Annotated in this window: 86 protein-coding genes and 2 pseudogenes (1 of these 88 running past the window's edge); 44 read left to right on the forward strand and 44 right to left on the reverse strand. The window is 47.4% G+C overall.

Features of this window, described 5'->3' with window-relative positions:
- Positions 1-373: 373 nt before the first annotated feature.
- Both PQQ36_RS16165 and PQQ36_RS16170 read right to left on the reverse strand, forming a co-directional pair.
- Complete coding sequence (locus tag PQQ36_RS16165) at positions 374-730, reverse strand: YibL family ribosome-associated protein (RefSeq protein ID WP_011082311.1); 357 nt, start codon at positions 728-730, stop codon at positions 374-376.
- A gap of 105 nt (positions 731-835) precedes the next feature.
- Entirely contained in the window at positions 836-1723 is an 888-nt protein-coding gene (locus PQQ36_RS16170) for an AraC family transcriptional regulator (RefSeq protein WP_130250621.1), read from the reverse strand.
- Between the two features lie 143 nt (positions 1724-1866).
- Here PQQ36_RS16170 and PQQ36_RS16175 point away from each other — a divergent pair, with 143 nt between their 5' ends.
- The 9 genes from PQQ36_RS16175 (at position 1867) to PQQ36_RS16215 (ending at position 13410) form a co-directional block, all read left to right on the forward strand.
- On the forward strand, positions 1867-3066 hold the full coding sequence (locus tag PQQ36_RS16175; RefSeq protein ID WP_273661794.1) for a sugar efflux transporter: 1200 nt from the start codon (positions 1867-1869) through the stop codon (positions 3064-3066).
- 73 nt (positions 3067-3139) lie between these two features.
- Positions 3140-3622, forward strand: a complete 483-nt coding sequence (locus PQQ36_RS16180) for a L,D-transpeptidase family protein (RefSeq protein WP_273661855.1) — start codon at positions 3140-3142, stop codon at positions 3620-3622.
- A gap of 248 nt (positions 3623-3870) precedes the next feature.
- Positions 3871-4758, forward strand: a complete 888-nt coding sequence (locus PQQ36_RS16185) for a DMT family transporter (protein ID WP_038963686.1) — start codon at positions 3871-3873, stop codon at positions 4756-4758.
- A gap of 161 nt (positions 4759-4919) precedes the next feature.
- Complete coding sequence (locus PQQ36_RS16190; RefSeq protein WP_273661797.1) at positions 4920-5873, forward strand: lactate/malate family dehydrogenase; 954 nt, start codon at positions 4920-4922, stop codon at positions 5871-5873.
- A 233-nt stretch (positions 5874-6106) separates the two neighbouring features.
- Positions 6107-7141, forward strand: a complete 1035-nt coding sequence (locus PQQ36_RS16195; RefSeq protein WP_015727516.1) for an ABC transporter substrate-binding protein — start codon at positions 6107-6109, stop codon at positions 7139-7141.
- Positions 7142-7423: 282 nt separating this feature from the next.
- Positions 7424-9574 carry a TonB-dependent receptor plug domain-containing protein gene (locus tag PQQ36_RS16200; protein ID WP_206636160.1) on the forward strand — a complete coding sequence of 717 codons (2151 nt, stop codon included), beginning with the start codon at positions 7424-7426 and terminating at the stop codon, positions 9572-9574.
- On the forward strand, positions 9571-10110 hold the full coding sequence (locus PQQ36_RS16205) for a YfiR family protein (protein WP_072610467.1): 540 nt from the start codon (positions 9571-9573) through the stop codon (positions 10108-10110). Before PQQ36_RS16200 ends, PQQ36_RS16205 begins: the two co-directional genes overlap by 4 nt.
- A complete protein-coding gene (locus PQQ36_RS16210; protein WP_225463441.1) occupies positions 10107-12026 on the forward strand; it encodes a diguanylate cyclase domain-containing protein in 1920 nt (639 codons plus the stop codon). Before PQQ36_RS16205 ends, PQQ36_RS16210 begins: the two co-directional genes overlap by 4 nt.
- Positions 12027-12210: 184 nt before the next feature.
- Positions 12211-13410, forward strand: coding sequence for a DUF3103 domain-containing protein (locus PQQ36_RS16215; RefSeq protein WP_273661799.1), 1200 nt, complete (start codon positions 12211-12213; stop codon positions 13408-13410).
- 249 nt (positions 13411-13659) lie between these two features.
- On the opposite strand, the gene PQQ36_RS16220 is transcribed toward PQQ36_RS16215, so the two are convergent.
- Positions 13660-13980: a heavy metal-binding domain-containing protein gene (locus tag PQQ36_RS16220; RefSeq protein ID WP_108679131.1), complete on the reverse strand. Its 321-nt coding sequence runs from the start codon at positions 13978-13980 to the stop codon at positions 13660-13662.
- Positions 13981-14082: 102 nt separating this feature from the next.
- The gene (locus PQQ36_RS16225) at positions 14083-14973 is read right to left on the reverse strand and encodes a LysR substrate-binding domain-containing protein (RefSeq protein ID WP_103194710.1); all 891 of its coding nucleotides are present in this window, start codon (positions 14971-14973) and stop codon (positions 14083-14085) included.
- Positions 14974-15063: 90 nt separating this feature from the next.
- On the opposite strand from PQQ36_RS16225, the gene PQQ36_RS16230 reads away from it, so the two are divergent.
- Positions 15064-15939: a DMT family transporter gene (locus PQQ36_RS16230; RefSeq protein ID WP_273661803.1), complete on the forward strand. Its 876-nt coding sequence runs from the start codon at positions 15064-15066 to the stop codon at positions 15937-15939.
- Positions 15940-15989: 50 nt separating this feature from the next.
- Here PQQ36_RS16230 and PQQ36_RS16235 read toward each other — a convergent pair whose 3' ends face one another.
- Entirely contained in the window at positions 15990-18869 is a 2880-nt protein-coding gene (locus PQQ36_RS16235) for an HD domain-containing phosphohydrolase (RefSeq protein ID WP_225484515.1), read from the reverse strand.
- A gap of 192 nt (positions 18870-19061) precedes the next feature.
- On the opposite strand from PQQ36_RS16235, the gene PQQ36_RS16240 reads away from it, so the two are divergent.
- The 3 genes from PQQ36_RS16240 to PQQ36_RS16250 all read left to right on the forward strand — a co-directional run bounded on the left by PQQ36_RS16240 (position 19062) and on the right by PQQ36_RS16250 (position 20821).
- A complete protein-coding gene (locus PQQ36_RS16240) occupies positions 19062-19502 on the forward strand; it encodes an SRPBCC family protein (protein WP_011082327.1) in 441 nt (146 codons plus the stop codon).
- Positions 19503-19584: 82 nt separating this feature from the next.
- The gene (locus PQQ36_RS16245) at positions 19585-20334 is read left to right on the forward strand and encodes a phosphatase (RefSeq protein ID WP_273661808.1); all 750 of its coding nucleotides are present in this window, start codon (positions 19585-19587) and stop codon (positions 20332-20334) included.
- Between the two features lie 85 nt (positions 20335-20419).
- On the forward strand, positions 20420-20821 hold the full coding sequence (locus tag PQQ36_RS16250) for a cytochrome b562 (protein WP_011082329.1): 402 nt from the start codon (positions 20420-20422) through the stop codon (positions 20819-20821).
- A 172-nt stretch (positions 20822-20993) separates the two neighbouring features.
- Here PQQ36_RS16250 and sodC read toward each other — a convergent pair whose 3' ends face one another.
- The 3 genes from sodC to PQQ36_RS16265 all read right to left on the reverse strand — a co-directional run bounded on the left by sodC (position 20994) and on the right by PQQ36_RS16265 (position 23630).
- A complete protein-coding gene (sodC, locus tag PQQ36_RS16255) occupies positions 20994-21506 on the reverse strand; it encodes a superoxide dismutase [Cu-Zn] SodC (RefSeq protein ID WP_273661810.1) in 513 nt (170 codons plus the stop codon).
- Positions 21507-21538: 32 nt separating this feature from the next.
- On the reverse strand, positions 21539-22012 hold the full coding sequence (locus PQQ36_RS16260) for an ankyrin repeat domain-containing protein (RefSeq protein ID WP_011082331.1): 474 nt from the start codon (positions 22010-22012) through the stop codon (positions 21539-21541).
- 91 nt (positions 22013-22103) lie between these two features.
- Positions 22104-23630 (reverse strand): catalase, encoded by a 1527-nt coding sequence (locus PQQ36_RS16265; RefSeq protein ID WP_273661813.1) that lies wholly within the window; start codon positions 23628-23630, stop codon positions 22104-22106.
- A gap of 331 nt (positions 23631-23961) precedes the next feature.
- On the opposite strand from PQQ36_RS16265, the gene PQQ36_RS16270 reads away from it, so the two are divergent.
- The gene (locus PQQ36_RS16270) at positions 23962-24318 is read left to right on the forward strand and encodes a hypothetical protein (RefSeq protein WP_375295045.1); all 357 of its coding nucleotides are present in this window, start codon (positions 23962-23964) and stop codon (positions 24316-24318) included.
- Between the two features lie 107 nt (positions 24319-24425).
- Positions 24426-25841: a PepSY-associated TM helix domain-containing protein gene (locus tag PQQ36_RS16275; protein ID WP_273661815.1), complete on the forward strand. Its 1416-nt coding sequence runs from the start codon at positions 24426-24428 to the stop codon at positions 25839-25841.
- Positions 25842-26035: 194 nt separating this feature from the next.
- Here the strand turns inward: PQQ36_RS16275 and gloA2 are convergent, their stop codons facing one another.
- Complete coding sequence (gene gloA2, locus PQQ36_RS16280; RefSeq protein WP_080537021.1) at positions 26036-26419, reverse strand: SMU1112c/YaeR family gloxylase I-like metalloprotein; 384 nt, start codon at positions 26417-26419, stop codon at positions 26036-26038.
- Positions 26419-27330, reverse strand: a complete 912-nt coding sequence (locus PQQ36_RS16285) for a LysR family transcriptional regulator (protein ID WP_225480004.1) — start codon at positions 27328-27330, stop codon at positions 26419-26421. The genes gloA2 and PQQ36_RS16285 overlap by 1 nt, the downstream gene beginning before the upstream one ends.
- 313 nt (positions 27331-27643) lie before the next feature.
- Here PQQ36_RS16285 and PQQ36_RS16290 point away from each other — a divergent pair, with 313 nt between their 5' ends.
- Positions 27644-28885 carry an MDR family MFS transporter gene (locus PQQ36_RS16290; protein ID WP_011082337.1) on the forward strand — a complete coding sequence of 414 codons (1242 nt, stop codon included), beginning with the start codon at positions 27644-27646 and terminating at the stop codon, positions 28883-28885.
- A gap of 122 nt (positions 28886-29007) precedes the next feature.
- Here the strand turns inward: PQQ36_RS16290 and PQQ36_RS16295 are convergent, their stop codons facing one another.
- Positions 29008-29355 (reverse strand): hypothetical protein, encoded by a 348-nt coding sequence (locus PQQ36_RS16295; RefSeq protein WP_060533340.1) that lies wholly within the window; start codon positions 29353-29355, stop codon positions 29008-29010.
- 6 nt (positions 29356-29361) lie between these two features.
- Entirely contained in the window at positions 29362-31386 is a 2025-nt protein-coding gene (locus PQQ36_RS16300) for a S8 family serine peptidase (protein ID WP_065090956.1), read from the reverse strand.
- Between the two features lie 440 nt (positions 31387-31826).
- On the opposite strand from PQQ36_RS16300, the gene PQQ36_RS16305 reads away from it, so the two are divergent.
- From PQQ36_RS16305 to tdh, 3 genes are all read left to right on the forward strand, one after another.
- The gene (locus PQQ36_RS16305; protein WP_015727532.1) at positions 31827-33080 is read left to right on the forward strand and encodes an SGNH/GDSL hydrolase family protein; all 1254 of its coding nucleotides are present in this window, start codon (positions 31827-31829) and stop codon (positions 33078-33080) included.
- 274 nt (positions 33081-33354) lie between these two features.
- Positions 33355-34548 (forward strand): glycine C-acetyltransferase, encoded by a 1194-nt coding sequence (locus PQQ36_RS16310; RefSeq protein WP_011082341.1) that lies wholly within the window; start codon positions 33355-33357, stop codon positions 34546-34548.
- Between the two features lie 72 nt (positions 34549-34620).
- On the forward strand, positions 34621-35652 hold the full coding sequence (gene tdh, locus PQQ36_RS16315) for an L-threonine 3-dehydrogenase (RefSeq protein ID WP_011082342.1): 1032 nt from the start codon (positions 34621-34623) through the stop codon (positions 35650-35652).
- Positions 35653-35731: 79 nt separating this feature from the next.
- On the opposite strand, the gene PQQ36_RS16320 is transcribed toward tdh, so the two are convergent.
- The 3 genes from PQQ36_RS16320 to PQQ36_RS16330 form a co-directional block, all read right to left on the reverse strand.
- Positions 35732-36232 carry an opioid growth factor receptor-related protein gene (locus PQQ36_RS16320; RefSeq protein WP_061057690.1) on the reverse strand — a complete coding sequence of 167 codons (501 nt, stop codon included), beginning with the start codon at positions 36230-36232 and terminating at the stop codon, positions 35732-35734.
- Positions 36233-36309: 77 nt separating this feature from the next.
- Positions 36310-36573 carry a hypothetical protein gene (locus PQQ36_RS16325; RefSeq protein WP_043877449.1) on the reverse strand — a complete coding sequence of 88 codons (264 nt, stop codon included), beginning with the start codon at positions 36571-36573 and terminating at the stop codon, positions 36310-36312.
- Between the two features lie 239 nt (positions 36574-36812).
- Positions 36813-37640, reverse strand: coding sequence for a formylglycine-generating enzyme family protein (locus PQQ36_RS16330; protein WP_225484524.1), 828 nt, complete (start codon positions 37638-37640; stop codon positions 36813-36815).
- A 215-nt stretch (positions 37641-37855) separates the two neighbouring features.
- Between PQQ36_RS16330 and PQQ36_RS16335 the strand changes: the two genes are divergently transcribed.
- Together PQQ36_RS16335 and PQQ36_RS16340 are read left to right on the forward strand one after the other, a co-directional pair.
- Complete coding sequence (locus PQQ36_RS16335; protein WP_011082348.1) at positions 37856-38140, forward strand: type II toxin-antitoxin system RelB/DinJ family antitoxin; 285 nt, start codon at positions 37856-37858, stop codon at positions 38138-38140.
- Entirely contained in the window at positions 38137-38415 is a 279-nt protein-coding gene (locus tag PQQ36_RS16340; protein ID WP_061057688.1) for a type II toxin-antitoxin system RelE/ParE family toxin, read from the forward strand. The genes PQQ36_RS16335 and PQQ36_RS16340 overlap by 4 nt, the downstream gene beginning before the upstream one ends.
- A 427-nt stretch (positions 38416-38842) precedes the next feature.
- On the opposite strand, the gene PQQ36_RS16350 is transcribed toward PQQ36_RS16340, so the two are convergent.
- The 8 genes from PQQ36_RS16350 to PQQ36_RS16390 form a co-directional block, all read right to left on the reverse strand.
- Positions 38843-39109: a YiiX/YebB-like N1pC/P60 family cysteine hydrolase gene (locus PQQ36_RS16350; protein ID WP_045621348.1), complete on the reverse strand. Its 267-nt coding sequence runs from the start codon at positions 39107-39109 to the stop codon at positions 38843-38845.
- A 9-nt stretch (positions 39110-39118) separates the two neighbouring features.
- Positions 39119-39619, reverse strand: coding sequence for a hypothetical protein (locus tag PQQ36_RS16355; protein WP_038939959.1), 501 nt, complete (start codon positions 39617-39619; stop codon positions 39119-39121).
- Positions 39620-39906: 287 nt separating this feature from the next.
- The gene (locus PQQ36_RS16365) at positions 39907-40878 is read right to left on the reverse strand and encodes a DUF2971 domain-containing protein (RefSeq protein ID WP_263130777.1); all 972 of its coding nucleotides are present in this window, start codon (positions 40876-40878) and stop codon (positions 39907-39909) included.
- A 605-nt stretch (positions 40879-41483) separates the two neighbouring features.
- Positions 41484-41999 (reverse strand): lipocalin family protein, encoded by a 516-nt coding sequence (locus tag PQQ36_RS16370; protein ID WP_040110529.1) that lies wholly within the window; start codon positions 41997-41999, stop codon positions 41484-41486.
- A 115-nt stretch (positions 42000-42114) separates the two neighbouring features.
- The gene (locus PQQ36_RS16375) at positions 42115-42738 is read right to left on the reverse strand and encodes a hypothetical protein (protein ID WP_238826754.1); all 624 of its coding nucleotides are present in this window, start codon (positions 42736-42738) and stop codon (positions 42115-42117) included.
- A 36-nt stretch (positions 42739-42774) separates the two neighbouring features.
- Positions 42775-43239 carry a hypothetical protein gene (locus PQQ36_RS16380; RefSeq protein WP_015727544.1) on the reverse strand — a complete coding sequence of 155 codons (465 nt, stop codon included), beginning with the start codon at positions 43237-43239 and terminating at the stop codon, positions 42775-42777.
- 250 nt (positions 43240-43489) lie between these two features.
- Complete coding sequence (locus tag PQQ36_RS16385; protein WP_263195402.1) at positions 43490-44218, reverse strand: MipA/OmpV family protein; 729 nt, start codon at positions 44216-44218, stop codon at positions 43490-43492.
- Positions 44219-44432: 214 nt separating this feature from the next.
- Positions 44433-45563, reverse strand: coding sequence for a VarG family subclass B1-like metallo-beta-lactamase (locus PQQ36_RS16390; RefSeq protein ID WP_015727547.1), 1131 nt, complete (start codon positions 45561-45563; stop codon positions 44433-44435).
- Between the two features lie 112 nt (positions 45564-45675).
- Between PQQ36_RS16390 and PQQ36_RS16395 the strand changes: the two genes are divergently transcribed.
- Positions 45676-46608, forward strand: a complete 933-nt coding sequence (locus PQQ36_RS16395) for a LysR family transcriptional regulator (RefSeq protein WP_130349288.1) — start codon at positions 45676-45678, stop codon at positions 46606-46608.
- A gap of 113 nt (positions 46609-46721) precedes the next feature.
- Here the strand turns inward: PQQ36_RS16395 and PQQ36_RS16400 are convergent, their stop codons facing one another.
- The 3 genes from PQQ36_RS16400 to PQQ36_RS16410 form a co-directional block, all read right to left on the reverse strand.
- Complete coding sequence (locus tag PQQ36_RS16400) at positions 46722-47522, reverse strand: hypothetical protein (protein WP_273661829.1); 801 nt, start codon at positions 47520-47522, stop codon at positions 46722-46724.
- Positions 47509-49035, reverse strand: coding sequence for an FAD-dependent oxidoreductase (locus PQQ36_RS16405; RefSeq protein WP_273661830.1), 1527 nt, complete (start codon positions 49033-49035; stop codon positions 47509-47511). The genes PQQ36_RS16400 and PQQ36_RS16405 overlap by 14 nt, the downstream gene beginning before the upstream one ends.
- A gap of 233 nt (positions 49036-49268) precedes the next feature.
- Positions 49269-49691 (reverse strand): hypothetical protein, encoded by a 423-nt coding sequence (locus tag PQQ36_RS16410; RefSeq protein ID WP_011082359.1) that lies wholly within the window; start codon positions 49689-49691, stop codon positions 49269-49271.
- 436 nt (positions 49692-50127) lie between these two features.
- On the opposite strand from PQQ36_RS16410, the gene PQQ36_RS16415 reads away from it, so the two are divergent.
- A complete protein-coding gene (locus tag PQQ36_RS16415; RefSeq protein ID WP_273661832.1) occupies positions 50128-50715 on the forward strand; it encodes a response regulator transcription factor in 588 nt (195 codons plus the stop codon).
- A 96-nt stretch (positions 50716-50811) separates the two neighbouring features.
- Here the strand turns inward: PQQ36_RS16415 and PQQ36_RS16420 are convergent, their stop codons facing one another.
- The 5 genes from PQQ36_RS16420 to PQQ36_RS16440 form a co-directional block, all read right to left on the reverse strand.
- Positions 50812-52167, reverse strand: coding sequence for a GGDEF domain-containing protein (locus PQQ36_RS16420; RefSeq protein ID WP_206624282.1), 1356 nt, complete (start codon positions 52165-52167; stop codon positions 50812-50814).
- Positions 52168-52201: 34 nt separating this feature from the next.
- A complete protein-coding gene (locus PQQ36_RS16425; RefSeq protein ID WP_011151728.1) occupies positions 52202-52801 on the reverse strand; it encodes a response regulator transcription factor in 600 nt (199 codons plus the stop codon).
- Position 52802: 1 nt separating this feature from the next.
- Positions 52803-53963 carry an EAL domain-containing response regulator gene (locus PQQ36_RS16430; protein WP_273661834.1) on the reverse strand — a complete coding sequence of 387 codons (1161 nt, stop codon included), beginning with the start codon at positions 53961-53963 and terminating at the stop codon, positions 52803-52805.
- Positions 53956-57609 carry an ATP-binding protein gene (locus PQQ36_RS16435; RefSeq protein ID WP_273661835.1) on the reverse strand — a complete coding sequence of 1218 codons (3654 nt, stop codon included), beginning with the start codon at positions 57607-57609 and terminating at the stop codon, positions 53956-53958. Before PQQ36_RS16435 ends, PQQ36_RS16430 begins: the two co-directional genes overlap by 8 nt.
- Before the next feature lie 360 nt (positions 57610-57969).
- The gene (locus tag PQQ36_RS16440; RefSeq protein WP_273661837.1) at positions 57970-58332 is read right to left on the reverse strand and encodes a YgiW/YdeI family stress tolerance OB fold protein; all 363 of its coding nucleotides are present in this window, start codon (positions 58330-58332) and stop codon (positions 57970-57972) included.
- 302 nt (positions 58333-58634) lie between these two features.
- Between PQQ36_RS16440 and PQQ36_RS16445 the strand changes: the two genes are divergently transcribed.
- The 7 genes from PQQ36_RS16445 (at position 58635) to PQQ36_RS16475 (ending at position 79923) form a co-directional block, all read left to right on the forward strand.
- Positions 58635-72599 carry a T1SS-143 repeat domain-containing protein gene (locus PQQ36_RS16445; protein ID WP_273661839.1) on the forward strand — a complete coding sequence of 4655 codons (13965 nt, stop codon included), beginning with the start codon at positions 58635-58637 and terminating at the stop codon, positions 72597-72599.
- An 11-nt stretch (positions 72600-72610) separates the two neighbouring features.
- Complete coding sequence (locus PQQ36_RS16450) at positions 72611-74764, forward strand: type I secretion system permease/ATPase (protein WP_273661841.1); 2154 nt, start codon at positions 72611-72613, stop codon at positions 74762-74764.
- A complete protein-coding gene (locus tag PQQ36_RS16455; RefSeq protein ID WP_273661842.1) occupies positions 74761-76089 on the forward strand; it encodes an HlyD family type I secretion periplasmic adaptor subunit in 1329 nt (442 codons plus the stop codon). Before PQQ36_RS16450 ends, PQQ36_RS16455 begins: the two co-directional genes overlap by 4 nt.
- A gap of 17 nt (positions 76090-76106) precedes the next feature.
- Entirely contained in the window at positions 76107-77417 is a 1311-nt protein-coding gene (locus PQQ36_RS16460; protein ID WP_108694493.1) for a TolC family outer membrane protein, read from the forward strand.
- Position 77418: 1 nt separating this feature from the next.
- Positions 77419-78033, forward strand: coding sequence for an OmpA family protein (locus PQQ36_RS16465; RefSeq protein ID WP_130349277.1), 615 nt, complete (start codon positions 77419-77421; stop codon positions 78031-78033).
- Positions 78034-78059: 26 nt separating this feature from the next.
- Entirely contained in the window at positions 78060-78968 is a 909-nt protein-coding gene (locus tag PQQ36_RS16470) for a PstS family phosphate ABC transporter substrate-binding protein (RefSeq protein ID WP_273661843.1), read from the forward strand.
- A 232-nt stretch (positions 78969-79200) separates the two neighbouring features.
- The gene (locus PQQ36_RS16475) at positions 79201-79923 is read left to right on the forward strand and encodes a carbonic anhydrase (RefSeq protein WP_045619806.1); all 723 of its coding nucleotides are present in this window, start codon (positions 79201-79203) and stop codon (positions 79921-79923) included.
- Positions 79924-80051: 128 nt separating this feature from the next.
- Here the strand turns inward: PQQ36_RS16475 and PQQ36_RS16480 are convergent, their stop codons facing one another.
- Positions 80052-81155, reverse strand: a complete 1104-nt coding sequence (locus PQQ36_RS16480; RefSeq protein WP_011082373.1) for a mechanosensitive ion channel family protein — start codon at positions 81153-81155, stop codon at positions 80052-80054.
- A 259-nt stretch (positions 81156-81414) separates the two neighbouring features.
- On the opposite strand from PQQ36_RS16480, the gene PQQ36_RS16485 reads away from it, so the two are divergent.
- Together PQQ36_RS16485 and PQQ36_RS16490 are read left to right on the forward strand one after the other, a co-directional pair.
- Positions 81415-81762, forward strand: coding sequence for a hypothetical protein (locus tag PQQ36_RS16485; RefSeq protein WP_011082374.1), 348 nt, complete (start codon positions 81415-81417; stop codon positions 81760-81762).
- Between the two features lie 208 nt (positions 81763-81970).
- On the forward strand, positions 81971-83599 hold the full coding sequence (locus tag PQQ36_RS16490) for a methyl-accepting chemotaxis protein (RefSeq protein WP_047111836.1): 1629 nt from the start codon (positions 81971-81973) through the stop codon (positions 83597-83599).
- A 71-nt stretch (positions 83600-83670) separates the two neighbouring features.
- Here the strand turns inward: PQQ36_RS16490 and PQQ36_RS16495 are convergent, their stop codons facing one another.
- Entirely contained in the window at positions 83671-84417 is a 747-nt protein-coding gene (locus PQQ36_RS16495) for a flagellar brake protein (RefSeq protein ID WP_011082376.1), read from the reverse strand.
- Positions 84418-84596: 179 nt separating this feature from the next.
- On the opposite strand from PQQ36_RS16495, the gene PQQ36_RS16500 reads away from it, so the two are divergent.
- Entirely contained in the window at positions 84597-84872 is a 276-nt protein-coding gene (locus PQQ36_RS16500) for a GNAT family N-acetyltransferase (protein WP_011082377.1), read from the forward strand.
- A 53-nt stretch (positions 84873-84925) separates the two neighbouring features.
- Here the strand turns inward: PQQ36_RS16500 and PQQ36_RS16505 are convergent, their stop codons facing one another.
- Positions 84926-85426: a GNAT family N-acetyltransferase gene (locus PQQ36_RS16505; RefSeq protein ID WP_011082378.1), complete on the reverse strand. Its 501-nt coding sequence runs from the start codon at positions 85424-85426 to the stop codon at positions 84926-84928.
- Between the two features lie 288 nt (positions 85427-85714).
- Here PQQ36_RS16505 and PQQ36_RS16510 point away from each other — a divergent pair.
- Positions 85715-88981: pseudogene (locus tag PQQ36_RS16510) on the forward strand (S41 family peptidase).
- Positions 88982-89132: 151 nt separating this feature from the next.
- Positions 89133-90314, forward strand: a complete 1182-nt coding sequence (locus PQQ36_RS16515) for an MFS transporter (protein WP_101957843.1) — start codon at positions 89133-89135, stop codon at positions 90312-90314.
- A gap of 58 nt (positions 90315-90372) precedes the next feature.
- On the opposite strand, the gene PQQ36_RS16520 is transcribed toward PQQ36_RS16515, so the two are convergent.
- The 9 genes from PQQ36_RS16520 to deoD form a co-directional block, all read right to left on the reverse strand.
- Complete coding sequence (locus PQQ36_RS16520; protein WP_130246895.1) at positions 90373-91212, reverse strand: energy-coupling factor transporter transmembrane component T family protein; 840 nt, start codon at positions 91210-91212, stop codon at positions 90373-90375.
- Positions 91209-92933, reverse strand: coding sequence for an ABC transporter ATP-binding protein (locus tag PQQ36_RS16525; RefSeq protein WP_225470898.1), 1725 nt, complete (start codon positions 92931-92933; stop codon positions 91209-91211). The genes PQQ36_RS16520 and PQQ36_RS16525 overlap by 4 nt, the downstream gene beginning before the upstream one ends.
- 6 nt (positions 92934-92939) lie before the next feature.
- Positions 92940-93488, reverse strand: a complete 549-nt coding sequence (locus PQQ36_RS16530; RefSeq protein ID WP_011082383.1) for an ECF-type riboflavin transporter substrate-binding protein — start codon at positions 93486-93488, stop codon at positions 92940-92942.
- A 233-nt stretch (positions 93489-93721) separates the two neighbouring features.
- Complete coding sequence (locus PQQ36_RS16535; protein ID WP_011082384.1) at positions 93722-94852, reverse strand: HlyD family secretion protein; 1131 nt, start codon at positions 94850-94852, stop codon at positions 93722-93724.
- On the reverse strand, positions 94852-95235 hold the full coding sequence (locus PQQ36_RS16540; protein WP_011151747.1) for a DUF3302 domain-containing protein: 384 nt from the start codon (positions 95233-95235) through the stop codon (positions 94852-94854). Before PQQ36_RS16540 ends, PQQ36_RS16535 begins: the two co-directional genes overlap by 1 nt.
- 206 nt (positions 95236-95441) lie before the next feature.
- Complete coding sequence (locus tag PQQ36_RS16545) at positions 95442-97025, reverse strand: GGDEF domain-containing protein (RefSeq protein WP_045621301.1); 1584 nt, start codon at positions 97023-97025, stop codon at positions 95442-95444.
- On the reverse strand, positions 97006-98505 hold the full coding sequence (locus PQQ36_RS16550; RefSeq protein ID WP_263139478.1) for a tetratricopeptide repeat protein: 1500 nt from the start codon (positions 98503-98505) through the stop codon (positions 97006-97008). Before PQQ36_RS16550 ends, PQQ36_RS16545 begins: the two co-directional genes overlap by 20 nt.
- A gap of 160 nt (positions 98506-98665) precedes the next feature.
- A complete protein-coding gene (locus PQQ36_RS16555; RefSeq protein ID WP_015727570.1) occupies positions 98666-100135 on the reverse strand; it encodes a hypothetical protein in 1470 nt (489 codons plus the stop codon).
- Positions 100136-100186: 51 nt separating this feature from the next.
- On the reverse strand, positions 100187-100897 hold the full coding sequence (gene deoD / locus PQQ36_RS16560; protein WP_011082389.1) for a purine-nucleoside phosphorylase: 711 nt from the start codon (positions 100895-100897) through the stop codon (positions 100187-100189).
- Between the two features lie 415 nt (positions 100898-101312).
- Between deoD and PQQ36_RS16565 the strand changes: the two genes are divergently transcribed.
- From PQQ36_RS16565 to PQQ36_RS16580, 4 genes are read left to right on the forward strand one after another with little or no spacing between them, the layout of a single operon-like run.
- Positions 101313-102266, forward strand: coding sequence for a YbgA family protein (locus PQQ36_RS16565; RefSeq protein ID WP_080537051.1), 954 nt, complete (start codon positions 101313-101315; stop codon positions 102264-102266).
- The gene (locus PQQ36_RS16570; protein ID WP_273661850.1) at positions 102256-103059 is read left to right on the forward strand and encodes a MerR family transcriptional regulator; all 804 of its coding nucleotides are present in this window, start codon (positions 102256-102258) and stop codon (positions 103057-103059) included. Before PQQ36_RS16565 ends, PQQ36_RS16570 begins: the two co-directional genes overlap by 11 nt.
- Positions 103060-103067: 8 nt before the next feature.
- A complete protein-coding gene (gene phrB / locus PQQ36_RS16575) occupies positions 103068-104477 on the forward strand; it encodes a deoxyribodipyrimidine photo-lyase (RefSeq protein ID WP_273661851.1) in 1410 nt (469 codons plus the stop codon).
- Entirely contained in the window at positions 104478-105395 is a 918-nt protein-coding gene (locus tag PQQ36_RS16580; protein WP_434076548.1) for a L,D-transpeptidase family protein, read from the forward strand.
- A 20-nt stretch (positions 105396-105415) separates the two neighbouring features.
- Here PQQ36_RS16580 and PQQ36_RS16585 read toward each other — a convergent pair whose 3' ends face one another.
- Entirely contained in the window at positions 105416-105694 is a 279-nt protein-coding gene (locus tag PQQ36_RS16585) for an Lpp/OprI family alanine-zipper lipoprotein (RefSeq protein WP_011082394.1), read from the reverse strand.
- Positions 105695-106050: 356 nt separating this feature from the next.
- On the opposite strand from PQQ36_RS16585, the gene PQQ36_RS16590 reads away from it, so the two are divergent.
- From PQQ36_RS16590 to PQQ36_RS16610, 5 genes and pseudogenes are all read left to right on the forward strand, one after another.
- The gene (locus tag PQQ36_RS16590; RefSeq protein ID WP_011082395.1) at positions 106051-107394 is read left to right on the forward strand and encodes a DEAD/DEAH box helicase; all 1344 of its coding nucleotides are present in this window, start codon (positions 106051-106053) and stop codon (positions 107392-107394) included.
- A 229-nt stretch (positions 107395-107623) separates the two neighbouring features.
- The gene (locus tag PQQ36_RS16595; RefSeq protein ID WP_273661852.1) at positions 107624-109678 is read left to right on the forward strand and encodes a prolyl oligopeptidase family serine peptidase; all 2055 of its coding nucleotides are present in this window, start codon (positions 107624-107626) and stop codon (positions 109676-109678) included.
- Positions 109679-111814, forward strand: a pseudogene (locus tag PQQ36_RS16600) (TonB-dependent hemoglobin/transferrin/lactoferrin family receptor).
- A gap of 16 nt (positions 111815-111830) precedes the next feature.
- Positions 111831-114122 (forward strand): proprotein convertase P-domain-containing protein, encoded by a 2292-nt coding sequence (locus PQQ36_RS16605; RefSeq protein ID WP_263188313.1) that lies wholly within the window; start codon positions 111831-111833, stop codon positions 114120-114122.
- A gap of 15 nt (positions 114123-114137) precedes the next feature.
- Positions 114138-115343 carry the 5' portion of an Lcl C-terminal domain-containing protein gene (locus PQQ36_RS16610; protein WP_263188311.1) on the forward strand. Its footprint extends 246 nt past the window's final position, so only the first 1206 of its 1452 coding nucleotides appear in the window; its start codon is at positions 114138-114140; the stop codon falls past the right edge of the window.

The raw sequence follows: 115343 nt of genomic DNA on the forward strand, positions 1-115343 counted from the left end.
GGTTGAAAGCACCGGTCTTGAAAACCGGCGTACGTTAATAGCGTACCTAGGGTTCAAATCCCTATCTCTCCGCCACTACATAGAAAGCCTGCAAAGTAATTTGCAGGCTTTCGTCATTTCTGACGTTTGGATGTTGGCTTGAAATGACTTTGTGTCTAGTCCTGAAGTAAATGTCACATTGAAGACAGATCATCGCAACTTCACATAATCCCTGAGCCTGTGTTAAGCGTACTTAGCATGATGACACTCTAAGCTCTAAATTTTAGGCTATCGAGATGGGTAAGTGGCGTTATAGGCACAGGCAAACTAGCAGACAAATAAAAAGCCTGAGAGTTATCTCAGGCCTTATCTACAGTCATATATGTAGAGCAACTTAAAATGGTTTAGGTGCAAAGCCAGTCATGACTTCCAAACGCAGTTCTTTACCCATTTTGGTCATTGGATGGACGATCACTAGTCCTTTGACGCTTTTTTTCAGTTTACCGATATCGGCTTGTTCTGCTTTGGTGATCTCACGAGAGAAAGGTAAGTCGAGAATACTCTTGCGCTCTTTGTTACGCTCGTAGCTTTGCTTGTGCTTGAGTTGAGAGAGTTTCTTGCTAACTTGGTCCACTTCATCGGTAAATTTGCTGATCATTTCATGATCGCCACGAGAACGGGCTGCGTCTAGTTTACGCTGGCAAGCATCAAGACGGTTGTGCAGCTGTTGAATATCAGTTTTTAAGCTCATGGGTGTGTTCTCTGTGATAAATGGTCGTGAAGTATATCACATTGATAAAAAGACTCGCTATAAAGAGAGTGCGGTTAACAAGTGCTTAAGCGTAGGTAACGAACATCAGCGAAACTGCGTCCTGAATTGTTTCGGTGTCATCTGTTTCAAGGCTTTAAAGTGACGGTTAAAATTAGAGAGATTCTGAAAACCAGTTTGTTCCGCAATTAATTGGATGGGTAGGTCCGTCCGGGTGAGTTTTTCGCACGCTTTGCCGATTCGATATTGCTTCAAATGCTCCGAGAAACTGCAGCCATAGTGTTTAGCAAAGAGGCGATAGGCAGAGCTTTCACTAAGATGTAAAGCATGGCAAAAATCGTCCATTCGAATGTTTTTGGAGTAATGGCTTTCGATGAATGCTCTGGCGAGTTGCAGCCTTTTATTGGTTGCACCTTGTTCATTCACCGCTTTTAGCTGATAAGGCGTATAAGAGACTCTCTGCGCTGCCTTGTCGTCTGATAGGCACATTAGGATATGAATGATATCAAGAGCTTGGTACTTTCTCGGCTTCTGCTCTAATCCGATTAGGCGTGCTGATAGCTCGTTGACGATGTTTGGAGAGAAGAGTAAGCCGTACTTTGATTCCTCTAAAAGAGCGACAATGCTTTGTGCGTCTGGAATCGTACTCACAATATCCAGTATCCACTGATGACTGAACCATATGATCACGGTGTCTAGGGGTTTGGCTACGTGACTGGTCGACTGGCCTGCAACCATATGAGGCAGTCCTGGCCCATAGAGCAGTAAGGTATTGTGAGATGTGGTTCCTATGGCACCACCCGCAAAATATTTCCCTTCAAAGATGCCATCTGAGTCGAGGTAGAAAACCAGTTCATATTCGGTGTGGTAATGCCATGGGCATGCGAACTCTTCTAAGGGAACCTCACAGTGATACCTTTTTACTAACCAATTAAAACTCTCTTCAAGCAGTACGTTTTCGACGAAAGGCTTCATGTTGCTAGGCTATTTCGGTCACCTAATTAATGAAAAGTGACGGAATGATATTAGTTAACGAAGGAATGGCACCACTTTACGCGGGTTCATGAGAATAAACTAGCCGACATATTCAGCATTTATGAAGTCAGTCGGAAATGAGTATGTTGCAAGATCGTACCGCCATTTTATTTGTGATTACCGCCACCATTATCGGCTTGTGTGGCGCGTTCTTTTATCCACTCACCAGCTTGTTTTTGGTTGAACAGTTGAATGCCTCACCGATGATGCTGAGTCTTTATATGGTGGTTGCGGTAATAAGCTCTGTGTCGGTTTCGCAAATGATCGCAGGCAAATCAGACAGAGGCTGGCAACGCAAGACGATCTTGTTGATTTCGGTCAGTTGTCAGCTTGTGACCGTATTTAGCTTTATTTTTATCCGTGAGTACTGGATTGCGATTGTCGTGGTTTCTTTATTAGGCAGCATCAGTGGTGCGGCATTTGGGCAACTTTTTGCTCTGGGACGAGAGTATGGCGACAAGTATGTGACCGACAGCGCGAGCTTTGTTTCCACTATGCGAGCGGGAATAGCGATCGCTTGGGTATTTGGTCCTCCGTTGGCTTTTTTGCTCAAAGCGGCTTATGGCTTTGAAGCGTCATTTACTGTCGCAGCCACCATTATTGCTATGTCAATTTTAGTGATATTTCTTGGTATCCCTAATGTCGAACGTAACCTCCGTGTAGAAAAAGAGCCTAGTAGGACGAATGGGGGCTGGGTATCTTCAGTGAATCCGTTGGTGTCTATTTATTGCCTCATTATCGTGCTCGCGTTTGCTGCAAACAATCTCTACATCGTTTCGATGCCGTTGTACTTGTCTCAAGAATTGAAAGTCGATGCAAACTGGCTTGGCGTGTTGTTTGGAGTGGCTGCGCTGTGCGAGATTCCAGTGATGTTGTGGGCTGGGAAGTTGGCCAGGAGATGGAGTGCATTGACCATAATGAAAGTCGGCATTGCTTCAGGAGTGCTTTTCTACAGCGTGATGTTATTGGCGACCAACTACACGCACCTTATTGTTGCTCAAATACTGAATGGCATTTTTATCGGGACCTGTGCAACGCTGGGGATGGTTGTCATGCAGGATATGATGAAAGACAAATTGGGCACCGCTTCCACTCTGTTTTCCAATATGTTACAGCTTAGCATGCTGGTTTCGAGCTTGTCGGTTGGCGTTGTTGGCGAGCTATTTAACTACTACAGCAGTTTTTACGTAAGCTTATTTGGCGTTTCTTTAGCACTGATTTTACTGATCTGCTGCCAAACTAAGCTCGCCGCTTCTACAGCGCTTGTGCCAAACTCAAATTAGCCCTAGGAGAGAGCTGTCTGTTATTTTGCTCGTCCGGTATAGTGTGGGAAACGCTTTTCTTAAACGGTGAATGATGCGATTACTGTTGATGCTATTGATACTCAGCACTGGCTCAGTTTGCTTTGCAAACGAGCAAGTTGATTGGGTGAAAGTGGATAAATCAAAACGGCGACTTTACCTCATGTCGGGTGAGGAAGTCATACGTGAATATCGAATCGCATTGGGCAAACAACCAAAAGGGCATAAGGTTCAAGAAGGGGATCAACGTACCCCTGAAGGGATTTACACGTTGGACTATGTGACAGAAGAGTCTTCCTTTTATCGCTCTGTACACATCAGTTACCCGAATCCGATAGACAGCTTACTGGCAAAGGAAAAAGGGCTCTCTCCTGGTGGTGATATCAAGGTGCATGGCCTGCGTGATGGTGAACAGCGAGATCCGCGATTTGTGCAAAGCTTTGATTGGACGAACGGGTGTATTGCACTCACCAACCAAGAGATGGATGAGTTTATCCGCTTAGTTAAGATGGGTACCCCTATTCATATCGAGTGGTAATCCATCTCTTTCTGTTATTCGGGTTGCAAATGTTTCTTGTGTGATCTTTTCAATCCATCGACAACAGTTCGTTTTCTTTTTAATTAATGGTTAAGTAATTCTCACTGAGTGAGAATTTACTCGCCCACCGTGTCGCGATATCGGTTGCGTTTTGGCATTATGTTTTTGCTCAATAAATATCCTGCTTATGTCGGGAAATAATAACCAACGAAGAGATTCATCTTCGAACAAGTAAAAGAGTAAAACTTTTGAATTCTGAACGTAAAGCTGCCAGCATTTTAATTCTTGCAACAATCCTTTCTGCCTTTGGGTGGATTTTTTCTAAAGAGACCATACAAGGGCTGCCGCCATTTGGTTTTGTCGGTCTGCGCTTTTTAATCGCCTCACTCTGCTTACTCCCCTTTTGCTACCGTTCTCTGTTTAAAGCCAGTTGGGGGGATGTTCGCTCCGCAGCGTTAGTGGGATTACTCTTAGCCACGGCCCTGATGAGTTGGATTCATGCGATTTCCATCAGCGACACCTTGGGGGAAGGGGCATTTATCCTCAGCCTCTCCATGTTGATGGTGCCCTTTGTTGCTTGGGTGCTGTTTAAGCAAAGACCCAAACGCATTTTCTGGGTCTCTTTGCCGATTGCCGCGTCGGGGTTGGCTTTCCTCTCTTTGGCGGATGGTTGGCAGAGTTCGGTCAGTCAGTTGTGGTTTCTGTTTAATGCGGTTGTTTTGGCTTTGCACTTCAATATCAACAGCAAATATTCGCAAACACTCCCCATCTTGGTTTTAACCTGTATTCAACTGTTTGTGACGGGGGTGATTGGTTTGTCGGCCAGTTTGCTCTTCGAAAGCGTGCCAACTCATATAGAGCCAACGATCTGGGCTTGGTTTGCGGCGAGTACCATTCTCGCTACTGCATTGCGATACGTGATGCAGACAATGGCGCAAAAGCAGATCAATCCTGGCAATGCGGCGCTTATCATGATCCTCGAACCGGTTTGGACTGTGATACTGAGTGTGCTGTGGTACAGCGAATCTCTTTCGACCAACAAGCTTGTTGGCTGCGGTCTGATCTTATTCTCACTGATTTTGTATCGGACAGACGGTAAGCTAAGCTTGTTAGTGAAGAGTCGAAAATCCGTATAGAGAGCGTGAAAAATCGCCAACTTATCGACTCATATATCGTGAAGGGAAGAGTGGTTAGACGTTTCAACTTAATTATGTCTTATTGGCCAAATAAAATGGAAGTGGTTGGCGTAATCAGCATAAAATTGTGATCTAAGTTGTACTATGTCAGGGAATGAATGATGAAAATAGGGGTAATTGGCGCTGGATCAGTGGGCGTGGGCATTTGTAACTACCTTCTCATGATGGGAAGCGTCAGTGAGTTGGTGCTATTGGACCAGAACTTAGAGCGGGCGGAAGGGGAAGTGTTTGATTTTCGCCATACAGCGGCGCTGACCTTTTCGAAAAACACCCATATTATTCCCACCAAAGATTATCTCGATCTACTCGCGGCCGACATTGTGGTGATCACCGCAGGCGCACAGATCAAACAAGGACAAACTCGAATTGATATTGCAGAAATTAACGCCAAAATTGGGGTTGATATTGCACGTCAAGTGGAGCGAGTTGCACCTAACGCCATCTTAATCGTTGTTTCGAACCCATGTGATTTGGTGAGTCATTTTATCGTTAGTAACACGACCTTTAAACCAAACAAGGTGATCAGTAGTGGTTGTGTGATTGATACCGCACGTCTGATGACCATCGTTGCTAACCGTGTGCAACTTGATCCCAAAAATGTCTTCGGTTACGTATTGGGGGAACATGGTAGTCACTGTTTCACACCGAAAAGTTTGATTTCTATTGCTGGACAACCTGCCGATTATTACTGCGATACCAATCATATCAAGCGTATTGATGCTGATGAGTTACTGGAGTCAGTCAAACAAGCGGGTTATGAGATTTTCAAGCGAAAGCACAACACCACTCATGGCATCTCTGCCAGCGTGTTTCGTATCATCCAAGCCATTATGATCAACGAGAAATCCGTTTTGCCTGTTGGAACCATGTTGTCCGGGCAATATGGGCTCGACAATGTGCTCATGAGCTTACCAACGGTGGTGGGTAAGCAAGGTGCAGAAAAAGTCTTGATGCACCCTTTTAGCGACGAAGAGCTCTCAACGTTGGCGCGGATTGCGGAGAATGTTACCGCCGTTGTGAATGAAGTGGCCCAAGTAACAGGGTTAAAAGCGTAAAGCAACCTATGCAAAATCGCCTGATTTATACAGGCGATTTTTGTTTATAACTCATGAATTAATCTCAAAAAAAGCCCCCTCGAAGACTCTGGCAACCCACCAGCGCGTGATGAATAAAACGACAAATCTGTTGACTCGTAACGACAAATTTATTTTTCTTTCAAATCATTAACAATTGCCTAATTATGCGCGTGACCCCCAGCATGGTGCTGGTACTGTTTGGATTGCAAACTATGAAAATGTTCATCAAAGGATTGGTTCTGAGCGCGCTCTCATTTAGCTCTCTTTCTCAGGCAGAGAATGAAGTGCTAAACGTTTATGCTTGGGGAAGTTACTTACCTGAAGCGTCATTAAAGGCTTTCGAAAAACAAGAAGGTGTCACGATTAATTATTCAACTTTTGAAAATAATGAATCGATGTACACTAAGCTTAAGTTGCTGAAAGGGACGGGTTACGACGTGGTTTTCGCTTCGGCCTATTTCATTGAAAAAATGGGACGTGAAGGGCTACTGACGAAGCTAGATCATAGCAAAATTCCAAACATGCAAGACACCATGGATGGCCTATTAGGCCAAGCCCACGATCCAAACAACGATTACTCGTTGCCTTACATTTGGGGTATTACGGGCATCAGTTACAACGAAAGCATGGTTGATGCCCCAGTGACACGTTGGGCTGATCTGTGGGACAAGAAATACGCACAACAAGTTATGCTCATTGACGATATCCGTGACGTATTTGGTATGGCACTAAAGCTAAATGGCTACAGCATCAATACGAAAAACGAAGATGAGATCAAAAAAGCCTACGAGTCCTTGGTTGCGCTAAAGAACAATGTCCTGCTTTATAACTCAGACGCACCTCAAGTGCCTTACGTCTCTGGAGAAACGTCGGTTGGTATGCAATGGAATGGCAATGCTTACCAAGGTCAAGTTGAAATGCCAGAGCTTAAGTTTGTCATGCCTGAAGAAGGTGCGGTTATGTGGATGGATAACTTCACGATTCCGTCAGGCAGCAAGCACAAAGAGCTCGCACATAAGTTCATCAACTTTATGTACCAGCCTGAGCATCAAGCAGAAATCGTTAACAGCTTAGGCTATGCGTCGGCTACAAACGCGGGCAGAGCGCTGTTGCCTGATGAGCTAAAAAACAACCCAACGATTTTCCCAGCGGATGCTGATGTGAAGAAAGGGGAGTTTATTAATGATGTGGGTCCAGAAGCGCTCGCCATTTATGAGAAATACTGGCAGCGTTTAAGAACACAATAAGCACGTTTTATACCTAAGGAGCGCAATGCGCTCCTTTTTTATTTTCCCGAAAAATTCCATTTCAATAATCACAATAAATGCATTTAACTAATTGATATAAATGGCTTATTGAAGCTTTTCGTTGGCGATGTAAGTTTTGTCTTAGTGGCTCACAAAAACAGAAATATGAGCTGTGTCTTGATGTTTGTGTACCTCTTTATTGGTACATTGTTCTGATTATTTTGATAAAGTGACACAATGAGTGTTTAGCTCGATTCGTCGTCGCCACAAGTAGCAGACAGCATGCGTTCAATACCGTTCTATTCCGTTTTATTGCCATCCATTCTTATCTTGCCATCCAGTGTGGCAAGTGAGGATCTTCTCAGCTTATTAGATATGCCACTGTCTTCTTTGGCTGAAACAAAAGTGGTATCCGCAACCAAAACATCACAAAGCTTGGCTGATACCCCTGCCTCGGTTTACGTCATCACCGCTAAAGAAATTAACCGCTCAGGTGCTCGCTCGGTGGCCGATGTGCTTGCGTTGGCGCCAGGACTGCATGTGGCTAAATTTTCTAATTATGATTGGGGTATTACCGCACGTGGGAGTAATCAGCCATTAAGCAATACCCTATTGGTGATGGTTGATGGACGCAGTGTGTTTAACCCGATGTTTTCGGGTGTTGACTGGGATCTTATCCCCGTCAGTTTAGCCAATATCGCGCAAATTGAGATCGTCCTTGGTCCAGTAGGTACCATATGGGGTGGCAATGCGGTGACTGGTGTGGTGAACATCATTACCAAAGATCCAGAAGAGGCTGACAAGGCGACACTGACCGCGCAAGTGGGTAACTTCGACTATCAAGAGTATCAAATGCGGCATGCTGCACCGCTTGGTGAATATGCTTATGTCAGTGGTTATCTGGAATTTGTCGAACACAAACCTTGGACCAGCGAAGAAGCTCGCGTGCAACCGCACCAAGATTATGCGGTGTATACCGAGCGTTTTGGTGCACGTTTGGATTACCAATATTTGGCTAACACGATTAGTGCACAAGTGGGTGGGATTCGTTCAAAAGAAGATTACCAGTGGGGAACGCTTAATCCCTATTTTCTCTTCCCAGACAGAGCCGATATTGATTTCTACGACACCAAAATGACGATGGAAGAGTACTTTGCTGGCGTGCAACATATCTATGACCACCATTCAGGGAATCGCTGGCATAACGAAGCGTGGCTAACATACAGCGCGAACGACAGTACGGATAGAAATGCCCGATTCACTCGTCTCGACCTCGATTCTCATATTGTGGTGCAAGATTGGTTTGGTAGCCAATTGACGATTGGGGGAAATGTCCGCCTCATCGACGAAGAATTTGGTACCTATTCGCCGCAAGAACATTTCTCCATGCCTTACTTGCGTATTGCTCAACAAGCAGATTTTTTCAGCCAAAGCTATGGTGTGTATGTCAATTGGAATCTAGAAGTGACGGAGAAAACCGATCTCATTTTAGGCAGTCGCTGGCAATACAATAACCTGACCAAAGAGGTAGATGCGCAACCGCAGGTGCGCGCCAGCTATGAACTTGCTGACAATCAGCGCATATGGGCAGGTTGGGGCAAGGCGATTGTCACGCCATCTCGCCTTGAGTTGACCACTGCGCTGCAAAGTAACAATTACATTGAAGGTGCACTATTTAGTGACGGCAATCGATACGACTATTTCTATTCCTTCATTTATCAAGGAAGTGAAGATTTACGTGTAGAAAACGTGGAAACTTACGAACTGGGCTATCGAATTTGGTCCGATGAAGTGTGGCAGTTCAGCGCAGGCACTTATTACAGTAAGCACCACAATATTCGAGCGTATGCGGGTGTTGCTTCGAGTCAAATTGTGTTGCCTGGAAACTCCTCACCTGGCACGGTCGGAACCGTGATCGAGCAGTATGTTTCACAGTTGGTGGATCCCCTTTGGTCAGAAACCGTCGGAGGCGAATTAGCCTTCAAGTGGGCACCGATTGATGCTGTGCAACTCAACATGAATTACAGCTACAAGCGCATTATTGGTCATTGTGAAGGGGCGATTTGTGGTTCAAACCAAGCCGTGAAACGTGAGTTAGAGAACCAACCTAACCATTTTGTCAACGCTCAGCTCATGTGGGACATCACTCCGCAATGGTGGGCGAGCAGCACACTTCAATACATTTCAGAGTCACAAATGCACTCGGACTATACCTCCGATGAGCGTTACCAATGGCCGGAAGTATTCAGTGTGGATATTGCATTGAGCTGGCAGCACAGCAAGGCGTATCCGAGGTTGACTGCTGTGGTGGAAAACCTTGGAGCAGACCAAAGTACAGAGTTTCCACAAGCGTTTTCCCCCTATCAAAATGGGGTGCAGTACTGGCTGACGCTAGCTTGGTCTCCTTCCATGGAGCAGGGTAGTGCCCTATGAGGCAGAGTAGGCTAAGCGCGAAATTGCTTTGTCGAGTCGCACTTTTTTGGGGGGTGTATTGTCTTGCTGCCCCCGCTTGGCCTAAATACAGCGATGAAGATTTGAAAGCGGTGTATTTGTATCGTTTTGCCTCGCTGGCCGATTGGCAATCGACGCCTTTAGCGCAGCAGAAGACACGCTATTGTGGTGAATTTAATAGCGTCATCGCCGAACGCTTAAAAGCCATAGTGGAAACTCAGCCTGAGGCGGCCACTTTCTCATACTTAGAGGAGGTGGACCCGCAAGAGTCCTGCCATTTGGTGTTTGTCGAATCCAATCCTCAGACGGCACTGCCGACACTCCAGCTGCGCTACCCTCACGCTCTGCTGGTGGGAAATGGTGAGAAGTTTGTTCGCCTCGGGGGGATGATCGCCTTTATTAAAGTGAATAATCGCATTTTGCCATTGATCTCTCGTAAGCATGTTGAACCAAGCCAGATTCGCTTGAGAGCCCAATTGTTGAGTATTGCTCAGTTGCATGAGGAGCCCACTCAATGATGACCAAACGCTTTGCCCGTTTACCGCTGCGCTACAAGATGACGCTGCCGACATGGTTGCTGTTTACCGTGATATTTGTCTGCGTCGGTGGGGCGGCCATCAAAGTGATCTCCTTGTCTCACTACGAAGGCTTGCATGGGCGCATTAAGATCCTTTCACAAGGGGTGGCCAGCACTTTACAAGCGGCGTTGACTTTCGCCGACGCAGCAACGGCAAAAGAGCAGCTGAACATTTTGACCTTTGACCCCGACATCATCGCGGCACAAGTCAAAAGTACCGATTTGCTGACCAAGGCCGCGATCCATCGTCTACCACAAGACTGTTACTGGGATGACCTCAATGTGCTGTGCCGCAACCAAGAGATCATGAGCTTAAGTCAAGAGGTCGTCTTGGGCAGTGAAGTGCTGGGTGAATTGGAAGTGTGGGTCTCATTGGAAGCCTACTTTGAACGAAAACGCAGAATGTGGCTCACGCTTGGGGTGATCGCCGTGACCTTATCATTTATGGTGTGGTGGTTTGCTCGTGTGCTGCACAATGTCTTTGTCATGCCACTGACCTCATTGCATCGCTCTATGGAGCAGATGTCACGTTTTGGCGTGTTGAAAAAAGAGCTGCCGATTTACCACGATGATGAACTGGGCAAGCTAACCCGCTGCTTTAACGAGATGGTGATCAGTCTGCGAGATCGAGAAAGCGATCTGCAAAACGTGCTCAATGACTTGGAAGCGCGCAACCGCTATATCCAACGAGCGCTGGGTGCCATGCGCCGAGGGGTATTGGTTGTGTCTGAAAACAAAACCATCAGCTATTTCAATCCGGCGGCGCAAAAAGAGCTGAAGATTGAACGCGAAGGAGAAAACATCGCGCAGCGACTTGAGGCTTATTATGAGCCTAAAATGGCGGTGGATGCGTTAATGCACTCCATCGTCAATGGTTGCAAAGGCAAAGCGGTGGAACTGCGTGCTCGTGATGGGGAGCGAAGATACCGAGTCACCTGTCACCCAATGTCGGAAGGCAAAGAGACATTGGTTCAGTTCGAAGATATCTCAGAAGCCTATTTGGCTGAGCAGCGCCGTAAGCTTATTAGCTTGATGTTTGAACAAAACCAAGACGCGATTTTGGTACTCTCACGTACATTCTCGGTTGAAACACAAAATCTCACCAGTCTGCGTTGGTTTGGCGAAGTACACCGATTAGAAGAGATTCACGGTTATGACTCTTTGCAGTTTACTCAAGCAGAACTCAAAGTATTGATGAAAAGCGGTTGTTTGATTCGAGCCATGGAAGTGAAGTGTCAAGATGGCAGTCTGTTACCTTGTCAGCTGAAACTCAGGGTACTCAAAAGCACCTCCGGGCGTGTAGAAGCGTTCGTGGTGACGCTAAGTGATCTATCAGTGGAAAGAGAGCTTAAGCGTTTAAATTATGTGGCGAATCACGATCCGTTGACGGGTTTAGCCAATCGCTCCCACGCCTTTCAATCTTTGCAAACTGAGCATGACCAAGGCAAAGATCAATATCTGCTCTTTTTGGATTTGGACGGTTTTAAAGCCGTCAATGATCAGTTTGGTCACGCTATTGGGGATGATCTGTTGCGAGTGGTCGCAAAACGGCTAAAGAACAGCGTGTTTAATCGCGATTTGGTGGCTCGTCTCGCGGGCGATGAATTTTTAATTGGTATTCGAGATGCGCATACTTACGTGCCTGTGGTGGAACGCATTTTAGAGCAGCTACAACAGCCAATCAGCATTGATGGATGCTTATGTGATGTCACTGCGAGTATTGGCGTGAGCCATTGGGCAGTCAAAGATGGCGTTTCTCTTGAGGAGCGGATACATCATGCAGACGAAGCGATGTATGTTGCTAAGCGACTTGGGAAAAACCAATATTGCTGTTTGCAAGACGAACTCACTGTTTAAGCTAACAAATTATGTTGATTTAGATAAATCTACTTTATCAATTCCTTATGTGAAATTTGATCCTGTGGGCAGAGTTTATACAATTTTATAAAAGCGAATTGAATGAATGGTGTTCGGTGGTATTTTGGATATGAATGGAGCAATAGCTCTATTTGTATCCAATCAAATCATAGAAGGACAACAGATGAAAAAGAAAATAATACTGTCCGCACTCTGTACTTTAGCGCTTGTTGGCTGCCAGTCTGAAGAGACAAAAGTGACCAACATCTCTAATGAGAAAGCGGAAGATATCGTCAATACCAAACGTGAGCTTGCCAAGCAACTGGGCGAAAACTACAGCTCGGTTGAATCCACGCTTCGTCAAAACATCAACGCTCAGCAACTCAATGTTCCCATCTCCACTTTGGTTGAGCAGAAACCACAGGCGCAAATGAGCCGACGTTTCGTTCAAGCCGATGAACAAATTCGAACATGGAAAGGCGTGAGTGAGTACACCGACGAGCTGCTTGAAGTTCGCCTTGCCAATGAAGCGATGCTCGCGGTTTGGCAGAAAGGGGACGTTTCACCACTGTTTGCTTTTGAACCCAGTGGTGATGATGAGCTTTGGCAGTACATTGAAGCATTTGATATCAACGGCCAGATCCACCAATTGGATGTTTACAACATGCCTGATGTGCCAGTCATTGTTGTCGATAACAACAGTACAAAAGAGCTTAAAGCAGGCCTACAAGCCATGCAGGCGGAGATGAAACGCCTAGGGCAACCAACGCAGATTCAGCCTTATGTGGTGGAAAAAGGACGCGATGCAGCCCCTCGCATGGCACCGCAGTACAACCTTTCTGCAGAAACGACCGCGCCAATCCAAACCACACAGCTTAAGAAAATCCGCTTATCTGACGACCAAGAGCCTTGGATCTCAGGCAAAGCTGAGATCTATGCCATTGTGACGGGGGTGAATCCGAGCCGAGATGAGCCAGCGTTGGATCTTGTGGAGATGCCTTATCTGGATTATGACAACAAAGATTATTACCCCAATCAAATTGTGATCCATTGGTCCCGCTATCGCTGGGGTGCCGCGGATATGGTGTTGATGGAACAAGATGATGGCACGGACTACAAACAGCTAGCTAAGTTACTAGTTCAGGTTGCAGAAGAAGTGTTGAAAGCGATTCCTGATCCAGAAGTTCAGGCATACGCGATAATCCCGCAGATCACCAATAAAATTATTGATGCGATCCCTGATGGCGTTTTAACCAACGATGACGACTTTGTCGACGTGTACTACACGCTCATGCAAGATACGTCATATGTGGATCATCCAGGTGCTGGGGTCAATGCGGTGGTGACGTTGGAGCCTTTGACGATTAATCCAACGCGCCCGTAGTTCTTAAGTAAGAAAATCTCAGGTAAGAAAAAGTAAAAAGGCCGAGTTCAGTTGAACTCGGCCAATTCCAGACGCGCAAGCGAAAGCGTCGTAAATCTGCATCACATTGGATATGCATGCAATTTAAAAGCTTTTTCCTTTAGGTGTAAATACTTTAAGACAAGCTTTCATAATAATTTCATATTTCCTGAACTAAAGTCTTAGTTCTTATGCATAAAAATAGCGCATTAGATGCGCTATTATGAATTTCTATTCTATAAAGACGGCCGTACCACTGGCTGAAACCATCAGCATGCCATTGCTCTGTCCCAAGACTTCATAGTCGATATCAACACCGACGATCGCATTGGCACCCAACTCACGAGCTTTTTGTTCCAGCTCTTGAAAAGCAATCGTTCTTGCTCTTTCCAACTCGCGTTCATACGTACCAGAACGTCCACCAACCATGTCTCGAATTCCGGCAAAGAGATCTTTAAACAGGTTCGCACCCAAAATGGCTTCTCCTGCAATAACGCCTTTGTAAGCGATGATTTTTTTGCCTTCGATATGTTGAGTCGTTGTAACGATCATATTTGTCACCCTCTTTTGGTTAAAAATGCAATGTAAAGTATTCACTGAGGGAATGGATTTAATCTAACTTGCGTCTTGATGCATGGCAAGCAGGAATTTTTCTCATTTTGGTATGAAGTCATTCCTGATCCAATTGCGCAGCGTTAAAACACTTTCGTTTTTGAGTTTGCTAGGATGGCACACCCAATAGAAAGCGAGATCAGGATTCACCACACTCGGGCCTACTTGAGTGAGCAGTCCGGCATCAATGTCATCTTTAACGAACAGTTTATGGGTCACTAGCACGCCCAATCGTCTTATGGTTGCTTGAACCGCCTGAACCGAAACTAAAAACTGCAAATGCTTATCGGTTTTAGGTAGTGGGAACTGCTGCGCTTGGCACCAAATATCCCAATCGTTTTTTCTCCGCTCATTCGTTACGGTGATGATGCGCGATTGGGCCAGCAGCTCGGGCACCGAAGGCTGATGAGCAAGTAACTCTGGGCTGCAAACCAGGATCAGTTCATCGTCACTGAGTTTTTCACAGTAGTAATCTTGCCATTCATCAGGGCTACCATGGACCAGTGCTACGTCGACCCCTTGTTGCTCAAGATGAAAAATGCCCGTCAAATTGGAGAGCCGAACATCTAGGTTTGGCGCAAATTGTTGTAAGTCATCCAAACGTGGGATCCACCAGTGCAGAGCGAGGGAGTTCACCATGTTGAGAGTTATTCGTCCTATGTCATTGGACTGCGCCAACTCTTCGGTTGCTTTAACGATCTGCTCTAGTGCTGGCGCGACTTGTTTGTAATATTTCTTACCATGATTGTTTAAGCGAACGTGTCGGCCCACTCTTTCAAACAGCGGCCGATTGACTTGAATCTCTAGTGATTTTACCGCTTGGCTGATTGCAGAATGGCTAACATGAAGCAGATTGGCCGCTTCGGTCATACTGCCCGTTTCTGCCACCGCGACAAAAGCATAGAGAGATTTGAGTGGCACTTGTTTTCTCATGTTATTTTTCCTTACAGATATGGTCAGTATTACTCGCTATTTTCACCCCGCATATCCGCCTAAAATGAGCGGGTAATGAGGAGTAGTGAAATGCACACATTAGACAAATCTATCTTATATATGCTCCTGTCGACATTGAGTTTATCGGTGACAGGTCTGATTTCCAAATATTTAGTCGATATTGTTCCTATCGAATGGTTTAGCTTTCTGCGCTTTGCTTTGCCAGCCGTTTTACTATTGGCTCTGTTAAGAATAACTAAAATAAAAATGCCAAATAAGGCGGAAATGAAACCCTTGCTCGGCCGCGCACTGTGTATTGCCCTCTGCCAACTCTTTTTCCTTTGGTCGCTTCAACATCTGAGTTTGGTGGAAAGCGTGGTGCTCTTTGCCACAGGCCCATTGTTTATGCCGTTGCTTGAGCGTTTCTTGTTCAAAACCAGTGTGTCGAAACTGACGATAGCGGCGTTGTTGGCTACATTTGCCGGCGTAATACTATTGGCAGGGAAAGAAGGGGAGTTCTCATTGAGGCTCGAATTGCTGGCAGGTTTAGCTGGGGGAGTGTTCAACTCGGGCTCTCAACTGACGCTCTATCGAGCCAGTAAGAGCGCGCTGTCACCCAAGGAGATTAACTTCTGGACATTCAGTTTTGCCGCCTTGTTGCTCCTGCCTGTTTTAGCGTTTGTCGATATCGCAGCGCCAGAGGCAACATCAACGCTGCAAACTTGGCTCAGTGCGCCCGTGGCTATCGCCTTGCTGACGATTTCTTGTTTGATCATCAATACCCAAGTGAACAGAGCTAAAGCGTACCGGTTAGCGAGCAGCGGCTCTCAGTTAGCACCATTGATTTTTACCAACTTACTGTTTACCTCGGCTTGGCAATGGCTGTTTTTTGATGAGTCGTTTTCTCTTTGGCAAATCACCGGTTTGGGATTGATCATTTTCGCCACCATGCTCAACGTATTGTAGCCGATGATCATGTCGCGTCCTCCGTTTCTAAAACAGAGGCAGGCGTAATATCAGAACTGGTTGCGCATGTAGTTTTTCACCCGCTCAATGTGCGATTCTCGGTCTATCTCAGACAACTGGCTGCGGTTAACAAATGCGCTGGCATATTTCTGGTCCACTTTTTGGATCAGGAACAAGAGATAGATCTTAGGGTCAATGTGCCCTGATGTTGCCATATTGGTCATGATTTCCAGCGATTCTGCTAATGTCTTGCCTTTCTTGTAAGGGCGATCCGCTGAGGTGAGCGCTTCAAAGACGTCCGCAATGGCCATAATACGTGCGGGTACGGAGAGCTCTTCCTCATGAAGACCGAGTGGGTAGCCTTTACCATCCATTCGCTCATGGTGCCCCCCGGCGATTTCAGGGATGTTTTTTAAATGCTCAGGGTAAGGTAGGCGATTAAGCATAATCTGCGTCTGGATGATGTGATCATTAATGATAAAGCGCTCTTCATCCGTGAGCGTGCCGTAGCGAACCGTCAGGTTATGCAGTTCGCCACGATCGTACTTGTACGCTCCCGGCTTGAGTACATACGCTTGCTGCCAGTGTTGGCTTGGGTGGAATCCTGCTTCCCATGGCACTTTGTGTACATCTTTATCTGCCAGCAATGGCTCCATCACGGGTAATTCAGGTTTGTTGCGGTGCCGTTGCTGTTCAATCCAAGAAACGCCCAGTTGATCATCAAGCGTTCGCTTCCACTGGCGCTGGGCAATTGTGTTGAGTTTTTCAATATCGGCTTCGGCCATTGACTCACCCCCCGCATTACAGCGTGCCACAAAAGCAAATTCATCGTCCAACTGACGATGGAGCATGGTGAGGTGTGCTTTTGCCGCATCGGGATCTTCCCCTTGGCAGCGTGCACGCCAATAGTCCACTTCCCCTTGCAGTTTGAGCAATTCAAAACGCATACGAACTTCATGAATGCGATCGTAAATGGTTTCCAGTTTTGTTGCTTTATCCACCACGTATTCTGGTGTGGTGACTTTGCCACAGTCGTGCATCCATGCCGCGAGTCTGATTTCTTCCCATTGTTTGGCATTTACCTTAAAGCTAGGGAAGTATTTGTTGTCTTTCTCCACCACTTCCGTCAGCCAAGTCACTAACTGTGGAACGCGTTGACAATGCCCGCCAGTGTAGGGCGATTTGGTATCGATCGCGGAGGCAATGAGCTCGATGAAGGCGTTGAGCATCTCTTTTTGTTGTTGCATTTGGTCAATATTGTCTTTAGCGATTTCGGCAAAACTGAGCAGCTCACGTAAGAATGCGTGCTTGGCGAGCTGTGTTTCACTGGGTGGGCGCTCGTAGCCTACCGTGACAATGCCAACCAATTGTTTTTCACGGTTAAGGAGTGGGAAAAGAAAAATATCTGAGTTAAAAATCGTGTCCTGATGGCGTTTTAACGCATTGGTGGTGCGATCAAGGTGGATGGTATCGCCCTCCTTGAGTTGTGCCATCAACCAAGGGGTTTCATTGACGAAATCATTGATGTCGACCTTGAATGGAATGATGGCGTGATTGGCGGCCAAAACCAGCTTTTTCTCTTCTTCCGACTGAATGTAGAGCAAGATGGTTTCAGCCTTGGTCACCAAATACGCTTGGTGCGCAATGGTTTTGGCTAACACTTCAAACTCTTGGTTACCAGCGGTATCACGCAATAATCGCAATAAATCGTGCAACGTGTGTTCCATCAACTCGATGGAGCTGGTGAGGTTAGAGACCTCTTTGATCATGCTCTGAGGGTAGCGTGTTTTCTTAAAGTTAAAGCGTGCGATGTTGTCTGTCAGATACACAAGATTGATCAGGGGCTTTGAAAGCCGATTGGCCACTAGCCACACCACACAAAAACAGACGGCAAGAAGAAGAATCGCCGTGAGCACCTGTTTGTCACGCATCGAGAGTAGATCCGCCAAGATCTCATCGGTGGGTGAGGCTTCCGCCAGTGAAAGCTGCACTTTGTCAGTGAGAAAAACCGGCGTCATGGTGATTGACCAATCCAAGCCGTTGAAGGTGGCGGTTTCAAATAGGGTGGTCGGGTAGCCAACTTTAGCAAGCAGCGAGGCAAAAATACTGGTTTTAAGCGCTTGTTGCTGTTCGCTGACATCGGCTTGAATGTCTATGCCAACTTGGTGCTGAGCCAGTAAACGTCCCTCTTTATCGAGCAAGGCAAGGCGAGTTCGATCTGAATAAGCGAGCTGTTCAAGCTGGTTTGATAAGGTGGCCAAAGTGAAGTCGGCTCCCACCACATATTGCCCATTCACCGAGCGTCGAGAAAGCGTCACCCCGTTGGTTTTCAGAAAGTAAAAAAAATATGGCTCTGTCAGTCTGATCTCGCCGTCCATTTCGGCGTTGATAAACCAAGGTCTCACTCGAGGATCAAATGTGTTGTCATTGGTCTTTTTGTAGTCGATTCGTTCAAACTGGCTGTCGAGAAAGATGAACTCATTGGTGCCATCCACATGGGTATTGTTAATCAGGAAAAGCGCGTTCGCTGGAGCGGAAAAACTTTGGCGTATGGTGGGCGAATTAAGCATACGATATTGGGTGAAAGTCCCGCTTTCAGATGCGTGATACAGTGCGACCAAATTGGGATTTTCTTCAAAAATATGGGCCAGAGCGCTTAACCACGGTTTTAGCTTGTTCTCATTGTTGTATTCATCAAGAAAAGCACTCACAGCCATAAAATCCAACGTGGTTAAAATTGGACCAACAGAGGTTTGAAATGCCGATTCCAATTTGTGAGCGTGCTCGTTACTCAGCCCTTCGGCACTTTTAGTCAACAAGGTCTGCGAGTGGTTGTAGCTGATGGTGATCAGAACAATACCAACAACCGTTGTCAGCACTAAAAACAGACTCGTGATATGAATACTCAGCGGGTAACGTTGTTTCTTCATGAGCGCTCCAGGTTCGCGTCTTCGTTTCAATCCTTGTCACCAAACAACCACTCGGTGTTGTGGGCGAAATCGAGAGATCGCGCCTACTTTGGATAAGTATTGTCGAAATTATGCCGCTTGCCAAAAAATAACTGGTTGATTTTTAGCCTGTATAGGCTAGCGTGTTAACTAAACAAGCAGGGAGGCTAGAGTATGCTGACATTGAATTATCATGTTGAAATCGACGCGACACCGGAGAAAGTGTGGCAAGTGCTGACGGATCTTGAATTGTATAAACAGTGGGCGACAGCGTTTTCTCCTCACTCACAATTTGATGGTGTCTGGCAAGAAGGGGAAGACATCAAGTTCTTTGACCCAGACATGGGAGGCACGCGTGCGGTGATTGACGCCATTGAACCGCAGCAGCGGATCGAACTTCATCATGTTGCCATCTTTAACCCTGAGCATATTCAAGACATAGACAGCGATGTTGCCATGAAATGGATTGGCTCGACGGAAAGTTATCAGCTGCGCCCCAAGGATGACAAACTGCTGTTGATGGTGACGATCACCACGCACAGCGATTTTGTTTCCATGTTCAATCATGGTTGGGAAAAGGCGCTGCCCCTGATAAAAGCGCTGAGTGAAGAGTAAACTTATTTCACATCAGATCGTTGAACTACGAAGTGTCGTACAATGTTGATGTCAATCCGATTAAGTGAATTAGAGAAGTGAAATGGAACTGAAGATCGACACGCACAGTCATACTTATGCGAGTGGCCACGCCTATAGCACGCTGATTGAAAATGCACGTAGCGCAAAAGAAAACGGCTTGGCCATGTTTTGTACCACCGACCACGCAGAATCCATGCCAGGCGCGCCTCACTATTGGTTTTTCGCCAACCAGCGTGTATTGCCTCGTTTCCTCGAAGGCGTGGCGATTTTACGTGGCGTGGAAGCCAATATTCTCAATACCGAAGGCGAGATTGATCTCCCTCTCAGCGTAGACCCCAACTTGGATTGGGCGATCGCCAGTTTCCACGAGCCAGTATTTGCGCCGTCCAACAAAGAAGCGCACACCCAAGCATTGCTCAATGTGATTCAAGGTGGCCGAATCGATGCCTTAGGGCATTTAGGTAACCCTCATTTTGACTTTGATTTCCATGCCGTACTGCACTGTGCCAAAGATCATAACGTGGCCATCGAGATCAATAACTCCACTCTGAAAGGGCACAGCCGAGTCGGCAGTGTCGAGCGTTGCTACGAGATTGCACGCGTAGGCAAAGCACTTGGCGTCTATTTTACCACGGGCAGTGATGCTCATTTCTGTCAGGATGTTGGCAAGTTGGATCTCGCTAGCGAGCTACTGGACTCTGTCGGCATTGATTCACATCGTGTGATTACACATAGCCCATCGCAATTTCTCGATTTTCTTGAGTTAAGGGGTAGAGGGCCTATCGACGAGTTGGTGTCATTACGTCAGTGATCTTTACAATTTCTTTACCCTATTTTCAGACTTCATAGAGTACACTTGCTGCGGAAAAATAAAGACAACAAAACTCGGAGAAGTAATGAAGTTAAGTAAAGTATTGTTAGGCTCAGCATTGGTGATGGTCTCTTTTACTGGCTTGGCCAACCAAGAAAGCAAAGTGGATTTAAAAGCCAACATGAAAGAGATGAAGTTGGAATTTCGTCAAGCTGCGGAAGCTCAGGATATTGAGTCTATGCAAGCGGCTGTTAACCAATTGCGCTCGCTGGTGGAAAACTCAAAAACCGGCGAATACGCACCGGAGAAAAACGACTTGTATCATGAAGGTTTTAACAAACTGACAGTGGCGCTTGATAAAGTGAATGGTGAGCTTGAGCAGGGAAATCTTGAGGCTGCCAAGCAAGCTCTGGTTGAAGTGGATGAGTTGCGTAAAGAATACCACGAGAAGAAGAAAACCAGCATTTGGGGCAAATTGTTTGGTTAAGCCGATCTGCCAATCTCGATACTGAGTAAGTCAGCACTACGCTTACCATAATATGAATCCGTTTTAGCAATAAAAGCCGCCTGACTACTCAAAGGCGGCTTTGTTGTTTTGGCTCATAAGATTCCCTGAGCCTAGAAGAATCTAAGGGCCATGTTGGGAGGCTAAGGCTGGGTTATTTGCTCACACCACACACAATTCTGGCACCGCCGCCGCCCAGAGGCATTGGGTGATCAGAGTGATTGTCAGCCCCAGCATGGATCATCAGAGCGCGGCCTTGGACATCTTTTAACGCAACACGAGGGGCAAGCACTGGCTGTGACGCGTTACCTGATGCATCAACAAACAGTGCTGGTAGATCGCCAAGGTGATTGTCTTCTGTCCATGGATAGCCGTGTTTGCCACTATTTTGCGGATCATAATGCCCACCAGCCGCCCCTCCTAATACCACTTTGCCGTCTTTGTTGCTGCTCTCACAGCTTCCATTGGCGTGGAGATGAAAACCGTGCAGGCCACTAGGTAGCCCCTTAAGATCAGGAGTAAACACCGTTCCGTAGTCACTTGAACTGATGGTCACGGTGCCGAGTGTTTGATTGCTGGATAAGTCCTTCATGTCAACGCTCAAACTCTGCGCAAATGAAGAGGTCGAATAAAGCAAAATGGCAGCAAGTAAGGTGTGTTTATTCATTATTTTCCTCCAGAGGAAATAGATGTTATAGGTTATTGTTTCGCTAGCGATTTTAGCACTTCAGATTGACCGTATATTTCGGCAAATTGTTTCAAATCCAGTCCCGCTTTGTTGAGCAAATCGCTGGGGCAGTCTGCTTGATAAAGATCCTTAGCAATACCAATTTCACGTTTGAGTAACGCCCCCATCAGCGCGGTATTGCCTCTCTTATCCTGTAAACAAGCATTGGCACCTCTTGCCAACAACAGTTGAACAATCTCTCGTTGGCCTTGATAGGCTGCGACCATCAATGCGGTATAGCTTTGGTAATTCCGTTGGTTAATCGGAAAACCGGCATCCAAAAACTCATTGATGACTTCGCCATTACCTATTCTAGTGGCATCAAAAAATAAACCGATGAGGGATTGATAAAGATCTTCTTGAACTGTGTCAGTTTCGCTCGAAATCGCAAAGGTGGAATAGATCGTCAGTGAGCAAAACAAAATAATGTGAGTAAATCGCTTCATTGGTATCTCTCCATTGAGCAAATTTGGCCCATAGAAGCCCTGTTTTTCGGGGCAGAAAAGAGCAGAATTTTCTTCTATGGGCCAAAACTTTTTACATCGACGCCAGTTTAGTGACTTGTTTTAAATTGACGTCAGTCGCTTTGGCTAGACGAGTGCCATACTCTTTGTCTGCACGGTAGAAGTAGCTCACCATGATGGCTTTGACTTCGGCATCGTTTACCTTGTTTAAATCGCCAGACAGGTTGTGAATTAAGTCCGCCTTGTCTTGTTCGCTCAAGTTGCGGTAAAGCACGCCGGCTTGGAAGAAATCTCGCGGATTGCGGATTGCCTGCTGTTGAACATGGCCAGAAAGTGGCGTTTCTACTGCTCTCGCTTGTTTATCCACGGTCAGATTAACCAAACGGCTCGGCTCGTAATTCACGTCTAAGCTATCCACATTTCCTAAACCAGTAGAGTTGTTGCTTGGGCCATCTTGGTTGTGATTGGCCACTGGGCTTTTCGGGCTATTGACGGGCAACTGGAACAAGTTGGCACCAAGGCGATACAACTGCGTATCGGCATAAGCAAACAAGCGGCCTTGAAGCAGACGATCTTCCGAAGGTTCAATACCAGGAATAATATTGGATGGCGCAAAGGCAGATTGTTCTGTCTCTAAAAAGAAATTATCGGGTACACGATTGAGCGTCATGGTGCCAACCTTTTTCTCAGGCACATCCAACCAAACCTTGGTGGCGTCTAGACCGTTGTAATCGAGTTTTGATAACGCTTTTGGAGAAAGCACTTTGACGTAAAGATCCCACTTCGGAAAGTTCCCCGCGTTAATCTGCGTATAGAGATCGTTAGTCAGGTGATTGAAATCTTCCCCTTGCACTTTGGTCACTTCCGCCGGGCGTAAACTCTTCACACCTTGTTGGCTCTTCCAGTGGAACTTAACGTAGTTCACTTCGCCTTTTTGGTTGATCCATTTGTACGCGTGCACACCAAAGCCATCCATCGTGCGGTAGCTCGCTGGGGTGCCTAAATTGGTGTAAACCCAAGTCAGCATATTGGTTGCGCTTGGTTGGCTACTGAAAAAATCAAAAAAACGATTCGGATCTTGAAGATTGGTGACCGGAGACGGTTTTAATGAATGCACCATATCAGGGAACTTGATCGAGTCACGAATAAAAAAGACGGGTAGGTTGTTGCCAACAAGATCCCAGTTGCCTTGGTCGGTATAAAATTTTGTCGCAAATCCACGCGGATCACGCAGAGTTTCTGGTGAACCTTTGGAATGAATCACAGTAGAAAAACGTACAAACACTGGGGTTACTTTTCCTGATTGAGCAAAAGGAGAAGAAAGAGTTAAATCACTGAAATCACCAGATGCGACGAATTCACCATGCGCACCTGTACCGCGAGCATGCACTACGCGCTCAGGAATACGTTCTCTGGCAAAACGCTGAAGTTTTTGGATCAGGTGAACGTCTTGCAGCAATACGCTGCCGTTTTCCCCTGCGGTTATCGAATTCTGGTTGTCACCAACGGGTGCACCATTGTCACGAGTAAGCGTTTGAGCGTGTACCGAAATACTCGCCAAACCCATCGAAATTAATAAAAAGCTTTTTGACATATGCATGGTTGCTCTCCAATGCGTTGCACCAACTTACTTGTCTATTTATGCCAAGTTGGTTATCAAAAGCTCTTTTCTGCCCAAGGGAAATATATCCCTATAAACCGTATTTGTTTAATGGGAATTATCGATAGATTTAATAGATAAAAACGATGTAAATCCAATCGCTTAGCCTTTATGGAAGCAAGATCAAACTTAAAAGGAAGAGAATGCGGAGGTGAGAATCGTAACGAAATGCGTGATTTCTTGTGATAAACAAATCACTTATTCACCTCCATTTTGCAAGGATTAACGCTTTGCTATAACATTTCTAGCAAATTGTTAAACAACGGTTATGATGCGTTTATCTTCTTTCCATCGTTCAATGCTCGTGGCGACCGCGTTAAGCTGGGTGTTAGTCACGTTAATGCCTGTTATCAATGCTCATGGTAACAGAGCAGGCGTATGGGCGACGCTTTGTACCGTTAATGGCTTTGAACTGGTTCAAATAGAAGAAGGCGAAGAGGTGCCTACTCACAGCGGTAAGCCTTGTCCATTTAGCCATTTTTCTACTTTCCATCAAGATTCGCTTCCAACTGCACTTGTTCTTACACGACAGAGCTTGGTTATTTCAGACAGCTACACTTTTTTGGCTCTAAGTGTACGATTTGAAAGGCAAGTTCCGCGCGCGCCACCTTTCACGACGCTGACTTAATACAAAACCTAAAACAACACTCATTTAAGTAAAGTCAACACGCTCATAGCGCACTGTTTCCTCTTCGGTTACGGTGTTTTTTAGCGTTCGCAAAAGGAATTTATAAAATGTTGAGCGATCACTCTAAGACCGCCAAACCCAGCTCGCGTGCAAAATCTCGCTACTTTCTCACCTGGCGTTGGCATTTTTATGCCGGGCTCTTTGTTATCCCCTTTATGCTGATGCTCAGTGTCACTGGGCTTGTGATGCTGTTTGATGATGAAATCGAATTTGCTCGCTATCAATCCATTCTTCAAGTTACGCCTCAACATCATGAGGTATTGCCATCGGCTCAGCTGGCCAACGTGCAAGCGCGTTATCCAGAGGGTACCGTTACCCAATTTGTGCCTGCGAAACAGGCAGATTTAGCTAACCGTTTTAACGTCAAGTTTGTCGACGGCACCTCCCGCTTTGTCACCGTGGATCCCTACACTGGTGCGGTACTTGGCACGATTGATCGCAGTGACAGTTGGTACCAATTGGCGAATGATATCCACGGAGAGCTGCTGATGGGGGAGTATGGCGATTACCTCATCGAAGTGGCAGCCAGTTTGTCTATTTTGTTACTGGTGACGGGGATTTACTTGTGGTGGCCACGAGATAATGCCAGCCGTGCGGGCTTTTTGCGCTTGCGTTTGAACTCAGGCAAGCGCGTGATGATGCGAGATCTGCACGCCAATCTCGGTGGGCTAACCAGCATTATTCTGCTCTTTTTCTTGCTTTCCGGCTTGGCGTGGGCAGGCATTTGGGGAGGCAAGTTTGTGCAACCTTGGAGTAGCTTTCCTGCGCAGAAATGGGACGATGTGCCGCTTTCTACCCTCACACACCAAGATCTGAACCATGGCAGCGAAGAAGAAATGCCGTGGAATCTGGAACAAACGCCACTGCCAGCCTCTCACGATCACAGCAATATGGCGGATTCAGAGCATCACACCATGATGGAAAACATCGGCATTGATGCCATGGTGAGCAAAGCGCGTGAGTTAGGATTTACCCACTACAAACTCAATTTTCCTCGCTCAGAGACAGGCGTCTTTACCCTTTCTGCCAACACCATGAGCGGCGACATTATCGACCCAACGCAGGATCGCACCAGCCATTTTGATCAATACAGTGGTGCGTTATTGGCTGATGTGACATGGGAAGATTACAACCTCGTCGCCAAAGCCATGGCGGCAGGGATTGCGCTGCACCAAGGAGACATCAGTGTGTTCAATAAAGTGGCCAACGCGCTATTGTGTTTGGGCTTTGTGGTGATTGCCGTGACAGGGGGAATCATGTGGTGGCTTCGTCGTCCTGTTGGTCAGGGTAAGCTGGGCGTGCCCGCAAAATTTGCCAGCGATGGCGTGTGGAAAACAGCGTTGGTGACGCTCGTGGTGATCGGTGTGCTCTTCCCGCTGGCGGGCGCAAGCATTGTGGTGGTGTTGCTACTCGATTGGCTGCTGTTTAATCGTGTTGAACGTTTGAAAACGGCGTTTAGCTAGCCGTTAAGCCCATTGGTTTGAATCGAGTTATTTGAATCGATCTATTTGAAATAGAGAGGTTTGAATAGCGCGTTTTGAGTAGATTGCAGAATGCGTTCTTAGGTGATTTGGGTACTCGCGCCCAAATCACCTTGGTTAGCGCGATAACGCTATCGTTGGTAAAACTAGTGTGGGTAAAGCTATCGTTAGTAAAGCTATTGTTGGTATAGCTCCAACGGCAGGCCATCAGGGTCGGCAAAAAAGGTGTACTGCTTACCGGTAAACTCATCGATCCGGATCGGCTCGACCAGCACATCGTGGCTTTCTAAATAGTCTTTCATTTGCACAATGTCTTCCACCACAAACGCCAAATGCCTTAACCCTTGCGCTTCGGGGAAACTGGGCCGCTCTGGCGCATTGGGGAAACTAAACAGTTCGATCTGCGTACCACAAGGCAGCGCCAGATCAAGCTTATAAGAGTCTCGCGCTTCGCGGTAATTTTCTGCAATGATCGTCAGCCCCAACAGTTCACTGTAGAACTGCTTCGAACGGGGGTAGTCGGAGCAAATAATCGCGACATGATGAACGGTTTTCAGCATCACAACACCAACTTCTGGTTAATAAAATCGATAAACACGCGCAAACGAGCGGGCATGTATTTGGTTTGCGGATATTGCATGGCAATCGCGCCGTGATAATTACTTTTGATCATCCAATCGTCCAACACCTTAACCACTTCACCGCGTTCAAGCGCATCACGAATCACAAAATCATGGAAGATGCCGATGCCGAGCCCTTGTTTGACGCCGTTGAGGCGCATTTGCGAATGGTTAACGGCATAGCGACCAGAAACGGCTACCGAATAAAACGCTTCATCTTTAAAGAATGACCACAGGTTGTCTTTGTCGTTTTCCGCCAAATACAAGCAGTCATGCTCAGTGAGTTCGGTCGGGTGACTGGGCATGCCGCGCTGCACTAGGTAATCCGGAGAGGCGCACAAAACCAGATGGGTTTTACTGAGCTCTTTGAGCACCAAATTTTCATCCGGTTTGTCGGTCAGTTTAAACGCCACGTCAATATTGTCGCGAAACAGATCAATCTCGCCGTCTGCGGCGCGCAGTTTGAGTTGGATATTCGGGTATTGCTGTAAAAAGGGCACCACAAAGGGTTGCAACACGGAATTCAAAAACGCTTCTGGTGCCGCCACGGTTAAGGCTCCTGCTGGTTCGCTGTGGTCAGAGGCAGAAATCTCAATCGCTTGCTGAGCGGCATTCACCATCGCAATGCTTTGGTCATACACCTTTTGTCCCGCCTGAGTGATGAGCAATTTGCGCGTGGTGCGTTCAAACAATTTCACCTGCAATGCCTGTTCTAAGCGGGTGATCAACTTGCTTAACGCGGAAGGGGTCACATCGAGCTTTTTTGCTGCGGCGGTAAAACTGCCCTCATTCACCACCAAGATAAAACTGGCAAGATCGGGCAGGAGGGCGATGAGTTTCGGGTTAACCATGAGAATGCGCTTCTTTTACAACACCATTTGGCTTGGCAGTGTAACAGAAATCCGCCTGTTTTCGCGCGCAACAGTTCACGTTTGCTTGGTTAAAAAAACGCATTTTGGGCAGTGCGTTAGCTCGCGGTATAAGAGGGAAAAATAATTTTAACAATGGGGTTACATATTGTGACTTAGCTCTCTATACTGGCCAAATTGTGATCAGCAACCGATTGCGAAAGGGCGCGCTTTCAACGCTTGCGGTGGGTACTGTGATGGGAAGGTTGGCACAAACTTAAAAAAAACAGAAAAACGGACGAGAGAGGCTAGGTGTATGGAGAGAGAAAGTTTATTTCAAAGAGAGAGAATAAGGCGTTTTAATTTTTCCATCTGGACGGTGCTCAGTGGGACTTTGTTGGCGCGCACCAGTTACTTTATGGCGTGGCCATTTTTAATTGTTTTCCTATACCAAGATTACAACGCCAGTGCGGCGCAAATTGGCGGCATGCTGGCTGGCTCGGCGATTGTTGGCGCGGTGACAGGGCTCTATTCGGGCTATCTGTCCGATAAGTTTGGCCGCAAGTGGGTGATGGTGATCGGCAGTTTGGTGGCGTCTGCGGCGTACACTGGCATCGCCTTAGCGGATCAATTGTGGCACTTCTACTTTCTGATGCTGGTGACGGGCCTAATGCGGCCGATGATCGAAGCACCCGCCAAAGCGGTGATTGGCGATAATCTTGCCAACGTGAAAGACCGCGAACTGGCGCTGAACATTCGTTACTTTTTGCTCAACTTAGGTGGTGCGATTGGCCCGCTGTTGGGGGTGACGATTGGTTTGAGCTCACCACAACATCTTTTCTACATCACAGGTGTGACGTATTTGGTTTACACCGTGTGGCTGTTTTTTGGCATTGAACGCAAACAGACCTTTACCAAGCCCGATCCCTCTTTGTTGCCTAACTTCCGTGCCACGATGAAGGTCATCAGTCGCGATGCCATCTTTGTTAAATTGATGATTGCCAACTTCTTGATGATGTTTGTCTATGCCCAGTTGGAATCGTCTATCCCGCAGGTCATCGTACGTTCCGACATTACCGATGCGGCAACGCTGGTGGCCGGATTGGTGCTGGTGAACACGTTGACCATCATCATTTTTCAGTTTCCGATGTTGAAATGGCTAGAGCACGTGCCGCTCTTTTTACGTACGCGTATTGGCATGATGTTGATGGCGCTGGCACAAATCGGATTTATGCTCACACCCGCGGATTTACCTTGGGGCTGGGCTCTGGCTTGTTTTGTGATGAGCTTAGGCGAAGTGATAGCCTTCCCAACCTTGAATGTGCAGATTGACCGCTTGGCACCGGCGCATTTGCGCGGCTCCTATTTTGGCGCATCGGCGCTTTATTCGTTGGGTTTTGCGGTGTCCCCATTGGTTGGCGGTATGGTGATCGATTCGCTGAACTCAAACTGGTTATTTGGGCTCTGTTTCGCTCTATGCCTAATGATGATTTGGCTCTACTGGCTTGCCGAAAACAGCCAAGATAATGTGGAAAGAGAACAAGCCATCGCGCAGTGACCCTCCATGGTGGGCACAAATATGACAGGCGCAATAAATGGCCGCGAACCATAAGCAGTGGCCAACAATAGACGAAACGCCCCAACATGCTGGGGCGTTTTTGTTTGGCTCAATGCGCTCGATTACTGGGTATACAACTGCCTAACAGGCTCTTGTTCGGTGTAGTCTATCCATTCGCTTTGAGCCAGTTTATCCATTTGCTCTTGGCTACCGGACACCACCAACACACGTTGTTTGACCAAGGCATCCACCACTTCGATCTTGAGCGAGCGAAGAAGCTCACGGACCTCGCTCTCTTTACCTGCTTGATACTTAACAAAGTACCTTGCCGGTTGTTGAGTGGCGAACGCTTCGTTTTGACCATCGACAGGAAACCCCTTGTTATTGGCGAAGGAATACCCTGCGGCAATGGAGAGGGCAAGAATCGTTGTCGTCATCGCGGTCGTTTTTGCGGTGAACTTCTTCATCATGGCTCCTTACTGGAAGGTTAATGTCCAGCTGTTAATCGTCCCTGTGTCTCTTCTGGCACTGTCTACTGCTTTTAGTTCCCAAACACCTTGAGATTCAAAACCGCTGAAATCCACTTGGTAGCTTTGACGAATGTCATTCGCTGAACCGCCAGTGTTGTTGTGCAGCACCACTTCTCCACCAGTTGGTGAGGTGAGTGTGACCTTAAGATCGCCAATGTAAGTGTGGCTGATATCCAAATCGATGCTAACCACACCAGCATCGCCAGAGCGCGCTACATCCAAAACACTGATCACGCCCGCACGCGAATTGTCAGGGATCGACACCACATTGCTGTTGGTGTATGTATCTCCACCCGTACCTACTGGGCCATTACAGCCGGCATCTAGGTACGCTTTGGCTGCATCTGCATTGATCAAACCATAGCCTGTGCGGTTGTCACGTCCTGCGACATCGATATCGGTTGCCGTTGCGGTTAACGCCTTACGCACTTGCTGCGCAGTACAAGTTGGGTGGAAGCTCCAAACCAAGCCCGCAACGCCGGTCACGTGTGGCGTCGCCATTGACGTGCCATTGTAGTACTCGTAATCGCGACCTGTGGTGGTGGAAACCGTCACCGCTTGACCAACCGCGTTCGCCAGCTCCAGACCCAATGTGCGATCAACCGTCATCGAGACCATGCGGTAGCTGTCGTTGTTATCGAGCACAAATGGATTCTGCAAGCCCGGCAATGCTGAATTACTGTAGACAATCGCCGCGCTGGCTCCTGCATCGTGACACGCTTTCACTGCGTTGATTTCTGGACGGGCGGAAGCGGTTTGATTGTCGATACGCTCAGTCAAACAGATTTTGCCACTCATATCGCCACACACATATTGGCCGGAAGAGATGTCACAAGAGGCGAGCGCTGCGGTAACATTGCCTGCCACGGGGGCTGGCACATAATTGCTGCCGCTAACAATGAGGCGATTATGTGGCACCACACCACGGTCAAAGTAGCTGCTGCCATTGAGTGAAATATCGGAAAGTACCCCTTCACCCACGGTGACAGTTGAAAGAATCGCCACACCTGGCGCGGCAATTTCTACTTGGTTAGTGGCTTGAGAAAACGCCGCGTGGTCGTTGTTGCTGTCCACCGCCGCAACAGACATGACAGAATCGTAAGAAGCCGGGTAGCTGTGAGCGGTATTGCCCGAGTTACCTGCCGCAGCAATCAATAATACGCCTTGATCGTAAATCGTCTTCAGTGCATTTTCTTCCGTGCGGCTAGATTGGCTACCACCAAGGCTCATGTTCACAACATTCGCGCCGTTGTCAGCACAAGTTTGAATCGCCTTCACCAAGCTCGAAGAGTATCCCCAGCCTGATTCGTTAAACACCTTCACAATGTGCAGATTGACGTTTTGATTCGGCATAATGCCTTTCACGCCTTCATTGTTGGCAATCGCTGCGATGGTGCCAGCAACGTGAGTGCCGTGGGCGTTGTTGTTACCCGGATCGCTCCATGATCCTGTGCCACTGTCGTTGCTGCCATTGACGCGGTTACCGCTTAAGTCATTGTGGCTTAAATCGTAGCCTGAATCGATGATACAAACGGTGCGATTGCCAGCGTCACTGTCCATCAACAATTGGGCGTTGACCGCGCCATAACCCCAAGGCGTCGTTTCACTAAGTAAATAGCGCGGTGGATCCACTTCGACATATTCCACATCCGTGTGGCTTCTCAGTTCACTGAGTTCTGAGTTGTCGATTTCAACGCTATAAATGGCTTGATTGCCAAGCCTTTCGACTTTTCGTGCTTTGACTTTATCCAACACCGCTTCACGAACCATGTTTGGCGCAAAGAAGCGGTTATGAGTCATTGCTGAGCGAGCGTTACTGCCTTCCTTAAATTTCACTATGTATTTGGTGGGAAGATCACTTTCGTCGAAGGCCATCGGCGGAACTGCGTGCGCCGATGTGGACGTCATGATGGCTGCAGCAAGGGCAGTGAGGGATAAAATCCCGGAAGCTTTTGTTGTTGTGTAATGCATTTGCTCCATTCCTTTTGAGCTGGTTATTTATGCGTAAATGCGCAATGAAAAGTCACTTCATGTGTTTTCAATTGCGTTACTTAGCTATAACGCTTGGTTATAAAATGCCAAAAAAATCGCATCATATAGAACAGATAATGAACAGGTTGTCACCGATTAAACAGAACGAGTGAACATGATTTGTTCGGTTAAAATACTTATAAAGCAAAAGCTTAATTACGAAAAAATGAATGTTAAATTATTGTGAGTGAGTAATTATTCTAAATTTATAAATTATGGCGCTATAAATCCCATGAATGCTTTTTGACTTTGGTACCAGTTTTGTAAAATTGAATACTTAGTTAGTTGACTTGATAGGGTTTGTACTCAAAATGAGAAGGTTCCCAGTGAGAAATTCTCTCAACTGGTGATTAATAATCAAAACATAAGAAGATAGTTCTATGAAGAAGATAACTATTCTGTTGGGTGCTCTGTTGCCCTTCACATCTGCAGTGGCGGATGAGCCAGCTCTCTCTCCTGAAGCGATCACTTCAGCACAGGTGTTCAGTACGCAAAGTAAAGAAACGTATACTTATGTACGTTGTTGGTATCGAACGGGCAATTCTCATGACGAATCGGCGACCGATTGGGAATGGGCGGAAAATCCGGACGGCAGCTACTTTACCATCGACGGTTATTGGTGGAGCTCGGTTCGCCTGAAAAACATGTTCTACACCAACACATCACAAAACGTGATTAAGCAACGTTGTGAAGAGACGCTAGGCGTCACGCACGATGCCGCAGACATCACCTATTTTGCTGCGGACAACCGTTGGTCATACAACCACACCATTTGGACCAATGATCCGGTGATGCAAGCCGATCAAATCAACAAGATTGTCGCATTCGGTGACAGCCTCTCTGATACCGGCAACATCTTCAACGCGGCGCAGTGGCGTTTCCCGAACCCGGATACCTGGTTCCTTGGCCATTTCTCTAACGGTTTTGTTTGGACGGAATACATCGCGCAGGCGAAGAAACTGCCTCTTTATAACTGGGCAGTGGGTGGCGCGGCCGGTTCCAACCAATACGTGGCGCTAACTGGCGTGAAAGATCAGGTACTTTCTTACCTCACGTACGCCAAAATGGCGAAAAACTACAAGCCAGAAAACACCTTGTTCACACTGGAGTTTGGCTTGAACGACTTCATGAACTACAACCGCGAAGTGGTGGATGTGAAAACCGATTTCAGCACCGCGCTGATCAAACTCACTGACGCAGGGGCGAAGAACATCATGCTGATGACCTTGCCTGATGCAACCAAAGCGCCACAGTTCAAATACTCCACTCAAGCGGAAATAGAGAAAGTGCGCGCGAAGATCGTCGAGTTCAACGAATTCATCAAAGCACAAGCGGCCTTCTACATCATTCAGGGTTACAACATCACCCTTTACGATACACATGGCCTGTTTGAACAACTGACGCAAAACCCACAGCAACATGGTTTTGTAAACGCCAGCGACGCTTGTTTGAACATCAATCGTGCCTCTTCAGCGGACTACCTATACAGCCACAGCTTGACCAACGATTGTGCCACTCACAGCTCAGACAAATACGTATTCTGGGGCGTGACGCATCCCACCACGGCAGTGCACAAATACATCGCCGAGAAAATGCTCGCACCAGGGGCAGGCATGCAACGCTTTAATTTTTAGGTCAACAGAGCCTAATACCTCTTAGCGTTAACAATGAAAACGGAAGCCAAGTGCTTCCGTTTTCTTTTTCGGTAGGGAAGGGGGGAGGGGGATAAATTTCATTTGTGCCTGAAATTCACTAATGCTTTTCCAAATACTGGGATAATCGTTTTCTCTGCCATGGATTACACTTGAAAGTAATAACGCGCATTCGCCTGTGACCCTTGTCACATAAAGGCTGCCCTATAATCAGCCGACCTCAAGGTTGGCCAATCAAACTGGAAGGAAATTCTCCATGTCGTCTGCATTTTACCAGCAAATTCGCGATCAACTTGAAGATGTGAAAGCGGAAGGTCTCTACAAATCTGAACGTATTATTACTTCTCACCAGCAAGCAGCCGTTAAGATTGCCAGTGGCGAAGAAGTGTTGAACTTCTGTGCCAACAACTACCTAGGTTTGGCGAATCACCCTGCGCTGATTGAAGCGGCAAAAGAGGGCATGGACGGCCACGGTTTTGGTATGGCGTCTGTGCGCTTTATCTGTGGTACACAAGACATCCACAAAGAGCTAGAGCAAAAGCTTTCTCAATTCCTAGGTAAAGAAGACACCATCCTTTACACCTCTTGTTTCGATGCCAACGCGGGCCTATTTGAAACCTTGCTAGATAAAGAAGACGCGATCATCTCTGACGCACTGAACCACGCATCTATTATCGACGGTGTGCGCCTATGTAAAGCAATGCGTTTCCGCTACTCAAACAACAACATGGCCGAGCTAGAAGAGCAATTGATCGCAGCGGATGCCGCTGGCGCTCGCCACAAATTGATCGTCACTGACGGCGTGTTCTCAATGGATGGCGTGGTTGCGAACCTACCAGCAATTTGTGACCTTGCGGACAAATACAACGCGCTTGTGATGGTGGATGACTCTCACGCCGTCGGCTTTATGGGCAAAAACGGCGCAGGCACGCACGAGTACCACAATGTGATGGATCGCATCGACATCATTACTGGTACGCTTGGCAAAGCGATGGGTGGCGCATCAGGCGGTTACACATCCGCAAAAGCAGAAGTGATCGACTGGTTACGTCAGCGTTCTCGTCCATACCTATTCTCAAACTCAGTGGCACCTGCCATTGTTGCCGCCTCAATTCGCGTATTGGATTTGCTACAAGAAAGTGGCGATCTACGTGAGCGCCTATGGGAAAACGCAGCGCACTTCCGCACGCGTATGGAAGCGGCTGGCTTCACCATGGGTGGTGCCGATCACGCTATCATTCCAATCATGCTAGGCGATGCCAAAGTGGCCGCAGAGTTTGCTGAGCGTGCCCTTGCAAAAGGCATCTACGTCATTGGTTTCTCTTTCCCTGTGGTACCAAAAGGCCAAGCGCGTATTCGTACGCAAATGTCTGCGGCGCACTCACGCGAGCAACTAGACCGCGCGATCGATGCCTTCATCGAAGTGGGCAAAGACATGGGTATCATCTAGGATTCTAGTACCTAGTACCTAGTACCTAGTACCTAGTACCTAGTACCTAGTACCTTTATTTAAGGCTAAATTATGAAAATCAAAGCACTATCAAAGCTAAAGCCAGAAGAAGGCATTTGGATGACCGAAGTGGACAAGCCTGTTCTTGGCCACAACGATCTGCTGATCAAAATTAAGAAAACCGCGATTTGTGGTACCGACGTACACATCTACAACTGGGACGAATGGTCACAAAAAACCATTCCAGTACCTATGGTGGTTGGCCATGAATACGTGGGTGAAGTGGTTGGCATTGGCCAAGAAGTTCGTGGTTTTGAAATCGGTGACCGCGTTTCTGGCGAAGGTCACATCACTTGTGGCCACTGTCGTAACTGCCGTGGCGGCCGCACGCACTTGTGTCGCAATACCATTGGTGTGGGCGTAAACCGCACAGGTTGTTTCTCTGAATACCTTGTGATCCCAGCGTTCAACGCCTTTAAGATCCCTGCAAACATCTCTGATGATCTTGCGTCTATCTTCGACCCGTTTGGCAACGCAGTACACACTGCACTGTCGTTCGATCTGGTTGGTGAAGATGTACTGATCACCGGCGCTGGCCCAATCGGCATCATGGCGGCTGCGGTCGCGAAGCACGTTGGTGCGCGCCACGTCGTGATCACCGATGTGAACGAATACCGTCTAGACCTCGCACGCAAAATGGGCGTGACTCGCGCAGTGAACGTTGCTGAGCAGAAGCTTGACGATGTGATGGCAGAGCTAGGCATGACAGAAGGCTTCGACGTGGGCCTAGAGATGTCGGGCAACCCATCAGCATTCAACTCAATGCTGAAAACCATGAACCACGGTGGCCGTATTGCACTGCTCGGCATTCCACCATCAGACATGGGTATCGACTGGAACCAAGTGATCTTCAAAGGCTTGGTGATCAAAGGTATCTATGGCCGTGAAATGTTTGAAACTTGGTACAAGATGGCAAGCTTGATTCAATCTGGCCTTGACCTAACACCAATTATCACTCACCACTTCAAAGTGGATGACTTCCAGCAAGGCTTCGACATCATGCGCAGCGGCATGTCAGGCAAAGTGATTCTTGATTGGGAATAATCGGCCCTAGCCAAAAATAACGAAAGCGCTCCGAAAGGGGCGCTTTTTCGTTGTCATCCATCGGTATGCTTCGCGTTTCTCACTCTTCTAGAGCATGGCACCAATACCGCAGCGTTTTCTCCGAGACACTACCCACTTGCTTGGCGGCAGAGAGAAGGAAATCACACAGGTTGCTTGCAATGCGCTCATTACCCAATAGATACAAGCTGCGAATTGCTCGCGTTAATCGTAGTTGGTTGTGGTCGTGGTGTTTAAGCCAGACATGATTAGTAGGGCTGAGCGGCAGTAACGATGAGATTTCATCGCCATTTCTCACCATGCCCCAAAATTCGAGCATAAGATCGAGAGCCTTCAAATGTGCGGTGCGAAGGGCTAAAGAGTTGGCAAATTGCTCTCTGTCTTGCGCTGTTACAAGAGGAGCGTGTTGATTGAACTTGGTTCCCTCGTCAATCGGAAACAGCACTTGTATGTATTTGTGGTCGTGCTCCAACCAAAAGTGGTTGTAAGCCAGCAACTGTTCTATGTTGCGACCAAACTTGTCTGGCGCTTCGCCAGAGATGAAACGAGCAATCTCACTCATTGAAAATCCTGTAAAAACTCTGTAGTGGGGGAATGTGTTTTGAGTGAAGCCTTCACAACGCCACAGTGAAACGGTGGCTAACGCTTTTCACACTCTTTTTTATCTTTGAATAAGTTTGTAAGTGCCGTTGCTTCTGTCCGTTCAAGATCTTGGTATGCGTCAAAAGCATCGCCATTTTTGTACCCTAACAAGCATAAACCGCCTTGAATGATCAGGGTAAAAAGCGACACAACAAGCACCAAAAACGGGATCACACCAAACATATCAATCGAAATCAAAATGGAAGACAAGACGATAGCAGTGGCAGAAATCACGACTTTAACTTTGCTAGTAAAAACCATAGCACACTCTAATATTAGGAGTTTTAGCCATTTTATAAGTTCTCTGTTGCGCATAGTGATTGCTTGGTCACATGAAAGCGACAGAGACCACGCCGCAGGGCGGGTATGTAGTGATGTGGGGGTTGCCGATTTGAGTTCTAAGCCCAACGCATGTGGGGATGCGTTGGGGATTCTTAAATGCTTTGTTAACTGAGCGCTTCACTATTCACGCTCACGAATGGCAAGAACGCATGATCATATTATTTTTCTTCAACAAGTCGAAAACCTACATATGGCTCTCGAATATCAATATGCCTTGCCCAGTAGGTATGAGGAACTAAATCTTGTCCCGGTAAAAACCACCCTCCGCCGACAAACAAGTAAACTGCACATTCTTGACTTCCTTTTTCTCGTTTAGGTAAACATTGCTCTACCCACTCTCCTACATTTCCTAGCATGTCAAAAACGCCAAACCGATTTGGAGGAAAAGAGCCTACTTGTGCGGTTTGTTTATTACTCCAAGCTGTGCCACAGTTATTGCAGTTAGCGTTGCTGGCCTTAGGTGGGTTTCCCCAGTCATAACTCTCCGACATACCTGCTCTCGCAACATACTCCCACTCAGCACGCGTAGGTAAGCGGTATTTTTTACCAAACTTGGCATTAGCCCAGTCTATATAACCTTGCACATCAGAATAACTTACATTGATAACGGGACGAGTTCCTCTACCCCAACCCATATCATCAGGGTATTGACAGACTTCCCCCTCTACACATGGCGCTTTTATAGGACGATTTTTATATGCCCAGTCAGATTTAGGCTTTTGACAGCCTCCATCAGAAACACAGGCGTCCCATTGTTCCATTGTGACTTCAAATTTACCGATGCGAAAAGAAGGAACTGCAATATTGCGTAATATAAACTCTGGTTCGCTGCAAATTCTCGCATCATCAGGACATGTATAAAGATCAACGTTACCCTTTGGAACATCTATCATTTCTAAAATAGTAAGTTGACTCTCTGCATACACTTTCAAAGAGATACAGCTGATACTTACAATCCAAAAAAACATACTAACAACTCTTGCCACATTACCCTCTCTAAAATAACGACCAATTGCCAGTTAACACCGCGTTAAGGTGTGGGTGGCGCAACCACGAAACCTAACCAGACCACCGTAAATACAAAACCCAACGATGGAATGAAAAATGCCACGCGTGCCGAATCACTTTTAAATTGTTTGTTAATTGCCCATCTCAAAGCCTAGTGCTAACATTTGTACACACACCAACAAAGGAATACATCATGGACACTAGAATTCAATTTCGTGTTGATGAAGAAACAAAACGCCTAGCTCAACAAATGGCTGAGAGCCAAGGTCGCACTCTTAGTGACGCATGCCGTGAACTTACTGAGCAACTCGCTGAACAACAAAGAAAAACATTGTCTCACGATGCATGGCTAACTGAACAAGTAAATCTAGCATTTGAGAAGTTTGACTCAGGAAAATCCGTTTTCATTGAGCACCAAACTGCTAAATCTCGAATGGAAGAGCGCAAAGCCAGAATCCGTAATCGAGGTAAGCAATGATTTTATGGGAAGAAGAGTCACTTAATGATCGTGAAAAGATCTTCGAGTTTCTCTATGACTTCAACCCTGATGCGGCAGAAAAAACTGACAACCTCATTGAAGCAAAAGTAGAAAACTTGCTTGAACAACCTTTAATGGGTGTACAACGAGATAGCATCCTCGGTCGATTACTCATTATTCCTGAGATTTCGATGGTTATCTCTTACTGGGTCGAGGGCGATATCATCCGAGTTATGCGTGTCCTCCACCAGAAACAAAAATTCCCTACGGATTGATTGCTTCCTCTTGGGAACTAACGCCCGCTTAAGGGGTGAACAACGCAATACCGAAGCCACCGCATATCACCTTAAACACTAAACGCAACGCATAGCAAAAATGCCACGCATTGCGAATCACTCTTAAACAGTTTGTTAGAATATTGCCTATAGGGAGCATTCATACCTGACACTTTGAGATGGCCTACATATATGAGCTTGGAGTTATTTGCTAGATCTTTCGGTGTTGTTTGGCTTGAAAACCACTCCAATGGTACTCCTGCCTTTTTATAAGAAAATGCTACTAGCTCAGAACAATAAAAGTCGCTCTCTGGTGAAATTAGGTTAGCCATTGTTGGTAGCATTCCCACTGCTGCTCTACCAGTACCACTCGAACCAATAGCACCTGAAAGATCGTATTGTTTACCAAGTTGTTTTCTGGCATAGGTCATAATCTTATTTTTTGAGCTTCAGATAGGCCAGGGTATCTATATACGACTGTATAAAGATCGCCTTTCATAACATCGACTAATTTGACTTTGACTACTTCGGGATCAATAGCTTCAATAATATGCTCACCACCCACATAAAGTCGAGCATGACTGTAATTTGAAATTGTTGCCAATTTTACGACCTTTGAAACTGCTTCATTTGTTGTCGATAGAATGACATCACCTTTTTGGAGTTGCCCAAGTGTGATAACTTTAGTTGACATTTTATTCCCTTACTTAGATGTATACGAGATCCATGTAGCATTGACATTATCCAACGAGACATTAGACCTAATATCAATTGTGGTAAATTTTAGGCCCATTAAATCTATGTCGCTTTCAGGAAAGAACAATATACCCGTAGATTGTCCCTTTGGCCGAAATTGGTATTTTTTTCCCTCATTAGAGGTAGCTACTATTTCGATTTCAATTTCAAAATTTGGCCATTTAGACGATACAAATACATCCCTATCATACGCTGAATCTGATGCAATCATTTCTGTTGAAAAAGTTAAATTCTCTGGTTCACTTCCGTCAAAAATCAACCTTATCATTTGATTTCGATTCAAAGCAGTAACATCAACATTAAATTTTGACCACCCCACAGATTTAATTTTCTTTGCGCTAAACATGTCTACAATGTGCGGATTGCGGAAAAACTGTGAAAATAGATGATTGTCACACCCTAGAAGAATAAATGGGAAACAGATAAAAATAATTAATTTAAACCTCATGCCAACTCCAAAAATTACGATTTAATAGCAGTTATTTTTATATGGTCAGTGAGTTTTTCAATATAAAAGCATACTTTTTCAACAAATCTCGACTAACGTCAAAAAATCATCAGCGAGAATTTTTAGTTTTATAAGCAACGAATGTTAGTGAAATATTCTAACGCCCTGTTAAGGGGTGAGCAACGCAATACTGAAGCTGCCGCATACCACCTTAAACACCAAAACCAACGCATAGTGAAAATGCCACGCGTTGCGAATCCCTCTTGAACAGTTTGTTAGCCCTGTAGCTACTTGAACTTCATATTCTTTAGAAAGCTTTCAGCAACTTTAGGATCTATAAAATAAGTAGGCTTACCATGATACCTAGTCATTACTTCATGTCCGTCAAAGTTATCGTATTGCCCTAACAATCGTAATCTTTCGGTCTCAGCTTTCCATTGCTTCTCTTGCATTGGTCTGAGTTGAAACCCCGAGTCATCTTGAAACATTTGGAGATATTCTACTGTGTCGCCTAGGATGTCTTTTACTAATTTCTTATCTTCTTCGGGGGTTCTACACCCGAAGAATACACCTTTGATTTTGGCGTCAAGCTCGACTAACTGACCATTACCCTGAGAGTTATGGATAATATCTCTCCATTCTTTTTCATAAAACCAATCTTCATATTTTGTAAATAAGCACATTGATAGCACATCGTGATCTTGGGGGTGTTCATCAGATGCAAACTTTCGACTTTTCCAATATTCTGCATGGGATATTCTTGGATAATGTCGGCTGTATCTCACTGGGCGACAACTAGAGCGACCGAGCATATTATCCTCAGTTCTCTCAAATGTAATTACGATACCTTTGTGTTCATCTGCATAGTGAGACCACATCAAACTATGATCATGAATTTCACTGAAACACATAACCGCATAGTTTTTAGATTGCTCTTCTAGCTTGTCATTTCTTCGTTGTGTCAGCTTGAAAAGAAACTCATGAAATTCTTTGCTATCGCCTTTTTCTGATGCTTCTTTGGATCTGGAGGCTAGATAATATTCGAGATTATCCATATCACTAAAATCACCAATATACTCACCATCCATTGGCACTTTGAGAGGTCGAATCTTACAGTCAAACGGATCATTAAACGTATGTGGCGCTGCATACCACACCGCTTTATTTCGCAGAATATTTAACGTGTTCTCGTTAATCGAACCATCAGGGTGTCGAAGAGTTCTATATTTAGACAAGTATTGAACATTGGGATATTCCATCTGAACCTCTAATTTGGAGAAAGGGCTAACTACTGCTAGCAATCACTGTGTTTATCTAACCTTTGTAATTGTGTTTTAGGCGTCACAATGAATGCCAAATCAATGTGCGAATACTAGCATAGCACTCAATAAAGTCATTACTCTTTAAGTGGTTATACTCATGCTTTTATCGCAAGTTAATGATTTGATATATATAGAAAAAACTTATAAAGAACTGAAGGTTTAGACCGTCTTGTAATGAGCGCTGACACTATGGTTTTCTCAACAAACTTCCAGCGCACTCTGCAGAATGGATTCTGCATCACGCTCGTTCCTCGCTGTCCAGAATGACGAGCGTAGAGAGCGGTGTTTGGGGGGCACTTTAAGCAGAGATGCAAGTGAAGAGGTCGATAAAGACAGAGCTCACAGTCTGTCATTCCAGCAAGCCTAAGCGCGACTAGGGATCCATCCATCGACGAGTGCTAGAACTGCGGTTTCTCACCGAACTTCCGGCGCACTTGGCGCAATGGATTCTGAATCACGCTCGTGCCTCGCTATCCAGAATGACGAGCGTAAAGAGTGCCTCCTAGAGAAAGCGTGATCATTAAGCGTTCTTATGTCCGGCGTTATTTCTGCTCAACAAAGATAAGACGCTCAGTATCAAATCCACGCTCTTTGGCCATAGCGACGAAGGTATCTATGAGGGATTGGTCGACGGTCGGGGTGCGTGCTAAAAGCCATAAATAGTCAGTATTAGGACCAGAGACAAAGGCGTATTGGTAGTCGGTTTTGTCGAGTGCAAACACCACGTAAGATCCGTAAAACGGACCAAAGAACGAGACTTTCAAGTAACCTTCAGAGTCACCATTGACGAAGTAGGCTTTTCCTTCGGCTTCTTTCCAGTGGTTTTCATCGGCCAAAAAGCCTTTGTTGAGTACCGCGACACCGCCATCGTCTTTTAAGGTGTATTCGGCGGTAACTTGAGTTAATCCCTCTTCAAAAGAGTGGTCGAGGCGGGCGATTTCGTACCATTTCCCCAAGTAATTTTGTAGGTTGAACTCGTCGACGGGTTTGACGGTTTCCGGCATACCAAGGCAGCCACTCAGTGTGATGGAAAGTGCCAATAGTAGAATTTTTCTCACAATTCGCTCCTGAAAAATGAATATCACATTGCCTTCAAGTCTAAGCGTTTGAACTAAAAATACAAAACCCAACATGAAGTTGGGTTTTCGACAGAAAAGTGTGTAAGTGAACGGGTTAAAATGGCCGAGTCAAAATGGTTGGGTCTGCACTAAGTGTTTCACAGTCTTTGTACAAATCCGCATCTAACTGGCGGTAAGGGGCTTGCTCAAGGTACTGAACACCGAAAGCTTTTTTCGCCTCTTCTATCCCATCAGAATAGACGGGAGAAATCGAGGTATTGTGCCAATGGTAGTTGACATCAGTGACGTAGAAATCAGGCCCCAAATAAGGTAAGCGAAAGACCAAGGTTTGGTTACAAGGGGTAAAGGTGCCCAAATGTGTCCCCGTTGCGTCGGTGGCTTTTGTCGAAGTGATGGCAATGAAACTGCCCGGCTTCGCTTTGCCCAAGATATAACGCCTGTCTTCCGTGTAGCGATACCACAACGAAGAAAACCAATCCTCTGTAAAACGCCCGGTCTCGAAATCGACGCTGCCAAGGGAGAGTTTGATGTCGTAAATACTCGTGATGTTACCCAGAACGAAATAGACATCAGTTTCCTCGGTTACAGGTGAGCTTTCTACAGCGGCTGCTTCTGAAGGAGCGTTGCTTTCCTTAGTGGTATCTTGCGGAGTCGTATCGGTTGTTGCACAGCCAGTTAACGCTAGTGCAGCTAACGCTATTTGCCATTGTTTAATCATGTTTGCTCCCTATCGCTTATTGATACAAGTGCTTTATTACTTACACCAACTGTCCCCCGCGACTGGTGCGGAATATTCTTTCTGTTCGCCTTGTGCAGGTACTTTTTGGCCATCTTGTATTTCATACAAATAGACAACACATCCGCCATAAGAGGAGACAATAAGCACTTCGTAATCCGTTTTGGCCTTTGGGGTGAATGTACCTGTGATAGAGCAGGATTTATGACTCACGTAGTCGGAGAAGCCAAAACCAAATGAGAAGCTTTGCGGAATGTCTGATAACACGGTGACGTTTTTGTAAGCCATTTTTTCTACCTCAGCAGCCTTTTGTTTGCCAGTGCATTGCGCCGCTTCTTTGTAGATATAGACTTCCGCGTTGCCGCGACCTTGGTTGTGAAACTTGATGGTAGAGACATTTTCTCCTGTAGGTTCAACATAAGGGGTGGAAACGCAGCCGGTTAGTGTTGCTAGAAAAGCGAGACTAATCAATGGTCTAAACATGTAAGTCACCTAAAACTCAAAAAGATCAAGGCCTTGTTAAAAGGCTTGTAGATAAAGAGAGGATCTTACAATAGGGCGTCTGTTCTCACTGCAGTATAAATGTGAACTCATACGTATATGTTAATTAATGCTTGTGTTTGATTTTGCTCACTTATTCTTACTTATTGCTGTTCGTTGAAAATAAAAAGCGCTCGTTGATCGAGCGCTTTGCTTATTCCCTAGAGGGGGAGTTTTGTGGGAATTCGAGTTATTAAAACTTATACGCCCCGCCTAAGCTGATTTGCCAAGCAAGGTCGTTTTGAATCAGTGGGCTATTTGAATCGTGGTGTTCAAACTCCACTTTGGCAATGGCTAGCCACTGCTCGGTGATGTCGTAGAGTGAAATCAAACCGGCCTTGTAAACCCAAGTCTCATCAGCATTAAATTGCGCTAAACCGGAAGCGGCAGATTCTTGCGCAGAGACGTTGTAAAGATGCTGTGAGAGTTTTTTGGAGCGGTAATCCACTTCAACATATGGGGAGAGCACCCACTGACCAAACGGGGTATCAAAAGCGCGACCAAGGTGAAGTTGAATCTCATAACCGTCGTGAACATTGGTGACATCTTGCAGGTAGGTGAGGCGTGCGCCAACTGTTCCCACGGTGATACCAAGATCGGCGTTACCATCACGGTTTTTGATGCCGCGAGGAATGTCATCGAAATCGTCCGACACTTCAGCAAAACGCAGGTTGCCCGACAAACCCAACCAAGGGGTGAGTGAGTAATTGGCTAAGCTGCCATCAATAAAGCCGTATTTTCCGTTGTAAAACAAAGAGGGCTCAATGCCAGCTTTGGCCCCATCTGTTGAAAATGCGGATTCGCCGTAGGTGACGCCCGCGCCAACAAACGCGTAATCTTGGTACTGCTCTTGTGCCAACACAGGAGCAGACAGTACCAGCAGGGGAATGGACACGCGCATGCCGCGCATAAGATTTTTCATGGCTAACTTCCTTTTTCTTTTCGTTTTATAAAAGAACGGCTAAGTGGCGGTTTTCTTACATCAGGGTGGGCTTAATTCGTTGTTTTTCGGTTTATTCGCAGAAGGACGTTGTGTTAATGGCCAATAAAATAGAGTGAAAACAGAGAATTACTGTTGAAGCGTCCACCCTGCCACGATGGGCAGGGCGGTGTTTTTGACGTGGTTTGACGATGAATTAATGATCAATCATGTCCGCAAGAATCATTGCTGCGTGGGTTTCTACGACACCAGCGTTGAAGCCGTACATGTGGCCATATTTGCTCGCCAGAGCCGTTTGTACGTTGCGGGTGATCTCTTCTTGCCAACGTTTAAACCAAACGAAATGGTTCCCATCGCTGAGCATTGGCGTGTAAGGCACCACTTCAAGTTGTTTGCCCACTTCTGCTCTTACATCGGCGATGTATTGCAGTAGATCTTTCACATCCTGTTTTGAACCGATGTTGCCGTGGCCACCATTAATGAAGTCCCATTGCCAGCCAAGGTGTTTGCCGAGCAAGTTTTCGAGATCGTCTTCATAGCCGTGGAAGTGCTCTGCGCCAGCAAAGTTGTAAAACGGCAATTGGTCAGGGTTAATCATGTCAGCGAAATGCAGTACGCGATCACTCGGAATCAGAATCATGGTGTTATCTGGAGTATGGCCAGAGCCTGCTGGCGCGATCAAATGCACTTTGACGGAACCAAACTTCACCACCTTCGGTTTTCTTAGGTCGTAGACATCAGTTGGTGCTGGCACTTTCGTTGTTTTTACGCCGTTTTCATTGGTTTCTGCATGCTGGGCGATTTTGTTGGCCACCGCTTGGCTGGCAATCACGCGTACTTTGTTCACACTCGGATAGTTTTGCTTGATCAGCTCGACCAATTGGTTGCCACCGCCAACATGATCAAGGTGGTAGTGAGAGTACATAATGGTGGTAATCGGCTTGTTGGTGATGGACTGCACGCCTTTGAAAAGCGCATCGATGCGGCCATCGCCTAATGGGTCAATCAGCATCACCGAATCTTCGTTGACGATTACCGTGGCATTGTAATAGTTGACGCCAATCCAATAGGTGTTTTTGCCCAGCTTTTGCACGGTGGCTTTGCTGTCGTCAAACTGGCGCTCATAGAGATTGTTGATTTTCTGGCCCACTTTAAGCGCTTGAGTGGCGGATGGTTCGACTTCGCTAGGCAGCGTGCTTTGCACTGTTTCGCCAGGGAAAACAATCGCACGTTGTTGATCGTGGCTGTGGTTATGGTTTGCAGCGCCAGCATTGAAAGACAGCAGTGCGGCAGTGATTGGGGCTAAAGCAAAGGTGAATCGTTTCATTTTTTCTCTCCTCATCAGGTGAGGAAAAAGATAAATGAGAATCACATATATCAAAAATGCATGATTGTTATAGTATGTATATCATTTACGCACGAAATTATTAGGTGTTTTGATGGTCGCTCCCGAGATCAATTTGCGCAGTATTGACCTAAATCTGTTAACCATTTTAGAAAAGCTATTGATTCATAAGCATATTAGCCAAGCAGCTCAAGCGTTGAACATGAGCCAGCCTGCGGTGAGTCGAGCATTGATGCGTCTGCGCGAACAATTTGGCGATCCGCTGTTGGTGAAGGTCAACCGCGAGTACCGTTTAACCGCTAAGGGGGAATACCTTCGGCGCGAGTTAGAAAGCTCATTGAATACGATTCGGCAGATGCTGGTGGATGATGCGTTTGATCCGTTGCAGTACGCAGGTGTGTTCACTATAGGCGCACTGGATTTTGAAATGATGATGATTGTGCCAAAGCTGTTGGCACGTTTTCAGCAGCGTGCCCCAAAGTTGAAATTGCAAATTGTGCCGTACAACGCGTACATGCCATTGCACGATTACTTGGAGAAAGTGGCGGATCTGCTGCTGTATTCGACCGATGATTCCCCCACCAATGTGTTTAAGCAGCGACTCTTCAATGATAACTACGCGGTGGTGATGTGCCAAAATCACGTGCTTGCCAATCAACCCATGACGTTGGAGCGTTACTGCCGAAGCCGACACGTGATCGTCTCTGGTAATGGGTTGGGAAAAACCGATATCGACCATGAGTTAAAAAGGCTGAACCAGCAGCGTGAAGTGGTGGCGTCACTGCCGCATTTTTCGATGGTGCCGGAGTTGTTGATCAACACCGATCTGATCGCAACGTTGCCAAGGCGCTTAGTCAGCCATTTAAGCCATCTTTATGAGATAACCGTTGCGGAATTGCCGTTTTACACCGAGGATTTCCAGGTTGAACAATTTTGGCATTTGATTCACCACAGCAACCCTGCGCACCAGTGGGTTCGGCAAGAAATCAAAAATATGGTGGATGAAGAGATAGAAGCAAGGCGCTAAGCGGCAAAGTCGCATGCTTAGCAATGTCAAATTTCAAAGTAATATCTCAAGGCAATGATAAAAAAGAGGCACAATAATTTGTACCTCAGATGCTTAATGCTGGCCTGCTTGCTTCACTGGGGGAAGATCACTAAACCGCTGGCGAGGTGCAAAGCACACAACAGTGCCAAACCCAGGCAGGTGTAGTTAATCCACTTGGCAATATTGGGTTTTTGAATGGCGACCAGCGATGGCAGCACGGCGAACTCTCTGCCTCCCCAATCTCGGTTTTTGAAGTCAAAACAGAGGCTCAAAAACAAGAAATGACTGGCGGTTACAATGCGAGCGTGGAAGAAATCCTCCGCCTGTAACGCAATGGTCAGCGAGGCCAAATGTGCCAGCAGTATCGTCACTTTGGGCAAAATATAGCGATATTCCACCAACAACAGTTGCAATAACCACAGGGTGTAAATCGCCTTTAGTTGCCACGGTACTGCGGTGCCAAACAACTGCAATTGTCCGGAGCCGAGCACTTGGGTTTGCCCGGCTTGGCTGATCCAGACCAAGATGGCAAAAGACAAACAGACAGAGACAGCGAAAGATAACCACGCTTTCTTGCGCCTCTGCACCAATAAAAAGCCACCCGCCTGTAAAACAAAAAACACCATAAACGCTTTATCCATCAGTGCCAAAGGAAGCAGATGAAGTAGAGCGACCACACAGAGCAGGTTGAAGCCACTTTCTAACAGCAATATCCGAGTGATTTCGGCTTGGTTATCAACCGGTTTGACTAAGCGCCAAAATAGCACGGGTAACAGTAGCATTAAGATCACGGCGGAAATCACCGACGACTGCACCGCTTGGTAGAAGCCGCTGAAATAGAGCAGCACCAGCAGGAAAAACAAAAGCGCAGAAAGGTGATTACGCATCGGCATGGTAAGGCTCCTCGTGGCAATGGACGGCAATGCGTTTTTCAAGCGATTCCACTGCCAGTTTGGCGGTTTCTACACATCGTTCCATGGTCACAGGTACTCGCCAGGTTTGGCGCGGATCGGTCAGATATTCCCCGGCCAGAAAGACGTTTTGGTAGCTATCGATCTCGATAGGAATTTGGCAATTGGCATCGGGGTGGGTGAGCGCGTGATCAGCCACCCAGCAGTGCGCCACACCGTTTTCGCCGATGACAGTAGGGCCGACAAATCGATTCGACGTTGCCTCATCGGCGTGTTTTTCCTTCCAATACAAGCCAGGCCCGACATGAAAACCCTGATATCCGGAGGTGGTGAGTAATGCGCTATTGCCAAAAATCTGAGTCACGATCTCTTGTTCAATTTGCTGTGGTGTGCAGGCGAGCAGCGGCTTGTTAAATGTGGTGCCCGCAGCGATATTGAGATCGGTGGCAGTGACTGAGAGGCAGTACAGCCCGTTGGGGGCTGATTGAGTCAGGTGATAACTCAAGCCCCACGATGAATCAATAACAATTCCCACGGTTTTATCGCGTAAGATGTCGGGCAAGGTGGCGAAGTGAAACTGAAAACCGTGGCTAAGAACATATCGGTAGCTGAACTGTACAGCGGTCGCAGAGAGCAGCGATTGGGTGACATGAATCGGCAGCGCCAAAATAAAGTAGTCCGCCTCAATCACCTCACCTTGGGACGAAAGCACATGAGTAATCTTTCCTTGCTCGCTATCTTCTATCAGCCGTTCTATCTCACAGCCGAACCTAAACTGCACCGACTGTTGGCGTAAGTGTTCGGTTAATGGATTTATCACCGATTCTGAGATCGGGCGTCGATAGCCCAAACTGTAGGCATTGGGTGCATCGGAGTGAAACGGCCCCTCTTTGTTGTTGAGCAAATCCAAAACTGAGAGGGCGGGGCTGTGGTCTGTTGCGCCGATCCAACCCAGTAGGACTGGGCGCAAAAAGGCCGCCAATTTGGGTCTTTGGTTGTACTCGAAATAGCGCTCAAGAGGGGTTTTGAGTAACTCTGCGTTGTCAGGCAAGTCCTGTAAACGCGTTTTAAACCAATAAATATCAATGAGTGGAACCCCAGCGTAGTGCATGGCATAGGCAGATTTCATGTCGTCAATAAGCTTGTCTATCGGTGAAAAATAGCTGCGTTTGAACTGCATTGTTTTATCCGATTGCCCCCAATGAAACTGTACTTTCTGCTGGGGATAGACGAAGTCAAAGCAAGTGCCGTTTTCGGTTGGTATTTCTTGCAAGAACGACAGTAAATGGATGTTTTTGGCGAAGAACTGCCGATGTGTCAGCTCATGCACTTTGCCGTGATGCACCGCGCCAATGCATTTTCCTCCGCTAAAGGGCAATTTATCGTAAACCGTGACGCGATAACCTTTCTTAATACATTCGTGTGCAGCCGCTAAACCTGAAATACCGGCCCCTAAAATCGCAATGTGTGGGGGAGTGTTTGATTTGTTATTCATTGTAATCTCGGTGATGTGTGTTGCGCTGTTCGTCCCTGTCCGTTGTGGCGGTTAAATGACATATAAATCCAAGCTTTATATGAAATGGATGGGTCACTGCTCTTTCGACTTCTCCCCCTTTCTCAATCTAGGACTTGAGTGAGGGCGTCAAGACGCACGTTGAAACGGTGACTCTATGCAAATCGCCAGATCCGAAGATCTGGCGGCTGATTTGGTAGGCGTTCGTGTGGAAGTTAGAAGCTACGCTGCATATTTACGCGGTTCGCCACTTCCAAATATTCAAAGATATGGGTGGGAATGTTTTGCAAAAATGCGGTTAGGTCGACTTCCATTGCTTCGGTAAAGCCAGCGCGGCATGGGAATGGGTCGGTGTTACCCACAATAAGCAGCTTCGGTGTTTTTCCTTCCCAAATGAGTTTTGCTTCGTATTCAGGATTATCGACTTCAACAACACATGTGTTTACTTCTGAACGGAAAATCCCATCTTTGATGGTATAGCCATTGTAAAAAGTGATTGGTGTTTTTGAAGAGGTTGGGAAAGTGACTGGTGCGTCTGGCACCGAACTGCCTTCACCAGGAAAAGTAATGGCTGTGTTTGCAGAGGCAACAGATGAAGCAATAAGTGTCAGTAGGCCAAGTAATTTTATCGTTTTCATGATACTTCCTATTCTTTTAGTTTGGGAACATTCCCAGATGGAAATGTATAGTACAAACAAATGAGAATGAATATCAATTGTATTTATTTTGGCAGAGTGTCACATATTATTTTTTTATGTGTGGTTGATTATTGATAGTTCTAACGCAGTGAGGGCTTTTCTGATTTCGGATTGGTTGTTTTTTGTTCTTTCTTACAAAATGTCATTTTTCATTTTTGAAAAATAGACCGAAAGAAAACAGCGAAATGTTTTTAAAACAGTACGTTATGCCAAATTTATCCTAAATTAGAGTTGGCTAATTTAGCGATGTGTTATGGAAGTGTCAGAGCAGAAAATAATTTATGACGTGGCAATAACAGAATTTTCCTACAAGCAATTAAGCTGTGTGTCTTACAAAACAGACAAGGAGTGTTGTTGATAAAAAGAGAAAGTAAACATGACAGTAGAAAAAGTATTGATTATCGACTCACAACCCCTTTACGCAAGAGCGCTCTCCTCATTGGTCAAAGAGATGATTAATCCCCTTGAAGTGACCATTACGACAAACACTAAGCAGATCCTCGACTGTGTGCGCGAGGAAAATGTCGAACTGATCATCATGGACGTTTTAATTGAAGGCCGAGATGGCATCAGTTTAGCGAAGTCAATTTTTGCCAATGGCTATGCTGGAAAACTGCTTTTTGTCTCTTCCAATGACTATGACAGCCTGTCCAACGTAGCGCATACCATCGGTGCACATGGGTATTTGACCAAGTACGCGAGTCAATCAACACTTAGCAATGCCATTGTTAATGTGTTGAAAGGGTATACGATGTTTAAAGGGCAGCCTGCCCAGTCTGACCAACAAGCGTTGTCTGAGCGAGAGGTCACGGTGCTGAGTTACCTAATACAAGGCTACAGTAATCAGAAGATCTCCGAGCTTTTGATGCTGAGCAACAAAACCATCAGCACCTACAAAGCTCGAATTTTGAAGAAGTACAACGCAAAGTCGATCGTCGAAATTGCGGAAGTCCATCGCTCCTAAGTTCTGGTTTAGATGTTTGCGAATTGCCAATCCCCATTTGTGCAGATAGCCCATGCTATGCAGGTCGAAATGCAATGGGGATGGTGAAGCAAACCACTATCGGCGGCTCTCCTTGACTTTATAGAGCGCTTCATCCGCTTGCATCATCAATTCTTGCAATGTTTCGCCTTGTGCTCGCGTGGCAACCCCTGCGCTTACTGCAATCGTAAGATCTTTATAAGGTAGAGTGCTGTTTTTTAAATGCTGCTTGAGCTTTCCAACCAGTTCACTGGCTTTCCTGTGGTCACAATCTGGCAATATCGCCAAAAATTCATCTCCTCCGGTTCGAATGAGGAAGTCACCACGGCGAAATGTGGCCTTCATGGATTTGCCGACTTGGCAAATCACTTCATCACCGACGTGATGGCCAAAGGTGTCGTTGATGTTTTTAAAACCGTCGCCATCAATGGCGATTACTGTGTATTGAGAATCTTCCAGCGTGTCTTTAAACAGAGTGTCATTGAAGATCTTTCGATTGTGCAGCCCGGTTAGCTCGTCTTTGATCACCTCGGAAGAGACTTCATCTAACTGCTGTTTTCTGGTTTTGGATTGTTCATACAGATTCAAGTAGACAAAAAACAACAGCAGAAAAACGAAAAACAAATACGAATAATCAATCACCAATTTTGAAAGTGGGTAAGAAAACATGAAAATGGTTTTGTTATCCGCAATGTAGGTTTTGGTGTAGGCAAACTTAGCTAAAGGATAGCCATTGTAGGTTAACAGCGTGGTTTTAAACCCTTGGTTGTAGATAGTTTCCACATTCCTGTCTTTGAGGTCGTAAAAAAGGCTAAAGACGTATTCGCCGACAATTTCATTTTCCTCTTCGCTTGAATAGACAGGGCTAGAGACAGAAATTAAGTTCTCTCCTAGATCGCTGTCATGGTAGATGGTGGACACCACTGCGCGATCCAACAGTTGATCCGGCCATGCGTACTGAGTACAGACAAATTGTGTTTTACACCAGTTTTCGCTGAACTTGCGCGCATCGACTTTGAAGCCATTGACTTTGCGATCAAGCAGATATTTTTTGCCAGAGTAAGAGCGGTAATAAAAAACGGAATTTTTGTTATTAAACAAGCTCATGAAATAGTTTCTTGTTTCATGCATGGTTTTATAGGCAACCGCCTCAAAATAATCCAACTCTGAATTGTCAATGGCGTAAATATACTCTTCAAACGAACGTTGAGTGGATTGAATGATGTTCTTTCTATCCTTTTTCTCAGAGGCATCGATGTTAGATTGGGTTAATAGGCCCATGGTTACCACGTAGTTTTTAATACTTTCTATACGGTCTGCGTGCCTATCAAATCGCTCCACTTCAATGGAAACGGCGTAAATAGCGAGTGCAATTAAACACGATAAAAAAGAAAGTGTGGCAAACAAAAAGGCCAGGCTTAAACTTTTTTTCATTTTCTTTCTCGGCTGATGGTGGTCATTGTTATTTTTATAGTGAAACGAGTTTTGCTAAATCAACGATGTTTTCGACATTGAATTTATTCAGCAATCGCCGTTTGTAGGTACTAATGGTTTTATCGCTGATCGATAAAATATTGGCTATTTCACGGTTGGTTTTGCCTTTTAAAAGGTAATTCATTACGGCCGCTTCTCGGTCTGAAAGTTCTGGTTGAGCTTGGTTGACCGCAGAATTAGGCTTGAATTTGAAAAAGGTGTAACCGTTGATCACCGCGTCGATAGCGTCTTTCAAAATGCTTTGATCTTCGGATTTGCACACATAACCATCCGCGCCTAAGCGAAAGGCTATTTCGCTAAACAGCTGGCTGGTTTCCGCGGAAAAGAAGATCACTTTGCCTTTATAACCGTGGGATTTGATGCGTCTTAAGAAGTCAAATCCATCACAGTCTGAAAGATTAACGTCCAATAAGATGAGGTTTATTTGCTCTTGTTTGATTAAGGCCATCGCAGACTTCATCGAGCCCGCAGTGCTGACACTCTCCACATGGCAAAACCGCTCAATTAACGTCTTGATAGCGAAACAGACCATTGGGTGATCATCAAAGATCAGGCAGTTGACTTTATTTATCATGCTATGCGCTCAATATATTGATTGCCTCAATCGGCATCGGTTTGTTAAAGAGATAACCTTGGCAAACGTCGATATTGTATTTTTTCAACATGTTCCAAGTGGATTGTTTTTCAACGCCTTCGGCGACGATTTTTAAATTTAAACTTTTCGCCAGTCCGCAAATGGAATTGACAATTTTCTGCTTTTTGCTGTCTATTTCCATTTCGGAGACAAACGAGCGATCGATTTTCAGTTCGTTAAAAGGCAGCAGGGAAAGTTTCTCGAGAGAGGAGTGCCCGGTTCCAAAATCATCAATAGAGACATTGACGCCGTTGAGGCGCAGTTTTGCTAAGTTTTTATACAGCGCCGCGCTGTTGCTAAACGACGTGTTTTCCGTAATTTCAATGGTAAAAACGCTTGGTTCTACCTGATTTTCTAGGCACTTAGCGATAAAACGCTCGCTGAAGTTGCCATCTTCGATATTGATTTGATCCGCATTGATTGAGATACGCTGGCCTTGTTTGATGTACCTTGCGTCACGAATGGTGTTATCCGTGACAATATCAAACAGCTCATGTGAGAGATTGCATCGCTCGACGATGGGCAAAAAGTGCGCCGGAGAGAGCATGCCGTGGATAGGGTGCAACCATCTTGCCAGTGCTTCATATCCAACCACGTCACCAGTGCGGCAATCCACTAACGGTTGGTAGTAGTTTTTTACGCGGCCATTGGCCAAATCGAACAAGAACTCTTGATCGCTCACATCGATTCTGCGACGCAATTTTCGTGCAGGTTTTAGGGCGTTGGCGGCGTTGTCCAGCAACTGCTGAATGTCGTTATTGGAGTAAGGCTTGCTAATCTTGCCTAACACTTGAAACGAAAAGTTTTCGCACATGGCTGAAACGGCAGAAATAATCGGACGGTCCAGCGCACTGATCAACGCCACATTGCCGGCGTATTTCTGTTCATTCAGTGAGATCAACAAGTCAATGCCATCGCTGTGTGGCATGTCTAAATCACAGAAGACGAAATCGTAGTGATCATCAGACAAGGTGCTCAAGGCACTCGCCACGGTTTGCTCAGTGGCAATACGGGTATTGGGGATTTTCGCCAGTTGTTGTTTCATCAAAGTCAGATGGATCGGATGATCATCAACAACCAATATTTTCAAATCATTACGCATAGCTTTCCATCCACATGATTGTTTGGTTAATTTCCGCATCCAGTTCAGAGATCACTTTCTCTACCAACGCGGGTTTGTGCGCCATGTCCACCGATTCAGCGTCTTCACAAAGGGCGACAATGTGCTGAATGCCCAGCGCGCCACATGCGCCTTTTACCTTGTGCACTGCCGCTCTCATTTGGTGGCCACTCTCCGCTTGTTTCAGTTGCGTTAAGTCTTTGGCCATTTCGACAATGAAGACTTTCGCCACTTCTTGGGCGTCGTTTTCCGAGAACTTATCGAGCCAGTTTTCTCGAGCCTTTGGTTTGGCGAGGTAACGCGCTAATAATGCGCCGAGTTGTTTCAGGTCATAGGGTTTATACAAAATTTCATTGATGCCGCTTTGCACCGCTTTCTCATTGGCGATTCTCGAGTCTTCAGCGGTCACGCCGACAACCGGAAGCGTGGCAAAGCGCTCGTTCGCACGTAATGTTCTCACTAACTCATAGCCATCCATTTCTGGCATATGGAAGTCGGTCAGTAACAGGGCAACATCGCCGTGCTGTTTGATGTAGTTCAGCGCTTCGACGCCGTTGTTGACCACAATGGGGGTGAGCCCCAACTCGGCAAATTGCATTTTGACAATGTGCTGGTTGATCTTGTTGTCCTCCGCCACGAGCACCTTGCCTGTCAGTGTGTCCATCGGGATATCCTCGATGTGGCGTTCTTGCTCTGCACTGGTCATCTTTAGTAAGCAATCCAATAACGCATCTGGGTATTGCGTGCATTCCAGTGCGCTGTTTCTCTGACAGCCGCTTGGCTGGCAACTGAGCGTGTTGCATTCAGCGCTTAGCCCCTTGTTTACGCTTGGGTTAGCGTCGTTTTTGACCAGCCCCCAGCATTGACACCAATCCTGAATGACCGTAGGTAATTGTGACGAATAGCTTAAGGCGTTCAGCTCAGGATAAGCGCCTTCACACGGGGTCAATGGCAGTTCAATGTCAACTTGAGTCCCGACATTCAACGCACTGTACAACGCGATGTGACCACCCATTTGCTTCAACAGTTGTTCAACAATGGCCAATCCCAATCCTGTCCCGCCAAATTGTCTGGTGATGGAGTCATCGGCTTGAACAAAGGGCTTGAAGATATTGGCCAGTTGTTCTTGCGTCATACCAATACCAGTGTCTTTGATGGTCAGAAGTAATCGCTCTTTGACCACTTGCGCTGTCAGCGTAATGTCTCCTTGTTCAGTAAACTTGATGGCATTGGAAATCAAATTACTGACGATCTGGTTAAATCTGAGATCATCAATCATCGCCCACCTCAATGAGAACGGAATGATGTTCACCGTGTAGTCCAGCCCTTTGCTGTTGGCTTTGGCTTCAAACCCGCGCAAGGCTTGGCTCAACAGACGCAACAGTTCATTTTTCGCTGGATGAATCTGCAACTCGCCCGCTTCCAGTTTTGAGTAATCAAGTACCTCATCCACCAACAGATTGAGGTGGTTTAGCGACTGCTTGGCTCGTAACACCAACTCTTTGTCTCGTTCGCTGGTGGAGTGGGTTGCCACCAAATCGAGCAAGCCATAAGTCGCGGCAAGTGGCGTTCTCAATTCATGGCTCATGGTCGCCAAGAATCGCTCGCGTGCTTTAACGGCACTTTGTGCTTCATGCTGAGCGGCGATCAGTGCGGCCTCGCGCTCTTTTTGCGCCGTCACATCTTGCAATACGGTTAAAATGAACTGCTTGCGATGATCTAAAGAGCGAATGGCTTTGCGCTCGCGATAAATGTGCTCGATTTGCAAATCACAATTGACGGTCTGGCTGTACTCTTTGATTCGTTTACCGCTCAGGACTTGCTGCACTTCCTCGAAATCACCAACGAGTGAGATTTGCGTTGCGGAGTTCTTAATTTGGCAATTCGTGCAGTTGCCTTTGAGATACTCAGAGCAGTTGCTAAGAACCAGTTGTCCCTTATCATCATGAATAAAAACTTTGTTATTCAGTTCTTGAATGATTTGGGTTAACCACTGTTTCTCTTTCTCTTCATTGTCGGCGTTAATTTCCGCTAAGCTCACTTTGAGCTTCATATTGCTAATCACGAAATAAATAATGATCGCAACAATGATTAATAAAACCGATATGATAATGGCGGAAAAAATAACTTTTTCTGAGTCGTAGCCATACGTGAGATTAAAGTCTCGATAGCTTTTGTTTATTTTCTCGATTTCTTTACTATCGATGGTGTCGATAATGCTATCGAGCAGTTTCTTTAACTTAACGTCATGGTTAGACACCGAAAATGCGATAGAAAAATGTTTTTCTTGAGATTTGTCGACCTTCAGATGCCCTTTATTAAACTGAGATAGAAGGCTGTAAAGCACATCATCAGACATATATGCCGATTGAATTTTTCCGTCTTCCAAATCCTTCATCAGTTTTTTAATGTCAGAATATTCTCTGAAGTTTTCATTGTTCCAAGCGTTGATATGGATCAGCCCTTGCTTTTGTAAGCTGAGTAAAATGCCAGAGATCGGTTTGCTATTATTAATGGCTTTAGCTGAAGCCAACCCCACTTTGTGAAACTTTATCTGCATAAAAGGCTTAGTGAGGAGCCAATTAGGTGATTCCACACGATCAATGTAGGCAACAGGAATAATATTGGCATTGAACGTAGCAAGCTCTTGGTTGTATTCAAATATAGGGCTCTTATATTCAAAATCTAAACCAGAACGTGACTGGATCAAATCGAGAAAATCGGCTAATAACCCTCTTTGTTCACCATTGTCTGATATTTCAAAAAATGGGTAGGCGTTATTGCTGGTGCTGAATGTGATGACATCATCGTCATGATGCTCCCTACGATATTCAGAAAGAAGCCTGTCATTAAGATGGTAAAGATTATTCGATGCAACCGAGCGAATATTCTTGCCTTTCACTTCCCATTCTAAAACTTTGTCAATACTCTCCATTAATGCGACGTTGTTTTGCGCGGTAATAAAACTGATCTCTTCTGGTTCTATCCAATCGGGTATTTCAACTGCACCACGTACAACATCATGCTTGTCGAGATATTCGTTAATCGTGACAAATGACGAGATAAACGCATTCGCTTGCCCTTTATTCATGATCGCAACGGCGTCAGTAAAATTCAGAGCATAATGAATGTTTTTGATGCCTTTGATTCTTAAATATTCGCAGTAAGAAGTGCCTTTCACACATGTCCAATTGAGCGTGCTAAATGGCCTTGTTTGATAAAAACTTTCTTTGAACCAAATGGAAACACTGCTTTTAAATAGAGGTTTAGAAAAGAGAAAACGGTTCATCCTTTCTGGTGTTTTTGCAAAACCTACTGTGCCATCAATTGCACCGGTTTCAACGTCATGCAGCAGCTCAACGACGTTTGAATAATGTTTCAGTTGAATATTGATGTTGAGAATTTTGGCGATATTTCTTAGGTATTCAACATTGACGCCCCAATAAACGCCCAACGATTCACTATCCAGTGATGGGTTGATCGATTTTGAGGTGATGCCGATCACTATTGTTGATGGAGGATTCGTTTCTTGTTCAGAGTTTTCTTCTTGTGGCAGTGCATTACCCGAAAATAACAGTCCGGATAGTAAAATTAGAAATGAAACGAATCTAATGTGGGCGTTCAACATCTTATATTCCTCAAATATGGAATATAAGATTAAAATTATGTGAGAATTTGTCAAATTTTGAGATTTTAATAAATTCACATAACCTTTTGAATTTTAAAAATAAATTTTGATTATGTAAGAATGTTCCTACAGAGGAATCGTAATAGGATTACAAATGGAGATAGGTGAGGATTATATTAATTTGAATTTTATTTACGTTTAATGAACATGGGAAAGTTGGCGAAAGAAAATAATGAAAGTGCGTGTGTATGTCAATGTTGTTCAAAATACACGTTTGCGAATTTGAGGAATACCAAACGAGTTGAGTAATGGCGTTTCAACGTCGTTTGGTACGCAGAGCAACACAGAGGCAGATGTTATTTACAGTTTTTGGATAGAGTCCACATCGATTTTTGTCGACACGAGTTCACTGTCTACTTCACCGATAATGAGCACTTTATCTTTTGGAGCGACATTCTGCCCACGCCAATCTTCGTGATCGATTTCCACCTGAATTTCGCCAGTCGCATCTTTAAATAGGTAGATTTCATTTCCTAGGGATTGAACGATGTTCCCTGTCAGTTCAACGGCCGTATCATCGCGCGCGGTCAGTGCATTGGCTACCGTGTTGACGCCGCCCATTTTTGGACCCGTAAAACCACCTTGCTGCTGTTGAGCGTCGAAAGCAGCAAAAGCGGAGTGAGATGCAAGCAAAACAAATGGCACTAATAGGATTTTTTTCATAATGACTTCCTCTTTTTGATGGTTTTGATTATTCATCATCAAATGTGAAGTAATCGTGAAGTTTTTTGCTAAGACAAAGAGTTAGATGAACATTGAGTGATGGACTTGGTTATGAAACTAACTGAGTTTAATGGTATTAATTTGTTCAATAATTGAGAGAGGCTTATTTGATATGTGAATCTGTTAATGAAGTGTGGATTTAATTTAAAAAACATAAGCTTAAATGATAGGTCAAACCTTGTGAGTTTGTTTGGCATGCATTAAATTTATAGCAGTAAGCGCAGTGGCATAGGGAAATGACAATGAAACCGGTACTTTATATCGAAATTGATGGCGTAGTTTGGAAAATTATGCCGGACGGTCAGTGGGTTGCCGTACAAGCCGATGAGGTGGTTGACCCAACGGTGAAGTACGTTAAAGAAACACCGCTACCCGTCAATGATAGTGATGCCGTTAACATTGACGATCCTATTGACGCAGAGCCAGTATACCAACGCCCTACAACGCCAAACGATGCGCCATCTTCGGAGCAGGACCTTTCTTCTGAAAGCGCGAGCTTATTCGGTTTCATTCGCCCTGAACTGCGTGAGGTGTTGGCTCAATCCGGTTATGACACGCTGCCGACAGATTATGAAAACACGCCTGAGCGTGAAAGCCCAGACGCGCAATTTTATCTCTTGGATGACGACGCCACGATCACGGTGACGATTGCCGACGGTGGCGATGGTTACGAAAATGCGCTGGAAGTGCCGAGCATTGCGATTTTCGGTACCACGACAGACGTTGAGGATGGCCGCCTCGTTCAGTTGGTTTTGTCCGATGCTTCCGGTCAACAGCAAGTATTTAGCGCCACTGTTTTTCAAGGTGAGTACCGCGTTGAAGGCATTGATGCCAGTGGGTTTGATGAAGGCACCTTGACTGTCACCGCAACCATTACCGATGAACTCGACAACTTTATTCAAGCCTCTGACACCACAATCAAAGATACTTTAGCGGAGATCACCACCGAGTTTGATGGCCGAGGCGATGAGTTCTTTAACCGTTTTGAAATCTCTGCCTCGGGGCTGACAGGCACTGTTAGCCATGTTGAAGATGGGCAGCGCATTGATATCGAAGTGATTGATAGCTTGGGCCAAACCTTACGTTTTACCACTACGGTCAATGGTGGAACCTGGTCGATCAATGAAGATTTAAGCAGCCTTGCGGAAGGCCCACTGACCATTCATGCTCAAACCATCGACATGGCAGGCAATCCTGCCAGTGCAAGCGATACCATCGTCAAAGATACGCAAGCTTCCATTACGGTAGCCATTGACTCTGGCGATGATGATTTGGTGAGCGATGCTGAGAGTGGCAACGTTCGTGTCTACGGCGAGGTGGCCAATGTTGAAGATGGACAAGCGATTCGAGTTGTCCTAGTAGACTCAGCAGGCCATGCCCAGTGGTTTATTACCTCTGTGTCGGGCAATCAATGGTCGATCGATAATATCGATGTTTCTCAGTTTGCCAATGGTGATTTTCGCGTGTTGGCGGTGACGAAAGATGTTGCGGGTAACCCCGCTGTCGCGACCGATAGCGCAGGGCTAGATACCACTTTTCCTACCATCGATATTGATACCTTAACCGGTCTGCAGATCGTCGATTTTAAATCCGGTGCAGACACGGCCTTGCAAGGCACCACCACGGGCGCAGAAGCTGGGCAGCTGGTTTTAGTCACCATCACCGATGGAGTGAATACGGTTGAAGCGCTCACCCAAGTTGATGCAGCTGGCAATTGGTCGTTCGACAGCATTGACCTTTCGACGTTGGATGCCAATTTGGAATGGCAATTGAACGCAACGGTGACGGATCTCGCTGGCAACCGCGCAAGCGACGATATGCCTAGCCTGATTGCGCCTGATGTGGTCAGCGTCAATGAAGATATTGCCGTTGTTCTTGGCAGCAGTGACGCGCTTTCGCCAATCAATATCGATAATGCAGATTTCACTTTCATCGACGAGCAAAGCAGCTTGTCTTCGCTGACCTCGCTTGGTCAATCCATTTCTGTGGTCATCTCTGCCGATGGTCTCTCTCTTTCGGCGGTGCGAGCCGATGGTCAAGTGGTGTTGTCGGCCAGCATTCTCAATAATCAAGAAGTCAAAATTCAACTCTTTTTGCCAGTCGATCACGGTGACTCCCAACGCTTACTGACGGAGCTGATGATTCAAGGCACGCAAACTGACAGTGATGGTACAACCGAAACGGTGGTTGCGCCGGTGGCGGTGGTGATTGGCGATGCGATCGTTTTTCCTCCACTGGTTGATAGCGCGGCGATCACCGTCACCATCGATGACGGTGGCGATGGTTACGAGAATGCGCAAGAAGTCCCCGCCGTTGTCATTCATGGCACCACCACCGATGTGGAAAATCTCCGATTAGTGACGATCACGGTGACCGATGTGGATGGCAATACGCTGACATTCACCACCCGAGTGGAAAACAACCGTTACCAAATCTCACCAGTTGACTTGACGGGCTTAGCCGAAGGGCCGTTGAGCGTCGAGGCTTATATCGACGATGTCTATGGCAAGACCATTCAAGCCACCGATAGCACCATCAAGGATACCTTGGCAGACATCACCGCTGAGTTTGAAGGCAATGGCGATGAGTTTCTCAATCAGTTTGAAGTGAGCAAAACCGTTCTAACAGGCCGAGTCACTGAGGTAGAAGATGGTCAGCGCATTGATATCGAGGTGATCGATGCTCTAGGGAACACCTTAACGTTCTCGACTTTTGTGGCGGGCAATACGTGGACAATCGAAGCCGATCTTTCATCGCTGGTGGATGGCGAATTGACGCTCAATACGCAGGCCATCGACGTTGCCGGTAATGTGACCACCGCGAGTGACACCATTGTAAAAGATACGCAAGCGGCGATTACCATCGTCATCGACAGTGGCGAGGATGAGGCACTGAATCCGACCGAACTGAGTGCTGTGACGCTCTCTGGCGTCGTCAGTCATGTTGACGATGGTCAAGCGGTGCAAGTGGTGGTAACGGATGCCTCTGGGGCGAAGTTAGTATTCACTACCGTTGTCGTCTCGGGTGCGTGGTCACTCAAAGATCTCGATCTTTCCTCTCTTACTGATGGCGAAATCCGTGCCACCGCAAGTACCATCGATGTGGCGGGTAACCCTGCCACAGCAGAAGATACAGCGATCGTGGATACCACCGCGCCCACGATCGACATTGATACCTTAACTGGCCTTGAGATTGTGCAATTTAAGCAAGGCACAGAAACTGCACTGCAAGGCAGTACCACTGGGGCTGAGCTCGGACAGCCAGTCGTGGTGACCATCAGCGACGGCACTCAGACCATTTCGGTGACAACAACGGTGGATGCGGCTGGCTTGTGGTCGTTTTCCTCCATCGATGTCAGTGCGCTGGATGCTGCGAAAAGTTGGAGCTTAACCGCCACGGTGACCGATGCCGCAGGCAATAGCGCCACCGATGAGACGCCAACGCTGGATATTCCAGACACCGTGGCGTTGTGGGAAGACTTAGCCGTGATTCTCGACAGCAGCGAGGCGCTGTCGGATATCAATATTGAAAATGCCCAGTTTACTTTCCATGACACGCAGTCGGATCTCGCCGCACTAACGTCCCTTGGTCAATCCGTGTCAGTGGTGATTTCAACCGATGGCCTATCCTTGAGCCTTGTGCGTGGCGATGGGGCAACGGTATTGACCGCTGCGATTGAAACCAATAGCCAAGTTAAGTTGTCCCTCTTTTTGCCAGTTGATCATGGTGAAGCGCAACGCTTGCTGACGCAAATTTTGTTGGAAGGTACCCAAACGGATGCCGACGGCACCACGGAAACGGTGATTGCACCGTTACCGATTGTGATTGAGGACGCGATAGTCTTCCCTCCGTTGGTGGACAGCGCGTCGTTGACGGTCACCATCGACGATGGTGGCGATGGCTACGAAAATGCTCTCGAAGTACCAGGCACACGGATTCACGGCAACACAGTAGATGTTCAGGATCTGCGTTTAGTCACCATAACCGTGACCGATTCGTTGGGCGCGACTCTCACTTTCACCACCCGAGTGGAGAACAACCAATATCAGTTTTTCCCTGTCGATTTGAGCTCGCTTGCCGAAGGGCCGCTCACGGTCGAGGCAGAAATTCATGACGCCTATGGCAAAGTCATCACCGCCAACGACACCACCATCAAAGACACATTAGCTGAAATTGATGTCGCCTTTGATGGCCAAGGGGATGCATTTTTAAATCAGTTTGAAGTGGCCACCACCACGATCAATGGCCACGTGGCCAACGTGGAAGATGGACAAACCATTAACATTGAAATCATAGATGGACAAGGCGGACGACTGACGTTTACCACAGTGGTATCGGGCGACCAATGGTCTCTGGATGTTGATTTAAGCACGTTAAGTGATGGTGAGCTGACGGTACACGCTCAAACCATTGATATCGCGGGCAACCCTACCACCTCACACAACACCATAGTGAAAGATACTCAAGCGTCCATTACGGTTGAGATTGACAGTGGTGATGACGACTTATTGAATCCAGCAGAGTTGACTTCGGTCAAAGTCAGCGGTTTGGTCAGTCATATCGAAGATGGCCAAAGCGTGAATGTAGTGCTGTCGGACTCGGCAGGCAACACCATGACAGTGCAAACCACGATTGTGGGTGGCGCATGGGCGATCGATAATCTTGATCTTTCAGGCTTTGTGGATGGCGAGATCTCTGCCACCGTCTCGACCGTCGATGTGGCAGGCAACCCTGCAACGGCAACGGATAGCGCGACGGTAGATACCACGGCTCCAACCATTGATATTGATACGCTCGATGGTCTCAACATTCTGCAGTTTAAATTAGGGACCAACACCGCGTTGCAAGGAACCACTACGGGGGCAGAAGCTGGCCAACCGGTGGTGGTCACCATCAGCGATGGCACTCAAAGTATTCGTGTTACCACCAGCGTGGACGCCGCGGGGAACTGGCAATTTGCAACCATTGATGTAAGCGCCTTGAACAACCGCGCGACATGGACACTCATCGCCACGGTGACCGATGCCGCAGGAAACAGTGCGGTGGATGACATGCCGACGCTCACTTTCCCTGATGTGGTGACCGTGTATGAAGACTTGACGGTGGCGATTGGCAGCAGCGGCGCAACATCCGATATCAATGTGGAACAAGCGCAATTCCGATTCCATGAGGTGCAAACGGATCTAGAAAGTCTGACTTCGTTTGGTCAAAGCATTACGATCACGCTTTCAGCCGATGGGCTGACCTTAACCGCCACCCGTGCCGATGGTGAAATTTTACTGACGGCGCATATTGCCTCCAATGCACAAGTTCAGTTGCAACTCTTCCTGCCGGTGGACCACGGTGATTCACAGCGTCTGCTCACGGACCTGATGATTGCGGGAACGCAAACCGATGCCGATGGCACCACTGAAACGGTGCTAACGCCACTGCCCATCGTGATTGAAGACGCGATTGTCTTTCCTCCGCTGGTTGATAGTGCAGAGATCACCGTGGTGATTGACGATGGTGGCGATGGCTACGAAAACCAGTTTGAAGTCCCCGCAGTGCGTATTCACGGTAACACAGTGGATGTTGAGGATTTACGTCTCGTCACCATTACCGTTACGGACGTGGATGGAAAGGTGCTGACCTTTACCACCCGCGTTTCCGATAATGCCTATCAAGTGAGTCCGGTTGATCTCAGCTCATTGGCGGAAGGGCCACTGACGGTGGAAGCGGAAATTCACGACGTCTATGGCCATTCTGTGTCGGCCAGTGATTCCACCATCAAAGACACCTTGGCGGAGATCAGCACCGATTTCCAAGGCAATGGCGATGAGTTCTTCAATAAAGCCGAAATCACCACCAGTGGTATCGCTGGGACAGTGAGCAATGTGGAAGATGGCCAGCGCATAGATATTGAAGTGGTGGATCATCTCGGTAATCGCTTAACCTTTACGACGACCGTGAGTGGCAACAGTTGGTCAATTAACGAAGATCTCTCTGCTCTTGCTGAAGGTGAGCTCACCGTGCATACGCAGACAATTGACGTCGCAGGCAATCCCACCACGGACACCGATACCATTGTCAAAGACACGCGCGCACTGATCAGCGTGAATGTCGCCTCAGGCAGTGATGCGCTGCTCAATGCGACTGAAGTGACCACCACCGATCTGTTTGGTCGCGTCTTTTTTGTCGAAGAGGGACAAACGGTTTCCGTCACGGTGACGGATCAAGCGGGCAAAGTGCTGACGTTTAGCACCACGGTGGTCAACGGACGCTGGGAAGTTGCCGATGCGGATCTCTCTAGCCTTGCTGACGGGCCGATTGTGGTGACAGCGTCGGTCAGTGATGTGGCGGGCAACGTGGCGACGGCCAGTGATTCGGTGCATGTGATTGATACTTTGCCACCACAAATTGACATCGATACGCTCGATGGCTTGAGCGTGGTGGATTTTCGTTCTGGCAGCTTAACAACCCTTCAAGGCACGACCACAGCGGAAGAAAATCAAACCGTCACGGTGACGATCAGCGATGGGGTGAACACGCTGACTTACACCACCTTAGTCAGCGCTAGCGGCTCATGGCAGGTTGAAGGCGTGGATATTGCGACTTTAGATCAAAACCGTGAGTGGCAAATTCAAGCTGACGTAACAGATTTGGCTGGTAACCCAGCTAACGACGGCATGCCAACGGTGATCTACCCAGACGGCGCCGTGTTTGTCGAGGCGCTCGTCGGCATTCTAGGTGAGCAAAATGCGACGGTTGATCTCAATATCCAATTTGGTGAATTTACGTTCCACAGCGATCAAAGTGCGTTTGCTTCTTTGACTTCGCAAGGCTTGGCATTAACCCTGGTCATTTCGCCCGATGGTCAAACATTGACGGCTACTCGCACGGATGGTCAGCAGGTGTTGACGGCCGAGATAGTAGGTGACCAAGTGAAGATCAGCCTGAAAAAGCCGATCGATGAACTTCGCGATCTTGATTCCACTCATACGTCTTTACTCATTCAGGCCAAACAAACGGATGCCGATGGCACCAGTGAAACCGTCGTTGCCCCCGTTTCCATTGTCGTGCTCGACTCTCAACCGATTTCGTTTGATGACCATTACCTGGCAACAGAAGGGCACAATGAGTTTGGTAACCTGCTTGCCAACGATTTTGACCTTGATGCGCCACTGCTGGTGAAAAGCATTTTGATTAACGGTGAAACACATGTGGTTTCGCAAAGCACACCACTGAGCTTAACGCTGCCAGAGGGTATCCTTACTATCTATTCCGATGGTCGTTGGACCATGGCCGTCAGCCGAGATCTCGACCATAACCAAAGCCAGCAAGTGACGTTTTCTTACATCGCGGGGGATAAAAACTACGATTACGACTCCGCCAATGTGGTGATCGATATTCGTGATGGGGAAGCTGGGCGCATTGAATCGAGCAATCAAACGGTGACCGAGTCTCTAATCACGGCGGATGCGCAGGTGGTGAACAGCACTATTCATGTGACGGGTGGTTCGGATAATCCTGATCCGGACTCGCTGCGTTTTGATGAATCAGCGCTGCTGGATTTTGATGCATTGAACCTGACCAGTGGGGAAAGTTTACTCGAGTTGAGCTACCAACTGAGCAGCGATGGGAAAACCATTACCGCCAGTTCGACGGGCGGTGAGGTGATTTTTACCCTTGCCATCAGCGGCGCGGTGCTCAGTGGCAGCGACGTACAAGCCACCTTAACACTGACGTTGAATCGTCCGATCAATCAAGCGAATGGTGACGATGTGACTCGTTTACCAGTCACCATCACAGGCACCGACAGCGATGGTACCACGTTGATTTCCGGTGATTTTGTATGGCATATCAACGATGGCGCTAACCCTATGCTCGCCAATGGTGATGGGGTGTTCCTTAATGAAGAAGGGCTGCTAACCCAATCCAGTCTTGTCGACAACGGTACGGTGAACGTCACCGTGGGCAGTGATCCGATCGCTGAGCTGTATTTCGATTTGGCTGGTCAGCCAACCTTAACCAGTGGTGGTGAGGAGATCGCGTATACCATCTCGCCAAACGGCAATATATTGCAAGCGTATGTGGGCGATATCAGCAATGTGATTTTCCAAGTGGTGATTGAAGAGCCGAGTTCAGAAAATGACTCTGTGATCAACTATCAGTTCACCTTGTATCAAGCACTCGACCAACACGATGCAGATGAAATCGACACGATTCCGCTGGTGATCAGCGTGAGGGATACGGATGGTGATGTTCAACGCTTGCCTCTCGACATTGAAATCCAAGACGGCCATCAAGGTGAATTGAGCTCAGGCACGCTGGTGATTACCGAGCTGCCGAAAGATGATTTAACCCCGTCGGGTATCACCGCTGAAGCGAGTGTGAATCTGGTGGTCACCGCCGATACCGACCCCATTGTGGCGGTGACATTAGCCGTGGCCAATGGTCAAGCAGTGATTGATGGCAATGGCGTGGCACTGACGCACAATGGTGAAGCGATTGTCTGGCGAGTCAACGGTGATGGTAGCTACGATGCGGTTCTAGCCGATGGTACACGAGTGCTGACCGTGACGTTGCCTGATGATGTGAATGTTGAGGCGGATACCGCGAGCAACGTTGAGCTTTCTGTTCATCTCTATTTACCTGTCGATCACCATAAACCGGAGGCAGACAACCAGCTTTCTCTCTCTCTGCCAGTCACCGCAACGGATTCTGATGGCACGTTTGTCACCAGTGACAGCACCTTGATTATCTACGATGGCGAAACGCCAGTGCTGACGGTGGCAGGCAACGTGACTGTCGATGAACATGGCATTGTCGGTGACGGAACCGAGAATGGGATAGAAAGCGTTAAACACGTTTTGAGCATCGATGGTGGCAGCGATGACGTTGCCGACATTCAAATTGATGTCGCGGCGTTTAATGCACACGGGTTCACCAGCGGTGGCTTAGCCATCACACTGCACGCGCAAAACAGCAACGGCTGGTTTATTGCTAAAAACAGTGCTGGGGAAGTGGTGTTTAAAATCCGTCCAAACAACAATGGTAAGGTTGATTTTTCATTACAAGGGGCGCTTGATCACCCTGATGGTAACGGCACCAACTTACTCGATTTGCCTTTTGAAATGTGGGTCATCGATGCCGATGGCGACATCTCTTCCACCGAAACTTTAACTGTGACGGTGACCGATGATGTGCCCATTGCACAAAACACCAGTGTCGAGCTGGTGGAAGGAGACAGTTACACCACCAACTTGCTGTCAGATTCGGTGATGGGCGCCGATGGCGCTGAAATCAGCAGCGTTACGTATCGCGGTACAACCTATCCGCTCTCTGCGGATGGTACGCCAGTGACCATTCAGCTCGTTAACCCGAATGTACCAAGCGAGGTGTACGGCACATTAGTCGTGCATCAAGATGGCACATTTGAATTAACCACCAACCCAAGTGTGACCACGGTTCCTGCGATTTCAGACACGGTAAGCTATGTCGTTATTGATGGCGACGGCGACCAAGTGACCAGCACCGCAACGCTGGTCTTGGATGACACCGCTGGCGTACTGCGCGTTGAAGATCTCGAGATGCGAGAAGATGAACAAGGGACGTTGTTGATCGCCGTTGCACTGGGCGATCGCGATCAAGGAGAAGTGGTGGACTCGATAGAGATTGATGCCAACTCTCTGCAAGGAGGCACCTTATATCTTGATGGCGTCGCGCTCAATGCGGTGGGTGGCAAAGTTATTCTCTCGGGTAGTCAGTTGTTGATGATTGGCAACCAAGTGACGGTGGCAGGCGCACTGACCTATCAACCTGCCACGCATTTAGCCAGCAATACTGCTACGATCGTTTTGGCGGTCAGCGCAATCATCGCCAGTACCACAGGCAGTGAAACCTTGGCGGATACCATTAATGTCAATGTGTTCCCCGTTGCGGATGTACCGACATGGCAAGCTGATTCACAGTATGACTACACCCTTGTTGAAGACAGTTCAGAGCCATTAACGTTGACGTTGAACGCCGATCTTGTCGATAGCGACAGTTCTGAGAGCCTCAGTTATCTGATCTCCGGCATTCCAGCGGGAATTACCGTTTGGCTCGATGGCAGCCAAGTCAACGAAACCACCGCCTATAGCGAAGAAGAGTTGAATCGCATGACGATTCGATCCGATACCAATATTTCTGGACAATTCACCTTTACGGTCACCGCCATAGCAACGGAAGCAGGTAGTAGCTTTGCCAGTTCAAGCGATCAAACCGCAGTTGCTTCTCAGCAAGTGACCATTAATGTCCGACCGGATGCCGATACGCCGTCGCTATCCGTGAAAAACATTGCCGGCTTAGAAGATCAGCAGTTGAACCTCCACGATGCCATTAAAGGACATCTTAACGATACGGATGGTTCTGAAACGCTCTACTACAAGCTTGAAGTGGCAGAGGGTTGGAGCGTCGAAGGGGGCACTTCCTCAAGGCTCGAAGATGGGACGTATTGGTTCTCGGATGCTGAGCTGGTGGCTGGTCACATCTATCTGGTGCCGAAAGAAGATATCAGTTCAGTGACCGAAACGTTGAGCGTCAAAGTCACCGCAGTTGCGGTGGAGTCCAATGTTGATGGATTAGTGCCTGTAAACCCAAGCGCCAACAGTGTGACAGAGACCATTACCATTCGTCTCACTGGCGTGGTTGATGAACCGTTGGCGGTCGATGGTGGAGAGGGCCACTGGCGCTATGACGCAGAAACAAAAGTGATCAGTAACCAGGTCGATTTCATCGAAGATCAATTGATCCCGCTTGATTTTGTCTTGGTGACCTCAGATGACGATGGCTCCGAAGTGATCAACATTTTGATCACTGGCATTCCTGATGGCGTGATGCTCGTGGATGCTGCTGGGCAGCCGGTGAGTTTGCCGATCTCGGGTGAAGACCCAATCACAGGGATCATTTATCAAGTGACTAATAGCGATTTGGCCAACTTGTATCTCAAAGTACCAGAGGATTACAGTGGTCAATTGCAACTCTCGCTTAAAGTGATCTCCACTGAGCCAGATGGTGATTCGGGCGAGTTTCCTATGACGGTAGATATTGAAATCAAGCCGCAAGTGGATGAGAACTCTGGCTCAACGCTCAGCTCCTTGGGTGTGGAAGACAACGCCGTTCCTCTTACTTTATGGCCTTCGCTGGGAGCCGATAACGATGGCAGCGAAGAGGTGATTGGCTACGTGATTCATGCGCCAGAGCAGGGCATTACGCTCTATTTTGATGGCGTAAAAATCACCGTGCCAGAAGAGGGATTAGATGTTGCAAGCTTGACGGACTCTCTTTCCCCCGATCTGGAATCGTTGTTAACCAGTGGCCGTTTAACCGCCAAAGGACCGATGGATTTCAGTGGTACGCTCGATATTCCAGTGACTTATTTGGTGCAGGATACCTCTGGTACAGGCGCCATTGACCAGAAATATGTTGATGCGACCATCGCAGTGAATTTTGATGCCCGCGTTGAACTCGACACACGCTTAGAAGGCAATCCAAGAGTATTGGCTAACACCGAAGGTGGACCCGTCGATCTCACTTACGCGGTGCGTTTTGTTGATATGGACGTGGATGGCTCAGAGTATCTTGATTATATCGTCATCAAAGTCCCGGCAGGTTTAACCTTGATTGTCGAGCACCCGAATGGGGCCACTCAAGACGGCGCAGGAAACTGGGTGATCCCAGCGCATGGCCTAACCAGTGATAGCGTGCGAGAGATGGCGGCGCTGATCCTCAAGGATGCGACGATTTCGTCGACACAAAATACTGAGATTATTAATCTGGTGATTTCAGCACGTGTGATTGATGGGGAGGATGCCCGCTTTATCGACGCGCCGATCCGAGTGCAATTTACCGGCCATGATGATGGTGGCGGCAGCTGTGATCCGGTCGGTCCTCCTGGCGATCTGACTCCGGGTGATGACGCGTTGCAGTTTAACGAAGGAGAAGACCTCGATTTGTCTGGTCTGCTCGATGGTAATATTGCCAGTGATCCAAATAACGAACTCTCATTCTTTATTAGCGCCGATAAACTGCCAGACGGCGTGATGATTGAAGGAGAAGGGGTCACCATTGAGTATGACAGCGCCGGTAACATTGTCGGTTTTGTTATTCCGCCTGAAGCAATGGCGAGTTTAAAAATCACCGGTTTGGATGAAGACTTTGCGGGTTGCCTTTCTCTCGAAGTGGAAATCAAAGAAACCTCTGGCTGCAATGGTGACAGCGTCACTACAACGCAAACCATTGATATCGAAATTCTGCCAGTGGTTGACGACTTAGTGGTCTCCTCGATCACGTCGATGGATGAAGATGTGGTCACTCAGTTAGACCTCAGTGTTGTACTGGGAGACAGCGTTGAGGCGGGACAAACCATCAGTGGTGAGGGTAACAGTGCAACGGGTAAAGAGACCATCAATAGCCTGATGATCAAAGTACCAAGTGGCGTCACGTTAGTGGAAACTCCAGCGGACACTGGCTTGCTCACCGACAACGGTGATGGAACGTACACCATTAACGACGCGACGCGACTGACCGATATCAGCCTTGTCCCTCCGGCGCATTACAGTGGTGATATTACCTTGGAAGTGCACGCGAACATTACCGATGCTGCGGATTGCGTCACGCAAACCGACACGCAAGACAAGGTATCGATCGTCACCATTCACATTGAACCGATAACGGATGCAGCCAACATCGTGGCCAACAATGTTCAAGGTGATGAAGATAGCTATATCGCCCTGTCTGGATTGGATGTCAGTTTGATAGACCAAGATGGTTCCGAGACCTTATCGGCGATGATTAAGGGCGTGCCTGATGGCGCTGTGCTGGTCTACAAAGTGGGTGAGAGCTATGAACTGTTGCCAAATAATGGTCTCGATGGCGGCACGTTTGCCGGCAAGCCAACCAGTGAATGGCAGCTAGATCCAAGCCGACTGGGTGAACTCTATCTTCTGCCTCCGCTGGATTTCAGTGGCGATATTTTGTTGACTATTGATGCCATTACGCAAGAAATCGGCACCACCGATATTGTCCACACTTCTGGCACGATGACAGTGGGCGTGCTGCCGGTGGGTGATGATGTACAGTTCTTTGGATTGGATAGCCAATACACAGGCACGGAAGGAGAAGCGCTCTCTATCCCTGTGACCATCAGCAGCAATGAAACCAACAGCGATGAGTTTATTGTGCTGACCTTGCATGCCGAATTGACCTCCGATCCTTCCGCATTGAGCGGGCTGGATAAGATCATCGTCGATGGTCATGAAGCGTCATTCACTCAGCTCGGTGATGGTAGTTGGGTGGCGAGAGTGATTGTGCGAGCCAGTGAGGTCGGCAATATCGAACTCTACTCAGGCAATGCCTTTGGCACACTCAACTTGACCATGACCGCGCAAACCTTCGACAAGAACATTGTGTTGGGTTCTCTGGCGACAGATTTGGGTGAGGCGCAAACACAAACTATTGTTGTTGAATTATCTCCGGTACCCGATGAGCCCATTTTGACGCTGGATTACGTCACCATCGTGGCGGAAGCGAGTGGTGCCATTCCACTCAATCTTGATATGAGCATGGTTAACCCAGCCGATGGAGAAGAAGGGTATCTGACCATTTCGGGATTACCCGATGGTTTGGTCCTGTCGGCTGGCAGCAAAGAGTCGGGCGAATGGCTCGTTCCGGTTAACGATGTGGCCAACCTCAGTATTGTCTCCGGTTACACCGGCGCCGAGAGTTTCACCCTCACACTGACGCCAAGTGCGCAGTTGGGTGGTCAGACGGCGATAGGACTTAGCCAAGTGTTGGATGTGCAGTTACTGGCAACCGGGGACAGCAGCTTAACTGCCACCAGTGGCGATGATCTGTTTGTCTTCAACTCTGACAGTTTAGGTTCGGTGGGGGATGCGACGGTCGATACCATCGCAGGGTTTGATATGTCTGCCAACAGCGACACCATTGATCTCAGTGCGATTTTGTCTGGTCTGGGTGTGAGCGACGGCGCGAGCGCCGATCAGTTTGTCGACTTGGTGCAAACCGGTGCGGATCTGCATATCAACATCAAGACTGATGGCGTGAATGCGGTGCAAACCATCTTGCTGAGTGACCTCAATCTTGAGGATTACTACGGCGTAGGGTTGACCGAAGCGCAGGTGCTTCAGCAAATGATCGATGATCAAAATCTGATTGTTCAGTAGTTGGGAGTGGTATGAACACTATCGTGGAAGAGAGACAAGATCACTGGTTAACGGCCATTCTTTGGGCATGCCAACATTTTGGTATTCGTTGTCACGCTCTGAAGGTGGTCAATGGTTTGCCCCTTGAAAATGGCCAATTGAGTGAAGCTTTGTTTCAACGAGCGGCAGAGCAAGCGCAGCTAGAGGTCGGCCTCACCAGCTTGTCACTGCTGGAACAGGCCACTTTCCCTTGTTTAGCCGTGGAAAAGCAAGGCAACCCGCTGCTGATTTTGGGGCGAGAAGGCGAGCATTACCGTTGTTTATCGCCACATCAGGCCAATAGTGACGTGACCTTGAGCTTGGATGAGCTGAAAACGCAAGTGAAAGAGGGCATATGGCAGCTTTCGACACTGGTTGCCGCCGATGGCCGTGTTGAAAGTTTGATTGAAGAAAAGCCCGTTCATTGGTTTCGCCAAGTGCTGATGGAAGTGCGTCCTTGGTATCGTGATCTCTTACTGGCTTCGTTTGTCATTAACCTGTTGGCGATGGTGGTGCCACTGTTTACCATGAATGTCTACGACCGCGTGGTGCCGAACCAAGCCTTCCATACCCTTTGGGTGCTTTCTGTCGGTGTCATCATCGTGGTGGTGTTTGATTGGGTATTACGAGAAGCGCGCAGCTCAGTGACCGATATGGCGGGGCGCTATGTCGAAAACAAACTGTCAGCGCAATTGTTCCAAAAAGTGTTGGGGATGCGCCTTGAGCAGCGACCTCAGTCGGTGGGGGCATTTGCCCGCCAGTTGCAAGATTTCGATAGCGTAAAAGATTTCCTCACCTCAGTGTCACTGGTTACTTTAGTGGATCTACCGTTTACGCTGTTCTTCCTCCTGCTGATTGGCTGGTTAGGCGGCGCGATGATGTTGATCCCGCTGGCGGTCATGGCGGCGTTATTGCTGCTCAGTTTTGTGATGAAAGGGCGTCTTGCACAAACCTTTACCGAATCGGCGCGTCTTTCTACGCAACGCCAAGCCCATGTCTACGATAGCCTGTCAGCGCTGACGGACATCAAGCAAAACAATGCTGAAGGGATGACACAAAAACGCTGGGAACAGACGGTTTCTGCGTTGTCGGAATGGCAAACCCGTTCGCGTTTTTATTCCAACATCGTTTCTCACTCCATTATGTCGAGCCAGCAAGTGGTGACGATCGCCTTGATCATTTTCGGCGTGTATCAGATTGCCGAAGGGCGATTGAGCATGGGAGGCTTGATTGCCATTGTGATGCTCAGCGGGCGCGCCGCATCTTCGATCAACCAGCTTTCTATGCTGATGCTGCGTTACCAGCAGACGCAAACCGCAATGGAAGGGCTCAACCAGATCATGGCCACGCCTCAAGAATCCACGTCACATCAAATGATGGACAGAGGCGAGTTCCACGGTAATGTTGCTTTGCGAAACGTCAGCTTCGCCTACCCCGATATGCAGATCCAAGCATTGGAAGCGATCTCACTGGATATCAAAGCGGGAGAGAAAATTGGTGTTATCGGCAATGCTGGCTCTGGGAAGTCTACTTTAATGGCGTTGCTTGCTCGTCAGTTGCTGCCAACCGCAGGGCAAATGTACTACGAAACCATTGATGCGCAGTTATGGCCGCCCAGTGTTATTCGTGCTGGGATTGGCTGGGTTGGTCAAAACCCAGGGCTTATTTATGGCACCATCTATGAAAACATCACCTTTGGCGACCAAAGCATTGATGAGCAAAGATTACTCAACGCGGTGATGCTCTCTGGCCTCAATGATTACATGCCTCGCTTGGCGAATGGCTTAGAAACTCAGGTGGGCGAGCAGGGGCGTTTTCTCTCTGGGGGGCAGCGTCAGGCAGTGGCGATCGCTCGCGCGATCTATCGCGATCCTGCAATGTTGCTTTTGGACGAACCCACCAGTGCATTAGACAAAGCGGCAGAAGAGCGTTTTTTCCACGCTTTACAGCGTTTGCCAGCGGACAAAACCTTGGTCATCAGTTCACATAAGCAGAGTTTTCTTACCCTTTGCGATCGCATTTTGGTGCTTGATAAAGGTAAATTGGTGGCACAAGGCACCCCGCATGAGATCTTCACGCAACAAGGTTCGGCAAGAGTGCGCAGCCGAGTGAAATCAGTGAGTGTGGTCAAAGGAGGGCAGTCATGAGCAGTCAGATCATGTGGTCGAATAACCGCATTGCTTACCGTTCTCGTCGTCTCATTTGGCTTTGCGCTGCGTTGGTGTTGGCGATAGGGGTTTGGGCCTCATGGGCGACCCTAGATGAGGTGGTGGTTGGTGACGGAAAAGTGGTGCCAAGCTTGTCGATTCAAACCATACAAAGTTTGGAAGGCGGCATCATTAAGCAAGTGCTGGTGTCGCAAGGGGAACAAGTGGTGAAAGGGCAGCCGTTGATGGTTCTCGATGACACCCGTTTTCGCGCATCTTACCAAGAGTCGGATCAGCAATTGCAAACCTTGCTCGCGCAGAAAAAGCGTTTGGATCTCGAGCTGCAAAGCATTGTGGTTGATGGACGAGCCACGGATTGGCAGCAACAAGTGCGCATTGCCAAGCAACCTTACCCAAGTGGACAAGATGAAGTCACTCGCGCCGAGTTTAATGCGCGAGAAAACTACCATCAACGTTTGGAGCAGTTGGACTCAGAACTGGAAGAATCCGCCCTGCGTATTGAGCAGCAGTCTCAAGCCTATCAAGATACGTTAAACAGCATTCGCACCTTGGAAAACAGCATGGCGATTGTGCAGAAAGAGCTCAACATGCTGGAAGATGTCGTGAAAACGGGGGCGGTAGCCGAAGTGGAGCTGCTTAAACTCAAGCGCGACTACGTCAAACTGCAAGGCGATATTTCTAGCGCGAAAGTGCTGGCTCAGAAACAAAAAGCGGCCTATTCCGAGTCGATTGCGGATTATCGCGGTATTGCGCTCGATTTTCGCACCAAAGCGAGGGGTCAGTTGAATGAAGTGGTGGCGGAGCTCGCGCGCTTGCAGGAGAGCCAATCGGCGATAGCCGACCAATTACGCCGCACGGAAATTTTGTCACCGGTGGATGGCACGGTAAAAGATGTCTTGATCCGCTCGATTGGTGGTGTGGTGCGCCCAGGTGAACCGATTATGGAGTTGGTGCCGCTCAATAGCCGCTTAATTGTGGAAGCGAGAATTGCGCCACAAGATATTGCGTACGTCAAAGTTGGTTTAGAAGCCACGGTCAAGTTTACCGCTTATGACTTCGTAATCTACGGTGGACAGAAAGGCAAAGTGGTGTATGTAAGTGCTGACTCACTCAAAACCGAAGAAGGCGACCCGCATTATCGTGCTCACATTGAATTGATGACCGATGACGCATCACAACAGAATTTTAGAATTATCCCCGGTATGCAGGCGATGGTCGACATATTGTCGGGTGAGAAAACCGTATTGAGCTATTGGCTTAAGCCGCTTCTCAGAGCCAAAGAGACGGCGTTAAGAGAGCCTTAAACAGAAAAGGAAAGGGAATGCGTTCAAAATTACTCATGGTGTCATGGGCACTGGCGCTGCCACATGCGCATGCAATCTCACTGGAGGAGTCGGTGGCTGCGGCCATTGATTACAGCCCAGAAGTGCTTGCCCAGTACTCGCGCTATCAATCGGTCATCCGAGACATGGACGGTGCCGAGGGCTTTTATCTGCCACAAGTGAAGCTCTACGGCGCGATCGGCTACGAGGAAACCTACTACAACAGTGGTCGAAAAATCGATGACGAAGATCGTGGTCTCACTCGCAGTGAGCTTGGGGTGAAAGTGTCGCAGCTGTTGTTTGATGGAATGAAAACCACCGCCAATGTCGACCGTCTCAGCTTTGAAGCGGAATCTGAACGTTTGGCATTACTCTCCGATGCAGAAAACGTTGCCTTGGATGTGGTGAAGGTTTATTTAGAATACCTTAAAGCGCAAACCATGCTGGATCTGGCCGAGCGTAATGTCAGCGAACATGAAGAGATCTATCAAGATATTCTGGAAAGAACGGGCAAAGGCTTGAGTAGCCATTCTGATTTGGCGCAGATTTCAGCGCGAGTGGCGACCAGTAAATCGTCCATGATTGCCGCGCAGAACAACCTTTATGATTTAGAAACCCAGTTTATTCGTCTGGTCGGCAAACCCGCTCGTGAGTTGGTGGATCCGGTATTTGATCTTGCGCTACTGCCGCCCAGTCGTGAGGTTGCGGTGCAACAAGCGGTAGACAACCATCCAGAAATTCGCGCCGCCATTCAAGATATTGAAGCGGCGCGTAAAGAGATCAAGCGTGAGAAAAGTGGCTATTACCCAGAGATCAAACTGGAGCTGCAAGCCAACAAAAACGAGAACATCGGTGGGGCGGAAGGGCGTGATGAAGATGCGCGCATCATGTTGACCCTCGATTACGATCTGTTTAATGGTGGTTCAACCAATGCGCGGGTGGAGTCTTCGGCATGGCGAGCAGAGCAAGCTCGTGCAATTCGCATTCGCACAGAACGTCAAGTGAGAGAAGGAACGGAATTGGCTTGGCACGCCTACGACATGTTGGTCAAGCAAAAGCAACTGCTGCAACAAAACGTGGATTCCGCCAAAGTGGCTGAGCAGGGCTACATCCAACAATTTTCGGTCGGAAGACGCAGCCTACTGGATGTGCTGGATGCGAAAGTGGAAGTGTTCTTAGCCCGCAGAAACTACGTGGCTGCGCAGTATGACCACACCTTGTCTGCGTATCGATTACTCAATGCAATGGGGCTGCTTACCTATGCGTTACGTGTAGAACATCCACAAGAATGGCAGGCAAAGGAGAAATAATATGAGACTGAATTTATTAGCCTGCGCAGTGTTGCCTGTGTTGCTTGCGGCTTGCGCGCAAATGCCGGATACCACCATGACTCGACATCAAATCGATGATCTGCGCGACAGCGATAAAGATGGGGTGATCAACCAGCGTGACATTTGTGCGGACACGCCATTGGGGGCAGAAGTGGACAGCAAAGGTTGTACTCGTTGGACGATTTATCAAAAAGTGGACATCAAAACCGTTTACTTCAATTTTGACGACGCCCATATTCGTCTCGATCAATCGAGCGAGTTTGACGAGTTGCTGGCAATTTTAAATCAAGGCACAGAAGCAAAAGTCATTCTGGTCGGTGACACCAGCCCTGAAGGTAGCGACGAGTACAACCAAGTGTTGGCGAAAAAGCGCACCTCGGTGTTAAAAGAGGCATTAATCGAAAACGGCATTGCACCAGAGCGTATTTCTGAGCAGGAATTTACCCAAGTGACCGCATTGACGGAGAAACTTAAAGACCGCAAACGCCGTACCATCGCGGTGATCACCCAGCCAGATATGAAAACCGAAGCGAAATGGACGATTTATACCTCAGAGCAAGAATCGTCCAATCTCAAACGAACTGTTCGTCAATAACGGTGGCAATCATGAAGGGAGCAAAAATGAAATTAATCAATGGTTGTATCGCCACATTGGCAGGGTTGTCGTTGAGTGCGGGGGCTTGGGCACAAGAAAGCTCGCGTATTTTGGTTGAACAAGAATTGATGGCGGTTGCTAACGATTTAATCCAATCGGCAGAGCTCGATATCACCGCGCGAAAAAGTGCCGATGTGCAAGGCGCAATGATCGACAACCAAGCGCATCTGGGTATCAGTTCACGCAAATGGCTCGACAGTGAAATCGCCTTGTTTGAACACAAGTATGGTTATCGCCCGACTGAACTGTTTTTCACTTCAGACGTCATTACCATCTTGGTAAATGAGGAGAATCCGATTGGTGGGGTAACCATTGACGAATTGGAGTTGATCTTCGGTTGTCATGAGCAACCTGAACAGATGCAGTGGAATAAGATTCTTGGTGAAGAGTATCAAACCATCAAACCTGTGGCGGTGGAAAACGAACTGGCTAAGCATCTGAACTTCGCTAAGCTGGTGGAGTGTGAATCGCCTCAAAGCTCGCTTACCCAGTTTTATTCTGAGCGTGAGCAACTTATCGACGCGATCGCCGACGACAAAAATTTGATGGGTTATACCGTTTATGCAGAGCTTGAGAGTGGTGTACGCCGCCTTGATATCATCAACCGCAATGGCGAACGTTTTGACCTCAACAAAGAAACGATTTTGTCTGGTCGCTATCCGTTGTCTAACGTCTATTATCTTTACCTTAATTTGCCACCCAATCGCAATTACCTCACCGACGCGGAGAAGTATTTTGTCGGCTTAACATTAGGGGAAGAGGGGCAGGAAACCATTGCAGAGCACGGCTTTATTAGTTTGCCGCCAGAGGCGATTCATCGTAATCGAGTCCGCCTCTCGCTTGACGCACCAATTGTGTATGGTGGCTACAAGTAGCCTTAAAACGTGCAGATAGAAGCAACATGATCACGATGAGCCGAGAGAAATCTCGGCTTATTTTATGGAATCGAACTCACTCGCTTACCAATTAATCATCATCTCAGTTACACCATGATTGTGTCTGCTTCCAAATCTCGACAGCAAACAAAGATTGCACGTTGCCCGATTCTGATCGTTTGTGATTACCATGGCGCGGTTCTATAAAACACAACGAAAGCAAGGAAAGAAAATGAAAAAAACAGTGATAGCCGCAGTGCTTGCGACCGGTCTAACGGCGATGGGATGCCATGCCGCCGAATGGGGTTATGAAGGTAAACATGGACCAGAGCACTGGGGAGAGATTGCCAAAGAGTGTGCGACGGGGAAAAACCAAAGCCCGATTGATATCCGTCAGCCAACACAAGCTGATCTCAAAGGCTTAGATTTGCACTATTCAGGCCAAGTGATTGCGCTAAGTAACAATGGTCACACATTACAGGGAAGCCTATCTGGCGAGAATGTACTGGATATTGACGGTAAAAGCTTTGAACTGAAGCAATTTCACTTCCATACGCCATCTGAAAACTTGATCCAAGGTAAGCAATATCCGCTAGAGGCGCACTTTGTGCATGCAGACAAAGCGGGCAACTTGGCGGTGGTTGCTGTGATGTTTGAGTCGGGTAGCCAAAACCAAGCGTTGAACTCGTTGATTGCAAAAGTGCCAAAAGCGGGTGAGGAAGTAAAACTTGCCCAAGCGTTTGACGTTAACGACTTGATTCCTGCGCACGCCGAGTACTATCGCTTTAACGGTTCACTCACTACGCCTCCTTGTAGCGAGGGCGTTCGTTGGCTCGTGATTAAGGAAGCCAGTGAGCTGTCACCCACTCAGACGCACGTATTGATGCAGGCTATGGGCGAAAACAACCGTCCGGTTCAGCCACTTAATGCTCGTGTTGTGTTAAGCAAAGAGTAACGATTGAAGATGGCGTTTTGACTGGCGATTTACTGTCAGTTGCCGTCACGTTTCTTATTAAAAAGCCCGCGCTGAATCATCAAGCACGGGCTTTGTTTTTTATTTGGTGTTTTGTTCTAAGGTGAACGTTACTCCGATTGAGAGCGGTTGGATTCCATCAGCCCAGCTTGAACGGGGTCAAACTTCAATGTTTGAGTAGGGAAGGCAATATCAGCCCCGTTTTTCTGAATAATTTCCATCACTTTGAGTAGCACATCTTGCTTCACACCGTGGTATTCCACCCAGTTCACCGTTTTGGTGAATGTATAGACAAAGAAGTTGAGTGACGAAGAACCAAAGCTATTAAAATTCACGATTAAGGTCTGATTTGCATCGATATCGGGGTGATGCTTCAGCATCTCACGCACTTGCTCAATGATTTGAGGTAGCTTATTGCAATCGTCATAACGCACACCAATGGTTTCGTAAATACGACGATTGAGCATGCGCGAAGGGTTTTCCACCACAATGTTACTAAACACCGAATTTGGTACATACAAAGGGCGTTTATCAAAAGTGCGAATAATGGTCATCCGCCAACCGATGCGCTCAACGGTGCCTTCAATTTGGCGATCCGGAGATCGTACCCAATCCCCCACTTTGAATGGACGGTCAAAGTAGATCATCAAACCACCAAAGAAGTTTGAAAGAAGGTCTTTGGCCGCTAAACCGACGATCAAACCACCCACGCCACCGAAGGTTAACAAGCCAGACAAACTCAGGCCAAACACCTGCATCATAGTCAGCGTGCCGATGGTAAGAATAAATAACCTCGCCACCTTAGCAGTGGCTTGCACTGTGGTCTCGTCGTAGCTTTGAGCCGCCAAAACATACTCTTCTGCGCGATTGACAAAGCGCATGACAATCCAAACTAGCAGCGAAATCACCATGATGAGTTTCGCAGTGCCAAGCCAAGCTAAGCTTTGGCCAGTTTGGCTTTGGACGATAATGCCAAGGGAGATGGTTCCTGGCCAAAGCCAGATAAAAGTGCTGATAGGGGTTCTAAAAGCTTCTAGTAGAAGATCATCCCAGTGAAGTCGGGTTTTCTCTGCCAACTGATGCAAGCGCGATGCGACGACGCGCCAGACGATCCATGCGATGGCGCTGCAACCTGTAATAAACAGGACACTGCCGAACCAATCCTTGTGATTACTAAAGAGTGCTCGTTGCAGCTCAATTAACCAATCATTCATATTGAAAAACTCATCGTTTGAATCAAAACCCGAAAGGTATCAGAAAATCGATGAATAACCCAAAAAAGCGATGAGAAAAAGTGATTTGCGGGTCAATGATTGGCTTGGCCTATAGCCGCTGTGTGTGAACATGATCGAGTTTTGTGCAACAAGTACCGTTTCTGAAGCAGAAAACAGCCTGTTTTTTGACTTATAACTAACACTTTAGTTATTAATTCATGAGAGTTTTCTACTCAGATTGGATGATTGGGGAAAAGTGATGGAATTTACTGAGAAGGATCGTATTGCGCTTTACGATATCTGGATGTCGCAAAAAGCAAAAATGCATATTACGCAGATGGAAATGACGCGACGTCTGGGCCTTAATCATCACGAATTCTCTGCTTATTTACGTGGCGATACGCCGCTGACATTGGGTTTTATCAACCAACTGTGCGAGCAGCTACACGTGCAACCTTTCAAAGTGATCCCTTCACTTTCTCGTCGTGACCTCTCAACGTCGCAGACGATCTTTTTGCAAAACAAGGTCACGGTTGATGGGGTGATCCGCAACGTGTATGTGGAAGGTAATCAGGTCATTATTGAATATGAGCATCCCATTAATTGATGCTATAAATACATATTCTTCTACATTTCTTCATTTGCTTTCATATGGTCGTAAATTTGGCGTTTGTCATTTTTATGGCGTTAACCTTATGAAATTATTAGCATTTTATATAGACAAAAACGTGACCAAGATCTAGAATTTCGTCTTTCCAACTTTTGGCTTTGTTCCCAGAGCACGGAAGCGAACATTTGATAGATTGAGGCGTTAAATGCAATTTTCTCTAAAAAACTTGTCCGTTCGAACCCAAGTTTTAGTTCCTGTTATGTTGACTGCACTGGCTTTGCTGGTTTCTCTTTGGATCACCAAAGACAAGCTGCAAGCAGAGCAAGATATCATCACTCATAACACCAATTCTCTGGTTTTCTACAAAGACACATTGGCAAAGATTGACGACGCGGTTTACCCGTTGCGAATTAGCGCGGTTTACGCCATTTACGATGCGAACCGTCGTGATGCATTCCTAGCGCAACTTAAGCAAGGTGCGAAAGAGATCAATCTGGATTTGGATCAGATGGCGAAGCAGGGCGACTTCCGTACAGAAGCGGCTGAAGTGCGTAAAGCGATCAACAACTACATCGACTATTCGACCAGTGCAGTGAGCTTCTTTGGTCGCCATGATCAAGGCACTGTCTCGGCGGCAGAATACAACCGCTTTATCGCGGATTACCGCAAAGTGGGCGATGACATGGTATCAGCTATCAACGCGATGTCGCAGAAAGTGAACCGTGTTGCTTCTGAAACAATGGCGAAAAGTAACCGTGATAACGTTCATGTACAAAACATGGCAACCATTACGGTCCTTGGTGTGTTGGCGCTCTCCTTGTTGGTGGCATGGTTCCTCTCTGGCATGATTGTGACACCGGTGATCAAGTTACAAGCGGTGATGCGTGAACTCTCACAAGGTAACCTTTCGGTTCGTGCGGATGTCGATGGCGACAATGAAATTGCGCACCTTAGCAAAGACGTGAATACCACAGCGAGCCAGTTGCACAGCACGGTGGAGCACCTGATCCGTATTTCTGAAGAAGTGGCATCGGCATCAACAGAGCTTGCCGCTGTCATGACACAATCTGAAGCAAACGCGCAACAAGAGTTGGCGGAAATTGAACAAGTCGCTTCTGCCGTGAACGAGCTTGCAAGTACCGCGAACAACGTTAGCGATAACGCGACCTCGGCGGATGCAACTGCTCGTGAAACAGACGGTTTAGCGAAATCGGGTTTGGCTATCTTTAAAGAGAGTGCCGAAGCAAGCCAACAGATGTCATCGGCACTGAACGATGCCGCACGCGTGGTACTGACCTTGAAAGAACAGTCAGTGCAGATCAACGATGTGATTGAAGTGATTCGTGGCGTTTCTGAGCAAACCAACCTGCTAGCGCTGAATGCGGCAATTGAAGCTGCCCGTGCTGGTGAATCTGGCCGTGGTTTTGCGGTAGTGGCAGACGAAGTACGTATGTTGGCGGCTCGTACGCAAGATTCAACCAAAGAAATTCAAGAGATCATTGAGCAGCTTCAACTGCAATCTGGCCTAGCCAATGACAGCATGCAAGAGAGCTTGAACATGCTAGAGCGCAACAACGAACTGACTCAACGAGCGAACGATGCCTTGGTTGGTATTACTGAAGCTGTCGCGAACATCAATGATTCGAACGCACAAGTGGCAACGGCAGCGGAAGAACAATCACAAGTGACACAAGACATCAACCGCAACGTCGTGAACATGTCTGAACTGGTGAACCAAAACGTAGCGGGTATCAGCCAAAGCGCCAGCGCAAGTAACGAACTCTCTCATCTAGCGGAAAAACAAAAAGCCCAATTGAGCTTCTTCCGTCTGTAATCACCATTCAAAACGAAGAAAACCGTCCTAGCGACGGTTTTCTTTTATCGACAAGTCACTTATCGGCACGCCTAACGTTTGAGCTTAAGCTTGGTTCCGTCAAACTTCAAATGACCAAGTAAGTTTTTCGCATTGTGCTTACCGAAATCATCAAATTCGACACCGTAACGCGCGTAATGCGTTGAACGCTGTAAATTACAGACTTTTCCTTTCAGCGGCGCTAAGGTTGGCCCACCTGCTTTCCCGAGTAGAATCTCCAATGACACTTCATCACCCACAGTGAAAGTTCGGCTCATTGGTGCCGTGACAAAGCGACACCCGCCACGAGATAGGTCGCGAATTTCACATTCCACCTTATAGTCATTAACGTAAGCTTTCGCCGGGAGGTTAACCTCGTAGCGTGTCTCTTTGCGAAGCTGAGCCACTTGCATGGTGCTTGGCACGCTGAGTACGAGAACGGGGAATGGGTCGCCTAAACGGTGAGTCAGTTGACTACGAAAATGGATGATGGCGCCTTCACCTCGGTGAGAAAGGGCTTTAACGTTTATCCAAAAGCCTTCTTGGAAGTAAAACTTAAGATCGTCTTCAGAAATCTGCGGTATCTCAACCAGCATGGCATTGCCAGAATGTGACCCAACAAATAGGCTTGTGGTTAAAAATTTGGTTCCAACTGGCGTCGTTACATTGAGTGTGATTTCACTACCATGTTCAATCATTGCAAGCGCATCGGTACTGTTGAAAGTGCTCGTTAAGCGCTGAGCATGATTTGGCGCTAATGCGTGATTGCGTCCTTGGAGTTTAGCCATAGGTAAATTCATTGTTCCTTATCCTAATGAAACGGCCTGCAACGTTGTAATTGTGCGGATTCATAGTGCAAAAGTTCATCTACACTGAATGAATCTAGCTTAATAAGTTTAGTGTATATGTTCAGTTAAAGATTTTATTTAGCTGTTGTTATTGATTCAATGCTGATTACGCAAAAATAGGGAGAGAAATTGTGAATCATGTCACTCATGATGAGAAAAATGCGCTTTTTCAAGTTCATTTAGAGGGGATGTACTACGCAACGGTTCGCTATCAGCTGCATGATGATGTTATGTCCATCACTTCCACTCGCGTCCCAGAAGAGCTGCGTGGAGGAGGGTATGGTAAATTGATGATGGAAGCCGTATTGCCGATTATCGAGGCACAAGGCTACAAGATCGTCCCTGTTTGTAGCTATGTTAAACATTATTTAGAGCGACACTCTGAGTGGCATCACCTGAAAGCATGAAAAAGCCAGCGAAAGCTGGCTTTTTGAGCTAAATCGTCTCGATTTGAAGTGAACTACTGGGTATTTGGGTTGATTCTTGCCATATAGTAGGTGTTAATAAATCGCCCTTCGCGAAACGAGGAATCGACGGCTTCACCTTCAATCACAAAACCATGCTTTTTATAGAGAGAAATCGCCTTTTCATTATCGACATTCACTTCGATCTGAATTCTTCTTACATTGAGCCAGTTATCTGCCAGTTCCGTGACGGTTTCGATCAACTTGCTACCAATGCCTAAGCCGTGAAAATCATCGTGTACGCCAATGCCAAATGAAGCACAGTGCGCCGTTCTTGGCCTTTGTGAGTGCTGAAATCCAATATTGCCAACCACTTTCCCATCAACTATTGCTACATAGCTATACACACCCGCAGGTATGCTCGATAGCCTTTCCTGCCACATCGCCACTGACGGTTTTGGGAGCTGCAGGGTCTCACGTTGTGCCTTAGGTTGAGAATAAAGCTCAACGAGTGCTTCGGCGTCCTCGATTGAGGTTGGACGAATAGTAATCTCCATGCATTTCTCCTTGTTTGTTGTTGTTTTATCAATCTAACGGCATTTGTTAATGAAAACCAGATTTTTATTAACAAACTGAGTAGGTTAGAAATGGCAATAGTGAATAACCCTCAGGACCTTATGGATTAAGGTGTATTAGTGAATGCTGTATTAATGTTCAATCATTCACTGGTCCTATTTGATTTTTTGATGGAATTTTTCCCTGTTATCTATAGTCAAAAACCTGTATAAAAAACAGTGTTTGATTCATTCAAGCTCATTCTTATTACAATAACGCAAGGAAAACGGATGCGAATTCAACGTTTTACTGCCAACTCGATTGCATTGGTCTTACTGGCCAGTCTTTCAAATCTGAGCTTAGCTCAAGAAAGTGTTGCTACAACGACCACAAACTCTCAACCCACCTGGTTGCGAGACATCGCTTTATCGCCAGACGGTCAACGAATCGCGTTTACCTACGCAGGACAGATCTGGCTTATCGAAAGTAAAGGGGGAGAAGCCATTCCTCTCACTTCTGCTGACAGCTACAGTGAAAATCCCATTTGGTCACCGGACGGGGAATCCATTGCGTTTACGACCGATCGCTTCGGGCCAGGTGACGTTTTTTTGGTGAGCGCGAACGGTGGAGACGCAAAGCGACTGACTTACCACTTTAGCAAAGATGTTCCTTACGCTTTTAGTCCGGATGGACAAGAAATCTATTTTCGATCGTCGCGGATCGGTGATATCGAGAGCAGTGTGAACAATGGCTTCGCGGGTAGCGCGTCAGCGCAGATCTACTCGGTGGATGTGAGTGGAGGGCGTGAAAAGCTGCTGCTTGCCAATCCAATCAGCAGTTTGTCGATTAATGGGCAAACAGGCGAGTATCTCTATACCGATTTGCCGTCACCGATGGAGCAAGAGTGGCGTAAACGCGATGTCTCTGACGCCGCGCGCGATATCTGGCGCTTTGACCCTAAAACGGGTAAGCACACAAAACTGACCAATTATCGTGGTGAAGACCGCAATGCGGTGTGGGCTGAAGATGGCCGCTCTATGTTCTATTTGTCTGAGCGTTCAGGCAGCTTCAATGTTTGGCAACGCGTGTTATCCGACTCTTCGGCTGAACCCGTACAGATAACCCAACACGAGTTTTTACCCGTGCGTTTCTTATCGATTAGCCAGCAAGGTGATCTCGCCTATGGCTACGATGGCGATATTTGGTTTAAAGGCAAAGATGAAGCGGATGCTAAACCATTACAGGTGACTATTCGGCAATCCTTTCTCAGCAAAGGGAAGCGATTTGTTAACCTCAATCATGAAGCGACTGAAATTGCGGTTTCGCCGGTGGCGCCAGAAGTTGCCATAGTCGCCAGAGGTGATGTTTACGTGGTTTCTCTGCTCTCAGGGGCGACTAAGCGCGTAACCAAGACCCCGCAAGCAGAGCGTTATCTTTCTTTCTCAAATGATGGCCTTTCATTGCTTTATGCATCGGAGAGAAATGGCAATTGGGATGTCTTCCACAGCTACATCAATGATACGGGCAGAAGTTTTTCCACTTCGTTTGATGTGGTGGAAGAATAGCTTTCGGATGAAGCGGTTGACCAAACTCAGCCGCTGTATTCTCCTGATGGGACCAAGATCGCCTATCGCGAAAACAGCAATTCGATCAAGGTGTATGACATCGAAAACGACAGTTATCACGTGCTGTTAGACTCTTCGCAACTCTATTCCTACGTCGATCAGGATCTGAGTTATGAATGGTCGCCAGATAGCCAATACTTGGTGACCCGTAATCGTGCCTCCTACAACTCTGACATTGTGCTGCTAAAAGCGGATGGCAGTGAAAAGCCACTGCAAATTACCAATACCGGTTTTATTGAGGGTGAGCCGAAGTTTAGCCACGACGGGCAGATGATCTATTGGAGCACTGATCGAAATAGCTTGAGAGATATCGATAAGTGGGCGGTGCAGTCAGACATCTATCTGACGGTTCTCAACCAAGAAGCGGATTTCAATTGGAAGAAGGACGATGAGCAACGTTGGCTCGAAGAGGAGCGCGCAGCGGATTCCGGCGAAGAGCCAGGCGAGCAAGCCCCACAAGAGACCTTGGTGGAAAGTAAAGGGCTCAAACATCGTACCTATCGAGTTACCCCGTATTCCATGACGCCAATTTTCAGCTACCTTTCTCCGGACAATCAATCCTTGTTGGTGGCAAACTTGGTCGGCGACGAGGTAGAGTTCACCGACATCAATACCCAAACCGGGGAAACGAACGTTCTGTTTACACGCAGCAGTGAAGATGTTGCTGCGGTGAAGATGGAGCCGGATATCGAAACCTTGGTGATTATCGGTGCGCACGGTATTGAAGAGTTGCATCTGCCAAGTGGTGAGGGCAACTATGTCGATTACCAAGCAGACGCCAATTATGATTTCCGTGCGGAAGTGGAATACATCTTTGATCACGCTTGGCGTCAAACGGATACCCGCTTTTATGACAAAGGCATGCATGGCGTGGACTGGCAAGGCTATGGCGAGGCGTATAAACGATATCTGCCAGGGATTCATCACTACCAAGATTTTGCGGAGTTACTGAGTGAAATGTCGGGTGAGTTGAATGCGTCACACACCGGAGCAAGTTACAGTAGCTACCATTCAACTTGGTCGGAGCCTGCGTCACTTGGGTTGTTTTATGATGACCAATACCGCGGCAAAGGGGTTCGTGTTAAAGCGGTGATTCCAGGTGGTCCTGCGGACATCTACCAATCTCCGATCAAGGCGGGCAGTATCATCTACTCTGTGGATGGCATAGAGGTGGCTCCAGAAATGGATATCTATCCGCTGCTGGATAACAAAGCGGGTAAACGCGTTCGTTTAAGTGTGCTCAAACCGGGTGATAAAGCCGCGCAAAATGTGCTGCTGGTGCCGACGTCGCTTGAACAAGAGGCTCAGTTGGCTTATGAGTTGTGGGTTGAACAACGCAAAGCCCTGACCGAAGAACGTTCGCAAGGCAGACTGGGTTATATCCATATTCCTGAGATGGGACCGGCGTCTTACGAAACCTTAGTCAATGAGTTATTTGGTGAGTACAACGACAAAGAAGGGGTCATCATCGATATCCGCTACAACATGGGCGGGAACTTACATGATCAACTGATGGAAACCCTTTCCGGTACGCGCCATAGTGCTCAAGTGACGCGTGATGGCTATCAACTGTCGACATTCCCTGAGCGCCGTTGGGCAAAACCGAGCATCATGCTAGCAAACGCTGCGAGCTATTCCGATGGCTCGATTGTGCCTTATTTCTACCAGCGTGAGGGTATTGGTCAGTTGGTGGGTGAACGAGTGCCGGGTACTGGAACGGCGGTGTTGTGGGAACCACAACAAGAGCAGAGTTTGGTGTATGGCATTCCGCAGCTCGGCTTCAAAGATGACCAAGGTCGATGGTTCGAAAACCAAGAAGTGGTGCCTGATGTGCTGGTTTATAACTCACCAGAAGACATTGCGAACAATTACGATCGCCAACTGAAAGTTGCGATTGAAAGCTTGTTAGCACAATTAGACAAAACGCAGTAACGCTCTAGGGTTATCGTTACCAAAGGCTCAATACAACGAAGGTGGTATTGAGCCTTTGCTTTTTTCATCCCGATGGTTTCTTGAAGTGCATCTCATGGGTATGATGGTGGCATAACAATGCTCCTACCTAACGCAGAACTAAGGATAGCCCATGCGTGAACATCGCCATCGCTGGCAGACACCGCAAAATTTCTTATTGCTCATTTCTATCATCGTCCCTATCGCATTTTCGACGTGGATGGCACTGCTCAATAACTTTGTGATTGAAAAGGCACAGTTTGATGGTGCCGATATTGGTTTGCTGCAAAGTGTTCGGGAAATCCCCGGTTTTCTTGCCTTTACGGTTGTGTTTGTTTTGCTGTTTGTACGAGAGCAGCGCTTCATGCTGATATCACTGGCCATGTTGACGTTGGGGACGGCATTGACGGGGTTCTTTCCTTCGCTGTTTGGCTTGTTAGCGACGACGTTACTGATGTCGACAGGCTTCCACTATTTCGAAACGTTGAAACAATCGCTGTCACTACAGTGGCTAAGCAAAGAAGAAGCACCGGAGATGTTGGGTAAACTGGTCTCGATTGGCGCATTGGCGTCGTTAGTCACTTACGGTGCGATTTGGCTACTGCTTGAGGTGTGGCAACTGAGTTTTCAGATGGTCTATCTGTTGGCGGGTGGGGTTGGCTTTGTGCTGGTAATGGTCATGGCGTTTGCTTTTCCTCAGTTTCAAACGACGGTGGTGCAGAACAAGAAGTTGGTACTGCGGAAACGCTATTGGCTCTACTACGCGCTCACCTTTATGAGCGGGGCGCGTAGACAGATCTTTACTGTTTTCGCAGGCTTCCTCATGGTGGAGAAGTTTGGTTATTCCGCTGCCGATATCACCTTGCTGTTTTTGGCAAACTACCTGTTCAACTTTTTGTTTGCCAAACGTATTGGCCGTTTTATCGGTGTGGTGGGTGAGCGCAAAGCATTGACCTTTGAATACGTAGGTTTGATCTTTGTCTTTGTCGGTTATGCGCTGGTGCAATCCGCTGAATGGGCGGCCGCATTGTACATCATCGACCATCTCTTTTTTGCCTTGGCGTTGGCGATTAAAACGTACTTTCAAAAGATTGCAGACCCTGCGGACATGGCGTCAACGGCTGGCGTCGCCTTTACCATTAATCACATTGCCGCGGTGGTGATCCCAGTAACATTCGGTGTGATTTGGCTCGTGTCGCCTGCCAGCGTGTTTTACATTGGCGCGTTTATGGCGGCGATAAGTTTGCTGCTTTCTTTCAATATTCCCGCTAAACCGGAAGAGGGCAACGAGACTCGGGTTCTAAAGTGGAGTTAACAGGCTTGTTCTATTGGGGCAAAAATAAAGGGATGCAGTGCGCATCCCTTTGTGATCATCAGAACGGGTACCAGAAGAGCTGAGGCTCTAGGACGCGTTTGGCAATGGCCAGTGTTACGATAAGCGCAATGCCCATCATACACAGCTTATCGGAGCGACTCAGCGGCTTTAAGCTGTACCAAGTTCGTTGGTTGTGACGGCCAAAACCACGCAGCGTCATCGCGTTGGAGATTTGATCGGCGCGATCGAGGCTCGAGAAAATCAGTGGACCAAGAATTTTCGCGACGTTTTTCATGCGTGTGAACAGGGGCGCTTTTTTACTCAGTTCGACCCCTCTTGCTTGTTGTGCATGCATGATATTGACGAAGTCTTTTTTCACTTCCGGTAAATAACGCAGTGTTAAGCTCACCGCATAAGCGATTTTGTACGGCACGCCTAAACGGTTCAAACTGGCGGCAAACTCGGTTGGATGGGTTGTGAAAACAAACACCAACGCAATCGGGAACATGCTGAAATACTTGAGCGTGACCGTCAGTAGATAGAACAAGGTTTCCTGCGTCAAAGAGTATTGACCGGGTAATGGCAATAAGACCGTCGTTGAGCCCATGAACTCGCTGCCTTGCTGTGGTGCAAGGGCAAACATAAACAAGGCATTGATCAACAATACGCTGGCGGTGCCGAGTAGCAATGGCTTGTAAACATGAAAAGGCACCTTGGTCATTTTGAGTAGCCCAAGGCCAACGATGATCAACACGCTGATCAAGCGCAGGTCGAATGTGGTTAAGACGACCGTCACCCAAGCGATGAACAGCAAAAACTTGGTGATGCCGTTAAGCTTATGCAGCGGAGATTGGGTATCGATGTAATTGATACCAAACTTCATTTTGTTGTCTTTCATGCCACATTTCTCTCAACGGTTTTCTCTAAGCGAGAAGCTTTTTCTACATCAATAAAATGCTGCATAAAGGCGTTGGTTTCAGCAATGTTTAAGCGCGTCGCAAGCTCATACAGGCTGGTGGTGGTTAGGTTCGCTCTATCCAGCAATGCAGGGTTACTGAAAACATCCGTCATCGGCGCGTCGGCCACAAGCTGGCTATCTGCAATCACGATGGAGCGTGTGGTGTATTCCAGTACCAAGTGCATGTCATGAGAAATGATCACGACGGTGATGCCTAGCTCTCGATTGAGTTTTTCAATGAAACTCAGCATTGAGGTGTAGTTGCGGTAATCCTGACCTGCGGTGGGCTCGTCGAGGATCAACAGTTCAGGCTCTAGGGCGAGAATCGAAGCGATGGTGACGCGTTTCTTCTGGCCGTAGCTGAGTGCTTCAATTGGCCAATGACGATATTTGCTGAGACCACACAATTCGAGCACTTCAAGCACCTTGTCGTTGACTTGCTGCTCGTCCCAACCTCGATTGCGCAGGCCAAATGCGACTTCGTCAAAAATCATATGGTGCGAAATCATGTGGTTAGGGTTTTGCATCACCACACCCACTTTTTGACTGCGCTCGAAAATGGTCAGCTCGCTAAGATCTTGGCCGTTTAAGTACATCGCGCCGTCATCGGGTTCAATGACGCCCATGATCAGCTTGGTGATGGTCGATTTACCGGAACCATTTTTGCCCAATATCGAGACAAATTCGCCGCGTTGCACATTGAAACTTACCCCTTCTAATGCGTTTTTCTCACCATCGTAGGAGTAGGTTAAGTTGCGCACGTCAAGCAAAGTCTCTGAACGAATGTGGTTGTTTGTCGTGTTCGCTTGGTGAAACCAATCTGCCATTGCGTGCTGATAATTGGCCAAGGGTAACTCGCTTAAGCTTGAGGGGTGATCGTCTAGCGCAAGATGGCAACCAGCGGATTTTAGCGCCGTTAGGTAAAGCGGCTCGCGAATACCATATTGTGCCAATAATGGCGAAGCAAGCAGCTCGTCTGGCGTGGCATCAGCAATGATCTCACCGCCTTCCATCAGAATGATGCGGTCGACGTGACGATGCAGCACATCCTCGAGACGGTGCTCGATGATGACCACGGTTTTGCCTGTCTTGCGGTGGAGCTCATCAATGATTTCAATGGTGCGCTTGCCGGTTTTTGGATCGAGCGCTGCCAAAGGTTCATCAAACAGCAGAATATCGACATCATCCACGAGAATGCCTGCCAGTGAAACACGTTGTTTCTGTCCGCCCGAGAGATCGTGTGGCGAGCGTTGCAACATTTGCTCAAGGTCCACCATCTTCGCGGTGGCTTTCACCAGCGAGTACATCTCAATATTGGCGGTGAGCTGGTTTTCAAGTGCAAACGCGATGTCTTCACCGATGCTTAAACCGACAAATTGGCTGTCGGTGTCTTGCAGCACTGTCCCCACCTGTTCGGTGAATTGGTGCATGGCGAACGTCGCTGTTTCTTGACCGTTGATGGTCAAAGAGCCGGACACTTCACCTTTGATTGCGTGGGGGATAAGCCCATTTAAACACTGGCCAAGGGTAGATTTACCACTACCACTTGGACCAATAATGACGATTTTCTCTCCTTTCTCTATCCTTAGATTGATATTTCTTAGCGTCGGTTTGTCCAGCGACTCATATCTAAAAGAGAAGTTAGAAAATTCGATTGTCATTCGACATTAAGCCTCTGTTAGGTTGCGGCTTTGTTTATTGCGTTTCGCTACCGATTTCAAAATGAAGTAGCCAACGATAGCGATTAATACGGTGTTACCAGAAGCAATGATGGTGAGCTGCGTGAACACTTTAGTGAACGGTTCTGCATACAAAATGGTGTCGAGAAACGCGGAACAGCCGTAACCAAATACGTTGCCAAGCAGTGCGAGCACAACAAAGAGAGAGAAATCTTTGAGATTGAATTCGCCTTTCTCTAAGCGATTACGAGTAAGAGAAGGGAATAGACCAATGATAAGGCCGACAATGCCCGAACCAAGAACCCAGGTTAGCCAAACGCCCCAGCCGGCAAAAAGATCCGTGACCCAGTGGCCAATAAAGCCCACCAAGAAACCCACTAAAGGACCAAACAGAACCGAAAATAGGGCAAGAACCGCCATGGCTGGTTTGAGGGTGGTGTTTGCAAACACGGGGATACCAAACATGGGTAACCCACCAATACCATAAAGAGCAGCACCGATGGCAATCACCACAACGGTTTTAGCGGAAAGATTCATAGATAACCTCAGTTCAATTGTCTAAAGAACGTAACTTGCTGTTTTCGTTATTTCCTTCAAGGCTTTAACCAAGAAGTGGCACGATGTTGCGCCTTGGATTATTTTTTCAGCAAGTGGAAAAATAAGGCGAGCATTATACAGAAGAAACCCTCAAGTGGGAATGCTATCTGTCTGGATGTCTAGAAAGCAATCAGGGGCTTAATGTCAGCCCCTGATTACAATAAAACGTAAAATTAATGATCGAGATAGAGGTAGTTTTGCCAGCTCTTCATACGAATAAGCACTTTACGCATGATGGAGACGTGGGTGAAACTGTCTGAGTACACCGCCACTTCCACCGCAGTGCCCATTGGCAGATGATACTCGCTCAAATCATCGGTGATTCGCAACGTCGCAAATACGCGGCCACTGGTGCGCAGCGCTTCCGTGCCGAGTAGTGCGCCACGAGCTTGAAATTGGCTTTCACCAATGGCTGGAAGCACCTCAATCACTTCACCTTTAAAGACTTTACCTGGCAAGGCGCGGAACATGAATTCGGCTTCAAAACCCGGTTGTAGGCGTTGAAGTGAGTTCTGACGAAATGCCGCCGTGTAGATTTTCTCTTCACTGTGGACAAACGTCATCACAGGCGCCAGTGGTAATGGCACTGACATTACACCCGGGCGCAGCGCCAATTGGGTGACATAACCGTCGGTCGGAGCGCGCACAACGGTCTGCTCAAGGTCAAACTGTGCTTTGCGCAACTCCGCTAATAGCTGTGCGACCTGAGTGTTTTCACCACCGACTTCGGAATCCAAAGCAATCTGCGCTTGCTCTTGCTTCGATTGTGCGACTTCAAGAGCGGCTTGCGCAGCTTTGAACGCTTGACGAGTGGTGTCCATTTGTTGCTCTGTGAATGCGCCTTTCTCGTAGCCACGCTTATAACGTTCGTATTCGCGTTTCGCTTTATCACGCTCGGCGATGGCTTTGATAACGGCCGCTTCCGCTTCCTTCAGTGTGGACTCCAGTCCAAGTGCTCCTTGGCTGGCTTCTTTGACTTTAGCTTCGAGCTTGGCCACTTCTGCTTCAAATGGGATAGGATCAATACGGAACAGCACATCCCCTTGCTTGAGCGGTTGGTTTGCTTGAACGGGCACTTCAATCACGCGGCCGCGAACGCCCGACACGATTGGAGTGGTTGAGTAAACTTGATTGCCCAATTGAGTGAATGGGTGGTTATAGTTCATCAATAAAATCAGTGTACCGATGAGCACAACGCCACCCAAAACCGCGGTAGGTACCGTCCATTTATTCAATGGAATCTTAAAAATCTTAAAAATCGCAATACACAATGCGGTGTAAGTGAGGATCAACAGTAAATCCATTATTGCTTCTCCTCTTCACTGGTAATGACGGGCGTGGCAGGCGCACGTTGCGCATTTCTCAATTGATCCACTTCCTCACGAAGCTGTTTGACTTCATCAATTAATTGATCAACGCGATGGTGCATGTCGTGCTGTTCTTCTTCGAGTTTTTGGAAGCCCCAACCGCGCTCTTTGCGCCATAAAGTTGCCCAGATCCAAAGGAAAGGCCAAATGGTATGTAGAGTGAATAAACTTACCCAGCCTGCGTAGTGAATAGCGTCTTGATGTGGGTGTTCACGTTCTTTAGCGATTTCGTAAGGGATATCGTGAATCACGATGATGCCGTAGAAAATCACTAAAGCGACGAAAACAAGCAATCCCAATGCGAAATAATCGAGAAACATCTTACTTCCTTGCTCTAATTGAATTGATGAAAATTGGTAAACAAAAGGTGAACCAAGTGGGATAAGTATTCGCGAAATCTCTCATTCACGCAAGGCAATAATGAAAACTATCAAGTGCTTATGGGATGGAGCGCAAGGAGTGCATAAGTAGGGTATTGAGTGCAACAAAAAAGGCGGCTGCGCCGCCTTTAATCGAAATGAAAAGGTTACTCTTCAATACAAACTTGGTTACGGCCGTTGGCCTTGGCGCGATACAACGCTTTGTCGGCGCGATAGAAGGTGCGCTGGGTATTTTCGCCGTCACGATGCATGGTAATGCCAATCGACACCGTTAGGCCACGCTCACCAAGAATTTCTCGCCAACCAAACTGGAAAATACGTTCACGATAATTTTCGGCATGCAGCTCTGCTTTCGCTAAATCGGTATTTTCAAGAATGACCAGAAATTCTTCCCCACCAAAGCGCACGCAAGAAGCGCCACGAAAGCGGAAATACGCCGCCAACTCCGATGACACATTGACAATCGCTTTATCGCCCACCAAATGGCTAAGCTCATCGTTGATCGATTTAAAGTGGTCGATGTCAATCACCATCAAGGCAAATGGAGTATCGTGTAGCAACAGATCCTTCAGTTTGACATCCAACCAACGACGGTTATGCAAGGCAGTAAGAGGATCGGTGAAAACGTCTTGTTGTAGTTGAGCAACGGTGTTCTTGTGTTGCTGAGTGGTCTCTTTGAGCTCCTTGTTTTCGATTTCAGACAGGATTAATTTCAACTGCAATTCAAAACGAGAGATACGGCGTAGTTGAGCTGACCCCAACTCACTGATGGGAATATGTTTCATCAGATCGCTTTCGATACGGAAGCCTTTTTTCTCGAAGACCAACGCCTCTTTGAACAGCCCTTGAGCGGCAAGAACTTCGCTCATTGCCTGATAAAACTGCTTGGCAATGATAGGGGATGCTTTCATCTCGATGTTTTTGGATGAACTGGTGAGCAGCAGATTTGCCAACTCTTTTTTACCAATGGCACAAAGCGAGTAGGTCATCTCAATGCGGTTCATCACCGATAACCAAGTGGAGTTCAAGTTGCCTGAAATGTATTGAACTTTGGAAAGCGATAGCAGGGCTGAAACGTAATCTTTCTCAAGACGATGGATTTTCGCCTGATAGAGAAGAATTTGCCCAGAAAGAATTTTGTCACTGACGAGGATGCTCAGTTCTTCACACTCTTTGAGCAGATCCTTAGCCGCGCTAATACGACCGAGGTTAATGTAACAAGCGAGCATGTAGAGCTTGTAACGCAGGCGTAATGATCGGCTACTGATGGCGTGATCGATACCATCGATTTTTTGGTAATAGCGCAGTGCGCGTTGATGATCGCCATACGCGTCGCACAAGTTGCCCATCCCCAATACTGAGGTCACATATTCATCGAGAAAACCGTGTTCGACGGCAATGTTTGATGCCCCAACGTATTCATTGAGCGCACCGGCGTAATCCCCAATGTCGACTAATCGCTCACTGAGATTGGCTTTGACCGTCAAAATGTCTTCCGCATTTTCCGGTAGAGTGAGCAGCGACAAGGCTTCTTTCAATTCATCAATACTGAGCTGTACTTGTTTCAACTTGAAACGATATTCTGCACTGATGATGTAGCAGTGGGCTTTTTCAGTATTGGTGGAGGCGACGTGTTGCCTCACGTGGTTCCATAAGATGATCGCTTCTTCACCAGACACAGAGGTTGGATCAAAACCGGCATCAGTTACTTTACTCAGCAGCTTTTCCATGTTTTTTCTTTCCCTTGGTCTTGGTTCTGTGTGAATCCTCTAATTGTTCCAGTGTGAATGGGAAGGTGAGGATATCTTGCAAAGAGAGTTGAGGTAGCGGGCCGTTCAGCCCTCGGCGCTGCCACGGGTAGATCGAAATCATGGTGGAGACGACATGAAAAAGGGCGTCTGCAGGTTCGTCTTTTTCACTGATTAACATGGCCACGCGATCGCTACTCAAGCGAGAGATGAGATCTTTTGGTGTCGACAAGCTATGCGCTAACTCGGTACACACTTCCAGATACGCAGGTTCAGCATGTTGGATCATGATGATGGAATGGTTGGCCTGCTTGAGTTCGGTTTTAAATAAGACCAGTTGTTCCCACCAATAGGTTTCAGACACCACATTAGAAAACTGACGCTCTGGATCGTATTCGTGCTGGGCTCGAATGCGGTTAATGAGTTTGCGAGCTCGCTGTTCGAGCTGACGTTTGGAGCTACGTGCTTTATCTAGGCCAACGCGGCTAGTTTGCTCTCGCAGCATTTGCAGAGAGTAGTGGCGATACTTGCGAAAGGCTTGATAAGCCACCTCAAAGTTGCCTTGCTCTTCCGCCACTTTAGATTGCTGGAAACAAATTTGGCTTAACAGCTCACCATTATCAAATTGCAACGCAGAGATTTCAGCTTGATCGAGTAAGACCGAAGCATTAAGGGTATTTTTTCGTAGCAGCTCTAAACGCGCGCGGCTGATAAAGGAATGGGCTTTCATCCAAGTGAGGTTGTGCTCAACCGCAAGATCATGTGCTTTTTTGGTTGCCTCGTCGGCGGCATCCAAACGCTCCAAGCCGAGTAAGGCCAGACCGCGAAAATCCCAGATTTCCGCTTGCCATGTGTTGTCGGGGTAGTCTTTGAGTACTTCGCTAGCCCCATCCAAGATGGTCAGCATTTCCACGTAGTTATTGAGCAGGTAGTAATCCCAAGCCAACAAAATACGCGCTTTGCCTTCCGCCCAGTTGATACGTGCATTGTTTGCAACTTTAACTGCGAGTTCGTGTGTCGACGCAGCCAGTTTGTAATCGTTGGTGATGCGCCAAACATTGCCCAAACCAATTAACGCTTCAATTTGTATCTCGGTTTCATCAATTAACGCAGATTGCTCCAGCGCGTTAATCCAGTATTGCTGAGCAGAGTAATATTTGGCTTGCCCCCAGTATTGTAGGGCATGCAAGTGGAGAATTTGTGGTAGTCGATCGTCGTTGTCGAGGCGGTTTTGTTTGCTGTGGGCTTCTTTGATGAGTTTTAAGCCACGGCGGTAATCCATCAAACACCAACAGCAGTGGGACTGGATTAAAAGGGCTTCAATTTCCGCTTCTGGGTAGACAATTTGCTCGGCGCGGATGTAGCACTGCTCGGCAACTTTCAGTACCTCCGCAGGCTCACTATTTACGCGAGCTTTGATTTGTCTGAGTTCAGCGTCTAACTGAAGTTGGCTTTTATCCAAAATTTACATCCATGCGATTCAGTTGGCGTACAACACGTTCATTATATTGACGTGTCAAAAATTCGCATCATTCATCCGCAATAATTTACTGAGTTAATACTAAATGAATGACAATATTGGGTGTCGTTTCACATAATCTTAACCCAGACAGACGATAGTGCTAGGACAGAAGCTGTTTAATGGTCAATGGGCTATCTGTAACACCTAGTCGTTGGGCTGGCGTTTGTCCATGTTTATCTTGGTAGCATAAATTATGCCAAGCTCTAAAGATGTCGAGTAATGGTAAGACGCCACCCGGTCTAAGTTTTCGTCTTGGTTCGTTGACAAATCCTTCAAATAACAACTGAAAACGTGACTGATAGAACGAGATATTTCGCGTGGTTGCTTTGTTAAACCATTGTTCTGGCTGATTTTTGTTACCTGCAAGATAACAAATACCTTTGAGTTTGCTGCCTTGGTTGGCAATCGCCCAGCGATCTCGCCACCAACTCATGTAGACAATGTCAAACTTTTCAAATGATTGGGTTAAATCCCAACTAGGATCTTCGTCGACATACAGTAGGTCAACATTTTGACTTTGAATTCGAGGGAGGCAAACACTCAGTGCCGCAGAGCGTAATAGCGGATCTTGTGGCATGTAAAGTGAGACGCGTCCAGCTTCGTTGCACATATCCAGCACATGCAAATAATGCGCATAAGAGGTGTAAGGCGGACGAACTACGGCTCCTTTCGTCGGGTAGTTGAAGGTTGCCATATTTCCCATAGGATCTTCAACGTTGCCGCGGGCCAAAATGGTTTGGTATTTCTGGTCAATACGTTCACGCAGATAATCAGACGGTGTGTTTTCTGGCTCTTTTGCCTCAGCGGTGTACTGCGGAGAAACGAAACGTGAAACCGCTTCATAGGGGTTGTGATCAACCGTACCTAATGGCTCTTCTTTGGCAGAGTAATTCACATGTTGGCAAAGAATATAGCCAGAATGCGCGTCACCTGTGGCCATCCAATACACACCATTGTCGCTATTGGGTTGCAAGCGTTGGTAATGAGAAGCGAGTTCGTAATTGAGCGCATGATTGACCCATCGCGCATCAATCGTTGCCAATTTACGGCGGCAACGGCTGGCAATGTGTTCAACATGGTCATAAAACGTTTTTGGGTTGATGGCCAGTTTACGGCAAATCTCGCGCACCGAGTAACCGGTGAACAACAAACCCATCAAGTTTTCTTGAAACTGAAGCTTCTTGTTGGCGCCAGACCACTTATCGACAAACGTGGATTGACAGGATTTGCAGCGATAGCGTTGGCGATCACCACTATAGCCAAAGGCATGGTAGAGATGTTTGTGGGTATGAACAGAAAGGCCAAAGTTTGCGCAGTCGTCGTTACGACACGCTGGCAAACCATCACTGTGAAGTTGACGTAAGCGATGCAGCTCATTCAACACTTCACGGTTGTTAAGTAAGGGGGGGAAAGCTCCACATTCACGACAGACCATCGCTGGACGCTTAGGGTTCGCATGTTGCAAAACGTATCGTTTTGCATCGCTCAGACCAAAGTTGTCACACGCCAATGTTTTACAAAAGTTGAGTTGTAACCCATCTGCGTCTTTTGGCAGTTCGCCGTTAGACACGATCGCCCCCTCGGGATTATTCGGATGGCTGGGCGAACCCAGCCAAAAAACTTAAAGATTGATTGCTGTTTCTAGCGCGACTTTCATCATGTCGTTGAACGACTTCTGACGATCTTCAGAGCTTAGTTTCTCGCCACGGATGATGTGGTCAGAAACAGTCAGAATAGTCAGTGCTTTTGCTTTTAGATCCGCAGCCACACCGTAGATACCTGCTGCTTCCATATCCACACCTAGGATGCCCAGTTTTTCCATCTTCTCGAAGATGTCTGCTTCTGGTGTATAGAAAAGATCTGCAGAGAATACGTTACCGACTTTTACTGGTACGTTTTGCGCACGTGCTTGTTTCACCGCTTCTTCCAACAGACCGTAATCCGCCAGTGCAGCGAAATCGTGATCGTTAAAGCGGATACGGTTTACTTTAGAGTCCGTCGAAGCACCCATGCCGATCACAACGTCCATCAGGTTAACGTCGTCGCGCACCGCGCCACAGCTACCAACGCGGATAACATTTTTCACGCCGTATTCAGCGATAAGCTCGTGAACATAGATACATGCAGATGGGATACCCATACCGTGGCCCATAACAGACACTTTTTTACCTTTGTAAGTGCCAGTGAAGCCGAACATGTTACGAACGTCACAAACTTGTTTTACATCTTCCAAGAAGGTTTCTGCGATGTACTTAGCGCGTAGCGGATCGCCTGGCATCAGTACGGTTTCTGCGAAATCACCTGGTTGTGCGTTGATGTGTGGGGTTGCCATAGTATTCTCCAATATTTCTATTGAGGTAATTGTCATCAAAAACAGAGTCAAATTACCAATTCTGTTGAAACTGTTTTCGTTCGTTGAGGCAATACTAGCTAGATAATTCGCCATTCCATGAGAGGTGGCTCACAAAAGCTCCTGATTATACATTTATAACCCCGATTGATAACTAAAAATGTTGAAACTTAAAGGGCAATCGATTTGCCATGGTTGAAGCGCGTCACGGGGGCGCTGGGAGGGGATGGGAGCGTCGCAATTTATGGGGTAATTGTTACATGTTAATAACCAATGACATGGTTTAGTAACGTTAATTGTGGATTTTTTCTTTATGTGTACAAAAAAAATATTTGTACAACTCAAGTTTGCTTGCTATAAATTGTACAAGTAATTTTTTTGTACAAGGGTGGCGAGCATGAATTCTTCTACATTAAAGATCGGTATCAGTGCATGCGTGTTGGGTGATCAAGTCCGTTTTGATGGGGGACACAAACAGAGTCGTTTTGTGGTTCAGGAGCTGATGCCACACTTCTCCTTTGTACCCGTTTGCCCTGAGGTGGGGATGGGAATGCCTGTACCACGCCCGACGATTCGTCTTATTTCGAATGAAGAACGAATCGCGATGGTGGAAACCAAGAATCCAGACAAAGATTACACTGAGCAGATGCTCTCTTACTCTGAGCAGCAAGTTGATCGATTAATGGCGCACTCTTTGAGTGGTTACATTGTCTGCGCAAAATCACCCACCTGTGGCATGGAGAAGGTCAAGGTCTACAAAGCTCATGGCGCGGAAAAAGAGGGCGTTGGTTTGTACACTCAAACGCTGATGCGCAAAATGCCTTGGTTACCGGTAGAGGAAGATGGTCGCCTAAATGATCCTGTGCTGCGTGAAAATTTCATCACTCGTGTTTATTGCCTGCATGATTTTAATACCAACGTGCTAAATCAGTTGTCGCGCAAAAGCATCGTCGAGTTCCACTCTCGCTACAAACTGACCTTGATGGCGCATCATCCGGCGTCGTACCGCTCGTTAGGGCGTATGGTGGCATCCATTGCGGAGTACGATTTGCAAGAGTTTGCCTATCAGTATCGTGAAGGACTGATGAAAGCCTTAACCCATCGTGCGAGCCGCAAAAACAACACCAATGTGTTAATGCATCTGCAAGGTTATTTTAAGACGGCACTGAACAAAGAGCAGAAAAGTGAATTGGCTCAAGTTATTCATGATTACCGAACAGGTTTATTGCCACTGTTGGCACCGTTGACTTTGATTCGCCACTACTTAAATACCCATCCTGATGGCTATTTAGAAAGCCAGAAATTCCTTAAACCTTATCCTCAGGAGTTGAAACTGCGTTATGGATTGTAAACAACCAATGGACAAAAAACTGTATGCCATTCGCGAAGTGTCAGAGTTAACAGGGGTAAAACCTGTGACGCTCCGAGCCTGGCAAAGACGTTACAATTTGGTCCAGCCAGAGCGTACTGAGAAAGGGCATCGACTCTACAGCGAAGACAATATTGAGATGATTCGCGAGATTCAAGGTTGGCTCGCCAAAGGCATTGCCATCGGCAAGGTGAAAGATCTGCTGGCAAATCCCGACGCCGAAGGCGCGTTAGCGGTGGAGAGTCGTGAGTTAGATGAAGTTGAACGAATGTTGTCGGCTCTGTCTGTACTGAACGCAGGTAAGGCTGAGTCGGTGTTAAATACGGTGCTGAAAGAGTATCCATTTACGGTGGTTTGCGATCAGTTCTTATATCCGGTCATGACGGCATTGGAGCGGGTTAAAAGTACCACTCGTAGCCTACAAAAAGGCTTACTTCGCTCTATGCTGCATACTCGTCTCACCTTTATTGTCGAAGCGGAGCGGAAAGCGGCCACGAAAGGCAAGTGCCTACTGCTTTCCTATGAAGGCGGAGACTTTATCGCGGGATGGATGGAGGCGGTGACGTTAAGCGAGCAAGGTTGGTATGTCACCTTGATTGATGGAGTGGAAGATCTTTCTGCGCTCGATTTTGCCGATGTCGCCGAACATTATCAGCGTGTGCATATTTTCTCGCATCGAGCGTTGCAAGAGAAACAACTCAACATGGTTAAGTCCATGCTGGATAACAACAAAGTTACGTTGAGCGATGTTTTGGCTCGACTCCAATTTGGGTAGGAATGGCAATGAAGCTGGTTTGGTTACGCAGAGACTTGCGCAGTGTGGACAACACTGCGCTCAATCATGCTATTGCGACATCACAAGAGGTGGTTGCCTGTTTTGTGGCCACCCCTTTGCAATGGCGTGAACATCATATGGCGCCCATGCAGGCCGATCTCATTGCACGGCGTTTGGCGGTGTTGGCGGAAGAACTCAACGCGCTCAACATCCCGCTGTTGTACGACGAAGTGGATGACTACGCACAAAGCGCAACACGCGTTGCAAACTGGGCTGAACAATTGGCGGTTAGTGAAGTGGTGTTTAACCGCGAATATGAAGTCAATGAGCGTGTTCGTGACGAACAGCTAGCCAATCAGCTCGCATCATCAGAGATTGGTGTTCTAGATGTTGAAGATAAGTGTGTGCAGGCACCTGGCTGCGTGTTGAATAAACAGGGGGACTATTTCAAAGTCTTTACACCGTTTAAAAAAGCGTGGCTGAAATCGTTTGTTCCACCACAGATCATTAAAACCTCAGCGGCGCAGCCGGTTGTATTGCCTGAAGCGCTGCAATCATCACTTTGGCATGAGCAGGCGCCGTTTAGCTATCCACGAGAAAGCAGCGAGGCATGGTCTGTTGATTCTCAACAGATTCGTGAGACGTTAAGACACTTCTGTCATGAGGAAGTGGATCGCTATCATGAGCAGCGAGATTTCCCTGCCACGGCAGGCACCAGCGTGCTGTCTCCTTATTTGGCGATTGGCGCCATTTCGGTCAGGCAATGCATTGCACGACTGTATTGGCAGCAAAGTTATCTGTCGAACGGACGTGAAGTGTGGTTGAGCGAGCTTATTTGGCGAGAGTTTTATCATCACCTGATTCATTTTGAACCCAAGTTGGTCAAAGGGCAGGGCTTTGTCGAGTGGGAAAAACATCTGTTGTGGCCAGCAAAACCGGACTGGTTTGAGCGTTGGTGTCGAGGGGAAACGGGCTATCCCATTGTGGATGCCGCGATGCGTCAACTCAACCAAACGGGATGGATGCATAATCGCTTGCGTATGATCGTGGCCAGTTTTCTCACCAAAGATTTGCACGTCAACTGGCGGTTGGGAGAGCAATACTTTATGCAAAAACTGGTGGACGGTGACTTTGCGGCCAATAATGGTGGATGGCAATGGTGTGCCTCGACAGGGTGTGACGGTCAACCTTATTTTCGGATCTTCAATCCAATTACGCAGGGAGAGAAGTTTGACCCGAATGGCGAATTTGTGAAGCACTGGCTACCAGAACTAGCAGAGGTGCCGAATAAGTTTGTTCATCAGCCGTGGAATTGGCTAGGTCACATGCAGTTAGATTACCCAGCGCCAATGGTTGATCACAAACAGGAAAGAGAGATAACCTTGTCTTTGTATACCCAAGCCAAGGATTGTCTCTGAATGGAAATGCCAAAACCCACATTGATTACGCTTTTCTGTGCGGCATTGATGAGTTGGAAGAGTGACGCAGCGACTTATGATCTTCCCGCAGAAGGCAGTCGGTTGATTGGACGCATCCAGCATCATGTTGTTGAAAAAGGCGAAACCATGGCGAACATCGCCAAGCAATATGATGTGGGTTTTCTGGCCTTGATGGCAGCCAATAAAGGGGTGGACCCATTTCTGCCTCAGGAAGGCTATGTGCTTTCCATCCCTAGTGAAATGGTGCTTCCGCCCGTGGAGTACCAAGGCATAGTGATCAATTTAGCGGAGTTAAGGCTTTATTATTTTGAGCCCGAGTTGGGTAAGGTGCACGTTTTTCCGGTCGGAATTGGCCGAGTCGGGCGTGATACACCAGAAATGGTGACGTCAATTCGTGAAAAAAGACCGAATCCAACTTGGACACCCCCTGCTTCCATTCGTAAAGAATATCGAGAAAAAGGCATCGAGCTGCCTAAAATTGTCCCGGCTGGGCCAGACAATCCGCTGGGCGAGTACGCCCTTCGCTTAGCGTATGGCAGCGGTGATTATTTGATCCACGGAACGAACAAAGATTTCGGTATCGGTTTGCGCGTCAGTGCTGGCTGCATTCGTATGGAGCCAAAGGACATTGAATGGCTGTTTTCTCAAGTGGACAAAGGACAGAGAGTGAAGATCATCAACCAGCCGGTGAAAGTCTCCCTTGAGCCGGGGCGAATTGTTTACCTTGAAGCGCACGAGCCACTCACCAGAAGCAATGGGGTTCAGGATGAGTTAGTTGTGCCAATAGAGTTGGATTGGTGGTTGAGCGAGTTAAATCTGAATGATTCGAAAGCGAAAGCGGTGATTGCGGCACAAAATGGTGTACCAGTAGAGGTAGCTGCGCCAGGTTTTGAGTAACCTGACGCAGTTTACAGCAATTACTTCGTGTACGACTGAGCGATGTTATCGATACGCTCGTTCGCACGTTCCGCTTCTTCTTGAGCTGCCATGGCTGCTGTTGCAGCTTCTTTGGCTTTCATCTCAGCGTCCGCTTGATTGCTCTTAAGTGCAGCCACTTCTTTTGTCAGTACATCGACTTGATTCTTAAGATCTTCTACCTGCGCCATTGCTGCTTTGGTTTGTTCATCTGGCCCCGATGCACAACCGGCAAGTAAAAGAACAGAAGAGGTGGCAGCTGCAATTAGGATCTTATTCATAAAAACTCCTTGTTCTATAATTGTCTGTCATTATTGACACTAATGTCATATGACTCTTTGATTGTAGCGACAATAAATGACAACAGCGAATTAAAAAGTGAGCAACGTCCACATATTGAAGGATTTTTACCGAGTTCTAACAGAGATGAGACGTTTTTCTGTGTTGTGTGTCGGATCTGGTTAGCCTATTGCTTGACATGAACTTGGGTAATCGAATTTTTAGGCCGATGTTTCCTGTGAAATGTGGATAATTTTTCTGTGATCTCTATCCTTTATTGTGCGGTTTAAGGTATCATTGCGCGTTTTTATTGATTCCCTCTCGGCGGCAAAATAAGCGGCCAAGATAGTGCAAAATAGTGGAGAAACCTTTGCAATTTAAAGATTTAGGCTTAGATAATCGCCTACTGAAGAACCTAAAGCACTTAGATTTTCAGAAAGCGACGAAAATTCAACAGCAAGCGATTCCAGTTGCGATTGCTGGTAAAGATTTGCTGGCATCCTCAAAAACAGGTTCTGGCAAAACGCTGGCGTTTGTTTTGCCTATGCTTCATAAGTCTTTAAAAACAAAAGCATTGTCAGCACGTGACCCGCGTGGTGTGATCCTTGCGCCTACTCGTGAACTTGCAAAACAAGTGTATGGCGAGCTTCGTACCATGCTGGGCGGCCTTTCCTACGACGCAACCTTGATCGTGGGTGGTGAGAACTTCAACGATCAGGTAAAAGCGCTGGCACGCTATCCTAAATTCATTGTCGCGACTCCAGGACGTCTTGCGGATCACTTAGAGCACAAATCTGTGTTCTTAGAAGGTCTTGAGACTTTGGTACTAGACGAAGCGGACCGTATGCTCGATTTGGGCTTTGCACCAGAGTTACGTCGTATCCACAACGCAGCGAAGCACCGTCGTCGTCAAACGTTAATGTTCTCTGCTACGTTGGATCACGCAGAAGTGAACGATATCGCATCAGAAATGTTGGATGCACCAAAGCGTATCGCCATCGGTGTGTCGAATGAAGAGCACAAAGACATCACTCAACGTTTCTACTTGTGTGATCACCTAGACCACAAAGAAGCGCTTCTCGAGCGTGTGTTGAGCGAAGCAGAATACCGTCAGGTGATCATTTTCACGGCGACACGTTCGGATACCGATCGTCTGACTGAAAAACTGAATGAGAAAAAGCTGAAAGCGATCGCGCTAAGCGGCAGTTTGAATCAAAACCAGCGCAATACCATCATGAGCCAATTTGAACGCACCGTGTTCAAGATCTTGGTGACGACGGATGTGGCATCGCGTGGTTTGGATATTTCAACCGTGACGCACGTGATCAACTTTGATATGCCAAAGCATACGGAAGAGTATGTACACCGTATTGGTCGTACTGGCCGTGCTGGTAACAAAGGCGATGCCATCTCCTTGGTCGGCCCCAAAGACTGGGATAGCTTTAAACGTGTAGAAGCTTACCTTCAGCAAGACATCGCTTTCTCTGAATTTGATGATCTTAAGGGCAAGTTCAAAGGCATCAAACCGCGTAAACCCGATTTCCGTGCGAAGAAACAAGCTACAACGAAGAAAGCACGCCCACAGAAGAAGGCTGTGTCGAAAGCACCAGCGAAGCGCGATAAGAGCTTCTACCAAAATGTGGCAGTGGGTGACTCAGTGTTTATTCCTAAGAAAAAACCTGCCGCACCAACGGAAGAGTAACCTTCCTAGCTTTATCGCCTAAATGACAAACCGCCCCGATGTTTCGGGGCGGTTTTTTTTACCTCGGTTCGGGAGAATTGTATTTGAGTAATTACTTAAACTGATATCTATTCTCATTTGAATTTGTGATCTCTATCACTGTTTTTGGGTAAATGATAATTGATGTTATTTGCATTTGAAGGCAAACTAGCATCCTTTCATTTACTTTATAAATGTAACTTCCAAAACTATGAAATTTATTCATCTTCTTTTGATGCTGGCATGGCTCCCGGCAGGGTTGAGTTTTGCTCAAAATTCCTCTGTGACGGATAAGGATGCTAAAGACAAGTATGAATGGCTGCGAGATGATTCACGCAGTTCACCGCGAGTGCGTGCTTACTTAGAAGAGCAGAATCAGCTTGCAGCAAAAAGACTGCTTAAAAGTGAGAGTTTGGCACAAATGCTGGAGAAGCAGTGGCAAGCGATGCAGCCTGAGAAAGGTGAAGAACCATGGGGTTATCGCGAAGGAGAGGAATGGAAGCTAACTAACCAAGGCGGCAGTTTGCAATTGATGCGCCGCGACCCACTTACTCAACAAGCAGAGGTGGTGTTCTCGTTTGCCGAGCGACAAAATAACACGGCTTACTATCAAGTGGGTGAGTGGGCCATCTCGGCAAAGCGTACGCACTTGCTCTTTACCGAAGATCGTCAAGGTAGCGAGCGATATCAAGCGGTGTTGGTCGATTTAAAACAAGGCCATATGGTTGAAATTGCGAAAGGTTTGGACACGCCAGTGCTGCTCTCTCGCGATGGTTTGACCGCTTATGTGATTGAGAAAGATCAGGCTCAGCGTCCATCGAACATCATGGCGATTGAGCTAGAAACGGGTCGTCAGCACAGCTTGTGGCAGGAAACTCGAGCAGATTGGTTGATGTCGTTTTATGCCGCCAGCGATGCAAATTACGCGCTATTGCAAAGCAACAATGAAAACAGTAGCGAACAAAAAATCCTCAACTTGCGCACTGGAGAAGTTTCCACTGTTCTGCGTAAAGCTGAGCAAGGGATGGAATATTATGCGGATATCAGCCAGCAAACGCTTTTTGTTCAGAGCAATCATGCCGGTGATTTTCAGCTTTATCAGGCTCCGTTGCAGGCACCGATTGATTGGCAACGCTTTAGCGATCACGTCACAACGCTGAATCAGTTTTATCTGTTTTCGGCAGGTGTTGTGGTGAGCGCGAGTCAGGGTCCGGATTCATTACTTTCGGTATTAAGCTACCGCGGTGAACTACGCAAGCAGATCCCCCTGAATCATGCTGGTGAAGCGGCTTGGATTTCGAGAAATGGCGACTTTGCTAGCAACAAAGTGCGCATTCGTAGCATGTCGATGACCACGCCACCGACATGGCGAGAGCTAGACGTGAGCTCGCTGAGCATCAAAGAGATTGCCCAAGATCGCTACGCCAATTACCAAGCCAATTTGTACCATACTGAGCAGATTTTGGTTCAATCTTCTGGTGTTGAGGTTCCGGTCACGCTGGCGTACCGTCGTGACAAGCTCACGGCAACTTCCCCAGTGATTCTTTATGGTTACGGTGCTTACGGCTTTACCATGAAACCTTATTTTATGCCGCAGACCATCAGCTTACTTGATCAAGGCGCCATCTACGCAGTGGCGCACGTTCGAGGGGGTGGCTACTTTGGCGCGTCATGGCACGATGCTGGGAAGGGGATCCACAAAAGCAACGCCATCGCTGATTTTGTCGCCGCCGCGCAAACACTTCGCCATGTTAGCTTGAATGAGGTGGGGGCAGAGCCGGTGCAGCGCGACATTTACCTAATGGGATCCAGTGCTGGCGGCACATTAGTGGCGGCAGCGATCAACCAAAAGCCAGAACTGTTTGCTGGGGCCGTGCTCAAAGTGCCGTTTGTCGATGTGCTCAACAGCATGTCGGATAGCCGATTACCGCTGACTGAGCAGCAATATGGAGAATGGGGTAATCCTGAGCAGCCCGCTCAACGAAAAGCGATGCAAGATTACGACCCCTATCTCAACCTTCAATCGGCCACTTATCCGCCCATGCTGGTGCAAATTGGTTGGCACGATCAGCGTGTGCCTTATTGGGAAGGGGCGAAGTACCTGACAAAACTGGCGGCGCTTAGTACAGGAACCGGGCCTTATTTGTTGCAAACGGATTTTGATTCAGGCCACGCTATGGACAGGCGTAAAGGATTGGCGCAACAAGCCAAAGAGTATGCTTTTTTACTTTCACTGATCGAAACATCGAATAAATCGGAGCAATAAATGAAACTAACGCCTGTCTCAGCGGCGGTACTGTCGGTACTCGCTGCCAACTTCGTGCACGCCGAAAATGACCACGCCGTGATGGAAGAGGTCGTCGTGACGGCTAATCAAATCGAGCAACCGCTCTCAGAAGTGGCGGGCTCTGTGTCGGTGATCAGTGGTAAAGAACTAGAGAAAAAAGGCCAAACGGAGCTGTACGATGCCCTGCGTAATGAGCCCGGCGTCAGTGTCACGGGAGGCGCGGGTCGGCCACAAAACATCGCCATTCGTGGTATGACGGGCAACCGAATTATGATCGTTCGTGATGGCGTGCAAAGCGCCGATGGTTTTGGTGCCAATGACATCAATGACAAAGTGGGGCGTAATTCCTTTGACTTGGTCAACGTCAAAAGTATTGAAGTAGTGAAAGGAGCCAGTTCATCCATTCATGGCTCAGGCGCGCTGGGTGGCACCGTCGTGATTGAATCGATGCAGCCGAGTGACTACTTAAAAAACGATGATTTCTATGCTGATGTGGCCACCACGTACTCTGGCATCAGTGATAAAACCCAACTGATGAGTAATTTGGCCTTTCGCTCAGGCAACACCGATTCGTTGTTGACGGTCGCGTATTGGCAAGGAAAGGAAACGCGCAACTTCAATCAAGATAACTACCAACGCGAGTTAGAAGGGGCGAGTGCCAATTACCAGCTCAACCATTTTGTTGGTGATGCGCTGATGTTAAGTATTGCCGCAGATGCCTATCGTGAAGGGCAAATTCGTCGCGAAGGGAGCTCAGGTATACATGCGGATGGCAAATGGGATCAAAACCAGTATTACGAAGACTCGCACGTCACGGATCTCGGTGTTTCGGCTGGGCTGGAATATCAGCCTATGGACGCATTTTGGTTCGATGAAGCCAAAGCTAAGTTGTATTGGCGAGACATGGCGGATGTTGAAGATATCAACCGTCTCTACGGCAGGCTGGATCAAAATGGCATTACGGAGCAAAAACGCAGTTTAGAAAACAACGAATTTCTCGACCAGCTGGTGGGCTTTCGTACTGACATGACCAAAGCGTTTGCCACCGACCAAACCGAGCACCAGCTTGCTTATGGCTTGAAAGTAAACAGCAACCGCTATTCGAGAACGTCTGAGCGTCAATCTTTGGTTTCGGGCGGTTCAAGTGCGTTCAGCAAACAACCTTTCACACCAGCCAAAGCGCTCAGTGTGGGCATCTATGGCTTGGAAATGATGCAGTATGGCCGCTGGACAACCACGTTAGGATTGCGTTTTGATGCTCACCGCCTTGCGCCAGATGGCGATGGACACAGTAACGGCTTTGCGAAGAAGAATATTGACAGTCAAGAGTGGTCACCGAGCTTCTCTATCGCAAGAAAAGTGGCTGACGCTCACCAGCTCTATTTTTCGTACAACCATGGTTACCGAGCGCCAACGTACGACAAAGCATACGGCTATGTGTCTCATGAAGACATTCCATTCACTCCGTTTATCATCATTCCTAATATGGATCTCAAAGCCGAAACCAGTGATTCGTTTGAGGTAGGGCATAAGTTTGATAACGGTACCTCACGCCTTTATGTGGCAATGTTTTACCAACAATTTGATGATTTCATTGATGTCAAAGAAGTGGGTATGGTTGGCCCTGTGACGCTGAAGCAATACCAAAACCTCAACGGCGTTGAAACCTATGGTGCAGAGCTATCGGCTGCCCATCAGATCAACGAGCAATGGTTACTGGCGACGAAAGCCGGTTATGTCGATGGCAAAAATGACCAAGGCGAATACATTCGAACCCTGACACCAGTAGAAGGCAACGTTAAGCTGGGTTACGCCAAGCAAAACTGGTCTGCATCTTTGTTGTGGAACTGGGCTGCGAGTATGGACCGTGTACCGGTGTGTGTGAATGAGTTCAATCAAGAAGTGTCGTGCGCCAAAACGGAGTCGTGGCACAGCTTCGACCTGTTTGCTTCCTATTAATGGAATAAGGATCTGACGTTGAGCGCGTCCATCGTCAACCTGTTCGACAATGAATACATTCGCTATCAAGACGTGGCGGGCATTTCACAAGCCCACACCACTTATTCCACTGAGCCGGGGCGCTACTTCACGGCCAACGTGAAATACCAGTTCTAAGCGCAAGGAGTTGAAAATGAAGACCAAACTCACCTTACTTGCCCTGCTACTGGCGATGAATCCGCTGGCTAACGCAGCGCAGTGGGACTATCCCGAAGAGCGAGTGACCTTGAATAGTGCCGAGCAAGTGCAGCAGTTCGTTCAACAGCATTATGCTGATCAGGGCGAATTTAAACTCAGGTATCAAACCACCTCACTGTTGGGCCATCACTATAACTTTGATGTTTGGCAACATGGGCAGTACCAACAGCAAAAGAGCCTTGTGGTGACAACGGATCCGCAGCACCGAGTGGCGCGCGTGTTTCGTAGTTTAGAAAACACGGTGTTGCTCAATGGCGAACCAACCACGGCGGTGGAGTTGGAACACCCTAGAAGACTAGAGGCGGATTTCCCCCCCGCCCTGGAACAAGGTGAACTCGAAACGGTTGAAATACAGCTATTCGACCCTGATCTTCGCACGCAACAACAACTTCCGGCCCCAAGCAGTGGCTGGAACAGCATGGATGACTACCCTGGCGCGATGGAATATCAACGCCGAAACGTCAGCTTGCTAAAAACCGATCAGGGTTATTTTTTACGCAACCGAAATGTGGTCGAAGTGGATGCGAAAGCGCTGATTTCAGTGGAGGCACAAGATGGTGTGCCAGTCAGAGACGAAAGCGGTTTTGCGGCGCCGTCGGGGATTAGCCATTTTGCAGCATTGGCGGATCTGCAAGCGCTGCAGAGCAATGATCCGCGTTTTTTGGCAGTGATGGCGTTTTACCATCTTGATCATTCGCTCGAATACACCAAAACATTGGGCTATGCGCTGTTTAATGATCCACTCAAGTTTGATGGGCGTGGGCTGTCTGCCAACAATTCTACCTATTATAAAGGCCCTCAGGCGGCGATGTTTGGCTTGGGCGGTGTTTCACCAGATGCGATGGATGCCGATGTTATCTTGCATGAGCTTGGCCATGGTATTCACTATCAAATTGTGCCCGATTGGGCATATGGCCATAGCGGCGCGATCGGCGAAGGTTTCGGTGATTATTGGGCTGGCAGTAATAGTTATCGTCAGCAATATCTCGATGCCGCAAGGCGTGGCCAAGAGTTTGAACTGGATACAGTATTCAATTGGGATGGCGTGTTTGGCAATCGTCTCTCAACTCGAAGCTTGTGGAACCAACGTGCGCGCTATTTTGAGCATGGCCACTATCGAGCGCACGAAAGTGTTGGGGGTGAGTTGGGTGATGAATTGTGGTCAACGCCGCTGTTCCAATCCCTGAAGGAGTCGGTCTCCTTGCTCGGTGAAGGGGATGAGCGTGTGTTTCGCGAGTTCGATACGATCGTTTTACAAGGCATGTATGGCCTCGGGCGCGGTGTAAAGATGCACGATTTGGCGGAAAGCACCGTGCTGGCTGCCGCCACTCTTTATCCTGAAAAACCGTATGCTGAGATTTTGCAGCGCCACTTTAAACGACATGGCTTGTTAAAAGCGCCGTTTATCAGCCGTCTTGAAAGTAAATACATCACGGATGCGAAACCGCTCTCCATTGAACTGGTGGCCAATGGTCGAGCTGCAGACGTTGAAGCAAGACTTTCTCTTCAGCAACAGATCTTGGTGGAAAAGCAGAGCCAACTGACCGATTCATTTACCCTAAGCGCGGAGTTACCAGAAGGATTGGTATGTGGCCAGCCGTTTGTCGCGCAAGTGGAGGCTGATTATCGTCATCAGCCTTGGCTGGCAAAGCAGCAGTGGCAAGAGTCGATCACCTTGGTACGAGGTGTACCTCAGTTGGTCAACCGTGCCCAGCAGATGGACGTGCGACTGAATGATGCCAGCACTGACGCGCAGGGCCGTTTTAACGTCGGGCAACAGATCTTCTCGCAGACATTTCTTGATCGCGACGTCACCATTGGCGAACAGTTCGCCATTTATCTCGATATTGACCACGCATCAATGGCGGATCTGTCCGTCACTTTGACTTCACCAAAAGGTGACAAGCTGGTGCTTTGGAATCACCAAATCAGTCAGGGTAACGGCTTCAAAGGCTATTTCACGGTGGCTCACGACGCGCAATTAGCGCCCTTACTCGGTCAGCAAGCCTGGGGACGCTGGCGTCTAGAGATCATGGATTCCATCGAAGGCAATCAAGGTCGGTTAAACGCGTGGGGCATCAGCCAGTTTGAGCAATACCAATGCAATGAAACCCGTGCAGATAGCACATCGAAAAAATCGGGTGGGCAACTCAATCTCTTTGCTCTCTGGGCTCTCTTTTCCATTTTTGTGGCTCGAGCGTTTTGCTCTCGTCAAAATTTAAGCTAAGCAGAAGAAAACAACATGAAACGACACTATTCCCTTATTGCCTCCGCGCTGCTCTTGGCAGGCTGTGGTGGTTCATCATCTGGTGGCGGCGCCACCAACACGGCGCCCACTTATTCATTATCCGGTCAAGTTGCGCTGGCGGAAGCGAACAGCACGAACACCAAAGTGTGTGTGGACTACAACCAGAACTCGCGTTGCGATCAAACGGAAAGCGCCATCGCATTGGATGGCAATGGCCAGTTTCGTTTTCAGTCGACGAGCAAAACTTTCTATCGTCGTCCGGTATTAGCCGAGGTGGCGTTGGCGGGCAATCAAACCCTCTTTCTTTCTACGCCGGGGCAGAGCAAAGAAAAAGGCATGGTGATCAATGAAGTCACGTCATTGATTTCTGCCATGGTCAATGAAGGCGCTACCGTGACGGTTGCCAAAGAAAAATTACAACAACAGTTAGCGGATGCGGGCGTTGCGGTGGGAGACGATCTTCTGACGATAAGCCAACCGAATGGCCTTGAGGTGTTGAGCGAGAACGTGCGCCGAGTGCTGGGTAAAGTAAACAGCCACGAGCAATCGCGAATTTTGGCGCAAATTGCCCACCAGTTGCAGTTTGCTGGGCAACATTTCGCGACGGATGCGTTAAGCGAGCAAACCATTGAGCAGTGGCTCGAAGCGATCAGAAACCAGCCAATACAACGCCAAGTGATCAACGATACCGGGGTTGTTAAGCATTTCTCTGGCAACAGTGTGAGCTTAGAAAACGCGCCAAGCGAGCATTATCCGGGCCAAGATGCTTCATTTGGTTTTGATCGACTTGATACGCAGGAAAGCACACAAAATGGTTTCAAACTGGTCAAGCTCGATGGCAATGGCAACCCATTAGCAGATGACGCTGAGCAGTGGTCTTGTGTTCAAGATCTGCGCACAGGCTTGATCTGGGAAAACAAGAGTGCAGATGCGCAGTCGCTTCAATATCGCGATCGTATTTTCACCCTCAAGTTACCTCGTTTCGAACCGTACGCGGAAGATCTTGCTGCGTCTGGGTGCCACGATGCGGGCGACAACATTTGTACCACGCAAGATTACGCGGAGCAGCTGAGTCAGCAAACCTTGTGTGGGCAAACCAACTGGCGCTTACCGACGGTGCAAGAGTTCTACAATCTCATCGATTTCGGCGAGCAATCTCAAACGGAAACCGGCCAACAAAAAGGATTGAATCAGCGTTAC

The organism is Vibrio sp. CCUG 15886 (assembly GCF_028570825.1).
GTDB classification, from domain to species: Bacteria; Pseudomonadota; Gammaproteobacteria; order Enterobacterales; family Vibrionaceae; genus Vibrio; species Vibrio vulnificus_B.

What these genes read in the sequence shown, in the direction of transcription:
- PQQ36_RS16390 (WP_015727547.1), bottom strand. Translation starts at nt 45,563, where the DNA reads ATGAAACGATTCACCTTTGCTTTAGCCCCAATCACTGCCGCACTGCTG.
- PQQ36_RS16525 (WP_225470898.1), bottom strand. Translation starts at nt 92,933, where the DNA reads ATGACAATCGAATTTTCTAACTTCTCTTTTAGATATGAGTCGCTGGAC.
- PQQ36_RS16585 (WP_011082394.1), bottom strand. Translation starts at nt 105,694, where the DNA reads ATGAATAAGATCCTAATTGCAGCTGCCACCTCTTCTGTTCTTTTACTT.
- PQQ36_RS16235 (WP_225484515.1), bottom strand. Translation starts at nt 18,869, where the DNA reads ATGAAGAAACAACGTTACCCGCTGAGTATTCATATCACGAGTCTGTTT.
- PQQ36_RS16225 (WP_103194710.1), bottom strand. Translation starts at nt 14,973, where the DNA reads ATGAGAAAACAAGTGCCACTCAAATCTCTCTATGCTTTTGTCGCGGTG.
- PQQ36_RS16470 (WP_273661843.1), top strand. Translation starts at nt 78,060, where the DNA reads ATGAAATTAATCAATGGTTGTATCGCCACATTGGCAGGGTTGTCGTTG.
- PQQ36_RS16405 (WP_273661830.1), bottom strand. Translation starts at nt 49,035, where the DNA reads ATGAATAACAAATCAAACACTCCCCCACACATTGCGATTTTAGGGGCC.
- PQQ36_RS16340 (WP_061057688.1), top strand. Translation starts at nt 38,137, where the DNA reads ATGATTTTATGGGAAGAAGAGTCACTTAATGATCGTGAAAAGATCTTC.
- PQQ36_RS16210 (WP_225463441.1), top strand. Translation starts at nt 10,107, where the DNA reads ATGATGACCAAACGCTTTGCCCGTTTACCGCTGCGCTACAAGATGACG.
- PQQ36_RS16180 (WP_273661855.1), top strand. Translation starts at nt 3,140, where the DNA reads ATGCGATTACTGTTGATGCTATTGATACTCAGCACTGGCTCAGTTTGC.
- PQQ36_RS16435 (WP_273661835.1), bottom strand. Translation starts at nt 57,609, where the DNA reads ATGTTGAACGCCCACATTAGATTCGTTTCATTTCTAATTTTACTATCC.
- PQQ36_RS16165 (WP_011082311.1), bottom strand. Translation starts at nt 730, where the DNA reads ATGAGCTTAAAAACTGATATTCAACAGCTGCACAACCGTCTTGATGCT.
- PQQ36_RS16485 (WP_011082374.1), top strand. Translation starts at nt 81,415, where the DNA reads ATGGAATTTACTGAGAAGGATCGTATTGCGCTTTACGATATCTGGATG.
- PQQ36_RS16375 (WP_238826754.1), bottom strand. Translation starts at nt 42,738, where the DNA reads ATGATTAAACAATGGCAAATAGCGTTAGCTGCACTAGCGTTAACTGGC.
- PQQ36_RS16450 (WP_273661841.1), top strand. Translation starts at nt 72,611, where the DNA reads ATGAACACTATCGTGGAAGAGAGACAAGATCACTGGTTAACGGCCATT.
- PQQ36_RS16320 (WP_061057690.1), bottom strand. Translation starts at nt 36,232, where the DNA reads ATGAGTGAGATTGCTCGTTTCATCTCTGGCGAAGCGCCAGACAAGTTT.
- gloA2 (WP_080537021.1), bottom strand. Translation starts at nt 26,419, where the DNA reads ATGCTGAAAACCGTTCATCATGTCGCGATTATTTGCTCCGACTACCCC.
- PQQ36_RS16300 (WP_065090956.1), bottom strand. Translation starts at nt 31,386, where the DNA reads ATGCATTACACAACAACAAAAGCTTCCGGGATTTTATCCCTCACTGCC.
- PQQ36_RS16385 (WP_263195402.1), bottom strand. Translation starts at nt 44,218, where the DNA reads ATGAAAAATCTTATGCGCGGCATGCGCGTGTCCATTCCCCTGCTGGTA.
- PQQ36_RS16295 (WP_060533340.1), bottom strand. Translation starts at nt 29,355, where the DNA reads ATGATGAAGAAGTTCACCGCAAAAACGACCGCGATGACGACAACGATT.
- PQQ36_RS16195 (WP_015727516.1), top strand. Translation starts at nt 6,107, where the DNA reads ATGAAAATGTTCATCAAAGGATTGGTTCTGAGCGCGCTCTCATTTAGC.
- PQQ36_RS16190 (WP_273661797.1), top strand. Translation starts at nt 4,920, where the DNA reads ATGAAAATAGGGGTAATTGGCGCTGGATCAGTGGGCGTGGGCATTTGT.
- PQQ36_RS16355 (WP_038939959.1), bottom strand. Translation starts at nt 39,619, where the DNA reads ATGAGGTTTAAATTAATTATTTTTATCTGTTTCCCATTTATTCTTCTA.
- PQQ36_RS16200 (WP_206636160.1), top strand. Translation starts at nt 7,424, where the DNA reads ATGCGTTCAATACCGTTCTATTCCGTTTTATTGCCATCCATTCTTATC.
- PQQ36_RS16420 (WP_206624282.1), bottom strand. Translation starts at nt 52,167, where the DNA reads ATGAAAAAAAGTTTAAGCCTGGCCTTTTTGTTTGCCACACTTTCTTTT.
- PQQ36_RS16535 (WP_011082384.1), bottom strand. Translation starts at nt 94,852, where the DNA reads ATGGATTTACTGTTGATCCTCACTTACACCGCATTGTGTATTGCGATT.
- PQQ36_RS16425 (WP_011151728.1), bottom strand. Translation starts at nt 52,801, where the DNA reads ATGATAAATAAAGTCAACTGCCTGATCTTTGATGATCACCCAATGGTC.
- PQQ36_RS16275 (WP_273661815.1), top strand. Translation starts at nt 24,426, where the DNA reads ATGTTGAGCGATCACTCTAAGACCGCCAAACCCAGCTCGCGTGCAAAA.
- PQQ36_RS16440 (WP_273661837.1), bottom strand. Translation starts at nt 58,332, where the DNA reads ATGAAAAAAATCCTATTAGTGCCATTTGTTTTGCTTGCATCTCACTCC.
- PQQ36_RS16215 (WP_273661799.1), top strand. Translation starts at nt 12,211, where the DNA reads ATGAAAAAGAAAATAATACTGTCCGCACTCTGTACTTTAGCGCTTGTT.
- PQQ36_RS16230 (WP_273661803.1), top strand. Translation starts at nt 15,064, where the DNA reads ATGCACACATTAGACAAATCTATCTTATATATGCTCCTGTCGACATTG.
- PQQ36_RS16410 (WP_011082359.1), bottom strand. Translation starts at nt 49,691, where the DNA reads ATGAAAACGATAAAATTACTTGGCCTACTGACACTTATTGCTTCATCT.
- PQQ36_RS16395 (WP_130349288.1), top strand. Translation starts at nt 45,676, where the DNA reads ATGGTCGCTCCCGAGATCAATTTGCGCAGTATTGACCTAAATCTGTTA.
- PQQ36_RS16595 (WP_273661852.1), top strand. Translation starts at nt 107,624, where the DNA reads ATGAAATTTATTCATCTTCTTTTGATGCTGGCATGGCTCCCGGCAGGG.
- PQQ36_RS16580 (WP_434076548.1), top strand. Translation starts at nt 104,478, where the DNA reads ATGGAAATGCCAAAACCCACATTGATTACGCTTTTCTGTGCGGCATTG.
- PQQ36_RS16455 (WP_273661842.1), top strand. Translation starts at nt 74,761, where the DNA reads ATGAGCAGTCAGATCATGTGGTCGAATAACCGCATTGCTTACCGTTCT.
- PQQ36_RS16480 (WP_011082373.1), bottom strand. Translation starts at nt 81,155, where the DNA reads ATGAATGATTGGTTAATTGAGCTGCAACGAGCACTCTTTAGTAATCAC.
- PQQ36_RS16465 (WP_130349277.1), top strand. Translation starts at nt 77,419, where the DNA reads ATGAGACTGAATTTATTAGCCTGCGCAGTGTTGCCTGTGTTGCTTGCG.
- PQQ36_RS16545 (WP_045621301.1), bottom strand. Translation starts at nt 97,025, where the DNA reads ATGGAAAAGCTGCTGAGTAAAGTAACTGATGCCGGTTTTGATCCAACC.
- PQQ36_RS16540 (WP_011151747.1), bottom strand. Translation starts at nt 95,235, where the DNA reads ATGTTTCTCGATTATTTCGCATTGGGATTGCTTGTTTTCGTCGCTTTA.
- PQQ36_RS16495 (WP_011082376.1), bottom strand. Translation starts at nt 84,417, where the DNA reads ATGAATTTACCTATGGCTAAACTCCAAGGACGCAATCACGCATTAGCG.
- PQQ36_RS16380 (WP_015727544.1), bottom strand. Translation starts at nt 43,239, where the DNA reads ATGTTTAGACCATTGATTAGTCTCGCTTTTCTAGCAACACTAACCGGC.
- PQQ36_RS16400 (WP_273661829.1), bottom strand. Translation starts at nt 47,522, where the DNA reads ATGCCGATGCGTAATCACCTTTCTGCGCTTTTGTTTTTCCTGCTGGTG.
- PQQ36_RS16290 (WP_011082337.1), top strand. Translation starts at nt 27,644, where the DNA reads ATGGAGAGAGAAAGTTTATTTCAAAGAGAGAGAATAAGGCGTTTTAAT.
- PQQ36_RS16365 (WP_263130777.1), bottom strand. Translation starts at nt 40,878, where the DNA reads ATGGAATATCCCAATGTTCAATACTTGTCTAAATATAGAACTCTTCGA.
- PQQ36_RS16265 (WP_273661813.1), bottom strand. Translation starts at nt 23,630, where the DNA reads ATGCATATGTCAAAAAGCTTTTTATTAATTTCGATGGGTTTGGCGAGT.
- PQQ36_RS16250 (WP_011082329.1), top strand. Translation starts at nt 20,420, where the DNA reads ATGAAGTTAAGTAAAGTATTGTTAGGCTCAGCATTGGTGATGGTCTCT.
- PQQ36_RS16205 (WP_072610467.1), top strand. Translation starts at nt 9,571, where the DNA reads ATGAGGCAGAGTAGGCTAAGCGCGAAATTGCTTTGTCGAGTCGCACTT.
- PQQ36_RS16505 (WP_011082378.1), bottom strand. Translation starts at nt 85,426, where the DNA reads ATGGAGATTACTATTCGTCCAACCTCAATCGAGGACGCCGAAGCACTC.
- PQQ36_RS16310 (WP_011082341.1), top strand. Translation starts at nt 33,355, where the DNA reads ATGTCGTCTGCATTTTACCAGCAAATTCGCGATCAACTTGAAGATGTG.
- PQQ36_RS16245 (WP_273661808.1), top strand. Translation starts at nt 19,585, where the DNA reads ATGGAACTGAAGATCGACACGCACAGTCATACTTATGCGAGTGGCCAC.
- deoD (WP_011082389.1), bottom strand. Translation starts at nt 100,897, where the DNA reads ATGGCAACCCCACACATCAACGCACAACCAGGTGATTTCGCAGAAACC.
- tdh (WP_011082342.1), top strand. Translation starts at nt 34,621, where the DNA reads ATGAAAATCAAAGCACTATCAAAGCTAAAGCCAGAAGAAGGCATTTGG.
- PQQ36_RS16530 (WP_011082383.1), bottom strand. Translation starts at nt 93,488, where the DNA reads ATGAATCTTTCCGCTAAAACCGTTGTGGTGATTGCCATCGGTGCTGCT.
- PQQ36_RS16305 (WP_015727532.1), top strand. Translation starts at nt 31,827, where the DNA reads ATGAAGAAGATAACTATTCTGTTGGGTGCTCTGTTGCCCTTCACATCT.
- PQQ36_RS16350 (WP_045621348.1), bottom strand. Translation starts at nt 39,109, where the DNA reads ATGTCAACTAAAGTTATCACACTTGGGCAACTCCAAAAAGGTGATGTC.
- PQQ36_RS16605 (WP_263188313.1), top strand. Translation starts at nt 111,831, where the DNA reads ATGAAGACCAAACTCACCTTACTTGCCCTGCTACTGGCGATGAATCCG.
- PQQ36_RS16240 (WP_011082327.1), top strand. Translation starts at nt 19,062, where the DNA reads ATGCTGACATTGAATTATCATGTTGAAATCGACGCGACACCGGAGAAA.
- sodC (WP_273661810.1), bottom strand. Translation starts at nt 21,506, where the DNA reads ATGAATAAACACACCTTACTTGCTGCCATTTTGCTTTATTCGACCTCT.
- PQQ36_RS16445 (WP_273661839.1), top strand. Translation starts at nt 58,635, where the DNA reads ATGAAACCGGTACTTTATATCGAAATTGATGGCGTAGTTTGGAAAATT.
- PQQ36_RS16475 (WP_045619806.1), top strand. Translation starts at nt 79,201, where the DNA reads ATGAAAAAAACAGTGATAGCCGCAGTGCTTGCGACCGGTCTAACGGCG.
- PQQ36_RS16170 (WP_130250621.1), bottom strand. Translation starts at nt 1,723, where the DNA reads ATGAAGCCTTTCGTCGAAAACGTACTGCTTGAAGAGAGTTTTAATTGG.
- PQQ36_RS16175 (WP_273661794.1), top strand. Translation starts at nt 1,867, where the DNA reads ATGTTGCAAGATCGTACCGCCATTTTATTTGTGATTACCGCCACCATT.
- PQQ36_RS16430 (WP_273661834.1), bottom strand. Translation starts at nt 53,963, where the DNA reads ATGCGTAATGATTTGAAAATATTGGTTGTTGATGATCATCCGATCCAT.
- phrB (WP_273661851.1), top strand. Translation starts at nt 103,068, where the DNA reads ATGAAGCTGGTTTGGTTACGCAGAGACTTGCGCAGTGTGGACAACACT.
- PQQ36_RS16260 (WP_011082331.1), bottom strand. Translation starts at nt 22,012, where the DNA reads ATGAAGCGATTTACTCACATTATTTTGTTTTGCTCACTGACGATCTAT.
- PQQ36_RS16325 (WP_043877449.1), bottom strand. Translation starts at nt 36,573, where the DNA reads ATGGTTTTTACTAGCAAAGTTAAAGTCGTGATTTCTGCCACTGCTATC.
- PQQ36_RS16270 (WP_375295045.1), top strand. Translation starts at nt 23,962, where the DNA reads ATGCGTTTATCTTCTTTCCATCGTTCAATGCTCGTGGCGACCGCGTTA.
- PQQ36_RS16490 (WP_047111836.1), top strand. Translation starts at nt 81,971, where the DNA reads ATGCAATTTTCTCTAAAAAACTTGTCCGTTCGAACCCAAGTTTTAGTT.
- PQQ36_RS16285 (WP_225480004.1), bottom strand. Translation starts at nt 27,330, where the DNA reads ATGGTTAACCCGAAACTCATCGCCCTCCTGCCCGATCTTGCCAGTTTT.
- PQQ36_RS16565 (WP_080537051.1), top strand. Translation starts at nt 101,313, where the DNA reads ATGAATTCTTCTACATTAAAGATCGGTATCAGTGCATGCGTGTTGGGT.
- PQQ36_RS16335 (WP_011082348.1), top strand. Translation starts at nt 37,856, where the DNA reads ATGGACACTAGAATTCAATTTCGTGTTGATGAAGAAACAAAACGCCTA.
- PQQ36_RS16415 (WP_273661832.1), top strand. Translation starts at nt 50,128, where the DNA reads ATGACAGTAGAAAAAGTATTGATTATCGACTCACAACCCCTTTACGCA.
- PQQ36_RS16460 (WP_108694493.1), top strand. Translation starts at nt 76,107, where the DNA reads ATGCGTTCAAAATTACTCATGGTGTCATGGGCACTGGCGCTGCCACAT.
- PQQ36_RS16520 (WP_130246895.1), bottom strand. Translation starts at nt 91,212, where the DNA reads ATGAAAGACAACAAAATGAAGTTTGGTATCAATTACATCGATACCCAA.
- PQQ36_RS16220 (WP_108679131.1), bottom strand. Translation starts at nt 13,980, where the DNA reads ATGATCGTTACAACGACTCAACATATCGAAGGCAAAAAAATCATCGCT.
- PQQ36_RS16570 (WP_273661850.1), top strand. Translation starts at nt 102,256, where the DNA reads ATGGATTGTAAACAACCAATGGACAAAAAACTGTATGCCATTCGCGAA.
- PQQ36_RS16515 (WP_101957843.1), top strand. Translation starts at nt 89,133, where the DNA reads ATGCGTGAACATCGCCATCGCTGGCAGACACCGCAAAATTTCTTATTG.